The 115,343-nt window shown below is 60.7% G+C and carries 80 protein-coding genes and 4 tRNA genes (2 of these 84 running past the window's edge); 57 read left to right on the top strand and 27 right to left on the bottom strand.

What is annotated here, in order from left to right:
- Window positions 1-1,741, bottom strand: the 5' portion of a protein-coding gene (gene aceE / locus HMPREF2605_RS08555) for a pyruvate dehydrogenase (acetyl-transferring), homodimeric type (RefSeq protein ID WP_070848004.1). 992 nt of this gene lie to the left of the window's left edge; only the first 1,741 of its 2,733 coding nucleotides appear in the window; the start codon lies at window positions 1,739-1,741; its stop codon lies off the left edge, out of view.
- A gap of 481 nt (window positions 1,742-2,222) precedes the next feature.
- Between aceE and HMPREF2605_RS08550 the strand changes: the two genes are divergently transcribed.
- A tRNA-Val gene (locus HMPREF2605_RS08550) sits at window positions 2,223-2,295 on the top strand.
- A 156-nt stretch (window positions 2,296-2,451) separates the two neighbouring features.
- Window positions 2,452-3,924: an NADP-dependent phosphogluconate dehydrogenase gene (gene gndA, locus HMPREF2605_RS08545; protein ID WP_049342124.1), complete on the top strand. Its 1,473-nt coding sequence runs from the start codon at window positions 2,452-2,454 to the stop codon at window positions 3,922-3,924.
- A 236-nt stretch (window positions 3,925-4,160) separates the two neighbouring features.
- Here gndA and epsC read toward each other — a convergent pair whose 3' ends face one another.
- The 7 genes from epsC to HMPREF2605_RS08510 form a co-directional block, all read right to left on the bottom strand.
- Entirely contained in the window at window positions 4,161-4,745 is a 585-nt protein-coding gene (gene epsC / locus HMPREF2605_RS08540) for a serine O-acetyltransferase EpsC (RefSeq protein WP_005507433.1), read from the bottom strand.
- 271 nt (window positions 4,746-5,016) lie between these two features.
- Entirely contained in the window at window positions 5,017-5,952 is a 936-nt protein-coding gene (gene cysK / locus HMPREF2605_RS08535; RefSeq protein WP_049347413.1) for a cysteine synthase A, read from the bottom strand.
- Window positions 5,953-6,354: 402 nt separating this feature from the next.
- Window positions 6,355-7,125: a DUF6318 family protein gene (locus HMPREF2605_RS08530; RefSeq protein ID WP_049356643.1), complete on the bottom strand. Its 771-nt coding sequence runs from the start codon at window positions 7,123-7,125 to the stop codon at window positions 6,355-6,357.
- A 117-nt stretch (window positions 7,126-7,242) separates the two neighbouring features.
- Window positions 7,243-8,214 carry a DUF6318 family protein gene (locus HMPREF2605_RS08525; RefSeq protein ID WP_070848002.1) on the bottom strand — a complete coding sequence of 324 codons (972 nt, stop codon included), beginning with the start codon at window positions 8,212-8,214 and terminating at the stop codon, window positions 7,243-7,245.
- A 106-nt stretch (window positions 8,215-8,320) separates the two neighbouring features.
- Window positions 8,321-9,163, bottom strand: a complete 843-nt coding sequence (locus HMPREF2605_RS08520; RefSeq protein ID WP_070847998.1) for a DUF6318 family protein — start codon at window positions 9,161-9,163, stop codon at window positions 8,321-8,323.
- Window positions 9,164-9,456: 293 nt separating this feature from the next.
- Window positions 9,457-10,623, bottom strand: a complete 1,167-nt coding sequence (locus HMPREF2605_RS08515) for a DUF6318 family protein (protein WP_070677232.1) — start codon at window positions 10,621-10,623, stop codon at window positions 9,457-9,459.
- Between the two features lie 267 nt (window positions 10,624-10,890).
- The gene (locus HMPREF2605_RS08510) at window positions 10,891-11,718 is read right to left on the bottom strand and encodes a DUF6318 family protein (protein WP_246828196.1); all 828 of its coding nucleotides are present in this window, start codon (window positions 11,716-11,718) and stop codon (window positions 10,891-10,893) included.
- 613 nt (window positions 11,719-12,331) lie between these two features.
- Between HMPREF2605_RS08510 and HMPREF2605_RS08505 the strand changes: the two genes are divergently transcribed.
- Together HMPREF2605_RS08505 and HMPREF2605_RS08500 are read left to right on the top strand one after the other, a co-directional pair.
- A complete protein-coding gene (locus HMPREF2605_RS08505) occupies window positions 12,332-14,257 on the top strand; it encodes a dynamin family protein (protein WP_070847991.1) in 1,926 nt (641 codons plus the stop codon).
- Window positions 14,258-14,304: 47 nt separating this feature from the next.
- The gene (locus HMPREF2605_RS08500) at window positions 14,305-16,185 is read left to right on the top strand and encodes a GTPase (RefSeq protein WP_070847988.1); all 1,881 of its coding nucleotides are present in this window, start codon (window positions 14,305-14,307) and stop codon (window positions 16,183-16,185) included.
- A 112-nt stretch (window positions 16,186-16,297) separates the two neighbouring features.
- Here the strand turns inward: HMPREF2605_RS08500 and HMPREF2605_RS08495 are convergent, their stop codons facing one another.
- Window positions 16,298-17,194 (bottom strand): IclR family transcriptional regulator, encoded by an 897-nt coding sequence (locus HMPREF2605_RS08495; RefSeq protein ID WP_005507443.1) that lies wholly within the window; start codon window positions 17,192-17,194, stop codon window positions 16,298-16,300.
- A 410-nt stretch (window positions 17,195-17,604) separates the two neighbouring features.
- Here HMPREF2605_RS08495 and leuC point away from each other — a divergent pair, with 410 nt between their 5' ends.
- Window positions 17,605-19,047: a 3-isopropylmalate dehydratase large subunit gene (gene leuC / locus HMPREF2605_RS08490; RefSeq protein WP_070847985.1), complete on the top strand. Its 1,443-nt coding sequence runs from the start codon at window positions 17,605-17,607 to the stop codon at window positions 19,045-19,047.
- A 26-nt stretch (window positions 19,048-19,073) separates the two neighbouring features.
- Complete coding sequence (gene leuD / locus HMPREF2605_RS08485) at window positions 19,074-19,667, top strand: 3-isopropylmalate dehydratase small subunit (RefSeq protein WP_005505627.1); 594 nt, start codon at window positions 19,074-19,076, stop codon at window positions 19,665-19,667.
- A 197-nt stretch (window positions 19,668-19,864) separates the two neighbouring features.
- Here the strand turns inward: leuD and HMPREF2605_RS08480 are convergent, their stop codons facing one another.
- A complete protein-coding gene (locus HMPREF2605_RS08480) occupies window positions 19,865-21,316 on the bottom strand; it encodes a hypothetical protein (protein WP_049354567.1) in 1,452 nt (483 codons plus the stop codon).
- Window positions 21,317-22,008: 692 nt separating this feature from the next.
- Between HMPREF2605_RS08480 and murA the strand changes: the two genes are divergently transcribed.
- The 14 genes from murA to mutM all read left to right on the top strand — a co-directional run bounded on the left by murA (window position 22,009) and on the right by mutM (window position 40,188).
- On the top strand, window positions 22,009-23,442 hold the full coding sequence (murA, locus tag HMPREF2605_RS08475; protein ID WP_070831212.1) for a UDP-N-acetylglucosamine 1-carboxyvinyltransferase: 1,434 nt from the start codon (window positions 22,009-22,011) through the stop codon (window positions 23,440-23,442).
- Window positions 23,442-24,299, top strand: a complete 858-nt coding sequence (locus HMPREF2605_RS08470; protein WP_070831210.1) for a lysophospholipid acyltransferase family protein — start codon at window positions 23,442-23,444, stop codon at window positions 24,297-24,299. Before murA ends, HMPREF2605_RS08470 begins: the two co-directional genes overlap by 1 nt.
- 111 nt (window positions 24,300-24,410) lie before the next feature.
- Window positions 24,411-25,529 carry an NAD(P)H-dependent glycerol-3-phosphate dehydrogenase gene (locus tag HMPREF2605_RS08465; protein ID WP_070847982.1) on the top strand — a complete coding sequence of 373 codons (1,119 nt, stop codon included), beginning with the start codon at window positions 24,411-24,413 and terminating at the stop codon, window positions 25,527-25,529.
- A 222-nt stretch (window positions 25,530-25,751) separates the two neighbouring features.
- The gene (locus HMPREF2605_RS08460; protein WP_070593418.1) at window positions 25,752-26,870 is read left to right on the top strand and encodes a D-alanine--D-alanine ligase family protein; all 1,119 of its coding nucleotides are present in this window, start codon (window positions 25,752-25,754) and stop codon (window positions 26,868-26,870) included.
- A gap of 531 nt (window positions 26,871-27,401) precedes the next feature.
- Window positions 27,402-29,159 (top strand): hypothetical protein, encoded by a 1,758-nt coding sequence (locus HMPREF2605_RS08455; protein ID WP_070847979.1) that lies wholly within the window; start codon window positions 27,402-27,404, stop codon window positions 29,157-29,159.
- Between the two features lie 77 nt (window positions 29,160-29,236).
- Window positions 29,237-30,592: a thiamine-phosphate kinase gene (locus tag HMPREF2605_RS08450; protein WP_070847975.1), complete on the top strand. Its 1,356-nt coding sequence runs from the start codon at window positions 29,237-29,239 to the stop codon at window positions 30,590-30,592.
- A 276-nt stretch (window positions 30,593-30,868) separates the two neighbouring features.
- Entirely contained in the window at window positions 30,869-32,194 is a 1,326-nt protein-coding gene (locus tag HMPREF2605_RS08445) for a DAK2 domain-containing protein (protein WP_070847972.1), read from the top strand.
- Window positions 32,191-35,934 (top strand): helicase-related protein, encoded by a 3,744-nt coding sequence (locus HMPREF2605_RS09320; RefSeq protein ID WP_083324873.1) that lies wholly within the window; start codon window positions 32,191-32,193, stop codon window positions 35,932-35,934. The genes HMPREF2605_RS08445 and HMPREF2605_RS09320 overlap by 4 nt, the downstream gene beginning before the upstream one ends.
- An 88-nt stretch (window positions 35,935-36,022) precedes the next feature.
- Window positions 36,023-36,670: a 16S rRNA (guanine(966)-N(2))-methyltransferase RsmD gene (rsmD, locus tag HMPREF2605_RS08435; RefSeq protein ID WP_070605418.1), complete on the top strand. Its 648-nt coding sequence runs from the start codon at window positions 36,023-36,025 to the stop codon at window positions 36,668-36,670.
- Between the two features lie 110 nt (window positions 36,671-36,780).
- Window positions 36,781-37,257 carry a pantetheine-phosphate adenylyltransferase gene (gene coaD / locus HMPREF2605_RS08430; protein ID WP_060824643.1) on the top strand — a complete coding sequence of 159 codons (477 nt, stop codon included), beginning with the start codon at window positions 36,781-36,783 and terminating at the stop codon, window positions 37,255-37,257.
- Between the two features lie 227 nt (window positions 37,258-37,484).
- On the top strand, window positions 37,485-38,087 hold the full coding sequence (locus tag HMPREF2605_RS08425) for a YceD family protein (RefSeq protein WP_371441068.1): 603 nt from the start codon (window positions 37,485-37,487) through the stop codon (window positions 38,085-38,087).
- A gap of 30 nt (window positions 38,088-38,117) precedes the next feature.
- Window positions 38,118-38,321 carry a 50S ribosomal protein L32 gene (gene rpmF, locus HMPREF2605_RS08420; protein ID WP_005505656.1) on the top strand — a complete coding sequence of 68 codons (204 nt, stop codon included), beginning with the start codon at window positions 38,118-38,120 and terminating at the stop codon, window positions 38,319-38,321.
- A gap of 16 nt (window positions 38,322-38,337) precedes the next feature.
- Window positions 38,338-39,027 (top strand): ribonuclease III, encoded by a 690-nt coding sequence (gene rnc, locus HMPREF2605_RS08415; RefSeq protein WP_070690551.1) that lies wholly within the window; start codon window positions 38,338-38,340, stop codon window positions 39,025-39,027.
- A 75-nt stretch (window positions 39,028-39,102) separates the two neighbouring features.
- On the top strand, window positions 39,103-40,188 hold the full coding sequence (gene mutM, locus HMPREF2605_RS08410) for a bifunctional DNA-formamidopyrimidine glycosylase/DNA-(apurinic or apyrimidinic site) lyase (protein WP_070847966.1): 1,086 nt from the start codon (window positions 39,103-39,105) through the stop codon (window positions 40,186-40,188).
- A 161-nt stretch (window positions 40,189-40,349) separates the two neighbouring features.
- On the opposite strand, the gene HMPREF2605_RS08405 is transcribed toward mutM, so the two are convergent.
- From HMPREF2605_RS08405 to HMPREF2605_RS08395, 3 genes are read right to left on the bottom strand one after another with little or no spacing between them, the layout of a single operon-like run.
- Window positions 40,350-41,606 (bottom strand): NAD-dependent epimerase/dehydratase family protein, encoded by a 1,257-nt coding sequence (locus HMPREF2605_RS08405; protein WP_070847963.1) that lies wholly within the window; start codon window positions 41,604-41,606, stop codon window positions 40,350-40,352.
- A 33-nt stretch (window positions 41,607-41,639) separates the two neighbouring features.
- Complete coding sequence (locus tag HMPREF2605_RS08400) at window positions 41,640-44,657, bottom strand: alpha/beta fold hydrolase (protein WP_070847960.1); 3,018 nt, start codon at window positions 44,655-44,657, stop codon at window positions 41,640-41,642.
- A 54-nt stretch (window positions 44,658-44,711) separates the two neighbouring features.
- A complete protein-coding gene (locus tag HMPREF2605_RS08395) occupies window positions 44,712-45,764 on the bottom strand; it encodes a 3-oxoacyl-ACP synthase III (RefSeq protein ID WP_070847956.1) in 1,053 nt (350 codons plus the stop codon).
- Window positions 45,765-46,085: 321 nt separating this feature from the next.
- Between HMPREF2605_RS08395 and HMPREF2605_RS08390 the strand changes: the two genes are divergently transcribed.
- From HMPREF2605_RS08390 to adhP, 6 genes are all read left to right on the top strand, one after another.
- Complete coding sequence (locus HMPREF2605_RS08390) at window positions 46,086-49,406, top strand: chromosome segregation SMC family protein (RefSeq protein WP_070848162.1); 3,321 nt, start codon at window positions 46,086-46,088, stop codon at window positions 49,404-49,406.
- Window positions 49,407-49,719: 313 nt separating this feature from the next.
- A complete protein-coding gene (gene trpB, locus HMPREF2605_RS08385; protein ID WP_049345652.1) occupies window positions 49,720-51,054 on the top strand; it encodes a tryptophan synthase subunit beta in 1,335 nt (444 codons plus the stop codon).
- Complete coding sequence (gene trpA, locus HMPREF2605_RS08380) at window positions 51,054-51,908, top strand: tryptophan synthase subunit alpha (RefSeq protein WP_070847953.1); 855 nt, start codon at window positions 51,054-51,056, stop codon at window positions 51,906-51,908. The genes trpB and trpA overlap by 1 nt, the downstream gene beginning before the upstream one ends.
- Window positions 51,908-52,954 (top strand): prolipoprotein diacylglyceryl transferase, encoded by a 1,047-nt coding sequence (gene lgt / locus HMPREF2605_RS08375; RefSeq protein ID WP_070847950.1) that lies wholly within the window; start codon window positions 51,908-51,910, stop codon window positions 52,952-52,954. Before trpA ends, lgt begins: the two co-directional genes overlap by 1 nt.
- 284 nt (window positions 52,955-53,238) lie before the next feature.
- Entirely contained in the window at window positions 53,239-54,621 is a 1,383-nt protein-coding gene (locus tag HMPREF2605_RS08370; RefSeq protein ID WP_070847947.1) for a phosphoenolpyruvate synthase, read from the top strand.
- 422 nt (window positions 54,622-55,043) lie between these two features.
- Window positions 55,044-56,084, top strand: a complete 1,041-nt coding sequence (gene adhP, locus HMPREF2605_RS08365) for an alcohol dehydrogenase AdhP (protein ID WP_083311385.1) — start codon at window positions 55,044-55,046, stop codon at window positions 56,082-56,084.
- Between the two features lie 938 nt (window positions 56,085-57,022).
- On the opposite strand, the gene HMPREF2605_RS08360 is transcribed toward adhP, so the two are convergent.
- Window positions 57,023-58,933, bottom strand: coding sequence for a GH25 family lysozyme (locus HMPREF2605_RS08360; RefSeq protein ID WP_070847944.1), 1,911 nt, complete (start codon window positions 58,931-58,933; stop codon window positions 57,023-57,025).
- A 630-nt stretch (window positions 58,934-59,563) separates the two neighbouring features.
- Window positions 59,564-60,136: a flavodoxin domain-containing protein gene (locus tag HMPREF2605_RS08355; RefSeq protein WP_070847941.1), complete on the bottom strand. Its 573-nt coding sequence runs from the start codon at window positions 60,134-60,136 to the stop codon at window positions 59,564-59,566.
- Between the two features lie 521 nt (window positions 60,137-60,657).
- On the opposite strand from HMPREF2605_RS08355, the gene pyk reads away from it, so the two are divergent.
- A complete protein-coding gene (gene pyk, locus HMPREF2605_RS08350) occupies window positions 60,658-62,121 on the top strand; it encodes a pyruvate kinase (protein ID WP_070847937.1) in 1,464 nt (487 codons plus the stop codon).
- 229 nt (window positions 62,122-62,350) lie between these two features.
- Here pyk and HMPREF2605_RS08345 read toward each other — a convergent pair.
- Window positions 62,351-62,433: transfer RNA gene (locus HMPREF2605_RS08345), tRNA-Leu, on the bottom strand.
- A 314-nt stretch (window positions 62,434-62,747) separates the two neighbouring features.
- Here HMPREF2605_RS08345 and ffh point away from each other — a divergent pair.
- From ffh to HMPREF2605_RS08305, 8 genes are all read left to right on the top strand, one after another.
- Window positions 62,748-64,325 carry a signal recognition particle protein gene (gene ffh, locus HMPREF2605_RS08340; protein WP_005505683.1) on the top strand — a complete coding sequence of 526 codons (1,578 nt, stop codon included), beginning with the start codon at window positions 62,748-62,750 and terminating at the stop codon, window positions 64,323-64,325.
- 105 nt (window positions 64,326-64,430) lie between these two features.
- On the top strand, window positions 64,431-67,241 hold the full coding sequence (locus tag HMPREF2605_RS08335) for a hypothetical protein (protein WP_070847934.1): 2,811 nt from the start codon (window positions 64,431-64,433) through the stop codon (window positions 67,239-67,241).
- Between the two features lie 12 nt (window positions 67,242-67,253).
- Window positions 67,254-67,739, top strand: a complete 486-nt coding sequence (locus HMPREF2605_RS08330) for an NUDIX domain-containing protein (protein ID WP_070847931.1) — start codon at window positions 67,254-67,256, stop codon at window positions 67,737-67,739.
- Window positions 67,740-68,045: 306 nt separating this feature from the next.
- Window positions 68,046-68,468, top strand: a complete 423-nt coding sequence (rpsP, locus tag HMPREF2605_RS08325) for a 30S ribosomal protein S16 (RefSeq protein WP_005505689.1) — start codon at window positions 68,046-68,048, stop codon at window positions 68,466-68,468.
- A gap of 2 nt (window positions 68,469-68,470) precedes the next feature.
- On the top strand, window positions 68,471-68,716 hold the full coding sequence (locus HMPREF2605_RS08320; RefSeq protein ID WP_005505691.1) for an RNA-binding protein: 246 nt from the start codon (window positions 68,471-68,473) through the stop codon (window positions 68,714-68,716).
- Between the two features lie 212 nt (window positions 68,717-68,928).
- Window positions 68,929-69,579, top strand: a complete 651-nt coding sequence (gene rimM, locus HMPREF2605_RS08315) for a ribosome maturation factor RimM (RefSeq protein ID WP_070634724.1) — start codon at window positions 68,929-68,931, stop codon at window positions 69,577-69,579.
- A 3-nt stretch (window positions 69,580-69,582) separates the two neighbouring features.
- Entirely contained in the window at window positions 69,583-70,497 is a 915-nt protein-coding gene (gene trmD, locus HMPREF2605_RS08310; protein WP_070847928.1) for a tRNA (guanosine(37)-N1)-methyltransferase TrmD, read from the top strand.
- Between the two features lie 213 nt (window positions 70,498-70,710).
- Complete coding sequence (locus HMPREF2605_RS08305) at window positions 70,711-70,998, top strand: antibiotic biosynthesis monooxygenase family protein (RefSeq protein WP_070847925.1); 288 nt, start codon at window positions 70,711-70,713, stop codon at window positions 70,996-70,998.
- 719 nt (window positions 70,999-71,717) lie between these two features.
- Here the strand turns inward: HMPREF2605_RS08305 and HMPREF2605_RS08300 are convergent.
- The gene (locus HMPREF2605_RS08300) at window positions 71,718-72,134 is read right to left on the bottom strand and encodes an MmcQ/YjbR family DNA-binding protein (RefSeq protein WP_070634722.1); all 417 of its coding nucleotides are present in this window, start codon (window positions 72,132-72,134) and stop codon (window positions 71,718-71,720) included.
- Window positions 72,135-72,227: 93 nt separating this feature from the next.
- On the opposite strand from HMPREF2605_RS08300, the gene ettA reads away from it, so the two are divergent.
- Complete coding sequence (gene ettA, locus HMPREF2605_RS08295) at window positions 72,228-73,907, top strand: energy-dependent translational throttle protein EttA (RefSeq protein ID WP_005508129.1); 1,680 nt, start codon at window positions 72,228-72,230, stop codon at window positions 73,905-73,907.
- A gap of 247 nt (window positions 73,908-74,154) precedes the next feature.
- Window positions 74,155-74,730 (top strand): HdeD family acid-resistance protein, encoded by a 576-nt coding sequence (locus HMPREF2605_RS08290; RefSeq protein WP_246828194.1) that lies wholly within the window; start codon window positions 74,155-74,157, stop codon window positions 74,728-74,730.
- A gap of 134 nt (window positions 74,731-74,864) precedes the next feature.
- Here HMPREF2605_RS08290 and HMPREF2605_RS08285 read toward each other — a convergent pair whose 3' ends face one another.
- The gene (locus HMPREF2605_RS08285) at window positions 74,865-75,773 is read right to left on the bottom strand and encodes an acyl-CoA thioesterase (protein ID WP_049342090.1); all 909 of its coding nucleotides are present in this window, start codon (window positions 75,771-75,773) and stop codon (window positions 74,865-74,867) included.
- A 218-nt stretch (window positions 75,774-75,991) separates the two neighbouring features.
- Here HMPREF2605_RS08285 and HMPREF2605_RS08280 point away from each other — a divergent pair, with 218 nt between their 5' ends.
- Both HMPREF2605_RS08280 and HMPREF2605_RS08275 read left to right on the top strand, forming a co-directional pair.
- Window positions 75,992-76,855 carry a DUF8185 domain-containing protein gene (locus HMPREF2605_RS08280; protein ID WP_070847920.1) on the top strand — a complete coding sequence of 288 codons (864 nt, stop codon included), beginning with the start codon at window positions 75,992-75,994 and terminating at the stop codon, window positions 76,853-76,855.
- A gap of 278 nt (window positions 76,856-77,133) precedes the next feature.
- Window positions 77,134-77,739 carry a phosphatase domain-containing protein gene (locus HMPREF2605_RS08275; protein ID WP_049345629.1) on the top strand — a complete coding sequence of 202 codons (606 nt, stop codon included), beginning with the start codon at window positions 77,134-77,136 and terminating at the stop codon, window positions 77,737-77,739.
- A gap of 143 nt (window positions 77,740-77,882) precedes the next feature.
- Here HMPREF2605_RS08275 and HMPREF2605_RS08270 read toward each other — a convergent pair whose 3' ends face one another.
- Both HMPREF2605_RS08270 and pepN read right to left on the bottom strand, forming a co-directional pair.
- Window positions 77,883-79,040: an SGNH/GDSL hydrolase family protein gene (locus tag HMPREF2605_RS08270; RefSeq protein ID WP_246828193.1), complete on the bottom strand. Its 1,158-nt coding sequence runs from the start codon at window positions 79,038-79,040 to the stop codon at window positions 77,883-77,885.
- Between the two features lie 261 nt (window positions 79,041-79,301).
- Window positions 79,302-81,851 carry an aminopeptidase N gene (gene pepN, locus HMPREF2605_RS08265; protein ID WP_070847915.1) on the bottom strand — a complete coding sequence of 850 codons (2,550 nt, stop codon included), beginning with the start codon at window positions 81,849-81,851 and terminating at the stop codon, window positions 79,302-79,304.
- A gap of 378 nt (window positions 81,852-82,229) precedes the next feature.
- Here pepN and HMPREF2605_RS08260 point away from each other — a divergent pair, with 378 nt between their 5' ends.
- Together HMPREF2605_RS08260 and HMPREF2605_RS08255 are read left to right on the top strand one after the other, a co-directional pair.
- Window positions 82,230-82,721 carry a ribose-5-phosphate isomerase gene (locus HMPREF2605_RS08260; protein WP_070605377.1) on the top strand — a complete coding sequence of 164 codons (492 nt, stop codon included), beginning with the start codon at window positions 82,230-82,232 and terminating at the stop codon, window positions 82,719-82,721.
- Window positions 82,722-82,824: 103 nt separating this feature from the next.
- Complete coding sequence (locus HMPREF2605_RS08255) at window positions 82,825-83,709, top strand: Fpg/Nei family DNA glycosylase (protein WP_060824667.1); 885 nt, start codon at window positions 82,825-82,827, stop codon at window positions 83,707-83,709.
- Window positions 83,710-83,815: 106 nt separating this feature from the next.
- Here the strand turns inward: HMPREF2605_RS08255 and HMPREF2605_RS08250 are convergent, their stop codons facing one another.
- Together HMPREF2605_RS08250 and HMPREF2605_RS08245 are read right to left on the bottom strand one after the other, a co-directional pair.
- Window positions 83,816-84,061, bottom strand: a complete 246-nt coding sequence (locus HMPREF2605_RS08250; protein ID WP_049327799.1) for a hypothetical protein — start codon at window positions 84,059-84,061, stop codon at window positions 83,816-83,818.
- Window positions 84,062-84,404: 343 nt separating this feature from the next.
- Window positions 84,405-84,478: transfer RNA gene (locus HMPREF2605_RS08245), tRNA-Gly, on the bottom strand.
- Window positions 84,479-84,747: 269 nt separating this feature from the next.
- On the opposite strand from HMPREF2605_RS08245, the gene HMPREF2605_RS08240 reads away from it, so the two are divergent.
- The 6 genes from HMPREF2605_RS08240 (at window position 84,748) to HMPREF2605_RS08215 (ending at window position 90,546) form a co-directional block, all read left to right on the top strand.
- Window positions 84,748-84,822: transfer RNA gene (locus tag HMPREF2605_RS08240), tRNA-Pro, on the top strand.
- Between the two features lie 107 nt (window positions 84,823-84,929).
- On the top strand, window positions 84,930-86,231 hold the full coding sequence (gene tig, locus HMPREF2605_RS08235) for a trigger factor (protein WP_070819538.1): 1,302 nt from the start codon (window positions 84,930-84,932) through the stop codon (window positions 86,229-86,231).
- Window positions 86,232-86,550: 319 nt separating this feature from the next.
- Window positions 86,551-87,204 carry an ATP-dependent Clp protease proteolytic subunit gene (locus HMPREF2605_RS08230; RefSeq protein WP_070819539.1) on the top strand — a complete coding sequence of 218 codons (654 nt, stop codon included), beginning with the start codon at window positions 86,551-86,553 and terminating at the stop codon, window positions 87,202-87,204.
- Between the two features lie 5 nt (window positions 87,205-87,209).
- Window positions 87,210-87,899, top strand: coding sequence for an ATP-dependent Clp protease proteolytic subunit (locus HMPREF2605_RS08225; RefSeq protein WP_012903382.1), 690 nt, complete (start codon window positions 87,210-87,212; stop codon window positions 87,897-87,899).
- A 508-nt stretch (window positions 87,900-88,407) separates the two neighbouring features.
- On the top strand, window positions 88,408-89,730 hold the full coding sequence (gene clpX / locus HMPREF2605_RS08220) for an ATP-dependent Clp protease ATP-binding subunit ClpX (protein ID WP_049349129.1): 1,323 nt from the start codon (window positions 88,408-88,410) through the stop codon (window positions 89,728-89,730).
- 174 nt (window positions 89,731-89,904) lie between these two features.
- Window positions 89,905-90,546, top strand: a complete 642-nt coding sequence (locus HMPREF2605_RS08215; RefSeq protein ID WP_070847912.1) for a DsbA family oxidoreductase — start codon at window positions 89,905-89,907, stop codon at window positions 90,544-90,546.
- Window positions 90,547-90,686: 140 nt separating this feature from the next.
- On the opposite strand, the gene HMPREF2605_RS08210 is transcribed toward HMPREF2605_RS08215, so the two are convergent.
- From HMPREF2605_RS08210 to HMPREF2605_RS08195, 4 genes are all read right to left on the bottom strand, one after another.
- Window positions 90,687-92,288, bottom strand: a complete 1,602-nt coding sequence (locus tag HMPREF2605_RS08210; RefSeq protein WP_070847910.1) for an LssY C-terminal domain-containing protein — start codon at window positions 92,286-92,288, stop codon at window positions 90,687-90,689.
- A gap of 288 nt (window positions 92,289-92,576) precedes the next feature.
- The gene (locus HMPREF2605_RS09425) at window positions 92,577-92,978 is read right to left on the bottom strand and encodes a hypothetical protein (protein ID WP_141754952.1); all 402 of its coding nucleotides are present in this window, start codon (window positions 92,976-92,978) and stop codon (window positions 92,577-92,579) included.
- Window positions 92,979-93,506: 528 nt separating this feature from the next.
- Window positions 93,507-96,239 carry a valine--tRNA ligase gene (valS, locus tag HMPREF2605_RS08200; RefSeq protein ID WP_070847907.1) on the bottom strand — a complete coding sequence of 911 codons (2,733 nt, stop codon included), beginning with the start codon at window positions 96,237-96,239 and terminating at the stop codon, window positions 93,507-93,509.
- Between the two features lie 19 nt (window positions 96,240-96,258).
- Window positions 96,259-96,573, bottom strand: a complete 315-nt coding sequence (locus HMPREF2605_RS08195; protein WP_070847904.1) for a hypothetical protein — start codon at window positions 96,571-96,573, stop codon at window positions 96,259-96,261.
- A 205-nt stretch (window positions 96,574-96,778) separates the two neighbouring features.
- Here HMPREF2605_RS08195 and HMPREF2605_RS08190 point away from each other — a divergent pair, with 205 nt between their 5' ends.
- The 9 genes from HMPREF2605_RS08190 (at window position 96,779) to HMPREF2605_RS08150 (ending at window position 113,271) form a co-directional block, all read left to right on the top strand.
- On the top strand, window positions 96,779-97,093 hold the full coding sequence (locus tag HMPREF2605_RS08190) for a hypothetical protein (RefSeq protein ID WP_005508144.1): 315 nt from the start codon (window positions 96,779-96,781) through the stop codon (window positions 97,091-97,093).
- A 135-nt stretch (window positions 97,094-97,228) separates the two neighbouring features.
- Window positions 97,229-98,029, top strand: a complete 801-nt coding sequence (locus HMPREF2605_RS08185; RefSeq protein ID WP_070847901.1) for an SDR family oxidoreductase — start codon at window positions 97,229-97,231, stop codon at window positions 98,027-98,029.
- 539 nt (window positions 98,030-98,568) lie between these two features.
- Window positions 98,569-100,410 (top strand): LPXTG cell wall anchor domain-containing protein, encoded by a 1,842-nt coding sequence (locus HMPREF2605_RS08180; RefSeq protein WP_070847898.1) that lies wholly within the window; start codon window positions 98,569-98,571, stop codon window positions 100,408-100,410.
- Between the two features lie 719 nt (window positions 100,411-101,129).
- Window positions 101,130-103,145, top strand: a complete 2,016-nt coding sequence (locus HMPREF2605_RS08175; RefSeq protein ID WP_070847894.1) for an adhesin — start codon at window positions 101,130-101,132, stop codon at window positions 103,143-103,145.
- A gap of 297 nt (window positions 103,146-103,442) precedes the next feature.
- Window positions 103,443-105,257 carry a propanediol dehydratase gene (locus HMPREF2605_RS08170; RefSeq protein WP_070847890.1) on the top strand — a complete coding sequence of 605 codons (1,815 nt, stop codon included), beginning with the start codon at window positions 103,443-103,445 and terminating at the stop codon, window positions 105,255-105,257.
- 575 nt (window positions 105,258-105,832) lie between these two features.
- A complete protein-coding gene (locus HMPREF2605_RS08165; RefSeq protein ID WP_246828192.1) occupies window positions 105,833-107,536 on the top strand; it encodes a hypothetical protein in 1,704 nt (567 codons plus the stop codon).
- Window positions 107,537-107,994: 458 nt separating this feature from the next.
- Window positions 107,995-109,485 (top strand): enoyl-CoA hydratase, encoded by a 1,491-nt coding sequence (locus HMPREF2605_RS08160; RefSeq protein WP_246828191.1) that lies wholly within the window; start codon window positions 107,995-107,997, stop codon window positions 109,483-109,485.
- A 178-nt stretch (window positions 109,486-109,663) separates the two neighbouring features.
- Window positions 109,664-112,447, top strand: a complete 2,784-nt coding sequence (locus tag HMPREF2605_RS08155; RefSeq protein ID WP_070847883.1) for an HtaA domain-containing protein — start codon at window positions 109,664-109,666, stop codon at window positions 112,445-112,447.
- An 83-nt stretch (window positions 112,448-112,530) separates the two neighbouring features.
- The gene (locus HMPREF2605_RS08150; RefSeq protein WP_246828190.1) at window positions 112,531-113,271 is read left to right on the top strand and encodes a sirohydrochlorin chelatase; all 741 of its coding nucleotides are present in this window, start codon (window positions 112,531-112,533) and stop codon (window positions 113,269-113,271) included.
- Between the two features lie 124 nt (window positions 113,272-113,395).
- On the opposite strand, the gene nirD is transcribed toward HMPREF2605_RS08150, so the two are convergent.
- A complete protein-coding gene (gene nirD / locus HMPREF2605_RS08145; RefSeq protein ID WP_049350096.1) occupies window positions 113,396-113,722 on the bottom strand; it encodes a nitrite reductase small subunit NirD in 327 nt (108 codons plus the stop codon).
- A gap of 545 nt (window positions 113,723-114,267) precedes the next feature.
- On the opposite strand from nirD, the gene nirB reads away from it, so the two are divergent.
- A protein-coding gene (nirB, locus tag HMPREF2605_RS08140) for a nitrite reductase large subunit NirB (protein WP_005509080.1) crosses the window boundary here: on the top strand, window positions 114,268-115,343 show its start. The gene runs 1,594 nt beyond the window's last position; the window shows 1,076 of its 2,670 coding nt (coding positions 1-1,076); its start codon is at window positions 114,268-114,270; its stop codon lies off the right edge, out of view.

Below are 115,343 nucleotides of genomic sequence, written 5' to 3'. Positions count from 1 at the left end.
TCTGGCCCTCGGGGGACTCGGTGTAGGTGAGCATGAGCTGGTGGTCAACGGGCACGTAGTTCTGACCGTTGGGGTTGTACAGCTTAGCCGAGGGGAAGAAGGAGTCCATACCGAAGGTACGTGCCTCATCGGGGGTGATGGGAGCGATACGGTGACCGAAGCCCTTCACACGCATGAGGTCCTTCATCAGGCGGACGAACGCCATGGTGGTAGCAGCGGTCTGCTTGCCGGAGCCCTTCTTGGTCTGTGCGTAGACCTTGGACTCGGGCAGGATAATCTCAGGCTGGGTGTTTGCACGGCCGGGGATGTAACCGCCGAGTTCCTTACGGCGTGCCTGCATGTACTGCAGTGCCGGGTGGTTTGCCTCGGGCAGGTAGTACGGCGGGTTGTACAGATCCTTCTCCAGCTCCTCGTCGGAGATGGGGATGTTCAGGTGGTCACGGAAGCCCTTCAGTGCTTCCATGGTGAACTTCTTGATCTGGTGGGTGGAGTTACGTGCCTCGAAGAACGGGCCGAGCTCCGCACCCTTAATGGACTGTGCCAGGATGACGGTGGGCTTGCCCTTGGTCTCCATAGCTTCCTTGTAGGCTGCGTAGAGCTTCTTGTCGTCGTGGCCACCCAGGCGCAGGTTGAAGATCTGCTCGTCGGTCAGGTCTGCAACCAGTTCCTTGGTCTCGGGGTACTTGCCGAAGAAGTGCTCGCGGATGTAGCCGCCGTCTTCACCGCGGAAGGTCTGGTAGTCACCGTCGAGGGTTTCGTTCATCAGCTGGATGAGCTTGCCGCTCTTGTCCTTCTGGAGCAGCTCGTCGTAGTCGGAGCCCCACAGGACCTTGATGACGTGCCAGCCTGCGCCGCGGAAGAATGCCTCGAGCTCCTGAACGATCTTGCCGTTACCGCGAACGGGGCCGTCCAGACGCTGCAGGTTGCAGTTGACGACGAAGGTCAGGTTGTCCAGGTGCTCGTTTGCAGCCAACTGCAGTGCACCACGCGACTCGGGCTCGTCCATTTCGCCGTCGCCCAGGAATGCCCAGACGTGCTGCTCGGAGGTGTCCTTGATCTTGTGGTTGTGCAGGTACTTGTTGAAGGATGCCTGGTGGATTGCGTTCAGGGGACCCAGACCCATGGAAACGGTCGGGAACTGCCAGAACTCGGGCATGCAACGGGGGTGCGGGTACGAAGGAATACCGTCTGCGCCCTTGGTCTTCTCCTGACGGAAGCCGTCCATCTGGTCTTCGCTCAGGACGCCCTCAACGAATGCGCGGGAGTAGACACCGGGGGAGGAGTGACCCTGGAAGAAGACCTGGTCACCGCCACCGGGGTGGTTACGGCCGCGGAAGAAGTGGTTCTGGCCCATTTCGTAGAGGTCAGCCACACCTGCGAAGGTGGAGATGTGACCGCCAACGCCGATGCCCTTCTTCTGGGCACGCTGAACCATAATTGCTGCGTTCCAACGAATCCATGCGCGGTACTGGCGCTCGAGTTCCTCATCACCGGGGTACTCGGGCTGCTGGTCGACGGGGATGGTGTTGATGTAGTCGGTCTTGACCAGAGTGGGGACCTTTACGCCCTTTGCACCAGCTTCCTTGAGCAGTGCGCGAAGGATGTACTCTGCACGCTCGGTGCCGTGAGTCTTGATAAGGTCCTCGAGGGACTCGGCCCATTCCTGGGTCTCTTCTACGTCGATGTCCTTGAGGCCATCAAGAAGGGTGCTCAGGGAGTGCTCGTTCGGTACGTTAGCCAAACTAATCCAACCTCTCTTCTGTGCGGTTGTGAGATCGCCCGCCGCGCGATGTTGCGTTGTCGAACAATCTTTGTGTTTAAGCGCTATAGGTCTGTAAGACCCACTTCGCTTCTTATCTCTACTATCTTAGACCTAAAGGTGCCTCTCTTGGTCTCAAATGGGGGTTTTTGTGATGTGGGTTTCGCATTGTGACTATCTGAGTGGAAAAAATGCGCATCAAAAGTACTAGTTATGGTCTTTTTGCACCTAAATGGCGCGGAATGAGGGGGTTGGCGGAATGGCGCGGAATGAGGGGGTGTGTCTTACCTGAAAGGTAGCGGCCTTACATGGCTTGCTGTGGCTTAGTGTGGGGTGCGGTGGGAAAATGAAAAAAATATTGAGACATAGAACACGTTCCATGGATTTGCATGTCATGCCAAAAGCCTGTATAGTTTTTTCTTGTGTTCGCCGCTGGGTCGTCAAACGAAACAGTGAGAACTACGGGTCTTTAGCTCAGATGGTAGAGCGCCACGTTTACACCGTGGATGTCATCGGTTCGATCCCGGTAGGACCCACCGATTACCCCGGTACCGCAAGGTACCGGGGTTTTTCCGTTCTAAGCACTTTCTCCACGCGCTATATTTCTCCAGGAGTGAGAAGGGCGACTCTTCAGAGCATAAAAGTGCACTCCACCTATATATAGCCTGCCCTCAGCGCGTATCCTTATATACATGACTGAAAACAAGAAGGCACAGATTGGTGTCACCGGCCTTGCTGTCATGGGCGCAAACCTCGCCCGCAACCTGGCACGTAACGGCTACACCGTGGCACTGCACAACCGTTCCGTAGAGAAGACCGACGCACTGCTGGCTGAGCACGGCGCAGACGGCGACTTCATCCGCACCGAGTCCCTGCAGGAACTCGTCGACTCCCTCGAGTCTCCCCGCCGCATCCTGATTATGGTCAAGGCGGGCGCACCCGTCGACGCAGTGATCGAGCAGCTCACCCCCATGCTCGACGAGGGCGACATCATTATCGACGGCGGTAACTCCCACTTCCCCGACACCATCCGTCGCGAGCACGCCCTGGCTGAAAAGGGCCTGCACTTCGTCGGCGTTGGCGTTTCCGGCGGCGAAGAGGGCGCTCTCTGGGGCCCCTCCATGATGCCCGGCGGCTCCGCAGAGTCCTACAAGCACCTCGGCCCCATGCTCGAGAAGATCGCAGCGAAGGCACCCCAGGACGGTGCACCCTGCTGCGCATGGATCTCCACCGACGGTGCGGGCCACTTCGTGAAGATGGTCCACAACGGCATCGAGTACGCCGACATGCAGGTCATCGGCGAGGCTTACGACATTCTCCGCTCCGTGGCAGGCATTGAGCCCGCACAGCAGGCAGAGATTTTCAAGACCTGGAACAAGACCGACCTGAGCTCCTACCTGATTGAAATCACCGCTGAGGTGCTCGCACAGGTAGACGCAAAGACCGGCAAGCCGCTGGTCGACGTGATTGTTGACGCAGCGGGCCAGAAGGGCACCGGCCTGTGGACCGCTAAGGCTGGCCTGGACCTCGGTTCCCCCGTCTCCGCTATCGCAGAGTCCGTGTTCGCACGTGCCCTCTCCTCCTCCGAGCGTGAGCAGCGCGAGCAGGCACAGCGCGAACTGCCCGCCGGCCTGATTGCAACCACCGGCGTTGGTGCAGGCGACCCCGAGTTCGTTGAGGATGTGCGCCGCGCACTCTTCGCATCCAAGCTCGTTGCGTACGCACAGGGCATGGACCTGCTGACCCGCGCAGGCAAGGAATACGGCTGGGACCTGAAGCTGGACACCATCGCATCGCTGTGGCGTGCAGGCTGCATCATCCGCGCAGAACTGCTGGGCGACATCATGGCTGCCTACGCAGATGAGGCTCCCGCGAACATGCTGCTGGCACCCGCCTTCAAGAACCTCATGGAGGAGCTCGTTCCCTCCTGGCGTCGCGTGGTGGCTAAGGCAACCGCACTGGGCATCCCCGTGCCGGTGTTCGCTTCCGCACTGTCCTACTACGACGGTCTGCGCCGCGACCGCCTGCCCGCATCCCTGATTCAGGGTCAGCGTGACTTCTTCGGTGCGCACACCTACGGTCGTATTGACGAAGAGGGCGCCTTCCACACCATGTGGAGCGGTGACCGCTCCGAGGTGAACGCAGCGGACATTCACGTTCACTAAGCTCACGTAGCTGAATACGTCAAAGCCCGCCTTCGGCTGGATGAGAATCCGATCGAAGGCGGGCTTTCGTTATGTCTTGTTCGTTATGTCTTGACGGGGCACCCCCCGAGATGCCTCAGGGTATCTTGAGGGGCATGCATAGCAGGGGAGAAGACCTGCGGAGCCCGGTGAGGAGCGCGGAGCCTCGTGAGGAGCCGCCAGGTGCGTCTCTACCGCCTCAAAACGCTTGCCAAGCACTAAATCCACATGGCGGGGTCAATGTACTCCACAGCGTCCACCAGCGGCTTCTTCTTCTCCGGGGTGCGCGGGCGGTGCTTCGCGGGAATGCCGGTAATAATCGAGTCGGCGGGGTGATCGTTGACCACCACGGCGTTCGCGCCAATAGCGCTATCGGCACCAATAACCACCGGACCCAGCACCTTCGCACCGGCACCAATGGTCACGCGGTCACCAATCGTGGGGTGACGCTTCACCTTCTCCAGGGAACGGCCGCCCAGAGTCACGCCGTGGTACAGCATCACGTCGTCACCAACCTCAGCAGTCTCACCAATCACAATGCCCATGCCGTGATCGATGAAGAAACGGCGGCCAATGGTCGCGCCGGGGTGAATCTCCACACCGGTCAGAAAACGAGCAAACTGCGAAAGGGTACGAGCCAGAGCCTTCGTCTCATCCTTCTGCCAGAGCTTATGAGTCAGACGGTGAACCCAAATAGCGTGCATGCCCGAATAGTTCAGCGCAATCTCGACAGCGCCACGCGCAGCAGGGTCGTGCTGGCGGACGTTCTCAATATCTTCACGCAGACGCGCAATAAAACTCATGGGTTCCCTTTCCCTCATCGGTCGTGCTCTGTATGTGTGCGACCTTTCCAAAGGTACCAACAATGAGGCCCAATCACCTATTCCCGCACCCTCAGCTGTCATAGTGGACGCCCCCTCCGAAATCTCGGTCACAATTCCGTGCAGAACGTAATATTTACGCCCCGTACGGCCCTGCCAAGAGCCTCCACCCGCAGACGCTAGATTGGGGCACGCAAAACGCCCCGCCTGCCGTGTATGCAACCGGCAGACGAGGCGTTAGCTAAAAGCTCAATTAGCCGCGGATGTCCTCGTACAGAGCGGTGGAGATATAACGCTCACCGAAGTCAGGAACGATAGCCACAATCAGCTTGTCCTTGTTCTCAGACTTCTTAGCCTCCTCCAGAGCAGCCCAAACAGCCGCACCGGAAGAAATACCGCCCAGAATACCTTCCTGGGTAGCCAGCAGGCGGGAGGTGCGCATAGCGTCCTCAGCGCTGACCGGGGTCACGGAATCGTAGATGCCGCGGTCCAGGGTGTCCGGAACGAAGTTAGCGCCCAGGCCCTGAATCTTGTGGGGGCCAACGCGACCCTCAGAGAGCAGCGGGGAGTCCTTCGGCTCAACCGCAACAACCTTCACGTTGGGGTTCTGCTCCTTCAGGTACTTACCGGTACCGGAGATGGTGCCGCCGGTGCCAATACCCGCCACGAAAATGTCGACCTTGCCGTCGGTTGCTTCCCAAATCTCGGGGCCGGTGGTGTTGTAGTGAATAGCGGGGTTCGCCTCGTTAGAGAACTGAGACGCCAGGATAGCGTTCTCGGTGGTCGCAACGATTTCCTTAGCCTTCTCCACAGCACCGCGCATACCCTCGGTACCGGGGGTCAGCACAATCTGAGCACCGTAAGCGCGCAGCAACACGCGACGCTCAGCAGACATGGTCTCCGGCATGGTCAGGATGACGCGGTAACCGCGAGCAGCACCCACCATAGCCAGCGCAATACCGGTGTTACCGGAAGTACCCTCAACAATGGTGCCGCCGGGCTTCAACGCACCCGACTTCTCAGCAGCGTCAATGATGGCGCGGCCGATACGGTCCTTGACCGAACCAGCGGGGTTGTAGAACTCAAGCTTGACCGCGACGTTACCGGGAAGACCCTCGTCCAGTCGGTTCAGCTTAATCAGGGGGGTCTGGCCGGTTGCTTCAACAATGCTGTTGAGAATCTTTGCCATGGGGTGCTCCTTACATGAGCCTGGGGGGAGGCCAGCCGCGACGGGGTCTCCGCAATGAATAATCGGTTACGTGGCAACTCTACTACTCGCTGGCGACAGGTTTAAACCTGCGGTCACAGTTCGTAATAATGCCAGAGAAAAACCTCAGGGAACGAGGTTCAAAAAGAGGGTACAGAAAAGCGCCGCACAAACCCTTTCTCGATAAAGGATGATGAATGTGCGGCGCTCTCTAGAAACATTATGTAGCCCAAAAGACAACCTCTGTATATAAGAGTAGTGATGAACTCTGTTCACCGCAAGCTGGAGCCACAAATTTTATTGCCATCAATGGAAAAAACAGTGAAAAACCGCATCCTGAGATGGAAAAGACGCAAAAGCGGGGGAGAGAACCAGCCCAGGGGACTAGTTGATGTCCATGTGCAGGTCCCACTTGTTGTTCAAGTAGCGACCAACTGCCTCACCGAACATCTTCACGTGACGCTTATCAGCCGCCACGGTCTGCTCCTTGCCGTCCTTGAACAGCTTCTCGCCCAGATCAACGTTCAGAGTCACGGTCCAGTTGTACGCGCCCTGAGCCAGAACCGGCTGCTTGGTGCCAATAGTCAGGGTAGCGGTCGGGTTCACGTACCAGGTCTTCTTCTCGTCAATACCGGCCTTGGTGGAGTCCGCGTACTTCTTCATCGCCGCCAGGGTCTCCTGGTCGGTGCTGACCTCGTTCATGTAGTGCATATCACCGGTACGCAGCAGGTACTCAAACGCCGCACCGAAGTACGCCAGAGCCGCCGCAAAGCCAGCCACCGAATTCTGGTGCATAGCCTCCGGAACGATCGGGGAAGGAACATTCTGCGGCGGGTGCTCAGCGTTACCCGGCTGGTACTCGCCGTGATCCTCCATCTTCTCCAGCTTCGCTACGCCACTGTAATCCTTATTGTCATTAGGCAGCGGAGAGCTCGTCGCAGTAGCCGACGCAGAAGCAGAAGGGGAAGCAGACGCCGAAGCCGAAGCGCTCGGCGAAGCGGTAGCAGACTCAGAAGCCGCAGCAGAAGCGCTCTCAGAGCCAGAAGCGGAAGCAGACGCCTCAGAAGTAGCCTTAGAGCCACAAGCCGCCAGCAAAGCCATAGAGCTGACGCCCAGCACACCCAGCGCCGCGCGGCGGGTCAGGTTCTCGGACATAGTGATACCTTTCAGTCAGTCGGTGATTGCAACCAGTTTAGCCGCAAACCCAACAGGATACAGAGTTGAGTGGACGAAGCGTGAGAAGCGCCTCGCAGATAAAAGCGTTATGACGAACTAAGACGCCGCGGAGGTGACGGACGCCTCAACGGAAGCCTCAGCAGAAGCGGCGGCAGAAGAGGGCTCGGAAGTAGATGGGGAAGCCGCGCCGGATGCCGCAGTACTTGCGGTGGACGCGCCTCCCTGAATGGTGGCACCGTACGCCACGCTCAGCTCCCACATCTTCGAATCAGTGTGGTAGCGGCCGCGGAAATCGCACTCCTGAATCGTCACTCGAGAAGCCGGACCTGCCGCAGTCGCAGAGGCAGAGGCGCTCGGGGACGCCGCATCAGATACCAGCGCATCCTCAGACGGCTCAGTAGGCTCCGCAGAAGCCGAAGCGCTCGCCGAGGCGGCCACCGGCTGAATCTTGCCCTCAGCCACCGCCTCCGTACCAAAGTCCAGAGTGTACTGACCCTTAAACAGCAGGTTGCCATCGCTCATAATCGACGGCTGCGCGCTCGCCAGGGCATAAGACGCCGACGGGTTCACATACCAGGAACCCTTCTCCACACCCGCAAGAATAGACGCCGACAGGGCATCCACCTCAGAGCGAGTCTTCGACGACAGCTGAATGCCGGTCGAGAACGCATCCGTGCTACCGGTCTTCACCAGATAATCCATAGCCACCGCAAAATAAGCAACCGCCTCATGAAAACCCGTCACCGTATTCAACGAGAGAGTATCAGTCACCTTCGGCTTCGGAGCATTACGCGGCGGATGATCCACCGTACCCTGCTCATAATTCAACGCACCATCATAGTGGGTGTACTCCACCAGACCCGAATAGTTCTGACCATCATCGCTGTACCCATTCGGGTTAGCGCTCGACTTCGAACCATTCAGGCTACCGCCCTGAGAGCCCGACTGCTGGCTAGAGCTACCCGAGCCGCACGCGCTCAACAGCGCCGCAGAACCCGCAACAGCGGAGGCGCCCACACCCAGACGCAGCAGGGAGCGGCGAGAGAAAGACTGAGAAAAAGAAGACATAAGAGAAAAACCTTGAATCCAGGAAAGCTCGTTACTACCAGAGTAAAACAGATCATGCCCTAACCCGAGTGCGAGTTAGGGCATGATGCCTCATCCATCTGAGGGCTTAAAGGTTGTCACCATTAGAGTTGCCGCCGTTACCGGAGTTACCGGAATTGCCAGCATTACCGCCGTTAGCGGCACCACCATTAGCGCCACCATTCTGCGGCTGAGCCGAAGCCTGAGCCTCGTACTCATCCTGAATCGTCAGAGTCCAGTCATTATCGTGGCGCACACCGGTAACCACCAGACCGCGCTCAGTACGGCGCACCTTCTCAGACATCTCCGCGGGAGCACCGTCAATCACCACGGTCGGACCCAAATCAATCACCAGGTCAAAGGTCCACTGCACGCTCTTCTTCACCAGCGCAGGAACTGCAGTGAACGCAGACATGGTCACCTTCGGCGACACAAACCAATCACGATTCTGCGAGCTCTCATTCGACTCATCCATAAACGAAGAGAACGAAGCAATGAATTTCTCATCAGCCTTCGAGTCACGCAGCGGAGCCGCATCACCGGTAAGCACCAGGTAATTGATCGCCGCATACACGAAAGCAATCGAATCGTACAGACCCTGCACCGAGTTCTCCGACGCGCTCGCCGGACGCTTGGGGAACGGCACGTTCTGAGCGGGCGCAGACTCGGTCGCCGGAACGAAATTACCCTTCTTCTCATAGTTGTCGAAGGTGACCTCGCCGCTAAAATCAGTACGCGCAGAAGCCGAAGGGGAAATCTGAGGGGTATCCGCATCAGCAGTCTCGCTGGAGGACGAGCTACCGCCGCACGCAACCAGCAGGGCGCTCAAAGATACGCCCGCAACGCCCGCACCCGCGTAACGCAGAGCAGTACGGCGGCTGATGCCGGTGGTGGAACTGGGAAGCCCGGAGGTCATGGGGAAAAGCGCCACGGAATACCTTTCGAGTGAGAATCTCAGGTGAGAGACGAGTGAGAGAACGCCTCGACGAGCGGATATCACACGCGGATATCCCTCTAGAGACAGTCCTAAGTATAACGCGCCCCCGCCTTCACACCCGTGCGTACCAGCGCTCAAAGGAGCGTGATATGCCGCCCATCAGCGAACTTACCGCAGCCAGTGAACTCAGTGGAACCAGCGGGAGCATCGCGCCGAATGGGGCATAGCGGGTATAGCGAAGGAGGGGACGCGTTAATCGTCTATAGAGATCGTCTATAGGGGAGGGGCTACTGGGCGCCCCCGGCGGGAGCAACATCTCCACCAGCGGCACCGGGCTCAGCGGCACCGGGTGCTACGGTCGGCTGAGCCGTCGCAGCGCCAGGCTGAGTCGCCACGGGCTGCGCGGGAGCGGTAGCCGCAGGCGCCTGGGTAGCGGCAGGCTGAGGAGCCTGAGCCGCGCCTCCCTGACCTGCAGAACCCTGACCGGCACCATTCTGTGCGGCACCACCATTCTGGGAGCCAGTGTACTGACGGGAACCGCCCTGACCGGCACTGCTCTGACCTGCGCCATTCTGAGCGGCAGGAGCCTGAGCCGCGCCGTTACCCGAAGTGTTTGCGCCGGTATTCGCGCCAGCATTAGCCGCCACGGTGCTGTCATCAGTCACCGTCGGGGTATAGGTCGAGGAAGGATGCGCGCGCGGAGTCTGAGTCGGCTTCGGGGTCAACGCGGGATCGTACTGCTGAGGCGCAATCACCAACCAGCGCTTCGCCTCCTCATCGTACTCAGCGTAGAGAGCCTTAATCTCCTGCGCCTCAGTGTCCTCCAGAGGCTTGGTCGTGTTGGTCGCCTTCTCAACCTGCAGACCGTGCGCCTGAGTCACGGTGCACGCCCACGAATACTTCGTGCCGCGGGTCGTCGGCTGCTTATCGGTCAGACGGAACGTCCACTCGCCGCCCACCAGCCAGTTCGTGCCGGGCGCATAGAAGGCGCGTAGCTTCTCCAAAGAAGCACGCTGAACAGAATTATCCTGATGAACCACCTGCAGAGCAGGACCGGGGTCACCGGTCATGCGGGCATAGTTCACCGCCGCCGCAAAATACGCGAAGGTGGCGCGCAGACCGCGGGCGTTCTTGTCGTACATGCTCTCATCCTCAATCGGGATGGGCACGGCACTCGCCTTAGAATCAACGCTTGCCGGGCCGGCAGTCGGCTCAATCGTGTACACCTGACCGGTTTCCGGGTCGGTGCTGCTCATCGGGGCCGCACCGTTGCCCGCAATGTACTTAGTCCACTTCAGCTCGCCCGACAGATTGTCGTAGGCACCCGCAATCGAAGCGGAAGCAGTGGGGGAGGCAGTCGCCTCCTCAGTCTTTTTGGAACCGCAAGCGGCAAGCATCGCACCCAGGGCGGCGGTGCCCGTAAGCGCAATAAAGTGGCGGCGGCTGTGAATCATAGTGATCCCCTTGAATGTGCTGTATGCGGAAGTATCGGTGATAGGTGAAGAGCTCACGCCCTAATCCTCAGCCTAACATCACGCCCCTAGAAGTGGGCGTGAAGCAGTCACCCGCGGGGCGGGTAGAGGCGTATTGAGGCGAAAAGGAGCGGACCTCATCTAGCCCTAGCCTATAGATTTCACGCGTGGCACACAAATAAAAGCCCTCATCCGTGCCTCATATCACCCAATATGACGGGTTCTTTGAGGCACGGATGTAAAGAAGCTTTAGGCTGAGCCTCGAATATAACGAGCCGCCTTAGAAGAGGTGCTCTCATTCGGGGTCGGGTGCGCACTCGGAGCGTTCGCGGATGGTTCAGCGGTAGCCGCCGGGGTTGCGGTAGCGCTCGGGGAAGACTTCGGATCCTCCAGCATCTGCCAGCCCTCTTCACCAAAGTAGACGTAAGCATCCGCCTTCTGATTGCTGCCGTAGATACCGGTGAGCTGCTCACGCTGACGGGTCTCATGGTTGAACAGGAACGCGTTTTCGTCCACCTTCAGGGTCGCCTTCCAGCAGTAGACGTCCTGCTCGGTAGCGGGCACCGGCTGCGGGGAGCTCAGGTTAATGCACATGGGGTGGTTGTTCTTAGAGACCAGCCAACCAATGTTGTAGCGGTAGATATCGCGGTACATTTGCGCCATCTGACTAAAGTGCTCCTGGCCGGGCAAATCCATGAAGGGATTGGTGTCACCGGTGAGGAGCATGTAGTTCTGCGCCGCACCCCAGTACTGCAGGAAGGCGTGCAGGCCCTCGACGGTGCGCTCTTTAGCTTCCGGGGGCATGGTGGGGCGGGGGACATTGACGGCTCGATGGCTCAGGGTACCGTTCGAGAAATTTCCGGAACGCTCAAAGAACTCATCGGGCAGGATCGCCGGGCCGCGGCCGTCCAGAGCGGATTTGGGTAGAGGCTCGGCGTAGGTGATGCTGCGCGTGGTGGTCGCAGATTTGGTCTGGGTGCTCTGAGGTGCCGGTGCGGCATTAGTGGGAGAGGATTCAGTGAGTGGTTGAGGGCGAGAAACTGCGTTGGGGCTGCAGGCGCTTGCGAGTGCACTCAATGCTGCTCCGGAAGAAAGAGCAAGAAGATGGCGACGTGACAGCGAACCGAACATACGCAACCTTTCGCAAGAGTAAAGACGGGCAGGCAGTAACGGGTAGCTCGAATGCAGTTGAGCGAGGGCTCTGTGAGCGTTCCCGAAGGGTGTGGCATACCGCGGTGAGTACGGATGCGATAGAAAGGGCAGGCCAGAAGCCTCCTGAGGGAATCGGTGTGGGTTATGACCTGCCTGGTTGTCGTGCTCAATGATTCTAAGCGTACTTTCAGGTTCGAAACGACCATATCTGCGCTTGAGCGTAAAAAGTTATCAAATCTTAATATTTGCCCGTTTTATGCGGGTTATAAAACGTACCAATGTGTTTGGGATAACCGCATTAAAATCTGTTGTTTCCCCTAGAAACTTGGGGATTTTTCGGCTTTTTCTTGATATGAGTAAATCATAAATTGGAGTTGTTGCACCATGTGTGTAAATAGTATTTCAACCTCTCCACGTTGTCCGAACACCCATCAAAAACACCCCGAAAAGCGAACCCAAACTCCCCGCCGCCGCAACGTGCCCACCGCAACGCCCACACATGGCATGAAGTGGGTTCACCCTATGGGACAATAGCGCTGTGACTACCACCGACTATGCGCAGCTCAAAGCAGCTCGCGAACTGCTCACTCGAATCCCCCTCCCGCTCGACGTAGAACCCGGCGAAACCCCCGGCACCCCCTACACCGTCACCCACGACGGCACCGCAGAGCACGGCACCGCCACCGCGCGCACCCTACTCGCCGCCATGGCACGCCAACTCGATGACTACATCCTGCCGCGTAGCGCCAGCGTCGATAACCCCCTCACCATCGTGGTCGGCGGCTCCACCGGCGCCGGCAAATCCACCCTCGTCAACACCCTGCTCGGCGAACCGCTCACCCAGTCCGGCGCGATTCGACCCACCACCCGCCACCCCGTCCTGCTGCACCGTGCAGAAGACGAGGCGGCGCTGTCACCCGAACGCTTCCTGCCTACCCTGCCGCGTACCCGCACCTCCGGCATGAACGCCGGATCGCAGGCACTACCCGGCCTCGACCCGAAGATTGCGCGCGCCCTCATTCCTATTACTACCTCGGCGCTGCCGCAGGGCATCGCGCTCATCGACGCACCCGATATCGACTCCATCTCCGAGGAAAACCGCACCCTCGCCAAGGAACTGCTCTCCGCCGCTGACCTGTGGCTCTTCGTCACCACCGCCAACCGCTACGCCGACGCCGTGCCCTGGGAACTGCTCCACGAAGCAGCCGCACGCTCCATCGCCATTGCCGTGGTGCTCAACCGCGTGCCCGAAGGCGACGAAGAAGCCATCGAAAACGACCTGCGACGCATGCTCGACGAGGCCGGAATCCACGCCGTACTGATTCACACCGTCACCGAACAGCCGCGCGACGAAAGCGGCATGCTCGCACCCGTCAGCCTCGCCCCGCTGACCCTGTGGATCCGCGAACTCGGCGCCGACGCACCTGCCCGCGCCGCTATCGCCCGGCAGACCCTTGCAGGTGCCGTCGAAACCCTCGCCGGTAACCTGCAGGTGCTCGCCGCCGAACAGGCACGCCAGCAGGCGGCGCACCAGTCGCTTGCCACCATCGCCGCAGAAGAATACGAGGACGCGCTGACCACCATCGACGGGGCGCTCTCCGACGGCTCCCTGCTACGCGGCGAAGTGCTCTCGCGCTGGCACGATTTCGTGGGAACCGGCGACTTCTTCCGCTCCCTCGACAGCACCATCGGTCGACTGCGCGACCGCGTCGGCTCCGCCCTGCGAGGCCAGCCCGCAGCTGCCCAGAAGGTAGAAGACGCCCTCGAAAGCGGCATCCACGCCGTCGTGCTGGATGCGGCCGCACGCGCCTCCGAAAACACCCGCACCCGCTGGCGTGCCAGCCGCGCTGGACGCTCCCTGCTGGCGCGCCTGGACGCGCCGCAGGCTGCCTCCGCCGCGCCCGAAAAGAATGCAGGCGCAAACGGCGAGGCGAAGGGCAACGAAGCGAAGGGCGAAGTGCAGTCCGCCGAGGATATCTTCTCCGCAGCCGTTGCCGAACAGATTCGCCTCTGGCAGGGCTCCGTCCTCGAAATGATCCGCGAAGAAGGCGCCGACAAGCGCAAACGCGCCCGCTTCCTCTCCCTGGGTGTGAACGCCACCGCCGTGATGCTCATGGTCGCCGCGTTCAGCCTCACCGGCGGCATTACCGGTATTGAGGCGGGTATCGCCGGCGGTAGCGGCGTGGTTGGCACCAAGCTGCTCGAGTCCGTCTTCGGTGAAGACGCGGTGCGCCGCATGGCAACCCGCGCCCGCACCGACCTGCTCGAACGCATGGCGGATCTGCTCACCGAGCACGCTCAGCCCTTCACCGCCGTACTCGAAGAAACCGACCCACAGGCTGATGCCGAGGACATTCACCGCGCCGCCGAGCAGGTGCATGCGATTGCCGCAGAAATGAGCGCCCAGAGTCAAACCACACAGAGCCAAGCCGCAGCCCACACTAACGGCACGGTTGCCCGCTAAACCACTCCGGACAGGCACCCCGCACCACAGACGAAGAAAAACGCACTATGACTACCCCCGAGAAGAAACTCGAGAACACTGAGCGCAACGCCGAGCGAGGCGCCACCCCCGCCGTGGCGACTTCGCCCTTCGCGCGCTCCGTTGCATCCCTGAAGGACGCCATCAGCTACGGCGAAGGACGAGTCCCCGAAACCGTTCTGCTCGACGCCGCCGAAACCCTCGAACGTCTCAGCCAACGCCGCGAACTCTCCACCGAACACACCGTCATCGGCTTCTTCGGCGCGACCGGCAGCGGCAAATCCACGCTCTTCAACGCCATCGCCGGGCAGAACATTGCCCTCTCTGCTCCCACACGCCCGACGACCTCCACCGTGCAGGCGGCAATCTGGGAAGCAGAAGGCAGCGAAGAGCTACTTGACTGGCTCGGCATCGACAAGCGCGTCTACCCGCAAACTCAGGCGCTCGCCGCCGAAGGAGAGGCAACCGAGGGTAACGAAGCAGGCGGAAACAATAAAGCAACCGGGGGAGCTGCGGCACCCAACGCCGTCACCGAACCGGCACCCGGACTCTTCAACCGCATCCGCCGAGCCGTCGGCGGACGCGGCGAAATGCGCACCCGCACCGGCGGCCTCATCCTGCTGGACATGCCCGACTTCGACTCGGTCACCACCACCAACCGCGACCTCGCCGCCCGCATGATGCGCTACGTGGACGTACTCGTCTGGGTCGTCGACCCCCAAAAATATGCCGACGCCGTCATCCACCGCGACTTCATGGTGCCGCTTGCCGCATCCGGCGCGCAGGCGCTCTGCGTGCTCAACCAGGCGGACAAACTCGCACCCGCCGAGGTGCCTGCCGTGCTCGCATCCCTCACCCGCCTGCTCCAGGCTGAGGGTACCGAAGCGCACTTGCTCGCCGCACCCATCGCCGTCTCCGCGCGAACCGGTGAGGGCGTGGACGTGCTCCGTGACCTGCTCGCCCAGGTAGCCGCCGCCAAGAGCCTGTCCCTGCAGCGAACCGACGCGCAGCTGCACGCCACCGCCTCCCAGCTGCGCACCTACGCCGGGGGAGAGGGGACCGTACTCGCCGGAGCCTACGCACTCGACGCGGAGCAGAAGCTCGTGAAGGCGTGCTACACCTCCAGCCAGGCGGAGCAGGTTTTGCAGGCGGCAACCGCCTCCTACCGCCGTACTGCGGGTCAGCACACCGGCTGGATCCTCACCCGCTGGATGAGCCGCCTAAAGGCTGACCCCCTGCGCCGCCTGCACTTGGGACAGCAAGATGAAACAAAGAGCGCGTCTAAGACCGAGAAGTCCGCAGGTATGCTCGGTTCCGATAGCGAGAATGCACCCGAGCTGGTGGCATCCTCGCTGCCTCCGCTGAGCGCCGCGCAGAAGGCTGGCATGGCAAACGCCGTGCGCCAGTACAGCAAGCAGATGGCGGCCCGCATCGACGAACCGTGGAAGCGCAGCATGAAGGAAGCCGCCCTCTCCCGCGAGGCGGAGCTTCCCGAACTGCTCGAACGCGACATGGTGCGCATCGACTACGGTCTGGGCCGCACCCGCGCCCCCTGGGTCATCTTCAACGCCCTGCAGTGGATCGCGCTAATGAGCGCCCTGGTAGGCGTCGGCTGGCTGACCCTGATTTCCGGCATGGCGTACCTGCAGATTCAACTGCCGCCCGCCCCGACCCCCGAAGGCTCCCCGGTGCCCCTGCCGACCCTGCTTCTGCTGCTGGGTATCCTGCTTGGTATTGCCTCGGCGGGTGTGGGCAGGCTACTTACCGCCATGGGCTCACGCTACTACGCACGTAAGCTGCGGGGGCGCCTGCAGACCGGCGTGGAGAAGGCGGTGCAGTCCTGCGTGGTCGCCCCGGTACAGCAGGAAGCAAAGTGCCTGAACGCCTACCGTAAGGCGCTGGACATTTAGCGGCGTATCATCCGAGAAACCGTATCAGGCTGAGAGCGCACAAAAGAATCCCTCCCTACCTCAATCGAGGCGGGGAGGGATTCTTTTCGTTAAATCTATACGCTACTGAAGCTTAGTCCTCTTCAGTACTCTCAGCGCAGGGAGCCTGCTGGGACGCCGCAAGCTCACGCAGACCGTCCGTAATCGCCTGAGCAGCCTTAACGACCAGCTCAGGGTAGTTGCGGTTCGGCTGGCGGGTCATACGGTCAATCGGGCCTGAGATAGACACTGCCGCAATCACCTTGCCACCGGGCGCACGCACCGGAGCAGAGACCGAGGCGGTACCGCGCTCGCGCTCACCCACGGACTGCGCCCAACCGATGCGGCGCACAGCCGCGAGCATGGCGGCGCTGAAGTGCGCGTCGCGCAGGCCTTCAACAATGCGGTTCTGATCTTCCCAGGCCAGCAGAACCTGGGCGGCGGAACCAGCCTGCATGGACAGCTGGGTGCCAACCGGGATGGATTCGTGCATGCCGGAGGGTCGTGCCGCGGTTGCCGCGCATACACGCCAGTCGCCCTGGCGGCGGTACAGCTGGGTGGATTCGTCAGCTTCGAGGCTAAGCTTCTGCAGAATCGGGTCTGCCACGGTGATGAGCTCATCGGAAATGGTGGCGGACGCGAGTTCGGTCAGGCGGGGTCCGAGCATGAAGCGTCCCTGCACGTCGCGGGCTACGAGGCGGTGGTGAGCCAACGCCACGGCGAGGCGGTGTGCGGTGGGGCGCGCCAGACCGGTTGCCTTGACGAGGTCGCCCAGGGATACGGGGCCTGCCTCGAGGCAGTCAAGAATGAGGGTTGCCTTGTCGAGCACGCCAACGCCGGAGGAGCCGTGGGAGTGTACCTCTACCATCTGCTCGTCGGCGGCCATGTGTTCGGGCGGCTTGACGGGGTCGACAATCGGTGCGTTGTGGTGTGTGGATGCGTTGGGGTGACGCATTCCGTGTGCGTTAAAACGTGAGGCGGAAGGAGTCATTCTTATATTCTATCTCAGAATATGAAAGATACCCCGGACTTCATGGACTCTTTGAGATGCAGAGCTGAAGATGGAATCACCCCCTACGGGATAAATTGTGAACTTTTCATAATAAGTGTTTGTGTGGGTTTATGGGTGAAAATATGCGAAAAGACGCAGAAAAATGCGAATAATCTCGCAAAATTACCCTGGAGTCATAGAGTAAACCCACATAAAAACACTCGCTAGTTCGGGGTGTTTCTAGGCCGTCTCACAGGCTAAGAATCCGTGAAAAAATATGCGACACGCCGCAGGGAAATACCGATTTGAGGGTCCCATCGGGTACATAATCCGCCCCTCAACTCCGCAAACTTGCGGCACGCACCACACCGAACGCATCCACCGTAGGAACGCATCAAGCAGGAGAAAGCATGACTAGCGAACAGAACGCAACCACCGCGGGCACCCGTCCGCGCACCCTGGCAGAAAAAGTCTGGGACGCACACGTCGTCGTCCCCGGTGAAAACGGCAAGCCCGACCTGCTCTACATCGACCTGCAGCTACTGCACGAAGTGACCTCCCCCCAGGCATTCGAAGGCCTGCGCATCGAGAACCGCCCCCTGCGCCGCCTCGACCTGACCATCGCCACCGAGGATCACAACACCCCCACCGACAACATCTTCGGCACCATCGCCGACCTGACCAGCCGCACCCAGATCGAGACCCTGCGCCGCAACGCCAAGGAATTCGGCGTGCGCATCCACTCCCTCGGTGACGAAGAACAGGGCATTGTGCACGTGGTCGGCCCGCAGCTGGGTCTGACCATGCCCGGCATGACCATCGTCTGCGGCGACTCCCACACCTCCACCCACGGTGCGTTCGGCGCTCTCGCGTTCGGTATCGGCACCTCCGAGGTGGAGCACGTCATGGCCACCCAGACCCTGCCCCTGGCACGCTTCAAGACCATGGCCATCAACGTTGAAGGCACTCTCAAGCCCGGCGTGACCGCTAAGGACATCATCCTCGCCGTCATCGCGCAGATTGGCACCGGCGGCGGTCAGGGCTACGTGCTCGAGTACCGCGGCTCCGCAATCCGCTCCCTCTCCATGGAGGGCCGCATGACCATGTGCAACATGTCCATCGAGGCGGGCGCACGCGCCGGCATGGTCGCTCCCGACGAGACCACCTTCGAGTACATCAAGGGCCGCCAGCACGCACCCAAGGGCGAAGAGTGGGACAAGGCAGTCGAGTACTGGAAGAGCCTGCCCACCGACGAAGGCGCCGTCTTCGACAAGGAAATCTTCATCAACGCTGACGAGCTCGAGCCCTTCGTCACCTGGGGCACCAACCCCGGCCAGGGTGTACCGCTGAGCCACACCGTTCCCTCCCCGGACGACTTCGAGGACGAGAACGATAAGGTCGCAGCAGAGCGCGCCCTCGAATACATGGGCCTGGAGGCGGGTACCCCCATGAAGGACATCCCCGTGGACGTCGTCTTCCTGGGCTCCTGCACCAACTCCCGCATCGAGGACCTGCGCGCCGCAGCGGACATCGTGCGCGGCCGCACCATCGCCGAGAACGTGCGCATGATGGTCGTTCCCGGCTCCCAGAAGGTCCGCGCGCAGGCAGAAGCAGAAGGCCTGGACAAGGTCTTCAAGGACTTCGGCGCCGACTGGCGCTTTGCCGGATGCTCCATGTGTCTGGGCATGAACCCCGACCAGCTGGCACCCGGTGAGCGTTGCGCCTCCACCTCGAACCGTAACTTTGAGGGCCGCCAGGGTAAGGGTGGTCGCACCCACCTGGTCTCCCCGGTGGTTGCTGCCGCAACCGCTGTGCGCGGTACCCTGTCCGCCCCGTCCGACGTCGTGGCCTAGCACGCCGCTATAGCTAAGGAGCCATTATGGAACCCATTATTAAGCACACCGGCATTGGCGTGCCGCTGCGTTCTTCGAATGTTGATACCGATCAGATTATCCCCGCGGTCTACCTCAAGCGCGTGACCAAGACCGGCTTCGACGACGCGCTCTTCGCCAACTGGCGCAAGGACCCCGAGTTCATCCTGAACCAGGAGCCCTACAAGCACGGTAGCGTTCTGGTGGCCGGCCCCGACTTCGGCACCGGTTCCTCGCGTGAGCACGCCGTGTGGGCGCTGCGCGACTACGGCTTCAAGGTCGTTATCTCGGCCCGTTTCGCTGATATTTTCCGCGGCAACTCGGGTAAGCAGGGCCTGGTCACCGCGCAGGTTGCACAGGACGATATCGAGCTGATCTGGAAGGCGCTGGAGCACGAGCCCGGCACCGAAATCACCGTTGACCTGGAGTCCAAGACCGTAACCGTGGGTGCGCTGGTTGTTCCCTTCGAGATTGACGACTACGTGCGCTGGCGCCTCATGGAGGGCCTGGACGACATCGGTCTGACCCTGCAGAACCTCGAGGCTATCGAGGCGTACGAGGCGAAGCGCCCCTCGTGGATGCCCCGCACCCAGGAACTCTAAATAGGGGGAGCTCTAAGCCGAGCGCTCTAAACGCGGAGCTCTAAGGCATAGATAAAGCTCGAAGGCGGTGACTGAATCAGTCGCCACCTTCGAGCTTTTCTGTGCCTTGAGCTTTTCTAAGCTCTCTAAAACCTTGGTACACATACAAATGCGCCTCCCCGGAGTATTCTTCCGGGGAGGCGCATTCATTGACTATCTTAGAGTGCACCCTCAGTGATGGGGGTGTTCAGGGTTGCGTTCTCGGTGCAGCTGTACAGTGCAGCCGAACCGGGGGAACGCACGCCCGCGGTCGGGTTTGCGTTCTGCGCGGTGGCAAGAGCGAAATCAGAAACCACCTCGTGGTTAATGTAGCTGCCGCCTGCGCCGCCGCCGCTGCTCAGGGCGCTGAGCGAGTAGATGTTGCCTTCGTTCTCAAACTGCACCTGGCGGCCGAAAACGCCCTCGTAGTATGAGCCAACGGTCCAGATGTTCAGGCCTGCGCCGCCGCCGCCGTAGCCTGCGCCACCACCGGATGCTACGGAGGCGAGGGAGAGCTTGCCCTGGGTTCGGGAAAGCAGTGCGCCCGAGCCGCCCTTACCGCGGTAAGAGCCGGTTGCGTTCGCACCGCCGGTGCCCTTTTCTCCCTCATGCACGGAGTCGCCCCCGTAGAGGTAGTAGCGCGGGAAATCGTACGACTCGAACCAGGAGGTAGACATGGGCATGAGCTTCAGCTCGTTGTTCTCGTCGAGGATGCCGATCATTGCCTCGCCGAGGGCGCCCGCCACGCCGGAGCGGCCAGCGGTACCGCCGGTGACCATGAAGCGCATGTCGAGGGTCTTGTCGTCCTCGTCGAGGGGCTTGAATTCCTGGTAGGGGCTTGCCACGAGCATGCCACCCTGACCGGTGTTGTCGGTGCCCAGGTCGCCGCCTGCGCTACCGCCTGCGGTGCTGTTGGCATCGCTGTGTTCCATGGCGATACGCAGTGCCGGGTTCAGCTGATCCTTGGGCTGGGTGTCGAAGATGCGCTGGTGGGTGGTGAGGGTGCCCAGCTGCGCACCGCCGCCGCCCGCGCCTGCCACGGCTACGACGGTGACTGAGCCGTCACGAACGAGCTCGACCGCGGAGGAACCGCCGCCGGACGCGCCGTACACGTAGCCGCTGTCGGAGCCCACTACCTGCGCACTGCCGGTTGCATTGCTGGAGCCGGTGGAGTCGCCGCCTGCAGCGTAGCCTTCGCCGCCGAGTGCGGGGTTCGCGCCGGATGCAGAGCCGACGCCGCCGTTACCCGCCCAGACGCGCAGGATGTCGCCGGACTTGACCGCCAGAACGCCGCTGAGCTGTGCACCGGCACCGCCGCCAGCCAGGGAAGCGTTCGTGACGTCGGTCAGGTAGCGGGGGGTGAAGGAGGTTGCCGCACCGCCGGCACCGCCTACAAGGTCGAAGCGGACTCGTCCAACGCCTTCGGGGACGAGCCATTCGGTGTATGCGCCTGCCTTGTCGTCGTAGCCGGTTGCGGTGGGCTTGAGAGTCAGGGCGGGGGAGCAGGTGGGCTCGCCGCTTGCCGCCCATGCGGGGACGGTTGCGCTGGCGAGGATGACGGGGGCACTCCATGCAGCGCCCTGTACGAGGCGACGGCGCGAAATGCGTGATGCAGTGTTGTGATGTGTCATATTTGGGGTCCTCCGGTAGTTCGCGGATGCAGCCGCGAAGTGACCTGTGGTTGGTTGCGATACGCCGTGGTTTTTAGTTGACTTTCGAATATTTACGGTGATGTTGAAGTGAATTTTTGAAGTTGAAGTGAAGCAGGAAGCCGAACCGTTTTAGTTGGGCGTTATCGCAAGGTTGTATGCAGTGAATGCACGCCCGTTCCCTGCCGTGAGGCTCCGTACTGCATGGAGTGACGGCAATGCCGGCGCCGATGCCGCAGTTGAGAGCTGGTTGGTTTCTCCTTGAGAGTGGAGGCACCGCTCAGCGGTCACGAGTGTGCACGCTATTGTAGGGGCGAGGTTGCTCTCAAGTTCAAATTTGTGCGTCAAAAAGAAGAAGCTAACGTCAAATTTTGGCGAAGAACCAGAAAATGTTTGCATTAGTGTGAATATTTGTGTATCTTTTTGTCTTTTCCAGCTCTGATTCTGAGGAGGGGTCAGACCGGTTTTTCATATACACATCAGAGTAAAATCCTAGTCGCGAGTTCCAAAGGCTCTTCAGTGTTTGGAGCACCTTTACGCAGGGCTTAGAATAATGATGAATATATGCGCCCGTTTCGCCCTGCTACCGGCAGGGGCGCGGCACGACAGAACGCGGCGTATCGGCACACTGTTAAAGTTCGGCGTAAACCAGCCGACTCCACAAAGGATTTTTAATGACTGAGAACATCAGCAAGCTTCGCATTGAAGGTGGCACTCCGCTCGTTGGTGAGGTTCACGTTCGAGGCGCCAAGAACCTGGTGCCCAAGGCTATGGTCGCAGCACTGCACGGTTCGACTCCCTCGACCCTGCGTAACGTTCCCGACCTGAGCGATGTTGAAATCGTTACCACCCTCGTGGAGCTGCACGGTGCGAAGGTTGACTACGACCGTGAAGCCGGTGTTCTCACCCTCAACCCCGCACAGGACGCAACCACCGCTGCAAAGAACGCAGAGGAGATTCAGCTCTTCGGTGGTAACTCTCGCATCCCGATTCTGATGGTGGGCCCGCTGCTACACACTCTCGGTACCGCGCGCATCCCCAACCTGGGCGGCTGCAAGATCGGTGACCGACCCATCGACTACCACATGTCTGCACTGCGCAAGTTCGGTGCGGTCGTTGAGAAGGACGACGAAACCGGCACCACCCTGATTGTTCCCGAAGAGGGTCTGAAGGGTGCAGAGATTGTGCTGAACTACCCCTCCGTGGGTGCTACCGAGCAGGTTCTGCTCACCGGTGTCCGCGCTAAGGGTAAGACCATCCTGCGTAACGCTGCGATTGAGCCCGAAATTATTGACCTGATTGCTGTTCTGCAGAAGATGGGCGCAATCATCTTCATTAACGAGGACCGCACCATCGTCATTGAGGGCGTGGATGAGCTGACCGGCTACGATCACGCGTCCCTGCCCGACCGCAACGAGTCCGCTTCCTGGGCTTCTGCGGCGCTGGCTACCGGCGGCGACATTTTCGTTCGCGGTGCAGCGCAGAAGGATATGACCGCGTTCCTGAACCAGTTCCGCAAGATGGGCGGTCTGTACGAGGTGACCGCCGAGGGTATCCGCTTCACCCACCCGGCTCAGCGCACCCCCGGTGCTCAGCTGAAGCCCATCGTTTTTGAGACCAACGTGCACCCCGGCTTCATGACCGACTGGCAGCAGCCCCTCGTCGTGGCGCTGACCCAGGCTAAGGGCGCGTCTATCGTGCACGAGACCGTGTACGAGGAGCGTTTCGGCTTCACCAACGCGCTGAAGCAGATGGGTGCAGATATCGTTGTTATGCGCGATTGCGTGGGCGGCGCACCCTGCCGTTTCGAGGGTAAGGGCTACGGCCACTCCGCTATTATTTCTGGCCCCACCCCGCTGACCGGTGCCGACATTGAGGTTCCGGACCTGCGCGGCGGCTTCTCCCACATCATTGCTGCTCTGGCGGCTAAGGGCACCTCTCACGTGAGCGGTGTTGAGCTGATTGCTCGCGGCTACGAGAACTTTGAGGAGAAGCTCAAGGGCCTGGGTGCCAACTTTGAGGTGCTGGCACGCAAGGCGTCGAAGGCTCCCAAGCCCGATGCAGCAATCGTTGTTGTTGAGCCCGAGGAAGTTGAGGTTCAGGACTAGTGAGCGGACAGCAGGGAAAGCAGGCTCTGCCTGAGATTGAGCCCACCGCCTCCGGTGATGCGCTGTACAAGGTGCTCGGTAACGCTGCGCGCGGGCTGTACAAGCTCATCGCACGCGTTGAGATTACCGGCCGTGAGAACCTGCCTAAGAGCGGCGGGTACATTATCGTGGCTAACCACACCACCGAGCTTGACCCGGTGACCGTGGCTTTCCCTGCTTTCGTTGAGGGCGCCCTGCCGCGCTTCTTGGCGAAGGATTCGCTCTTCCGCGCCCCCGTGCTCGGCTACATTATGCGCAAGCTCGCGCATATTCCCGTGGTTCGCGGTTCTGTGGATGCGCGCAAGTCCCTGATTACTGCCCGCAAGATTGTTGAGGCTGGCGGTGCCGTCGTGATTTTCCCGGAGGGCACCACCACCCACGATCCGCAGCTGTGGCCCATGCAGGCGCGTACCGGTGCGGCTCGTCTGGCTCTTGCGACCGGCGCACCCGTCTTCCCGGTGGCGCACTGGGGCGACGAGCAGATTCTCGGTTACGTGGACGAGGCCGGCGAGGACGGCCGCATCAAGGAGAAGCGTAAGATTTCGCTGTTCCCGCGCAAGACCGTTCGCGTGAAGGTCGGCAAGGCTCTGGATATTGCCTCCCTCGTTGAGGATTCCAGCCCCGAGGCTAAGCACACCCGCACCGAACTGGGCGTGGTCACCGACGCAATGCTGGACGCTATCACCGCCGAGCTGGAGAAAATCCGCGGCGAGAAGGCTCCGGAGGGTCGTTGGAACCCGCGCACTAAGCGTCGTGAAGCCCCCGGTACCCCCTCGGGGCCGGTCGGTGGCGCGCTTGGTGAACCGGACGAAAAGTAGCATCCCAGCTGGGAGAATCGTAGAGGCCCTGACAGATGCCGCGGCTATTCGCTGAGGCGCCTGTCAGGGACTCGCACAATAACCTCGCAAGGAAGAGAGGCAGGTGTTTTCGTGACCTTCTTTGGACGCACCCCCGCAGCAAGCCCTGAATTTACCCCTCCGGCAACCGTGCAGTCTATTGCGGTGCTCGGCGCCGGTAGCTGGGGCACCGCTTTCGCTAAGATTGCGGCGGACGCTGCCCGTGAGCGCGGCGATGACACTCGCGTGACCCTCATCGGTCGTGATGAGCAGGCGATGGCTGAGTGCGAGCGCACCCGCGAGAACGCCCGCTATTTTCCGGGAATGAAGCTGCCGGATAATATTCACTTCACGGCGGATGCCCCCGCGGCGCTGACCGGTGCCGATATTGTGGTTCTTGCCCTGCCCGCGCAGGTGCTGCGTTCGCAGTTGCAGAGCTTCGCCCGCTATATTGAGCCGAACGCCATGCTGGTGTCTTTGGCGAAGGGCCTGGAGACCGGTACTGGTCTGCGCATGTCGCAGGTCATTACCGAGGAGCTGGAAGAGGCTATGGCTCTGCGCGGTGCCGATGTGCGCGCGATTGGCCATATTCCGCACCGCGTGTGCGTGCTGTCGGGCCCGAACCTCGCGAAGGAAATCATGGGGGAGGAGCCTACCGCCTCCGTGGTTGCGGCTCGCACTCTGCCGGTGGCTGAGGCTGTGGCTCACGCGATTGCGTGCGGTTACTTCCGCCCGTACACCAACACGGATGTGGTTGGTACCGAAATTGGCGGCCTGGTCAAGAACGTGATTGCGCTCTGCGTGGGTATCTGCGAGGGCCGTAATTACGGCGATAACTCGAAGGCATCCATTATGACGCGCGGCCTGGCGGAGATTACCCGCCTGGCGGTGGCGTTGGGTGGCGAGGCTGCGACCATGAGCGGTCTTGCTGGCATGGGCGACTTGATTGCGACCTGCTCTTCGCCGTTGTCCCGTAACCACACGGCGGGTCGTCTGCTGGCTCAGGGTATTTCCCCTGACCGCCTGCACGAGCACATGAGCCAGACTGCCGAGTCGATTAAGTCGGCTCCCGTGGTGGCTGAGCTGGCTCGTCGCCACGGCGTGGAGATGCCCATTGTTGAGGCTGTGGTGGCTGTGCTTTCGGGCCGTATTGGCATTGAGGAGTTGGCGCCTCAGCTGCTGGGTCGCCGCCTCAAGCATGAGGGCCACTAAGGTTAAAGCTTTCTGGTGTGCTGGCACCCCTTGATTAGTGGTGTGTGCCAGGACATACTAGAAGATTGAATGTAAACATCCAAGGACGGATACCGTTGCGGAAAACCGGTGCGTGAGAAACGCATCAGTGACCGCGACGGTATTCGTGCGTTAGGATTATTGACGCATTGCCGTTCCACCTTCCGGACCTAAGGGTAGGGGAACATTGACTAGGAGAAATATATGACCGAGAAGAAGACCGTCGCCCTGCTGTGCGGTGGCCGCTCCTCCGAGCACCCGATTTCGCTCATTACCGCTGCCGGCGTTCTGGGCGCTATTGACCGCACCGCCTACGACGTCATCACTATCGGTATTACCCGTGACGGCCGCTGGTACCTGACCGACGAGCAGCAGCTTGCCGAGCTGACTGCTGGCACTCGCGGTACCGCAGAGTTCCCCGAGGGTACCCAGCAGGTGTTCCTGCCGATGGGTGCCGGCGATTCCCGCCTGACCCTGGTGGATGCTGAGGGTAACGTTACCCGCACTGCACCGGTAGACGTTGTGTTCCCGCTGTTGCATGGCCCCTTCGGTGAGGACGGCACCGTGCAGGGTCTGCTGGAAATGGCTGACCTGCACTATGTGGGTTGCGGTGTGACCGCATCCGCTGTGGGCATGGATAAGCACTTCATGAAGGTTGCTTTCGAATCCGCTGGCCTGGAGGTCGGCCCCTACGAGGTTGTCACCAACCGCCAGTGGGAGCACGAGGACCGCGAGCAGATTCTGGAGCGCGTGCTGAAGCTGGGCTTCCCCCTGTTCGTGAAGCCGACCCGCGCAGGTTCTTCCTTCGGTATTACCAAGGTGGATTCGGTGGAAGAGCTCGTGCCCGCGATTGAAGAGGCACGCCGCCACGACCCGAAGATCATTATTGAGGCGGGTATTGTGGGCCGCGAAATCGAGTGCGCTGTGCTCGATGGCCACCACGGCGAGATGCCGCGCGCATCCTACCCCGGCGAGATTGAGGTTGTGGACGAGGACCACGGCTTCTACGACTTTGAGGCCAAGTATGTTTCTGAGTCCTCGGCCGTGACCGTGTGCCCGGCGAACCTGCCGCAGGACGTGCAGGATCGCCTGCGCGAGCTGGCTGTGAAGGCATTCCTGGCGCTGGATGGTGAGGGTCTGTCTCGTGCGGACTTCTTCTACACTGAGGACGGCCGCCTGGTCATCAACGAGGTGAACACCATGCCCGGCTTCACCCCGATTTCGATGTACAAGACCATGTGGGAGAACACCGGTATCTCTTACACCGATCTGATTAGCGAGCTGCTGACCCTGGCGATGGAACGCCCCCTGGGTCTGCGCTAGTTCTTGAGGTAGCGCTAGTTCTTGGGCGCACCGTCGTTTTGACTGCGCTTAGCAATTGAATACGTAACGGCGGGGGAGTAGCCCCTGTTGTAAGGCGCCTCGGTGCGGATTCTTGAGGGATTCGCGCCGGGGCGCTTTTTGCGCGGTGGGCAAGTTAATGCCTTTGTGGGAAGGGTAATTGGTACGTATTGAGCCCCAAAAAGCTTATGAGAATCGCTCGTTTTTCACTCATGAGAAAAATCACTTACATTCGCCTCGGGGTCGCTTGGACGGTGGAGTGCAAGTTTTAAAGTGGTATTGATAAGGCAAAACGTAATTCTGCTCACAAGTGCATGAAATGATGCTTCTAGGTAATGAAAAGATGTTGTTGATGGTCGTTGCACATCTTGAAGCTCAAAGATTGGTATGAAAGCGCTAAAATGAGTAATGAAGAAAAAGCCGATTCGGTAGAATAGATGAAGGTATATCCAATCTGCCCTAGCGATTGGGTATCTATTCACTCACAACGTATCAGAAAGTCAAGGACAACCTTTGGGAAAACGAAACCGTAAGGTGGTCTCTGCGAGTCTGGCGACAGCACTGGTTGCTTCCGGAAGCCCCTACGTAGCCTCATTTGCTCAAGATGTGCAGGAGGCTGCGTCTCAGGTTCCGCCCAACCCTGTCGGCACCGCAAGCCAAACCCTGGACCCCACCGCAAACGCGGCATCTTCCTCTCAGACGGCAGTACCCACGCTCGCAACCGTGAGCGCATGGCCCACCGCTCAGGGGGACAATAAGACTAACAACGCGCAGGCAGAGCCCACCGCTCAGCCTAGCGCTTCTTCGAGCGCTCAGCCCACCGCTAGCGCCGAGCCTTCCGCAAGTGCTACGCCCAGCCCGGATGCGACTCCTACCCCGAACGCTACCGCGCAGCCCACTGCCGAGCCCACCGCTTCTGCGAGTGCTACAGCGAGTCCTAGCGTAGAGCCCTCTAAGGATGCGACCGCTGAACCTACCGCTACGCCGACCGTAGCTCCTAGCGCAAGTGCCGAACCGAGTGTTGCTCCTACCGCAACTCCGACGGCTGAGCCGACTGTAGCTCCGACTGCGGAGCCTACGGTCCAGCCGACGGCAGAACCTACTGTTGCTCCCACTCCGGAGCCGACCGTTGCGCCTACTGTGGAGCCCACCGCGGAACCCACCAAGGATGCAACTCCTGAGCCTACGGTAGAGCCCACCCCTGAACCTACTCCCGAGCCGACGAAGGACGTAACTCCCGAGCCGACCCCGGAGCCCACTCAGGATCCGACTCCGGAACCTACCCCTGAACCTACTCCCGAGCCTACTCAGGACCCCACACCGGAACCGAATCCGGAGCCCGCTCCTGAACCGACCAAGGACGTAACTCCCGAACCGACCCCGGAGCCGACTGAGGACCCCACTCCGGAACCGAACCCGGAGCCGACCCAGGATCCCGTCCCGGTTCCCGAGCCGACTAAGGACGTAACTCCCGAGCCGACCCAGGAGCCCTCTCAGGTTCCGGTCGTCCCGGCCCCGGTTCAGGATCCGACTCAGGAGCCCTCCAAGGAAGCTAAGCAGGAGCCGACTAACGAGCCGACCAAGGACGCGGTCATCCCCGTGATTCCGGTAGCTCCCGTAGCTCCGGTAGAGGATAACAAGGACAGCTCGGACTCCAAATCGGTTACCCCGATCGAGACCGAACCTGTTGCTCCGATTCCTCCGGCGAACAACCCGGTGACCGTCCCCGGCAATCGTCAGGAAGTCTCTGGGGAAGATGTCATCATCTCCATTGAGCTTCCGCGACCGGGCAACTCCTCTGAATCCTCAAGTTCCTCTTCGGGATCTTCGAGCTCTTCACCGAGCAAGGCACCGAGCGACAGGCTTGATGGCGACGATGACGATCCGTTGCGTTCCGGCGGTACCACCCTTGGACGAATTGCAGCCAATAACGGCTCGAATGACTCCATCCCGGGTGCGGCAGACTGGGTTGCTGGATACCTCTCGCGCAATAAGACCGACGAGGACCACTCCCACGAGGTAAGCCCCTCGAGCTCCTCAAGCTCGGTATCGGCTTCGAAGTCGCCTAGCTCCTCCACCTCGGCTAGCGCCAGCCGCTCCGCAAAGAGCGTGGCAAAGGCTGACGGCGCGAACGCCGCCCAGGAGCAGGCCGTGAAGAATGCGGACGCGGACGATTCCGGACTTTCCGGCATTGCACCGCTGATTCTCTTCTCGTTGATCGGTCTGGTGCTGATTGCTCTGGCAATCCGCTACTTCAGCCGCGGAGCCTAAGGCGAACATAACGCGTGGAATACGCGATAATAGAGGATGTGAATCCTCAGACTTTTAGCGAAACGCGGGACAACCCCATGCGAGAGACACCTCTCTCAAAGCTGGGGGAGTCCCGCGTTCTGCGCGCTTTCATGCCGATTATCAACGCCCACAACGAGCAGGTTGCCGCAACGGCACGCCAGGCGGGGCGCATCGAACCCCTCGAGGTGGGTCCCGGTGACGACTGTGCCGTTCTCGCCGAGCCCGCGCCCGGTCAGCGTACCGTGGTCACCACCGACACTCTCGTTGAGGACCAGGACTTTATGAACCTCTGGCCCGGCGGTATTGCCCAGACGAGTGAGGCCGGTGAGTTCAATCTGGAACCCGCCCGCAGTAGCGGCTACGATGTGGGGCGCAAAGCCGCGACCCAGAACCTTGCCGACGTTGCCGCCATGGGTGCGCGCCCGGCGAGCCTCTTCATCTCTTTGAGCCTGCCCGGTAGCACGCCTTACGGCTGGATTGACGGCTTCGCCCACGGCATTGTGGACGGAATCAACGCCTGCGGAGCCACCGAATGCGTGATTGGCGGCGGCGATATTGGCGACTCCACCGAAATGTCGGTGACCGTCACCGCCCTCGGCTACACGGACCGCGCCGTGCTGCGCTCCGGTGCACGCCCCGGCGACACTATCGCCCTGGCGGGGCGTACCGCCTGGTCCGATGCCGGTCTGCGCCTGCTGCTCAACCCGCTCTCCCTGCCCGCTACGGCACTACTGCGTGCCATCGCCGCAGGTCAGGATGCTGAGGCGGTGCTGGGGGCGGTAGCTCAGGCGTGGGCTCAGCGGCAAGCTGAAGGTACTGGCGCTCTTCCTACTGGCGTTCTTCCCGAGGGGCTTATCGAGCTCGCCCGCACCCTCACCCCGGAAGATGCCGCGCACATGATTGCGGTCTGCGAGCGCGCCGTCGCATCGCAGCACCACCCGGTCAGCCCCATCCCCGCCGGTGAGGTGGCGCGCCAGCATCAGGCAAGCTCCATGCTGGATCTTTCTGACGGACTCGTAAAGGACGCCGGGCGAGTTGCCGCCGCCTCCGGGGTGCAGATGCGCCTCGACCGTGCCGCCGTGGATGCGTTCGCCGAGCCGCTGCTACCGTTGGCGCGCCTGCTGTTGGCGATTGGTGAGCGCAACGAGGCGGGGGAGAGCCCCGCATCCCTGGCGCGCACCTTCGTGCTGGTTGGCGGAGAGGACCACGGCCTGCTGGCGACCTTCCCCGGTGAGGTGCCCGAAGAGTTTGTGCCCCTGGGTACCTGCGTTGCGGATGCCCCGGAGCGAGGTCTGAGCGCCGAGCTCTACGGTGTTGAGCGCCGCCACAATGCGGTGACCGGCGCGGCGGTGGTCATGGACGGCCGCTCCCTGGACGGCATGGGTTGGGAACACTACGGGGTTTCCGCGTAGGAGTTCCACCGAGTGCCGCGAGGTGCGTGCGGTTTGTAAGTTTAGTCCGGGCTTTCATCCCGCGGGATAGACGACGGGCAATACCGTACATTTAACCGAAATTGCCTAGAATAGAAGTACGAAATAGGCTGGATTCTGTCCGTGCCGCGGGCACCGAGAAATCAGCCGGGAACTAGCCACAAACTCAGCCGGGAACTAGCCACAAACTCAGCCGGAACTAGTTGAGAAATCAGCCGAGAACCGCGCGAAACCGACGAAACTTACAAGGAGGGTAGCGTGAACGCAGAACAGAACCAGCGCACCGAAGAACGCGAGATTTACCGCCGCGCCTGCGTGCGCGCCTACCGCTTCGGCGTAGCGTGGTCCACCGCCGCCCGCACCACCATCGAACGCTACCGCGAGGCGCTCAACGAACTCAACGGGTTCCCTGTGCCCGATAAAGACACCGGCTCCAATATCGCCCATACCCTGCTGACCCTGACCGAAGAGTTTGAGCGGGGCATGGAGCAGGTTCTGCCCAGTGAGAGTCTGCCCAGTGAGGTTCTTCCCTCTGGCAAAAATCCTGGCGGGGAGGGCGCGTGCGTGCCCGAGGCGGCGGGCGCATCCGAAGAGGAAACCCTCGCCCACCTGTGGATTCAGCTGGGCGGAATCTACGAGCACGCGATTATGCGCGCATCCCGCGTGGCGCGCGGCAACTCCGGTACTCTGCTCTGCGCCTGGGCGCTGGAGGCGGTGCGTAGCTACTGGTTCCTGCCCGGAAACCTCGCTCGGGAGCTCGGCGACGCAGCCGATGAGCTGCCGCTCGTGCGCGCCCTGGAAGCAGACTACGAGCGTGTGCTGGCTGGCGGTTCCCTGCCGAAGCACCGCGAAGTGAAACTGGAGTACGCCCACGCGGAGGCGCGCGCGATGGCGTTCGCGGCTGAGCGTATTCGTGCCAGCGTGGGGGAGCAGATGGTGCCCTCCACGATGCTGTCGGTCATGGTGGAACTCGCCCGCCTGGATGCACACTATGATGCATCGCAGGACGCAGAAGCTACTGACGAGGTGCTGAAAGAGCGTCGACGTGCGCTGATGCGTGCCGCTCTGGAACGTACCGCACAGTTCCCGCCCTCACCCGAGCTTGCCGGTTTCGTGGATGCCGGCGCGCTCGGCTTCTACCTTGCCGTGGTGCACTCCAACCCGCGCTGGGAGGGGGCGACACTGAACGAGGCGCAGGTGGAGTCCATGCTGCGTGCCCCCTCTGCCGGTGTGACTTCTGTAGCCGGTTCTGCGGCACGAGTGGGTTCTGAACAGGCGGGCGCTGAACCTGCCGAGCACGCAGAACACGCGGAGCAGAGCGGCTGGGAGCTCATGGGTACGCTGACCTGCGAGCCCCTCGCCCTGGCGCAGCTGCGCCCCGAACTTGAAGCCATGGGCGACAGCCTGCTCATTACGCCCCTGGACATGGCGGCCGGACTCTGGGCGCTGCACGTGCACGTGCCCGACATCGACCCCGCCCGCGAGCTGATTATGGGCTACGGTCAGTGGTCGGATGAGCGTATTTCCTCCCTGGCGGATGGTCGTCACGCCGACCACTCGTGCGGTGCGGAGGGCGGAGCATGAGCCCCGCCCGACGTTCCGTAAACCCGCAGCAGGAAGCCCTGGACTTGGGTCTTCCTGAGTCTGCTCCGGTCAAAACTAAGCCTGCGAAGACTGAGGATGCGCAGGGTGAGCCCATGGAGTCAACGGCTGTCGAGCCTACCCGCGCCGCCTCTGTGACCCGTACTAAGCCTGTGACCCGAGCTCAGCGAGCGACAAAGGGCGCGCCGCTGCTGAGCGATGAGCAGCTCCGCACCACCGCCGAGCTGACCGTGCGCGATCTTGCCGCCTACGCCCGCGGAGAGGTGAGCCGCGTCGAACTGAGCGAACGCGCGGAACAGCGCGCCAGCGCGCCCTACCGTAAGGCACTCAAGGCCCTCAAGCATTCGCTGGGTCCCGCCGCGCACACCATGACCGATGACGCTCTCTACGAGCTGGTCGATATTGCTTTGGCGGCGCGGCAGGCGGCGCAGCCGGGAGCGCCTCAGACTGAGGATCCCGCCCAGAGGAAGTCAACCCGCAGAGCGCCCGCTCAGAAAGCGCCCGCGCGGAAGAACCCTACCCAGATGAAGACGGTTCAGAAGGCACCTGCCCAGAAAGAACTAGTTCAGAACGAACCGAGCCCGCAGGAGAGTGAAGCTCCCGTGCGGGCTGCTTCGGCGCGCCCGCAGAAGGTATCGAAAGCGAGCGAAGAGGGCGAGCAGAAGTCTGCGCAGAAGGTGCCCGTTGCGGAGAAGAGCACGCCCGAGGTAGAAGCTGAAAAGCCCGCGACCAACAAGACCGTAGCGAAGAAAACGGCTTCCGCAGAGAACACGCCTGCCGCTCAACCTGCTACGACCAAGAAGACCACCAAGAAGGCGCCGGCTGAGACCGCCAAAGAATCGGGCACCTCTAAAGCCCCGGCGAAGAAGGTAGCTGATTCCAAGATCACTGCGCAGAAAACCCCTGCGCAGAAAACCCCGGCAAAGCCGAAAACCACTGCACAGAAAAGCCCTGCGAAAAAAGCTCCTGCCCAGAAGACTTCCGCGAAGAAGGCCGCTTCCAAGAAGGTTGCGGCTGAGAAGCCCACTGCAGCCTCCACATCAGCCGCCGCGGAGGCTAAAAGCCGTGCCCTGGCGCGCTACGCCTCCGAAGACCGCATCGAAAATGCGCCGCTCAAAAAGTACCTGCCCGCACCCAGCGCCAAGGCAATCGCCACGCATCTGGATCTGCACACCGTCGGGGAGATGCTCGAATACTTCCCGCGCAAATACCTGCCGCGCGGTGAGCTCAGCTCCTTCGCCGAACTCGTCGAAGGTCAGGACGTCACCATCATTGCCCGCGTGGTGCACGTGAGCACCCGAACCATGGCGGCACGCCGAGGCAAAATCACGGAAGTGACCATCACCGACCGGCTCTCCGACGCAACCGGGCAGGACGCACCTGCCGGTTTTGGTGCTGCTGGTTACGGGGCTGGCGGTCCCGTATCCGTGGTGCCCGGACGAGCTAACCGACCCGGTTCATCCAGTGCATCCAGCGTATCCGGTGTGCCCGCGCAGAATTGGCAGGCGACCGGGATGCACAACCCGCGCATTAACGCGCTCGCTAACACCGCCCAAGGCAGGGGAGCCCAGCCCGCCTCCTATAGCGGCTACGCAGATAGCTACGGCCAGGATAGTTTTGCACAGGATAGCTTCGTGCAGGGAGGCCTCTTTGGCGTGCCCGCACCCAGCCCGAGCACGAACCCCGGTGTGGGTGCGCTCATTGGCTCGCAGATGAAGCTCTCCTTCTTCAACGCCTGGACCGCCGCCCGTGAAATCCACGAGGGCGAAACCATGATGTTCTCCGGCAGGGTCGGCATCTACCGCGGCGAGTACACCCTCACCAACCCGCACTACGCCCTGCTCTCGAAGGACGCCTCCGGCGCGGACGTCACCGACGCCGCCACCGCCCCCGTGCCCGTCTACCGCGCCCCCGTGAAGCTGCCCACCGACCGCATCGCCGGGTACATGGAGCAACTGCTCGAAAAGGTGCCGCTCAAAGAGCTAGAAGACCCGGTACCCTACACGATTCGTCGCGCCCGAAAGGTGCCGTCGCTGGAGTGGACGTACCGCGCCCTGCACACCCCCGACTCGGAGGACACGTGGCGTGCCGCGCAGGCGCAGATGCGTTACCGCGAGGCGTTCGTGCTGCAGAGCGCGCTCGCCCGCCTGCATTCGGTGCGTGCCGCGCACCTGACCCAGCCGCGCCCCGCGGTGGAGGGTGGCCTCGCCGATCAGCTGCTGAAGGTTCTGCCCTACGAGCTGACTGAGGGGCAGCAGAAGGTGGGCGCTGAGATTGCCGCCGACTTGTCGAGTGAATCGCCCATGAACCGCCTACTGCAGGGTGACGTGGGTTCCGGTAAGACCGTGGTGGCTTTGCGCGCCATGCTGCAGGTTGCCGACGCGGGCGGCCAGTCCGCGATGCTCGCCCCGACCGAGGTGCTCGCCGAGCAGCATTTGCGTTCGGTGCTGGACATCCTGGGGGATATGGCGGCACCCGAAGATGCTGACGGTTCTGCTGAGGGAACTCTCGCGGGGAGCGGGGAAGAATCCGGTCGTGTGCGCGTGTGCCTGCTGACCGCCTCCATGGGTACTCGTGCTAAGCGCCAGGTACTGCAGGAGCTTGCCGACGGCACCGCCCAGATCGTGATTGGTACCCACGCCCTGCTCTCCGACGAGGTGAGCTTCCACGACCTGGGCCTGGTCGTCGTGGACGAGCAGCACCGCTTCGGCGTGGAACAGCGCGACGGCCTGCGCGGCACCGACGGCGCCCTGCCGCACCGCCTGGTCATGACCGCAACGCCCATTCCGCGTACCGTCGCCATGACCGTGTTCGGTGACCTGGACGTGTCCGTGCTGGACACCCTGCCCGCCGGTCGACAGAAAATCTCGACCCACGTGGTGCCCCTCGCCGAGAAGCCCGCCTGGGCATCCCGGCTGTGGAGGCGCGCCCGCGAAGAAATCGATGCGGGCCACCAGGTGTATGTTGTCGTACCCAAAATTGGGGAGGACGGCGACGGCATGGAGGAGGGCGCGGCGTTCTTTGGCGCATCCAGCCTGAACGGTGCGGGCAGTACTGCGCAGGGCTATTTCGGTCAGGGCGGTAGCGCCAGCAGCGACGGCAAGGTTCAGCTGACCTCGGTCGCCTCCATGTACTCCTACCTGAGCGCGGAGGATGCCCTCGTCGGCGTGCGCATCGGCACCCTGCACGGCCGCATGGACCCGGCGGAGAAGACCGCCGTCATGACCGCTTTTGAGCGCAGCGAAATTGACCTGCTCATCAGCACCACCGTCATTGAGGTGGGCGTGAACGTCCCGAACGCCACGCTCATGATCATCATGGACGCCGACCGCTTCGGCATTTCGGGTCTGCATCAGCTGCGCGGCCGTGTGGGTCGCGGCGGTTACGCGGGCACCTGCCTGCTCGTCACCCGCCAGGAGGAGGGTGGCGTGTCCCGCGAGCGTCTGGATGCGGTCGCCTCCACCACGGACGGCTTTGAGCTTTCCCGCATCGACCTGGCTCAGCGCCGTGAGGGTGATATTCTGGGTGCTGCACAATCGGGCTCGAAGAGCACCCTGCGGTTCTTGCGGGCGCTCGCCGATGCCGACATTATTGAGCGTGCCCGCGAGGATGCCCGCTCGGTGGTGGAGAAGGACCCGACGCTGGCTAAGCATCCGTCTTTGGCGCGTACGATTGATCGTGCCCTGGACGCTGACCGTGAGGCGTTCCTCGGTAGGGGATAGGCGCCCGATAGGGGAGAAGACCCGCCCCTTGAACTGCCCGCGCACAAAAACAACTGCAACACACCGCACTAGTTAAGAGGAGAGACCTATGAGCCGTATTATTTCCGGTGCCGCCGGAGGCGTTCGCCTTGCCTCGGTTCCGGGGGATAATACTCGCCCCACCACCGACCGGGTGAAGGAATCCCTCTTCTCGAAGCTGGAGAGCTACGACATTATTCGTGGCGCCCGCGTGCTGGACGCCTTTGGCGGCTCGGGCGCGCTGGGCTGCGAGGCGCTCTCGCGCGGTGCCGCCTCCGTGACGCTACTGGACACGTACCCGAAGGCTGTTGCGGTGATTCGCAAGAACGTTGCCGCGGTGGAGAAAGCAATGGGTCGCACCGGCACCGGCTCTGCGGCGCGCGTGCAGCAGTCTCAGGCGCTGACCTACGTGAAGTCCGCCTCCGGCCCGTGGGACCTGGTGTTTGTTGACCCGCCCTACGCCATGCCGAACGAGCAGGTCAGCGAGCTGCTGGAGGCGCTGACCCCCAAGCTTGCCGAGGGTGCCGTGGTCGTGGTGGAGCGTTCTTCGCGCGACCCCGAGCCGGTGTGGGGCGAGGGGCTGTACTGTTTTTCGACCCGCCAGCACGGCGAGACGGTGCTCTACTACGTGGAGCCTGACGAAGCGGAGGAACAGGCGGGCGACGAGCCCGGCGCGAACCTTGAGCCCGGCGAGGACGCTGAAGAGCTCGCAGCCTAAGCCCGAGCTCGCGTAACCCTGCGCTCGCGTAACCCCCGCGAACTCAACCCCTCTAACCCTCCCGCATCTACTCATTCCAACGTCCGATATTTATTCGTGAAGGGACCGCCATGATTGCCCTCTGCCCCGGATCTTTTGACCCCGTGCACCACGGCCACCTGGAAATCATTGCCCGCGCCGCTCAGCTCTTTGACGAGGTGATTGTGGGCGTGGCGCACAATAGCTCCAAGAAGTACCGTTTCTCCCTGGAGGAGCGCGTGCAGCTGGTGCGTGAGTCTCTGCAGGAGCTCGGCATTGAGGGCGTGAGCGTGGAGCCGATTCCGCCAGGCGTGCTGCTTGCCGAGTACGCGGCGGAGCGCGGCGCGAAGGTGCTGGTGAAGGGTCTGCGTTCGGCGACGGACTACAGCTATGAGGCTCCGATGGCAAGCATGAACCGCCACCTGGCGCAGGTTGAGACGGTGTTCTTGGCGGGTGAGGACCGCTACGGTGCGGTGTCGTCCACGATTATTCGTGAGGTGGCGTCGCTGGGTGGTGACGTGACTCCCTTCGTGCCGGAGGCGGTCGCCCGCGCCCTGAAAAACGCCTAGTAGAGAGCCCGGCAAAACCGGCGGGCGCGCCCATCCGACACGCCCGACATGCCCACCGGCAGGGCCCCGGCAGAATAACTCGCACCGCCGACCGGGCAATTAAGTCCCCCAGCAGTAGCCCCGACCGGCCGGTTAAGTGCCGCGCCGCGCCTCCTTAAGGGGATATTTAAGAGGTGAGCGCCACTTAAAGAGATTTAAAAGGCGCTTAATCTTGATTAACGGTGCGAATGACCCCTAAAATGGGACTTTGGTTTATACATTTCGTAAGGAGAAACGCCATTTCACGTGCAGACGCATCGCCGCTGGTGGTATCGGTTACTAACCTGATTCACCGCCCCGGCACCATGGAAACTCTCACTGAGGTTCTGCCCGCACCGGCAGACCTGGGTAACGCGCTCATCGGCGTGGAAGAGGGTTCGGATATTGACCTCGATATTCGTATGGAGTCTGTTGTTGATGGTATCCTAGTTACCGGCTCCGTCGTTGTGGATGTACACGGCGAGTGTAGCCTCTGCTTGGATCCGATTGATTACGAGATGTCGGCCAATATTCAAGAGCTTTTCGTCTTTGAGAAGGCCCCGGCTGGCGGCCCCGAAGACGAAGTAGATGAGCAGTACGCCGTTGAGGATGATTCCATCGACCTTGAACCGGCTCTGCGGGACGCAGTAATCCTTCAACTGCCGTTCCAGCCTGTTTGTAGGGACACCTGCCAGGGTCTGTGCGCCGATTGCGGTGCGCGCCTGGAGGATGACCCCGGGCATCATCACGAGGTGTTGGATCCGCGCTGGTCGGCCCTACAGGGCCTGCTCAGTGCAGATACCGAAAACTAAATTGTTGTTACTAGAGATTGTGAGATAGCTGTGGCTGTTCCCAAGCGCAAGATGTCCCGCGCTAACACCCGCGCACGCCGTTCCCAGTGGAAGGCATCCGTGCCCCAGCTGGTTAAGACCGTTGAAAACGGTCGCGTGACCTACAGCCTGCCCCACCAGGCAAAGGTTGTAACCGACGCTGCAGGCAACGCCCTGTTCCTGGAGTACAAGGGCCGTAAGGTTGCAGACGCCTAAGAAGCGGTGAATCCTTATGACTGAATTTCCTAGTGTTGATACTAGGGAGTTGCGTAAACGTCTCGGGGTCGATATCGACGCCGAGACGTTTTTGCTATCCCTAACCCACCGCTCCTACGCCTTCGAGAACCCCGGGGTGGAGCATAACGAGCGCCTGGAGTTCCTGGGCGATTCGGTGCTTTCCCTGGCGATCGCTGAAGAAGTGTACCGACGCTACCCTGACCTGCCCGAGGGCGAGCTCGTGAAGCTGCACCACGTGGTGGTGTCGACTGTGGCGTTGGCGAAGGTGGCACGCGACCTGGATCTGGGTAGGTACATCCTGCTCGGTAAGGGCGAGATTCACACCGGCGGCGCCGATAAGGACTCGATCCTTGCCGACACCATGGAAGCGATTTTTGGCCTGACCTACCTGGAGTGCGGTCGCGAGGCGGCTCGTGACCTGGTGCTGCGCCTGATTGCGCCGCTGCTCGACGACGAGAAGGTCCTGAACTCTGGACGCGACTGGAAAACCGAGCTGCTGAACCTCGCCACCGCCCGCGGCTGGGGAGACGTGCGCTACGAGGTCACCGGCGAGGGCCCCGACCACGCGCGCGTGTACACTGCGGTCGCTATTGTGGCGAACCAGCAGGCCGGTACCGGTGTGGGTCCGAGCAAGAAGGAGGCGGAGCGCCTTGCCGCTGAGCAGGCGTACCGCATCCTGGTTTAGGCTCAATCAAGCATCCTGCAGGTCTGTTAGCTCTGCGGGCTCTTGATTCTGCAGCCCCGCTGATTGGAGGGAACCATGCCCGAACTGCCCGAGGTGGAAACCGTTCGCGCAGGTCTAGCCGACCATTCGTTGGGTCGGCCCGTGCAGGCGGTGCGCGTGGTCGATGCCCGTTCGCTACGTAGACACCTGCCCGGTCCCGCCCACTTTGAGGCGGCACTCACCGGAAGGGCGCTGCGCGGCGCCTACCGCCGCGGCAAGTATCTGTGGCTGACCCTGAGCGAGGCGGACGGCACGCTTGCCGACGAGGCGCTCGTGGTGCATCTGGGCATGAGCGGTCAGCTGCTCGTCCGCGATGAGCCGGGCAGCGAATCTGGCAATGAATTGGATGGTGACTCGGGTAATGATGCGGAGGCTCGCGCGGCCTTTGACGAACAGCCGCGGCACCTGCGCGTGGCGCTCGAGCTAGGACCGGCGGGAGCTACCCGTGACACGGGAGCTACCGGCGGCGTGGCGAGCACCAACCGGGCGAGCACCGGGCAGCGGTTGCTCTTCGTGGACCAGCGCATCTTCGGCGGCATGTTCCTCAGCCCGCTGGTACCGGACGTACCCGCAGCGGTTGCAACGAATAAAGCAGCACCGGGTGAAGTACCGGAGCGTTTTCTGGTATCTGAGCGTTTTCTAGTACCGGAGGCGGTCAAGCACATTGCCCGCGACCCGCTGGACGAATTCTTCGACCCCGCGGCGGTGCGCCGCAAGTTCCTGCGCACCTCCAGCGGCATTAAGAAGGTGCTACTGGACCAGTCGGTGATCTCCGGCGTGGGCAATATCTACGCCGACGAGGCGCTGTGGCGTGCGCGGCTGCACTACGCGAAGTCCGCACGCACCCTCAGTGCCGCGCAAACCCGCGAACTGCTGGAGGCGGTCACGCAGGTGCTGCGCGAGTCCCTGGCGGCTGGCGGCACAAGTTTCGATGCCCTGTACGTGAACGTGCTGGGGGAGTCTGGTTACTTTGAGCGCTCGCTGAACGCCTACGGTCGTGCCGGGGAGCCTTGCCACCGTTGCGCGGAGGCGGGCCGCACCTCCCTGATGGTGCGCGAACCGTTCCAGAACCGTTCGTCCTACCGTTGCCCGCACTGCCAGCGGGCGCCGCGTTCTCGCTAGATAAAGGCTCACGCTAGGTATGCGAATGACGGCGTAGCTACGTTCCTCCCATAGGGGGATGTAGCTACGCCGTCATTCGTTTAAACCTCAGTTGTATAAACCAGGGGAGGGGGAGCCAACCCGAAAGCCAACCCCGACAAGAAGCAACTTAGCGGCTGTACCTATCGTTTGTACCTGTCCCCGTAGAACAAGCCCAGACGCTCGTAGCCTTCCTCAATCGACACGGAGGGCTCCCACTGCAGCAGCTCACGGGTGCGGCGCTGATCAAACCAGTGTGCGGTCGACAGCTGCTCGGCGAGGAACTCCGTCATCGGCGGCTCATCACCGGCAGTCACGTTCTTCGGCAGACGCTCCCAGACGCGCTCAATGACCTTACCCGCCAGGGCTGCAACCTTCGCCGGAACCGAGAAACGCGGGGCGGGAACGCCCACCGCCTCACAGAAACCACCGAGTAGTTCAGCGATAGTGCGCGGCTGACCGTTCGTCACCACCAGAGCCCGACCCGCAAAAGCGTCGAGGCGCTGATAGCCGCGCACCACGGCGTCCGCGGCGTTATCAATGTAGAGCGTGTCAATCAGACCCGTACCACCGGAGAGCAGCGGCAGGCGGCCCGCGGCGGAACGCTCCAGAATACGCTCGACCAGCTGGGTATCGCCCGGACCCCACATCAGGTGAGGACGCAACGCACCCACACGCAAAACCCCGCCACCGGGCAGGGGAGTACCGTTCGCCTCCAACGCCAGAAGCTCAGCGGCAGCCTTCGAACGCGCATAGTTACCGCGCGCATGCTCCGGGGACGCCACGCCGGCACCATCACCCACAATCGCCGCACCGGCATGAGCCACCGACGGCGACGAAATGTACAGGAACGAACCCACCGAATGGTTCAGCGCCGCCTGCAACAGGGTGCGAGTGCCCTCAATATTGATGCGCTCATAATCAGCCCACTCGCCGCTGACCGAAACCTTCGCCGCGGCATGCACCACGCCGTTCACGCCGGTCATCGCCAGATCCACAGCCTGCGCGTTCGTAATATCGCCGCGCACCTGCTCAAAACGCGGGCGAATCGAATCGGGCAGAAGCGCCGCAATACCCGAATCGCCACGCTGAAACACGCGCACATCATAGCCGGCACGCAACAACGCCAGAACGCTCTCACGACCCAGCAGGCCGCTCGCACCGGTAAAGAGGATGCGCTCGCCAATACGCGGCGCGAAATCAGGCTCCTCAACCGGGCGCAACGAACGCGGGGCGGGGTCGGTGTAGCGCGCCGCCAGCGGCTGCGCAGGCTTGCGGAACCGCGCCGTCGGGGAGGTCACCGCATGCGCAGTCGACAGGCGGGACGCAGACAGGCGGGACGCAGACTGGCGGGGTGCGGGCTCGTGGGAAGAGGACTCACGCGAAGAATGAGGGGACATCATACTCCTTAGATTTAGGGATCCGGCAGGCGCTTACGCCCCCGCAAGGACCTTCGACGCCCACTCGCCCAGGGCGGGGCGGTCAATCTTCGAATTGTGGCGAATATCGGTCGGATGCTCGTGCACCACCAGCACCGCGGCTAGCTCCACGCCGGTATCCTCGGTAACCTTCTGACGCACCAGCTGCGACAGCTCGAAGGGCGCCACGCCCTCCGCAATGGGGAAGCGGCGAGCGCCGGGCACGCGATCGAGCAGGGCACGCTTGAGACCCGATGCCGACTGGCGCGCCTCCAACGCGGCAGTATTTGCGGACGCCTCAATGACCAGCACCGGTGCGGCAGTACCGGCAGGGCCCACCGCGACCAGGGCGGCGCGGCGCACCTCGGGCAGGGACTCGGCGGACTGCTCAGCCGCAACCGGGGTCAGCACACCCTGCGAAGTCAGCAGCACGTGCGCGAGACGACCCTCAACCCACAGGCGACCCGAAGCATCCAAGTGGCCGACGTCACCGGTGTGATGCCAACCCGGAGTGCTAATGGACTGCTCCTCAGTCACCCACAGGGTGTCGTAGCGGTCCTTCACATGCGGTGCCGAGACCAGAATTTCACCGGTCACACCCGGCTCATGGGTTAGCTCATCCGCGACCGAACCGTCCTGCAGCAGCGGCGCAATAGCCACCGCCGCACCGTACACCGCGAAACCAACGCACACGCCGTCACGGGCGAACGGGTCAAGCACCTCACCGGCAGCATTCGGGGTGCCCTCAGCAATCGCCTGGCGAATCATCTCGAAAGACACATCGGTCACCGGCAGACCCTCGGTCATGCCGTACGGGGTGTGCAGGGAGGCGTTCGGCACGAGTGCGGAGAGCGCCTCCAGTAGCGGCACGGGAATCGGCGCGCCAGCACTCAGCACGGTCTGAACCTTAGCCAACGCCGCACGCTGCTCAGCGTTCAGCTCATCGGCAGTCGCCACCACATTCACCAGGGCGGCGGGGGATGCAAACACGACCGACGCATCAATAGCCGCCGCAGCCGACGCCAATGCCGAAGCCGTCAGGGTCTTCGGGCGGGTCACATCCATCGTCGGGGTCACGCTGGTAGCACCCAGTGCCGGGCCCAACAGTGCAAACGGCGCGAAGCCAGCCACCAGGCCGCTACCGGGCGCAAAACCGTACGTATTCGCAATGGCATCGCGCATACCCGCCAGTTGACGCTGCGTGTACACCACACCCTTAGCCGGGCCGGTCGAACCGGAGGTGTACAGCACCGCCGCATCAGCATCCGGCACGGGGGAGGGGAACTCCACCACGGTCGGGGTGGGCACGGGAGCACCCGGAGTACCGTCAGCGGCGGGCGCGGTAAACACCGAACCGGCAACGCCCAACAGCTTCTCCTGCACCGAACCCAGCGGCTCCACAGAAATACGCACACCCGGCCACAGCAGGGTACGGGCGGCACTGAGCGCGGCGGGAATACCCACCAGGAAGCTCGGGTTAGCGCCCTTCAATGCGCGAGTCAGACCCGGAATACCCAGGCCGGTATCAGCCACCACAATGACAGCGCCCAGCTTCATGCAGGCGTAAATCAGGGTGGTCAGGCGGGCACCTGGAGGCACCATCAGGTTCACGCGGTCGCCCGGACGCACACCCAGGGCGTGCAGGCGGGTCGCGGCGGCGTTGACCTGCTGGTTCAGCTCAGCCCAGGTCAGGGTTACAGACACGGAGGTGCCGTCGCCCTTGGGGTCCATGTCCACCACGGCGGTGGAGGCGTCGTCGGCGCGTTCGGTGAGGGCCGCGAGCATGGGGCGGAACGCCGCGGGAACGGTACCATCAGCGGCGGTGCCCTCAGCACCCTCAACAGCGCCCTCGCCAGCGACTAGACCGTGGCGGCGCGCGCGGGCGGCACGATGCTCCGCCTCAACGTTGTGCGGGGGCACCAGAGCGCCATCCTCCCTTGTGCCGAAAGTCTGCGCAAGCCACGAAATCATGGGGGAGGCAATATCGTAATCCTCAATGACCAGGTGCGACGCCTTCTCGTAGCGGTGCACCTTCGCCTGCGGCATGCGCTCCATCAGGTCAAACAGATAGCGGCGCTGGAACACCGGGTCCTTCGTACCCCACTGGAAGAACGCGGGCACATCCAGACCGCGAATCTGCTCGGCAATACGCTGCATCGGCGCGTACGAGGGAACATCGGCACCGGTCGGAATATCGCCCACAAAATTACGCACACCCTCACGCCACGCCGAATGAGCGTACGGCGCACGGTAGGTACGGTAAATTGCCTCGTTCAGAGGGCTCGGGTACAGGCGCTTAGGCTGCTTGCCCACCGGCTGCGGCAGGGCACCATCAAGCGCCCCGGCACCGGCAGAACCCGGCGCGGGCAGGCGGCCCTCATTCTGAGCCAAACCCAAGGTCACATCAATAAACGCGGTCGAATCGTGAGTACCCCACTCGTGCACACCCAACGCCAGGCGCAGGGCGGCAGGGATATTCTCAATGCCGTCATGGTAGACCGCGGTGTTCGTCAGCATCACGCCCGAAAGAATCTCACGATGCTCCAGCGCCCAACCAAAGGACACCAGCCCACCCCAGTCATGGGCGAGAGTCACGAGCGGCTTATCGGTCTCATCCAGACCGAGCGCCTTCGTGAAATCACCCAGGTCAGCGATACGGTCGGTCAGGGTGCGGCGCTCACCCTCCAAATCCAGGTGGGTGCGCTCCGAATAACCCATATCAATCTGATCAACCGCAACCACACGCCACGGGGCGCGCTCATTCACGCCCGCATCCAGCACGGTACGCCACAGGTACGACCAGGTCGGGTTACCGTGCACGCACAGAATCGTGCCAATCGGCTCCAAACCCTGCTCGACCAGCACCGGAAGGTTATCCAGGTAGTGCCAGCGGCGCGCGCCAGCCTGCTGCGCCCGCTGCTCAATGGGGGCGGAGGTGGGCACCTCCAGAAGGTGGGAGTAGCGCGGGTTCACGCCCGCCCATTCCTCCGGGTTATACGGGGGCTGAGCCTTAGGGAAGTTCAAATGGCGCATGCTGGGAATCCTTCCGGATCGAATCGGTGAATGTCTACCGCAAAAGCTAACGGGTTACCACTGAATCTCAAGCAGGGCAGTGTTCAGGCCAGAACCCACACCCATGCACAGAATACGGTCGCCTTCCGTGTAGGTCGGCGCGCACTCGGCGAGAGTCATCGGCAGAGCCGCCGCAGCCACATTGCCCCACTTCGGGAAGGTCAAAGGGATGCGCTCACGCTTAATACCGACCGCCTCAATAATGGCGTTCGTGTGGGCGTTAGAAATCTGATGGGTCACGTAGGAGGTCATATCGTTCCACTCCCAGCCGTCCTGATGCGCCTGCTCCCACGCCTGCGCCACCAGCTCCAGACCGTGCTTGAGCAGGCCCTCGGCGTCAGTGTTCATGCCCTGATCCGCCTCGCCACCGATGCAGAGGTTACGGTGCTCAGTGCCCGCGCGGGATACCGAACCGACGATGCGGTGACCCTCCGGGTGGCGGTCAGCTCGACCAATCACAGCCGCCGCCGCGCCCGAACCGAGGGTCAGGGTCGCAAACTGAGCCAGCACATCCTCGCGGGTCGAATCGGGGTTGTTCAGGATGCGCACCGCGGTACGGTGCCACGGGGAGGGGTCCTCGCCAGCGACAATCAGAGCGTAGTCGATAGCGCCCGCATCAATCATGGTGGAGGCGACAGTCATCGCGTTCACAAAGCCCAGGCAGGCGTTCGTAATATCGAAGTTCAGGGCGTGACGCGGCAGGTCCAGACGGTCGTGCACACCCACCGAAACGGCGGGCTCAAAGTTATCGCGAGTCACCGAAGCGTTAATCAGCAGGCCAATCTGGGAGCGGTCAATACCCGCCTGCTCGATAGCCTTCTCGGCTGCGGCAACAACGCCGTCCTCGAAGGTCTGGCCCTCAGCCCAACCGCGGCGAGTGCTAATACCGGCAAGACGCTCCAGCAGGCCCTTCGGCATGCGCAGACGCTTGTAGGTTTGGGCCAGCTGCTCATCGAAGTAGTCGCTCGTGACGACCTCCGGAGGCAGCTCATGGGTAATAGACAGCAGAGCTGCGTTAGCGTGGCGAATGTCAGAGTTTGTGCCGACCTTATCGGCGGATGCATTCATCAATGGTGTGGCCCTTGTAAATAGAAGTCAGTGGGATACAAAGACGGCGGGGATGCGCACAGCGGCCCCGCAGAATTCGTGATGCTCATTCCAATCTACCGCACCGACCGGGCGAACCCGTATCCGTAGACCCAATATGAACGCGCCCGTTCACCCCGCGCGTAAGATGATGCAGAATGAGGAACTTTGAACCCCCTTCACCCCGTGCACGTTCACGCCGCCCGCCCGCCGCACCGCGTACACTAGAGGGATGCCGCCACGCACCACAGAACGTGCCCGGCACACACCAGTTCTTCTGCAGAAAGGCCCCTTGTGCACCTGATGTCGCTGACCCTGCGCGGGTTCAAGTCTTTCGCCTCCGCAACCACTTTTGAGTTCACCCCCGGCATTAACGCGGTGGTCGGCCCCAACGGCTCCGGCAAGTCCAACGTGCTGGATGCGCTCGCCTGGGTCATGGGTGAGCAGGGCGCTAAGAGCCTGCGCGGCGGCAGCATGAAGGACGTTATCTTCGCGGGCTCCGGTGAGGCTGGTTCGGGCGACGGCGCCCAGCGTGCACCCCTGGGCCGCGCCAAAGTCACCCTGACTTTCGATAATTCTGATGGCGCCCTCAGCATTCCCGCTGATCGGGTGCAGATTTCGCGCACCATGTTCCGCTCCGGCGGCAGCGAGTACGAGATTAACGGCTCCCCGGCGCGCCTTGCCGACATTCAGGACCTGCTCTCGGAGGCGGGTCTGGGTCAGCAGATGCACGTGCTCGTCGGCCAGGGTCAGCTGGATGCGGTCCTGCACGCCACCGCGCAGCAGCGCCGCGACATGATCGAGCAGGCGGCGGGCGTGGTCAAGTACCGCCGCCGCCAGGAGAAGACCAGCCGCAAGCTGGAGTCTGTGGCATCGAACGTTACCCGCCTGAGCGACCTGGTTGCCGAGCTGGATTCGCAGTTGCAGCCGCTGAGCGAGCAGGCAGAATCCGCCGCGACCGCGCGCCAGCTGCAGGCGCGCATCCGCCAGCTGGAGGCGGTGCTTTTGACCCGTCAGCTGGGTATTCTGCAGGCTGAGCAGACGCAGGCTCTCGCCTCCGAGGCGGAAGGTACCCGCCGCGCCGACACCCTGAAAGAACAGCTGGAGGCGGCGCGTGCAGCGTCAGCGAAGCATCAGCAGGAGCAGAACCGCCTGAACGCCGAGGTCACCGCCTGCCAGAAGGCCGTATCGACCCTGCGCGAGTCCGCCGCGCGCGTGCGCACCGTGCAGTCCATCGCCGCCGAGCGCGTGCGCACCTACCGCGTGGAGCTGACCGAGGCGACCGCCGCCGCCCGCGCCGGATACGAACGCGCCCTGGAACTGCTGGAGGAGCGCCGCGAAGAGGCAGAGCGCGCGGTGGAAAGCTACGCCAGCTTTGAGGAACGCTACGATGCGGCGCTGAAGAATGTTGAGAAGGCGGCGTCCGAGGTGGCGCAGACTGAGCGCGCCTCGGGTGAGGCGGCGCAGTCTCGTGCCCGCGCGCAGGCCCGGCTGAATGCCGCCCGCGCCGCTGCGGTGGAGGCGACCCGCGCCTACGCGGCGGCGGCAGAGCGTGCCGCAACCCTGCGTGAGGCGCTGGGCCAGAGCCTGGGAGAGGCGCCCGCCGAACTGGACACTGAATCTGCTGAGGCGGTGTTCGACCCCGAGACCGGCGAGCTCGTGGAGCCTTCGAGTGAGGCAGAGGGCGCGAGCCTGCTGCGCGTGCTGGATGCCGTGCAGATTGACCCCGAGTACGCGCGTGCGGCGTCTGCGGCGCTGACCTCGCTGGCGACCGCAGTGTTGAGCGTGCCGGTTGAGGGCGCCGAGGTGTCGCAGCTGCGCGGTGATAAGGGGGGCGAAAGCAGCGAATCTGCCGCGAAGGAACTTTCAACAGAACTGCCCGAAACCACCCTGCCCGAATCCTGCGCCACGGAGCTGCGCGAGCTGGGTATCCGCCCCGCAACCGAGATGATTGAGCCGCTCAGCGAGGATGCCGCCGCGCTCGCCGGCATCGACGAGCACGCCCTGGCACGCGTCACCGCGGCGCTGGGTGAGCGGCTGGCGGGTGTGCTTTTCGCGCCGGATGCCGCCTCCGCAGAGCACGCCCTACACATGCTCGCAGAGAATCCCCTCGCAGGTCAGCGCACTATCTGGCGTATTTTTGACCCCGCAGGCACCGAGCATACCCGCTACAGCCTGCTCTACCCGGCTGAGGGCGCCAGCCCCCTGGAACTTGCCGCCGCATACCGCGCCGCAGCCCAGGTCGTGACCCGCACCCGCGCCGAACTGGACGAAGCCGAACAGGCCGTTCAGCAGGCTCAGACCGCGGCAGAATCGGCGGTCGAAGCAGAACGCGAGGCAGCGAAGGCGGCGGGTGTGGCGAGCGCCGAGCATGCCCGCGCCCGCGCCCAGGCGGAGTCCCTGGAAGCCTCCGCGCAGAACATTCAGAATGAGCGTGCCCGACTGAACGAGCGCCTCACTGCCGCGGAGGAATCCGTGGCACAAGCGCGCACCGCCTACGAGTCGGCGCGCACCCGTGAGGATTCCTACCTGGCGGGCACAGGGGAGCAGGCTCCGGCGGCAAAGATTGAGCGCCGCGCCCAGCGTCTGGGTGAGGTGCTTGCCGAGCAGGTGGGCGAGCATGAGCAGCAGCTGCACGAGCTGAGCGGCGCCCTGAAGAACGCCCAGGAGGGCCTGACCAGCACGAACGATGAGGTGCAGGACCTGCAGGCGGCACACGCGGCGGCGTTGACCCTGCTGGCACGCACCCAGACGGAGGCGGCGCGCGTGCAGGAGCGTGTGCAGGCGCTGGCTGAGCGTGCCCGCCTGGTGACCGGTTTGACCCTGGAACAGCTGGAGGAGGAGTATTCCGAGCAGCTGCCGGTTGACGTGCCCGCAGACGAGGCTTCCGAAAACGACGCCACCGAAAACACCGCTTCCGAAAATACTGCTACCGAAACGGCATCAGAGACTACCGAAGCTTCCACCGAGAGCGTGCGCGCTCGCCTCAAGGCAACCCGCGCCGAACTGGAGGCGCTGGGCGCCATTAACCCGCTGGCGCTGGAGGAGTACGAGGCGCTTTCCGAACGCCACGCCTACCTGAACCAGCAGATTGAGGATTTGAAGGCGACCCGCCGCGACCTGAACACGGTCATGGACGAGGTCAGCAGCCACATTGCGGAGGTGTTCACCGCCGCAATGGAGGACATCAACACCCACTACCGCCGCATCTTTGAAACCCTGTTCCCGGGAGGCGAGGGTCACCTAGAACTGGACGACCCCTCCGATCCGTTGAACTCGGGTGTGGAGATTCACGCGCGCCCGGCGGGTAAGAAGGTTAAGCGCCTGTCGCTGCTGTCCGGCGGTGAGCGTTCGCTCGCGTCGTTGGCGCTGCTGATTGCGATTTATATGTCTCGCCCGTCGCCGTTCTACGCCCTCGATGAGGTTGAGGCGGCGCTGGATGACCGCAACCTCTCGCGCTTGCTGCAGGTGATTGGTGAGCTGGGGGAGCGTTCGCAGCTGATTGTGGTGACGCATCAGAAGCGCACGATGCAGATTGCGGAGACCCTGTACGGGGTGTCGATGCGCGGTGGTGTGTCGACGGTGCTTTCTCAGCAGATGGAGGAGCTACGCGAACTGCTGTAGCCCGCCGCGCTCGCATCCTGGCACTGCCGCGCTCATTTGCCCCGCCGCGCCGCGCCTTCACAGCATCTAACCTTCCTAAGCAAGCCACCCACACCCGCGAGCGCCCGCATCCCGGCGAACGTCACATGTCCTAGGAATGGTCATGTGCACCTCAAGGTATTGTTCACTGCCCGCACCCGGGTACTATAGGGGGATATGTGCGAACACCGCCCACCTATTCGCGGTTGGCGTGGTGTTTCGCTGTGATCAGGCCTGATGCCCCGCCCTACCCGCGGTGCGCATCCGGCGGCAACCATCCAGGGAAGGAATAGTGATGAGCGAGAACCTGGCAGATGCTTTCCTCAACGGCGAGTCGTTGAAGAATGCCCCCGGCCCCTATTTTGGTGAGTACGGCGGGCGGTGGATGCCCGAGTCACTGATTGCCGCCATGGATGAGCTGGAGGCAACCTTTAACGAGGCGAAGAACGACCCCGAGTTCATTGCTGAGTTCCAGCGTCTTTCTGCTGAGTATTCGAACCGTCCGTCGTTGCTGACTGAGGTTCCGAAGTTCTCTGAGCATGCTGGTGCGCGTGTGTTCCTCAAGCGTGAGGACCTGAACCACACGGGTAGCCACAAGATTAATAACGTGATTGGTCAGGCTCTGCTGGCTAAGCGTATGGGTAAGACCCGTCTGATTGCTGAGACCGGTGCGGGTCAGCACGGTGTTGCAACTGCGACCGCGGCTGCGCTCTTCGGCATGGAGTGCGTGGTTTACATGGGTGAGGAAGACACTGAGCGTCAGTCGCTGAACGTGGCTCGTATGCAGCTGCTGGGCGCGAAGGTGATTGCGGTTCAGAACGGTTCCCGCACCCTCAAGGACGCGATTAATGAGGCGCTGCGCGACTGGGTTGCGAACGTTGAGAACACCCACTACCTGCTGGGTACCGCTGCGGGTGCGCACCCGTTCCCGGCGATGGTGCGTTTCTTCCACGACGCTATCGGTGAGGAGGCGCGCGAGCAGATTCTTGCTGAGACCGGCCGCCTGCCCGATGGTATTGCTGCCTGCGTGGGTGGTGGTTCGAACGCGATTGGTCTGTTCCACGCGTTCTTGGACGATTCGTCGGTTGAGATTTACGGTTTTGAGGCTGGCGGCGACGGCGTGGAGACCGGCCGTCACGCGGCGACCATCACCCTGGGCCGCCCGGGCATGCTGCACGGCGCGATGACCTACCTGATGCAGGATGAAGACGGCCAGACCATTGAGTCCCACTCGATTTCTGCTGGTCTGGATTACCCTGGCGTGGGTCCTGAGCACTCCTACCTGTCCGATATTGGTCGCGTGACCTACGAGCCGGTGACTGATACCGAGGCGATGGACGCTCTGCGTCTGCTCTGCCGCACCGAGGGTATTATTCCGGCGATTGAGTCCTCGCACGCTCTGGCGGGCGCGTTGCGCGTGTGCCAGCGTTGGGCTGCTGAGGATCCGGAGGCGGCACGCGAGAAGACCATGATTGTCTGCCTGTCCGGTCGTGGCGATAAGGACATGGAGACCGCGCTGAAGTGGTTCGGTCTGGGTAAGGCGATTCCGTCCTCGACCCTGATGACCGGTAATAAGGAAGCTGCCGCATCCGCTGCACAGAACGCACAGGCTGAAAGTGAGGCTAAGTAATGAGCTACCAGGACGCTATTTCTCAGTCGGCACCTTTTACGGTGCTGGATGGTTCTTTCCCCGCCCCGAACGCTGAATCCCCTCTGGCGGCTCGTCTGGCTGAGTGCGAGAAGCAGGGCCGTGCGGCGCTGATTGGCTACCTGCCGGTGGGCTTCCCGACCCTGGATGAGTCGATTGACGCGGCGATTGCTCTGGGTAATAACGGCGCGGACATTATTGAGCTGGGCGTGCCTTATTCTGATCCGGTCATGGATGGTCCGGTGATTCAGAAGGCTACCGGCGTGGCGCTGGAGAACGGTTTCAAGCTTCCTCAGCTGTTTGAGGCGGTCCGCCGCATTACCGAGGCGACCGACGCGGTGGTTGTCGTGATGACGTACTGGAACCCGGTTCTGGCGTACGGTGTGAAGAACTTTGCGCGTGATTTGGCAGCTGCCGGCGGCGCGGGCATGATTACCCCGGACCTGGTGCCTGATGAGGCGTCGGCGTGGTTTGAGGCTTCTGACGAGTACGGTCTGGATCGTATTTTCTTGGCTGCTCTGTCTTCTTCGCCGGAGCGTCTGGCGACTATTGCGAAGGCGTCGAGCGGCTTCGTGTACGCCGTGTCGGTGATGGGCGTGACCGGTGCCCGCACCTCCGTGTCGGAGGCGGCTCGCACCCTGGTTGCGGACATTAAGGCTGCCGGTGCGCCTCGTGCGTGCGTGGGTCTGGGTGTTTCGACTCGTGCCCACGTTGAGGAGATTGGCGAGTACGCGGACGGCGTGATTGTCGGTACCGCGCTGGTGAAGGCTTTGGCTTCTGGCGGTGTTGAGGCGGTGGCTAAGCTGACCCGTGAGCTGGCGGGGCGTGAGGCTTAATGTCCGGTGTTCTGTCGCTGGCGAGCACGCCGGTAGCTAACGTGCTGGCTTCGATTCCGCTAGCTTCGATTCCGCTGGGTTCGATTCCTTCGCCGAGCGTTTCGTACCTGCAGTTGGGCCCGTTCCGTGTGCATTTCTATGCCCTGTGTATTCTTGCGGGTATGGCGGTGTGCTTGTGGCTGGGTTCTCGCCGTTGGAAGGCGGCGGGTGGTACCCCTGAGCGCGTTTTTGACGTGGCGATGTGGGCTATTCCGGCGGGCATTATTGGTGCCCGCGCCTACCATGTGCTGATCACTGACCCGGGTAGCTATTTCGGTCCGAATGTTGCTGATCCGTGGGCTTTCCTGAAGATTTGGGAGGGCGGCATCGGCATTATGGGCGCCGTGTCGGTTGGTGCGTTGGGCGCCTGGTATGGTTGCCGCCGCTACGGCATGAATTTCCCGGCTTTTGCGGATGCGGTAGCGCCGGGTATTCTGCTGGCTCAGGCGTTTGGCCGCTGGGGTAACTGGTTCAACCAGGAGCTGTTCGGCAAGCCGACGACTCTGCCGTGGGGCTTGGAGATTAGCGCGTCGAGCGGTAATTTCCCGACCCAGTATCCGGCGGGTACGCTGTTCCATCCGACGTTCCTGTACGAGTCGCTGTGGAACCTGCTGGGTGTGGCGTTGCTGCTGTGGCTGGGCCGTAAGGGCGTGCTGAAGCTGGGTCAGACCCTGTGGCTGTATGTGTTCTACTACGGTGTGGGTCGCCTCTTTATTGAGATGTTCTTGCGTATTGATACCTCGGAGATGCTCTGGGGCGTTCGTATTCACGTGTGGACTGCTCTGCTACTGGTTCTGCTGGGTGCTGCTGGTTTTGTGGTGGCTGGTCGTCGTGCTGCGGCGAAGGCTGCTGCGGGTATTGAGCCGGCTCCTGCGGAGTTCGCTCCGAAGCCTGCCGCAGATGAGTCTGCAGAGGGCGCTGAGGAGAAGGCACCCGAGAAGGTATCCAAGAAGGCAGAGCCCGCGGAAGGATCTGACTCTTCTGAGTCTTCGACGAAGGGCTCCTAGCTTTCATCTTCTAGCTCCATCTAAATTTCATAGAAAAACCGCCGGATGGGGGAGCGCCCCCGTCCGGCGGTTTTTTGTGCCCGCTATGTGTGCTTGCTGTCTGCTTCTTGCTGGTGGATGTTCTCATGGTGGCATGTGCCGGGACCCTGCGTCGATTTGGGCTGTTGAGAAGGCATAATAGAGGTATTGCGTGTGGCGGGCGCCCGCGTAAGGAGTATGAGGCTCTTTGAACGCCCGTCGCGTCTGCGTTTAGAAACACCCACTCGACGTACAGGATTTTTATCGTGAGCTCTTCTGCCGGCGATTCTTCGCGCCCCATTTCTCCTTCTTCTCGCCCGGGTCTGTCGCGCCGCCGCCTGGTGGCTGGTGCGGCGTGGGCTGCCCCGGTTGTTGTGGCGTCGTCGGTGATTCCGGCGTATGCGGCTTCTGATGAGGAAGGCGAGTGCACCGGACCTTACGAGGATTCGACGATGATCACTGCCGGTGACGGCGTGAAGAAGGTTGCCGTGCTGACGGTTCCTGCGGGCGCTAAGCGTATGCGTTTTGTGGCTGTGGGCGGTGCCGGCGGCACGAACTACACTGTGGCTGATGCCGGTTCCGGTGCCATGGTGGAGGGTTCTATGGCTGTGCGCGGCGGCCAGACTATTACTCTGACTGCCGGTTCGGGTGGTATCGGTAATGGTGAGCTGAAGCCCGCTGAGGGCGGCGACGGCTACGGTGTGGGCGGCTCCTCGAAGGCTTCTTCGCCGGTTCCCGCGAACGTTGTTTCTGCGATTAATGATTTGACCCGCATTTCTGGCGGTGTGACCGGTCGCGGCGGTATGAGCGCTGTGCTGTATTCGGCGTCCGGCGGTGGTTCCTCCGCTATTGAGGTGGATGGTGTGCCCATGATTGTTGCCGGTGGCGGCGGCGGTGCCGGTGTGCTGGCGTCGTATGCGACGGTTCTGCCGAATCCCGCGAATGCGGGTGCTGTGCGCCCGACCGCGCACTATTCGCTTGATAGCTCCGGTGGCGAGCACCAGTTCAGCACCGGTGGTGGCGCTGGTTCAGGTGACGGCGACGGTTCGCCCGGTTTTGTTGGTTTCACCTCGTACGAGGCGCAGTCTGATCCGATTCTGACGGTGAACCCGGGTTCGGGTGCCGCCGGTGGTGTGGGCGGTGCCGGCGGTGAGAAGCTGAACCCGCCGGCTGTTGATGGTTCGGTGATTGGTTTTTCGAGCACCTCCACTCAGAAGCTGGTGAGCACTGCGACTGCCGGTGCGGCGGGTGCGAGCGGTTTCCGCGCGAAGGGTGCCGATGGTGTGGCGAGCTATTCGTACCAGTGGGATCAGACTCCGGAGGGTACCGATAACCGTCCGTCGAACGCTGGCGAGCTGTTTAACGGCTACCAGTCGGTGGTTTCTGGAGGCGGTGGCGCCGGTTATGGCGGCGGCGGTTCCGGCGCTGCGTTGAGCGTTTCGGCTCGTGTGGTGTCGCAGAAGTGGAATAACGATTCGGCTCGTGCCCGCTATGCGGTGGGTTCGGTGCAGCTGGCTGGCGGTGGCGCTGGCGGCGGTACGTTCATGGATTCTACGGTGCGCATCATGGATCTGGGTTGGGCGTTGAATGCTCCGAATGGTCCGGGTGAGCGCGGCGCCGGCTATATTGAGGTTGCTTTCTGCTTCTAGGCAGCTAAGTCTCATCGGCTAAGAGTTCCTGTGAGCCTGTAGGAATCGTATAGGTGCAGATTGAACCCTTTCTTTAGGGTGGTATGCGCCTCAAACTTAATATTTAAATTTTTTCTGAGTGCCTCCCAAGCCGCTTGTTTGGGAGGCATTCTCATCTTCTGTGTTGTTTCGTCATAGCGTCATATCAACCTTTGGCGGTTTAGCGCATTGGTCGGAATGGACCTTATCGAAAGCTCATCCTTGCTCGTGAGAACGCCTCTATCTAACCCCTCTGTCATATTCGGGGAAGGTCCTTTAGATTGGCGGCTCATCATTTTACGGTGGAAATGTAAAGAATACGCGCGCTCACCCCGCTAGGTTGCACAGCGCAGATTGCAGATTGCGGCTTGAGCGCGGCCACCGATGACTAAGGAGTTTAGGTCATGTGCAAGGAAACCATGAAGGCTGTTGTTGTCCCTGAGAAGGTTGACGGTTCGGTTGTTGTCCGTGAGGTTCCCGTTCCGGCTGTCGGTTACGGCCAGGCGCTCGTGAAGATTGAGTACTCGGGCGTGTGCCACACTGACCTGCACGTGGCTTCCGGTGATTTCGGTGAGGTTCCGGGTCGTATTCTGGGCCACGAGGGCATCGGCCGTGTCGTCAAGGTCGGTGAGGGCGTTGAGTCCCTGAAGGAAGGGGACCGCGTGTCGGTGGCTTGGTTCTTCGAGGGCTGCGGCCACTGTGAGTACTGCACCTCGGGCCGTGAGACCCTGTGCCGTTCGGTGAAGAACGCAGGCTACTCGGTTGATGGCGGCATGAGTGAGTACACCTTGGTGACCGCTGATTACGCTGTGAAGGTTCCCGAGGGCCTTGACCCGGCACAGGCAAGCTCCATTACCTGCGCTGGTGTGACCACCTACAAGGCAATCAAGGAGTCGCTGGTTCGCCCCGGTGAGTGGCTGGTTGCTTACGGTGCGGGCGGTCTGGGCAACCTGGCTGTTCAGTACGCTAAGAAGGTTTTCGGCGCCAAGGTTATCGCTGTTGACATCAACGACGACAAGCTGGCTCTGGCTCGTGAGACCGGTGCTGATTACGTCATCAACGGACGCGAGGTTGAGGACGTTCCGGCTCGTATTCGCGAGCTGACCGGCGGCGGCGCTCACGCTGCTGTGGTGACCGCGGTGTCGAAGGTTGCGTTCAACCAGGCTGTCGAGTCGGTTCGTGCGGGCGGTTCCGTGGTGGCTGTTGGTCTGCCCTCGGAGATGATGGAGCTGTCCATTGTGAAGATTATTCTGGACGGCATCCGCGTGGTGGGCTCCCTGGTGGGTACCCGTCAGGATTTGGCGGAGGCGTTCCAGTTCGGTGCTGACGGCATCGTGGTTCCGGTGGTTCAGCTACGTGAAGTTGACGAGGCACCGGCTGTCTTCGAGGAAATGGCGGCGGGTAAGATTACCGGCCGTATGGTTCTGGACTTCGCTAGCCTCTAAGCTAGCGGATGGTTCGAGGCGCCCGGCGGGGGCTTCAAGGTCTCACTCGGCTGAGGTTCTACCGGTAGTTTCGATGGTTATAGCGCCTAGGGCGCATCCCGTGTGGCGGGGGAGTAGGGGTACTCTTTCTGCTGTGCATACGACGCGGGGTGCGCCTTAGTGTTTTTAACGCGGCGTTGTAGAGCAGCCGAGTTTTTGAGAGCCGTTATCGTGAGGAGCCGAAAATCTCTGTGAGTACTAGGCACCTAAACGTAATATATCCGGGAATTTATTTTTGAAATATCCGGTGGATTATCTCAAAATCCGCACTAAACTAATGCAAGAGAATACTTTGTTTGACATCTATAGACCTCAAAATGTATTCTCGTAGTGAAAACATTCAACCATTGATTGAAGCGTAATATTTGCCGAAGAGATAGGTTTCGCACGTCGCTACACCTACCCTAGATGTAACGGGATATGACGTGTGAAGGTTTCGGCCCTCCTAGATATCGATTCCTTCTTACGGAACGCCATACCCGGGTGAATTTCAGCATCTTCGTACCGTGCCGTTATTCACCGTTGAGTCCTTACTTCCGGTCAGGCGCCCCTCTAGACACCTTCGGGGTGAGGTCTCACCAACGATTAGTGTGGGCCCCACGGACATAGTCAATGGGGATTATGTCCGCCACACTAATCCGGGGCTTTTAGGACATTGCATGACTTCGTGGTGGTTCGCCCGCCACGCTATAAATTTACCTGCCGGCACGGGTAACATAGCCGGGTTCTCTACTCACTCGGTAACCCACCCGCTGCAGAACGCATCTTGATTTTTGTGTTGTTCAGAAGATACGTCCTGTAGCAAAAGAACGAGGGGCACCTCTGCCAGGTGCCCCTCGTTTTTATATGCGCGTTGCAGTGTTTATTAGCTGCCGCGCCGTTGAGTAAATGCCACGCTCTTAGTAGATACCGCGCCGCGCGGTCCAGCGGATCGTGCCACGCTCAAAGTCCATGTAGTACACGCCGTTCGCGTAGGACTCGTCGCCGCGTGCCGCACCGTAGCGAGCGGTATTCTTCTCCCAGTGCTTGAAGATTGCGCCGTTACCGTTGGTCTCGTACGCACCGTACGCATCCGACCAGAGCAGCACCTTGCCGGAGGCGAATCGCACCTGAGCACCCGTGGAGGTGGCGGTTTCATCGGTCACCGGTGCACCCCAGGTGCCGCGGTGCTGCAGGAAACGGTGGTAGAACGCGCCGCCGGTGTGCAGGCGGTGGGTGCCGGTCTGTGCGGACCACACGTAGGTGGTGCTACCGGTGAATTCCTGCTTGATGATGCCGTTGCCCAGATTCTGCTCGTCAGTGGTAGGCACGCCCCTCATGCCAGCTGCACGCCAGGTCGCGTAGATGGAGCCGCGCTCATTGATGATGTGGGTGCCGTACGCGTTGGACCAGTAGGCGCCTTCACCGTTAGCGAAGGAGACTGCGATGGTGTCGGAGCGGGTTTCCTCGTCGGTGGTCAGGCCGCGGAATCGTGCCACGTCCGAGCGGAACTTATAATCCAGGCCGCCGTTGGTGACCAGCCAGTGCGAACCGTGAGAGTTCGTCCAGTAGATGGTCTTGCCGTTGGTGAACTTCTGCGCATACACGCCGTGACCCAGAGAGTACTCGGTGCCAATCGGGTTGCCGTAGAAGGAACGATTCTTATTCCAGAAGTTACCGATGCCGGTGCGAATATCAATCGAGCCAGTCGCGGTGGTCACCACGTTAGAATCCTGAGCGGCGCGATCTTCTGCCGCACGGTCTTCCGCTACGCGATCCTGGCCGTTCGACCAGTTGCGGTGCACAGCCTTCGGGTTCTTCGCCAGAACCTTCAGATCGTTCACGGTGCCGGGGAAGAAGTTCGAGTCACCCACGAACGGGCCCGAGTCGGTGAACTGCCAAATGTCGTAGCCGCTCCAACCCGCCGGAATTGCACCCACCACGGTGGAGTAGCTCGCCAGGTGCAGCGGCAGGGTGCCGAACTGCTGGGAACCCACGCAGTGTGACCACCAGGAGGTCGCGGTGTACACCATGGGGTCGCGTCCGGTCAGCGAACGGTAGGTGTCCACGAAGTCGCGGGTCCACGCGGTCAGTTGCGCCGGGGTCATGTTGTAGCAGGTGTTGCCGTAGGCGGGGTAGGGGTTGAACTCGATGTCCAGCAGGCCGGGCAGGGTCTGGCCGTCAGCAGTCCACGCGCCACCATTCTGCACGAAGTAGCGTGCCTGATCGGCACCCGAAGAGGTGCGGGGGTTCGCAAAGTGGTAGGCACCGCGAACCATACCGACCTGCGCCGAACCGTTGTACTGCTGACCGAAGTAGGGGTTGGTGTAGTAGCCGCCCTCGGTTGCCTTCACGTAGGCGAAGCGGGAACCTGCGGCGTAGGCGCTTGCCCAGTCCACGTTCTGCTGGTGTGAGGAGACATCCATGCCGAGGGTGCCGCCGGAGGGGGTCCACGCGGAGCGGCCCTGTGCCAGTGCCTGACCGGATGCCACGCCCTGCGCGGAGCTCTGGTGTGCGGCAATACCGCTCAGGGTTGCGGTAGAAGCGGGGGAGGTTGCGCCGGTGCGTGCGTTCGCGGTGCCCAGGCGCTCGCGCTCGCCCGCACCCATGGCGGGGTTGGAGTGTTCGACGAGGGATGCATCCGGGGCGGGGGCGTAGGTGAGCTCCTCGTAGGAGGCGCCGAGGTCGACCTCTGCGGCTGCGCTCGCGCTGGGGGCAGCAAATGCGGCGGGAACGGAGGTGAGGGATGCGGCGACCAGGGAGAGTGCACCTGCGGACGCCATGATGGAGCGGGCTGCCGCAGAGCGCGCGGCAGTCTGGAGTTTCTTCATAGGTTTTTGCCTGTGTTTGAGAGGTGGATGTGTCGATGTGGCCCTGTGTGGGGGCTTCTGACACGAGTGAATAGTGGGGCAGTTGGGTGAGGTTTATGTGTCAATTGTTGCCGCGTCAAGCGACCGGCACAGCTATCAGCCTACGGTACCTGCACCGCTGTGCGCAATGATTTGGCATGTCATTCTGGCGGCATATCTTTCGCAGAGTGCACAGTAATTTGGGGTCTTTGGGGGACCTGTTTAGTTTTGCGGCTTGTCGGTGTATTTATGGGCTCAGTTTTTTTGCGAAAAATTTTAGGTGGGTGACACGCCGGGGCATTGCGAATTTCATTCTGTGGACTGCTCTGTCGGAGGTTGCGCTGCAGGGGCTTTGGCTTGCGGGCATAAGGAAAGGGGTGGGCCGCACACACAAAGACCCACCCCTCATGTTCCGGGTACTGTATTTGGCGCGGCCTCGCACCGGCACCCGGAGTTTCATGGTCGATGCAGGAGAGATGAAGAGTCATCGACCATGTATATGGTGCCTGTTGGCACGTTTTTCTCGGCTCTTCCCGCCCGCTCTTTCAGGTTCTGATGTCCGGCTGAAAGAGACGGGTGGGAAGAGGCGAAAGCTTGTGTTTCCCGAAAGGCTTAGAGGAACTTGGCGATGTCCTCGACCAGCGGCTTGAGGGTCTCGCGATCGATGTACTCAGCCTTGCCGGTCTTGTAGCATTCGAGCATCTGCTGAATACCTTCGTTCGGGTGCGGGTTCGCCATGAGCCATGCGCGCACCGGGCCCTTCAGGGCGGTCTTGTGAGCCAGCGAAATCTTGTCGAAGTCGATGCCGCCACGCAGGTGGTAGATGGGGCGACCTTCGGTCAGTTCGGGGGTGTAGCTCTTGGCGACGGCCTTGTCGAGCAGCTTCTTGGAGTACTCACCGGTGAAGGAGACGGTGAAGAACGCGGTGCGGTTCTTCTTGGGCGCAATGACCGGCAGGATCTTCTTACGAAGTGCCGGTGCGCCGTTGAGGAATCCACCGTAGTCACTGCCGGCAATCACGAAGGCGTCGAATGCCTCTGCCTGCTCGGGGGTGACCTTGGAGGCGGGGACAGTCTCAACTTCGGGAGCCTGCGGGAGTGCACGCAGATCTTCTGCCAGCCAGGTGGCGTACTGTTCGGTGTAGCCGTAGGTGGAGCCGAAGATAATCAGCACGCGAGTAGTCATCTGTGAACCTTCCAGATATATTTCGCATTTCAAATACTAATTATGGGTTCCAATATAGGCTAGGCGCGCGAAAATGTGAAATCGCCTAGCTCTTGGAGCCCTATCTATCTTCTCATAGCCCACTCTGAGTGTCTCTATGTTTTTGAAATACGATCGAAGGTTCTCGAGTGTGACTAAATATTGCGCAGCAAGGGGTTTATATAGGTAAAAAGTACCCTAATTTACTTTCCGGGCGAGGCGGGGGTGGTTGGGGTAAAAATTGGCTTGGTTTGGTGTGTTCCATGGTGGAGGAGCGGCGTCATAGATGCGACGTGAAACACAATTTCTTCGATGGAAAGAGTTGGGAGAAACATACCCAAGAGGGCGTAAAACCCCTATAATTGAGAAAGAGTCCCACGCATCCGGCATGTGGTTACCTGTTAGAACGCGTGGGAATAATTGGGAATTTGACGTTAGTCTTCCCCGGAAAATCAGTGTGAACCCTCAGTGGTCGCACAAAACAACACACAAAGGTTAGGTACATGAGGCGCGCAAAAATCGTTGCAACCATCGGTCCGGCAATCGAGTCCCCCGAGAAGATCTCCGAGGCAATCAAGGCTGGCCTGAACGTCGCCCGTCTGAACATGAGCCACGGTGACCACGCCGAGCACCAGGCACGCTACGACACCATCCGTGAACAGTCTGCAAAGCTTGGTAAGGACGTTGCGATCCTCGCCGACCTGCAGGGCCCCAAGATCCGCCTCGAGCGTTTCGCAAACGGCAAGGAATACCTTGAGCCCGGTGCAGACTTCACCATCACCTCCGAAGACGTTGAAGGTACCGCAGAAATCTGTGGTACCACCTACAAGGGTCTGCCCGGCGACGTAAAGCCCGGCGACAAGCTCCTGCTCGACGACGGTAAGATCCGCCTCGAAGCTATTGAGGTAACTCCCACCCGCGTTCGCACCCGCGTGGTCGTCGGCGGTCCCATCTCCAACAACAAGGGCATCAACCTGCCCGGCGCAGCAGTCTCCCTGCCCGCGCTGACCGAGAAGGACGCAAACGACCTGCGCTTCGCACTGAAGATGGGTGCAGACATCATTGCACTCTCCTTCGTCCGTACCGGTGCAGACGTTGATCCCGTTCACAAGATCATGGAAGAAGAGGGTATCCGCGTACCCGTCATCGCCAAGATCGAGAAGCCCCAGGCTGTTGAGAACCTGCAGGACATCATCGACAAGTTCGACGGCATCATGGTCGCTCGTGGTGACCTCGGCGTTGAGCTGCCCTTCTCCGAGGTTCCCCTCGTCCAGAAGAAGGCAATCGACATGGCACGCCGCTGGGCAAAGCCCGTCATCGTGGCAACCCAGGTGCTCGAGTCCATGACCGACAACCCCGTCCCCACCCGTGCAGAGGTTTCTGACTGCGCTAACGCAATCCTCGACGGCGCAGACGCAGTGATGCTCTCCGGCGAGACCTCGGTCGGTAAGTACCCGATCCTGACCCTGCAGGCTATGGCTGCAATCGTTCAGGATACCGAAAAGGGCGGCCTGTACCGCGTGCCCGAGCTGGATCGCAAGCCCCGCACCCGCGGTGGCGCAATCACCCGCGCGGCAGTGAACATTGCCGACCAGCTGGACGCAAAGCTCATCGTAACCTTCACCCAGTCCGGTGACTCCGCACGTCGTCTGGCACGTCTGCGCCCCGAGACCCCGATCGTTGCGTTCACCACCAGCTCGAAGGTTCGCTCCTTCCTGTCCATGCTGTGGGGCGTTGACGCTGAGCAGGTTGAGATGATCACCGATCAGGAAGGTCTGTTCCACTTCGTGGACGAGTACCTGCTGAAGAACGGTCTGGCAGAAGCTGGCGACCTGGTCGTCGTTGCTGCTGGCGCTCCCGCAGGTCGCGCAGGTACCACCAACATGGTTCAGGTACACCGCGTCCACGGTGCTGAGGGCGAGCGCGAGACTCTGCGTCCTTACGAGGAGAACGAGGTCAAGCGCTAAGCCGCTCACCATTCTTTCCGATGCGTAGCTGAGGGTAATCCTTCGCCTGCACGCTCGGTGTATAGAGACCGCCGCCCGGTCGTGAACTCTCACGGTCGGGCGGTGGTTTCTTGTGTCTGAGGGGGGATCGCCTCCGGACGGTTGCGCGAGGGAGTTGCGCGGGGAGCGGGCATGCGCGGGTATAGAAAAAGCGGCGGGAAAGCTTGAAACTTTCCCGCCGCTTTTGCGTTGGTGCCCGAGGTGGGACTCGAACCCACACTCCGAAGAACCTGATTTTGAGTCAGGCGCGTCTGCCAATTCCGCCACTCGGGCGTATTACGCATTCGTGCGTAACACCTTTAGAATTCTAACCCAGGCTGTCTGGAAAATCTAATCTATCTGACGTGTTGGGAACGTTGTGGCGGGGCGGGGAGCGTGTGCTGAGAGCTTCCGTCTGGCTCCCGGTGCGCCTCGACTGGAGACGCCCTGCGGCGTAAATCCTGAGCTCAGGGTGAACCGGCGCCACTTATCCACAGGTGGAGGCGGGGGAGAAAGCGCGCATCCTGTATCCTTAAAGACTGACTAACCATCCCCGTTCGCCTTCGCGGCTGGGGGCCACCTCAACGTTAAGAAAGTGATCACGGCTCGTGTTCAATTCTCTCTCCGACCGCTTGACGGCAACTTTTAAGAACCTGCGCGGCAAGGGCCGCCTCTCCGAGGCAGACATTGATGCAACCGTCCGCGAAATCCGCCGCGCCCTGCTCGACGCTGACGTCGCCGTCCCCGTGGTCCGCGAATTTACCGCCCACGTGAAGGAACGCGCTCTCGGTGCGGAAGTTTCCGAGGCGCTGAACCCCTCCCAGCAGATCGTCAAGATCGTGAACGAGGAGCTGGTGAGCATCCTCGGCGGTTCGACCCGCCGCATCAACATGGCGAAGAGCGGCCCGACCATCATCATGCTGGCGGGTCTGCAGGGTGCCGGTAAGACCACCCTGGCGGGCAAGCTGGCTCACTGGCTGAAGGGCCAGGGCCACACCCCGATGCTGATTGCATCCGACCTGCAGCGCCCCAACGCTGTGACCCAGCTGAAGGTCGTTGGTGAGCGTGCGGGCGTGCCCGTGTACGCGCCGCACCCCGGTGTGACCAGCGAGTTTGACGTACCCACCGGCGATCCCGTGCAGGTGGCACGTGACGGTGTGGCTGAGGCTCGCGCTAAGCTGCACGACGTGGTGATTGTCGATACCGCGGGTCGTCTGGGTGTTGACGCTGAGCTCATGCAGCAGGCACGTAACATTCGTGACGCTATTGAGCCGCACGAAGTTCTGTTCGTCATCGACGCGATGATCGGTCAGGACGCCGTGAACACCGCTAACGCCTTCAACGAGGGCGTGGACTTCACCGGTGTGGTCCTGTCCAAGCTGGATGGTGACGCCCGCGGTGGTGCGGCTCTGTCTGTGGCTTCGGTGACCGGCAAGCCGATTATGTTCGCCTCCACCGGTGAGAACGTCACTGACTTTGAGCAGTTCCACCCGGACCGTATGGCAAGCCGCATCCTGGATATGGGTGACATCCTGACCCTGATTGAGCAGGCTGAAGCTCAGTGGGATAAGGCTGAAGCCGACCGCATGGCGAAGAAGTTCATCGATCAGGAAGACTTCACTTTTGAGGACTTCCTGGCTCAGATGCAGCAGATTCGTAAGCTCGGCTCCATGAAGAAGCTACTCATGATGATGCCCGGTGCGGCTCAGATGCGCCAGCAGCTTGAGGCTTTTGACGAGCGCGAGATTGACCGCGTGGAGGCGATTGTTCGCTCCATGACCCCGCACGAGCGTGTGGCTCCGCGCATCATTAACGGTTCTCGCCGTGCCCGTATTGCTAAGGGTGCTGGCGTGACCGTGTCTGAGGTGAACCAGCTGATGGAGCGTTTCGCTCAGGCTCAGAAGATGATGAAGAAGCTCGCTTCGGGCAAGATGCCCGGCATGCCCGGCGGTATGCAGATGCCCGGTATGGCGGCTGCGGCGGGTGGCGCTCGTAAGAACGCGAAGAACAACAAGAAGAAGAAGGCTCGCTCCGGCAACCCGCAGAAGCGTGCGGCGCAGGAGGCGGCAGCAGCTAAGGCGCAGCAGGCTCGCGCCGGTGCTGCGTTTGGTCAGCAGGCTCAGAACCAGGAGATGGATTTGTCCAGCATGAACCTGCCGAAGGGCTTCGAGAAGTTCCTGCAGTAAGAGCAAATATGAGCCCCGAGAGGGGTGGTACGGGTGCGCACGTGGTTACGGGGCGCACCCGTACCGGTATGGTGCCCGGTTTGGGCGTGTGAAGGGAAGGTATCAATGGCTCAGAACGAGCAGAATTGGGATCGAGAGAACGCGGATGATCAGCTGAATGAGCAGGTCACGCCGTGGTCTCAGCGCGCCTTCGCTGATGATGCTGTAGAGGAACCTGCCGGCGAGTCTGCCGTCGAGTCTGCAGATGAACTTGCAGATAACTTCGCGGGCTACCTTGAGGGTGACTTCGCGGGCGACTTCGACAATGATTCGAACATCCTTCCCGGGTATACCCCCGTCTGGGCGCGTATCGCCCTCGAGTACGGTGAGCAGTCCGCCGAGCTGGCTGGCGACCTCGTCTACTCCAGCGAGAGCGACGACCCCGCGGTCGACGACGTTGCCGCAACCATTCTGAACCTCATTCGTGAGGCCCGCAGCATGCACGATGAGGTGAAGGCGGAAGACCCCGATAAGCAGCGCGCCTGGAACGACCGCACGAAGGTTGACCGCCTCGCCGCCGCACTGGAGAGCGAAGAGTGGACCGTCGATAAGCTCACCGGCATGTGGGAGGATGCCCCCGCACCCGCCGGTAGTGGCGAGTCGGATAGCCCCGAGTACCTGCGCGTCCAGGATGAGGAACGCACCGCCGAGAAGCAGCGCAATGAGCGCATCGAGCAGACCATGGAGCTGGAGGAGAAGATTCAGCGCCGCCGCATCATGGCTCGTTCCACCACCGATGAGGAGCTGATTGCCGCCCTCATTGAGGCGACCGCCGCCTCCCCGGAGCTGATTGCTTACGAGATGGGTGAGCACCAGGTGCAGCTCTACGTGCTCTGCGCGGTGGACGATGAGGGCTACATGAACGTGCTGGAGGTCGCTGACGGCCACCTGCACGTGGGTACCCCCGTTGAGGATTATGTGGCTCAGCTGGTGGAGCATCTGCCGGTCACCGGTGCCGCCCTGGAGGGCGAGGCAACCGTGTGGGAGGAGCTGCCCAATGGTCAGGGCGAGCTGGAGTTCCTGGTGGACGGCGACGCCGCCATGCTCGTTGACCTGCCCATTGACATGATTACCGGGCTTCTTTTGGCGTACCTTCCTGCCGGTACTCGGCAGGTTGTTGCCGCACCGGCGGGGGAGTGGACCCTCATTTCTGCCGACCCGGTGGACCTCATGGCTCTGCTGGGCCTGCTGAACTGCAACGCCCTGATTGCTGAGGGCAACGCGAACCAGCAGCACCTGGTGGTGTACGAGGAACCCGCCCGTGAGCCCTACTCGGATGAGGAGTGGTACCTGGAGGCGTTCGGCGAACCCTATGAGAACATCGTGGAGGAGTTCACCTGGCAGCGTGTGCCTAAGCGCCTGAACCGTGCCCTCAGCCGTGAGGAAGTGGCGCGTTTCGGCGGCGTGTTGGAGGATCTGCTCTCGGAGCTTCCCGGTAGCGCCCCGGAGCTTTCGGGCTCGAAGATTTTCGGTTCCGATGAGGAGGAAATTGAGCAGGGCATCGCTAATGTCATGGCGATGTTTGGCGTGGAGGCTGATTCCATTACTGGTCGCCGCCTGAACGCGTACCTGCGCGATACGAGCAACACCTTGGCTCTGGAGTCGGTGTTGCAGCTGCTGGATGTTCCTACCGAGCTGGCGCTGGTTCCGACCACCGGTTTTGATGCGGCGTCGATTAGCACGGCGCGTGTCTTCGGTAACGAGGATGAGGAGCTCGCACAGCCCGCAGCTGAATCTGCTGGTTCTGCTGAATCAGCTGATGCGGCTGAAGCTACTGATGAGGCGCAGACTTCTGAAGCTCTGGACGTTACCTTCCCCCTGGATGACTCCGTTGCCGAGGCGCTCGCCCTTGACCATGAGGCTGTTGAGCCCGGTGATGCAGAGGCCGATTCCTTCGAGGATGACGAGGAGATTGAACCCTACCCGGGCGGCTACACCTCGCCCATGGAGCGTAGCTACCGCCTGGTTGCGACCGGTCGCCGCGTGACTCTCGCCGAGTGGATGGATGCCATCAGCGAAGGTCATATTCCTTTCGAGTACACTCACATGTCTTTCCCGGAAGACGCTGAGGAAGAAGACTTCCTGGACTCTGAGGCGTTTGACGACTTCGAGGGCCACTACGAGCAGGACCGCGATTTCGATAAGGACGACGCGCAGCCTACGGGTGGCAGGAATTTCACCCCGGAGGAAGAAGAAGCTGTTCTTGCCCATTTGAGGGCTGCCCTCGCACCGTACTCCAGCCAGTCTTCCGCAACGCAGGCTGAGGCTACCTCGGCTGATGCCGCGGCAGGCGACGAACCTGCGCCGAATGCATCGCAGGATGCCGTGCCTCAGGCACCGGCATCCCAGAGCCCCGCACCGCAGAGTTCATCCACTCAGGGCCCCGCGCCTCGTTCGCGCCGCAAGCGCCTGACCCCGGAACAGATTCGTGCGAAGACCCGCCGCGTGGGTCTTGTCCTGGGCGCGGATGTGACGGCTCAAAGCGCTATTGCCCTGACCCTGGCGAATGTGGCGCGCCGCCGCCGTGCTCAGGGTAAGGCGAGCCGTAAGTTCTCGGTGGCTGCGGCACTCTTTGCCCTGAACGCCACGGTTGAGTCGGCGCTGATTCCGACGGTTCTGCGTTCATTTGAGCAGACGCAGATGAAGAAGCATGCCCGCCCGGTGGCGGATGCTGAGCTGGTGCATCCGGGTGACACCGCAGGGGAGCAGCCCTCGACCAAGAAGCGCACTTTGATTGATGATTTGCGTGAGGGTCACTACCGCACGGTGGAGGATGCCGCCCCGTCCACGGAGCAGGCACCCTCTGGACTGCGTGAGCGTGCCCTGGGTATAGTGCGTAGCATCAGGCAGCGCGCTGCGAAGAAAACCGACCGCTAAAGGAAAGAAGCCATGAAGGATTCCTATCTGAGCGATGAAGAGCTGAAGGCTTTTATCGCCACCTTGCCCACGCGCCGTTTGGCGGCGGGCGCGCTGATTCGTAATGAGCGCGGTGAGATGCTGCTGGTGAAGCCGAACTATAAGGACGGCTGGATTCTTCCCGGCGGCACCGTGGAGGCTGGCGAGGCGCCCAAGCCTGGTTGTGAGCGTGAGATTGTGGAGGAGCTGGGCCTGGATGTGAAGCTGGGCCGCGTGCTGCTGATTTTCCACGGCTTGTCGCTGGGTGTGTGGGGCGATTCGACCTACTACATGTATGACGGCGGCGTGATTGCGGCGGATACGAAGATTACCCTGCAGGACGCCGAGCTGGTGACCTATGAGTGGGTGGCTCCGGAGAACCTGGAGGGTTACGTGCGCCCCTCGATGGTGGATCGCCTGCGCGAGTGCTACCGGGCAATTGAGACGGGGGAGACTCTGGAGATGAGCAACCTCGACTAATGTCGGCTACGCTGCGGCTCGCCGGGGCATCTATTTGAGCCGAGTAACAGCCGAGTGGCCGGGCATAGCCGGGCACATTACGGGCACAGAACGCTGTTTAAAAGTGATGTTCGGTGCCTGCGGCAATTATTTTTCCGTGTCGCTAGCTTAAAATCTTGGGCTCTGATACCCTAGCTGAGTACCCGGCGACGCGCGACCCCTCTCTTCGCGCGCCGTTGTGTCCATAGAGGCGCCGTGAATGGCCCGCCCCACGGGTGCTGAACCGTGTGCCTCGCACCAAATTATGAAACAGGAGTAACCACTAAAGTGGCTGTTAAGATTCGTCTCAAGCGTATGGGTAAGATCCGCGATCCTCGTTACCGCGTCGTGATCGCTGATTCGCGCGTCAAGCGCGACGGTAAGACCATCGAAGAGATCGGTATTTACCACCCGACCGAGCACCCCTCGCGTATCGAGATCAACTCTGAGCGTGCTCAGTACTGGCTCTCCGTCGGCGCTCAGCCGACCGAGCAGGTTCTGGCTCTGCTGAAGCTCTCGGGCGACTGGGCTGCATTCAAGGGCGAGAAGGCAGAGTCCAAGGTTCTGCCCGTCGAGGCTAAGGCTGAGTTCGTTGTTCCCGAAAAGGGTTCCGTGATCCTGCCCGAGGCTATCACCCCCAAGGCTGAGAAGGCTGAAGAGGCTGCTGAGGAAGCAGCACCCGAGGCTGAGGCTGAGGAAGCAGCTGAGTAATCATGTTGGCTGACGCACTCGAACACCTGGTTCGAGGGATTGTCGATCGTCCGGAGGACGTGAAGGTGCGCCTGCGCACTCAGCGTCACCGCGAGACCCTTGAGGTTCGCGTGCATCCGGATGACCTGGGCCGAGTTATCGGCAGGTCCGGTCGTACCGCCAAGAGCATCCGTCTGGTGATGGACGCTATTTCTGATGGCGAGCCGATGCGTATCGACATTATCGACACCGACAAGAAGCGACGCTAGCTCGTAACGTTTGAAGCGCCCCCGTTTCCGGTTTTTCCGGAGGCGGGGGCGTTCGCGTACCCGGGACTCTGTTTGTGGGCGCTCGCCCCGGTTGCAGCGGAGGTGGGGGAGAGATGCGGCAGAATGCGCCCGTCCGGAGTGCCCGGTAGAATAGTGGGAGCCGTGCACGTGCGCGGCGTAGGTTTTTAGCTTGTATCCAGCGGAGGAAAATTATGCAGGTTGTGGTGGCTCGTATCGGTAAGCCGCACGGTATTCGTGGTGAGGTGACGGTTCAGCTCTTTACTGATGCCCCGCAGGAGCGTTTTGCCCGCGGTGAGGTGCTCGGTATCGAGAATTTCAAGCCCGGCTCTGCTGCCGCTTCGGTGGCGCCCACCGGTGAGCTGACGGTTGCCGGTGCCCGCTGGAACAAGAAGATTCTGGTGGTCCGTTTTGATGAGGTGACCACCCGCAACCAGGCTGAGGAGCTGCGCGGCAGCCGCCTGGTCTACGAGGTGCCCGAGGACGAGGGCGACGAAGAGGGCTTCTACGAGCAGGAGCTGGTGAACCTGCCCGTGTACCTGCTCGCTGACGTGCCCGAGGGCGAGAGCCCCGTGGATAACCCGGCTGTGGGTAAGCCGCTGGGTAAGGTGACCGGTCTGCAGACCATGCCGGTTCAGGACCTGCTACTCATTAAGCTGGCTCGTTCGCCGCGTCTTGCCTCCGGCGCGGGTGAAGAGATCATGATTCCTTTTGTTGAGGAGATTGTGCCCGAGGTGGTTCCCTCGACCGAGGACGAGCCCGGCTTTGTGTTGCTGACCCCTCCGGCGGGTCTGATTGACCTGGTCGAGGATGCTGAGCAGGCTACTGAGCAGGCGGGGGAGTAGTCCGTGCGCTACGATGTGGTCACGATTTTCCCCGAGTACCTGGAACCGCTGAAGCTGTCCCTGCTGGGTAAGGCGCGTGAGAAGGGCCTGGTGGACCTGCACCTGCACGACTTGCGCGAGTACACGTTTGACCGTCACCGCACGGTGGATGACACCCCGTACGGCGGTGGCGCGGGCATGGTCATGAAGGCGGAGCCCTGGGGCCTGGCGCTGGATGAGGTGCTTGCCGCCTCCCCGCTGAATGCCGCCTCCGAAGGCGATGCTGAGGGTACCGAGCCCGCCGAACCCTCCGCCGATACCCGTCCGCTGCTGATTGTCCCGTCCCCGGCGGGTGCCGTTTTCGATCAGGCAATGGCGTACGAGCTGGCGGAGGAGAAGCATATTGTCTTCGCCCCGGCACGCTACGAAGGCATTGACGAGCGCGTGCTGGACTGGGCGCAGGAGAGCTTCCGCGTGATGCCCGTGTCCCTGGGCGACTACGTGCTTTACGGTGGTGAGGTTGCGGTCATGGCAATGATTGAGGCTATCACCCGCCTGATTCCCGGCGCGATGGGCAACCCCGCCTCCCTCGAGGAGGAGTCGCACACGGGCGGCCTGCTGGAGTACCCGGTGTACACGAAGCCCGCCGTGTGGCGTGACCGTGAGGTGCCGGAGGTGCTGCTGTCGGGTAATCACGGTGCGATTGCGCGTTGGCGTCGTGACCGTCAGATTGAGCGCACCCTGGAGCGCCGCCCCGACCTGCTGGAGGCGTACCCGGTGGAGCAGTGGGATAAGAAGGACCGCCGCTTCTTGGCTGAGCGCGGGGTGCATTTTGCGAACCCTGCGAAGGCGGCTCAGAAGAAGGCGAAGAAGAGCCCCGCACCGCAGGCTGATAGTGCGACTCAGGCAGATACAGCCCAGCCCGAGGCAAATTCCTAGGCCTCGAAGAAGCGCTCGCGAGCGCCTCATGATCCTCTGAATGGGGGTTAGCGTCATATAACTGTTAGTTGGCGCTAACCCCTATTTTTTGTGCCCGCGACCCGTTATTCTGAGGGTAACCTCGCTAAGAACATAGCCTACCTATATATAGGTGGCGCGAGGTGGTAATACGCTTTCATCGATGAAAGCACGTACTCAACAGAAGGAGGACACATGTCCGTTGTTAAGGTTCACCGTCTTGCTGTCGTTGGCGACAACCAGGCTGAGCTGGAGAAGCGCTTCGCTGCTGCCCGCCACATCGCTGACTCTTTCCCCGGCTTTGAGGGCTTTGAGCTGTGGCGCCCCCTGGATGAGGGTGGCGACTACTTTGTGGTGACCCGCTGGGTTGATGAGGCAAGCCACGATGCGTACGCGGCGGCTCGTCGTGAGCGTGACCCGAACACTGTTGTCTCTCACGCTGATGGCACCATGAGCTTCGAGAAGGTGGAGTTCGGCGAGTAACCTGTCACTCTGGGGAATTAATAGGTAAAACCCATCGGTAATCGCTCTGAGTAGGGGTTTATCTCATTTTTATCTCAAATAGTGAGGGGCCGCACTAACTTTTCTGTATATTGCTTTAAGTGGGTATTAGCCCATGTGGAGGCGATATAGGGAAGGGTCGGTGCGGCCCCTCCTTGATTTTTCGGGGCATAAAATCTGCAGGTATTTCGTGGTGGTTGGATATGTGGGTTCGGCGCTATAAAACACCTGAATTGTGGTCAATAAATGCCCCTGAAATCCTTCAATCCGAAAGTGACACTTTAATGCAAAAAGGTTATTATTGTTCCCGAGAGCACACTTCGTCCGTGCCGGTAGTTCGGGCGAGGACAGCGATCCCCTCTCGGTTACATCGCATGAGACAGCCGAGTCACTCAAGGGAATATTCAGCGCACCCGTGTGAGTACCTCCTCTGCATAGGAAGGTCTGGCAGGGGAGCCGACTCAACTATCACGTATTCACACAAGTGGTGCATGGTACTGGACCCCGCAATATATGGGATGGGAGCTTGGTGGTTCGAGCGTTCATCGTGGTTGATGACCCTCCCAGCCGCGGATAGAAAAGTGCTTTGCTTAGCGGGTGAGCAACTCGGTGGTCCGGACCGAAGCTCACCCGCTCCGCTGTTTAAAACCGACTTTTACACGTCCCAGACTTGGACTATACGTTACCTAGCGTTCCTGTACCTAGTGCTTTTCGGGTACCGGGCGCTCGCGGAACTCGATTGGCCGCTTCGCCTTGGGCAGCGAGTACATGACGCGCAGGTACGCATCCTCGACCAGCTCCTCCAGCACCCGCTCGGTGACACCCTCGCCGGCTCCCACAGAGATCCAGTGCCGCTTATTCATGTGCCATGCCGGAATAATGCTCGGGTAGATGCGCCGCAGCACCTCCGACTCTTCCGGGTCGGTCTTCAGGTTCACAATGGGGTAGCCGATACCCTCCGTGTACATGGCGAACATCTTGCCGCCGATGCGGTACACCGTGTGCTCGGGCCCGAACGGCTGGTCGGAGGTTGCCAGAGGCATGGCGAGCGCGATGCGGTACAGGGTCTGCTCCAGGTCCTCGGGCCGCAGAACTTTGGGGGAGGGGTTTGTGCTCATAGCTTCGAGTCTAGTGCCCCGCACGGTACCCCGCCTAGCACGCAACCTAAAACTCTCGTACCCTCAGCCGAATCCACGCTAAAATAGGTAACTATGGCTGAATTTATTTATCAGATGATCAAGGCCCGCAAGACTGTGGGCGACAAGGTCATCCTTAACGACGTGACGATGTCGTTCTTCCCCGGCGCCAAGATCGGTATGGTTGGTCCGAACGGTGCGGGTAAGTCGACCATCCTGAAGATCATGGCTGGCCTCGACCAGCCCTCCAACGGTGAAGCACGCCTGACCGCAGGCTACACCGTGGGTATCCTCATGCAGGAGCCGCCGCTGAACGAAGAGAAGACCGTTCTGGGCAACGTTGAAGAAGGCGTGGGCGAAATCAAGTCCAAGCTGGACCGCTTCAACGAAATCTCCGCTCTCATGGCTGAGCCCGACGCTGACTTCGACGCCCTCATGGAAGAAATGGGTCAGCTGCAGGAAGCTATCGACGCCGCTAACGCATGGGACCTCGACTCCCAGCTGGAGCAGGCAATGGAGGCGCTGCGCTGCCCGCCCGCTGACATGCCCGTCACCCACCTCTCCGGTGGTGAGCGCCGCCGCGTGGCACTGTGCAAGCTGCTGCTGCAGAAGCCTGACCTGCTGCTGCTCGACGAGCCCACTAACCACCTGGACGCAGAGTCCGTGCTCTGGCTGGAGCAGCACCTGCAGTCCTACGAGGGTGCCGTCATCGCGATTACCCACGACCGTTACTTCCTCGACCACGTTGCCGAGTGGATCGCTGAGGTTGACCGCGGTAACCTGTACCCCTACGAGGGTAACTACTCCACCTACCTGGAGAAGAAGCGCTCCCGCCTCGAAGTTCAGGGCAAGAAGGACGCTAAGCTCGCTAAGCGCCTGAGCGAGGAACTGGACTGGGTCCGCTCCAACGCTAAGGGCCGCCAGGCTAAGTCGAAGGCTCGTCTGGCACGCTACGAGGAGATGGCTGCGGAGGCTGAGAAGACCCGCAAGCTTGACTTCGAAGAGATTCAGATTCCTCCGGGACCCCGCCTGGGTAACGTCGTTATTGAGGCTGAGAACCTGCAGAAGGGCTTCGACGGCCGTTCCCTGATTAACGGCCTGTCCTTCTCCCTGCCCCGTAACGGCATTGTCGGTGTGATTGGTCCTAACGGTGTGGGTAAGTCCACCCTGTTCAAGACCATCGTTGGCCTGGAGCCCCTGGACGGCGGCGAGCTGAAGGTCGGCGAGACCGTGAAGATCTCGTACGTTGACCAGAACCGCGCGAACATCGACCCGGAGAAGAGCCTCTGGGAGGTCGTCTCTGACGGTCTGGACTACATCCAGGTCGGCAACGTTGAAATGCCTTCGCGTGCGTACGTTTCCGCGTTCGGCTTCAAGGGCCCGGACCAGCAGAAGAAGGCGGGTGTGCTCTCCGGTGGTGAGCGTAACCGTCTGAACCTGGCGCTGACCCTCAAACAGGGCGGTAACCTGCTGCTGCTCGATGAGCCCACTAACGACCTGGACGTTGAGACCCTCGCATCCCTGGAAAATGCGCTGCTGGAATTCCCCGGCTGTGCAGTGGTCGTCTCCCACGACCGTTGGTTCCTGGACCGCGTGGCAACCCACATCCTGGCGTGGGAGGGCACCGATGAGAACCCGGATCAGTGGTACTGGTTCGAGGGTAACTTCGAGTCCTACGAGAAGAACAAGATTGAGCGCCTCGGCCCTGAGGCTGCTAAGCCGCACCGCGTGGTGCACCGCAAGCTGACCCGATAGGGTTTGGTGGTAAGCCCCGCCTCCTGATGCTGTTATGACGCAGGAGGCGGGGCTTCGCTGTGTCTGCTGGGGAAGGGGTATAGTCCTGCTATCTCACGTGTTGTTCCGCTACGTGGTGGGTTATTCGTCGGTAGAAATAGTTCGCTCAGTGGCGACCGATATATCGTGGCGGATTTCATATTCACGGTTTATAATGGGTATGCACGTAAGTGCAACTGACACATGTGATTACGAAGAGAAGAGCATTATGCTTTCAAAATATAACTGGATGTCCTTGGTTGCCGGTCTGTTGCTGATTGCAGCGGCAATCTACATGTTCGCCAATCCCGCTATTCCGCTGGTAGTTCTGGGTTATGTGTTCTCCATTTCGGTGTGGCTTGGTGGCGTGTTTGAACTGGTACGTTACTTCGGCACGCCAAAGCAGGCACGTACCGGCTGGGACCTGGTTGACGGCATCTTGACCGTGGTGGCTGGCCTGATTCTGCTGACTGCCTCGGTGGGTGCACAGGCAACCTTCATCCCGACCATTGTGGGTACGTGGATGATTATGTGGGCGCTGATTCGTCTGATGACTGCCCAGGCCATGAAATACCTGAGCTACGCCGCCGGACGCCACCTGCAGCTCTCTGCTATTGGTACCCTTATTCTGGGCTTGCTCGTGGTGCTGTTCCCGATAATCTACGGCGTGGCGGCAGTATGGATGGCAGCACTGGGTCTTCTGGTGACCGGTCTGGTATTCGTGGGTGACTTCTTTGTTTCCCGCCGCACCAAGAGCACCGTGCACATTTCCCCGGACGGTGTTATTGACGGCGAAGCTAAATAAGAGCTTCTTCGCCCCGTCTAGAACGTACACTAGAACATAAGAAAGACCGTGTGAGACAACCACCTCACACGGTCTTTCTGTATGCTCTGCCAGGTTCGCCTGACGCCTTCCGGTAGTCCTAGCGGTGCTCTGCTTTATCGATATTCCGGCAGGCGGAACATCATTTCCTGCGCCACGGTCGCCACCAGCTCACCGGAACGATTGAAAATCGAACCCTGCGCGAGCATCCTGCCGCCCTGCGCACTCGGGGAATCCAGCACGTACAGCAGCCACTCGTCGGCGCGCGCCGGGCGGTGGAACCACATCGCGTGATCCAGCGAGGCGCTCTTGAGGCCCGGTTCCAGCCAGAACTTGCCGTGACGACGCAGAGCAGGCTCCAGCGGCAGGTAATCCGAAGCGTAGGCGATAGCGGCGCGGTGCTCCGCCTCCGACGCCTCAGAACCATCAGCATGCACCAGGCGGTCAAAGGTCTTGAACCACACGCAGGCACGCGGCTGTGTCGAGGAGGCATCCGGCTGAGTGTACAGGGGCGCATCCACGTGGCGCATATCAATCGGACGTTCCCACGCTACCGCCTGTGCAATGGGGTGGGGGAGCTGGCCCAGATAATCGCTGACCTTCGGAAGGGACTCGGGGTCCGGAACCTCCGGCATGGTGACCGCGGTGTGCTCCGGGCCGCGGCTATCCGCCTGGAAAGACATAATTGCAGAGAACATGGGCGCCTCATCCTGGAACACCTGCACGCGGCGGGTCGAGAAGGAACGGCTATCGTTCAGGCGCTGAGTGGCGAAGAACAGTTCACGCTCAATATCGCCGGGACGCAGAAAATAGGCGTGAATCGAGTGGATGTCCTTGCCCTCCACCGTGCGGTCGGCGGCAATAATCGACTGGGCAAGAACCTGACCACCGAAAGTACGCGGCTGCTCGCGGGTGAGCGTCACGCCGGTAGACACTTCATCACTACCGAAGGAGGCGGGCGCCGCCTCCACGGGGGAGAGGTCCAGCATCCGCATGAGGTTTTGGGTCACAGTGGGCTTGGTCATGGTTTTATTCTCGCACGTTTTCAATGAGCCGGTTTCTGGCGTAGAGTGGGAGAGCATACTCTGAGACAACCACGACAGGTTGATTCGGAACATTGACTAGGAACAACGGCCCGGATTATCGATCTGGATGAACAATCCGGAACGTTCCCCTAACACACCATCGCATATATCACCCACCAACTTGCCACCGAGCAGGCCAACGCCGAAAAGGAGCAGAAATGACTACGCCGTCTGAAACCACCCCTGACAATACCCCCGTGCAGGAGAACGCTCCCGACCAGAACAGCGCACCGAATGCGGCGGCACCCATTGAGCTCAAGTACAACCCCCACGAAGGCGTGGAGGAGCCCTACCTGATCCTGCCCGGCGGCGCGCAGGGTGCCGCAGTGGTCAAGGACCTTGCCACCTACATTTCTCGCGCCCTGGCGGTGAACCCGGACGCCGCTATCCGCCTGACTGCGCGCGGCCGCGTGGTGGCGGTATTCGCCTGCTCCCTGGAGCCGGAGGATGCCTACTCGGACACCCCGGTCATCATGGGTCTGCGTGCCCTGCACCTGCTGGCTGACTCCACCCTGGACATGACCGTACAGGCGCAGGCGCTGCTGGACCGTCTGGCGCGTCTGCAGAAGCAGGCAGAAGAACAGCGCAACGAAGAGAACCCGCAGCTGGTGCTGTTCATGCCGCCGGTGACCGTCAACGCTAGCTGGGCTGGCAAGTCAGCCCCGCTCAGCGGCTGGTACGAGGTCGGTACCGTCCCGGTTGAAGAGTTCCACCGAGCCACCGCAGAAGGTCTGGAGGCGGTAGAACGTGCCCTGCCCGAGAACCCCGGTGCTGCTGTGCTTTCTACGGTGCGCTCGCGTATTTGGTCCTCCGATATGGTGCTGGAGTACCTACCTGAGTTCGATACCGTGCTTGTGCCGACCGGCGCGGCATTCGCCCTGCGCGTGTTCGGTTTCATCCCGGAAGGCTTCACGGGCGATCTGCCGTTGTTCGCGGCGCACGTAGGTTCGGAGGAGTGGCTGCGCATTGTGGCGCCCGCCGGTATGGTGCTGGTGCGCCGCGGGTCCGGTTCGCTACTCTAAACCGTTTGTTGAGACATTTCTAGATTTTTTACGCTGGTGGTGTGGGCTCTTTGTCTGCGCCACCAGCGGTTTTTCTATGCCGTATGACATCAACGGGGTAGTTGTAATAATGACATTCGATAGGGCATTACTTTACGAAAATAGGGTATTCTAGAAAGACTACGCCCTTTCACCGGGGCGTCTTTGACACACCGATTACCAGCCACACCGCACGGGAACTCTTCCGCCGCGCCCTCACCAGGCGCATTCTTCCCGTACGGATCGAAAGTGAGACCTATATGGATCTGATTGCAGTCGACATTGACGGTACCCTTGCCAGCAACCGAGATCAGATGGATAAGTACCTGACCGGTTTCTTCGCAAGCAACCGCCGATTCTTCAAGGCCATCCGCAACGCCACGGTCAATGTTGAAGTTGCCGACCGTGTTCGCGAAATCACAGCAGACACCGGCGCAGAGGTCGTAGTAATTACCGGCCGCGATGGCACCTACATGAAGGAATTGAACCAGTTCATCGCCCGCGCAGGTCTGGAACCCAAGCACGTGTTCGCTAAGCCCGGCAACGACGGCTCCAACAGCCCCGCATGGAAGGACTCCGTCATTGAGTCCCTGATTGCTGACGGCAACCGCATTATCCACGCTTTTGAAGACACCGACCACGAGGTGTACCTGCGCCGCGGCATTCCCGTCACCTGGGTCGCCCCGATTCGCGACTACATTGGCGAATGGCACTACGAGTCGATCGACATTGACCCGGTCGCCTGGGCTGCCGAGCAGCGTGAGAAGGAAGCCGCTCGTGAGCGTCAGAAGCGTCGCCTTGCGGAGGGCGTGCTCGCACACCAGAAGGCCGAGGCGAAGGAACGCCAGGCAAACGTCGCGGCATAAAACCCGCACACCAACTTGAGAGCTGCGGTGGGTAACCCACTCAAACGAATGAGGCGCCGGAAGGATTCAATCCTCCCGGCGCCTCATTCTAATGCTATATGCGTTGATCGAAGCTGATGTACGCGGCTGATTAGGCGGTTAGTTTACACAGTGCTGAGCAGTTCACGCAGACGAGTCGCAAAGGGGCCCGCCAGCTTATGGTGCGCCTTCTCCTTCAGATGCACGCCATCAGCCATGTCACCCTCAGCCAGGTAGAGGCTCTGCCAGCCCGAGGTGTCCATGAACAGCACGCCGGTCTCGCGGGCACCCTGCCTTGCCACCTCGTTTGCCACGTGACGCTTATGCGCCACCTGCTTATCCGGTGCAGACGCCTCATCCATAGACACCACACCACCGAACACAATCTTCGACGACGGGTACATACGTCGCAGCTGCTCAATGACCTGAGTCTGGTGAGCGTTCACGTGCTCGCGCGCCTTCGTCTCATCCTCGTGAATGTAAATGTCATTGCCGGAGGCGTCCAGGTAAATCACGCCGGGGTTACCGCTCGGCAGAGCCCAACGGCCACCCATCACACCCTGATAGTAGGAGGGGCACACACCCTCGCGGGCAGTCACAAAACCGATGCCGCCGCAACGGAACAGGTACGGGACGAAACCTGCCTGCTTCAGACCCAAACCAACCCAGGAGGTTGCGGTCACCTGCGAGTCACCAATCACCAGGGCATCCTTAGCGCCAAGAACATTGGTGTTACGCGGCAGACCGTTCGCCTTATCCCAGTAGAGTTCAGCCTTCTCAAACTTGGTGTACAGAACGCCCTTCTTGGATCGCCAGCTCACCGGCAGACCCTCCCAACCGGCAAAGTCGCTGTACCCGCGCTGCTTCCACCAGTGCTCGTAGACGCCGGATTCCACCGCAACCGGACCGTACTTGGGGGTGTACATGACCACGCCACCCTTGAACTGCTGAACCAGCATGTCGGCGGCATCAGCGGAGGTGGAGAACGGCGCCTGAATCTCACCGGTTGCCTGTGCGCCCTCCTTGCCGAAGGCGTTCTGCGCGGTGCGTTCCATCTTCTGAGCCGGGGTGGTCGGTTCCGGAGTCGGCTCGGGGGAGGGGGACTCGCTGGGGCTTTCCTGGGCCGACTGGGTAGGCTCGGCGCCCGTAGCAGCGGTAGCGGCGGTGCTACCGGGTGCGGTGAAGCCTCCTGCGGAGTACATGCCAAAGGAACCGGCGGCAACCACAGCAAGGATTGTGCCGGTCAGAGAAACTTTCGCGATAGGAGACTTGATAGAAGGCATGCACAACAGTATACGATAGGCGCAACCCCAAGTAGAGAGCTTTTGAGGGATATTCAAATGAAAATAACAAAAAATATGCACCGCAGTGACAAGAATTAGACTCGGTGCGCAAACCGGTGTGCAACTTGGGGCACAACTCAAAATAGAACCGGCATACCCCCCCATATAGAAACGTCCCCTCCCACCCCGAATCGGGGTAGAAGGGGACGAATAAAAACTTATGAGAGCAGGTGGCGAACCCGCCTCAGCTCACAAGCATTGTTAGATGTCAGCCGCCTGAACCTTCAGCGCACGAGCCACGCCGTCGCGTGCCTCCGCAATCTGACGGTACAGAGCCGCAGCATCCTCAGGCAGAGAAGCCAGGTACGCCTCGGTACGCTCCAGCAGCTCAGCGGTCGGCTCGCTCGGGTACATGCCACCAATAATCTGCATGGAAATCTCGTGCGAACGCGAACGCCAAATACCCTCAATCTGCTCGAAGTACGGCTCATCGTACTGGGCAATCAGCTCGGGCTTGCCGGACTTGAAACCGGAAATAGCGTAACGCTGAATCATGTTCGACAGCTCGCCGGTCACCATGATCTTGTTCCAGTACTCAGCCTTAGCCTCCGCGGTCGGAATCGATGCGTATGCCTGAGCGGCGTACTGCTGACCGTTCGCGGTGTTGTCGTTCTCCAGCTCCGCAGCAATCTGCTCGGCGGAGAAACGGCCACCGGTAGCCAGGCGACACACCAGGTTCCAACGCAGGTCAGCGTCAATGTCCAGGCCCTCAAGGGTCAGCTCCCCCTCGAAGAGGCGCTGCACATTGTTGTACTGCTCCTCGGTGCGGGTCTGGTTGATGAACGCCTGCAGCAGCTGCAGCTGAGCATCCGAGTCGGGCTCTGCGGCGTTAGCCAGCTCCCAGAGACGGTCAGCGGCACGGTGGCGGGTCTCCTCGCGAGCCTCAGGAGCCACGAAGGAGTGCAGGGTAGCGGACAGGTTGTTAATCTGGGTGCGCAGAGCGGTGGAGTTGGTCTCCTTGCCGATGTTGTTCAGCACCAGGTCAACGTACTTACGTGCCGGCATCTGAGCGTCACGCACGGTATCCCAGAGCGAACCCCAGACCACGCCGCGAGCCACGGACGAATCAATGTCGCCCAGGTGCTTGATAGCGGTCTCGATGGAACGCTCGTCCAGGCGAATCTTGGCGTACGCCAGGTCCTCATCGTTCAGCAGCAGCAGGTCGGGGCGCTTCTTACCGAGAGCCTCCTCAACCACGGTCAGCTCGCCGTCAATGTCCAGCTCGATGCGGTCGGTGCGGGTCAGCTTGCCGTCCACCAGGTTGTAGAAACCAATTACGGCACGGTGCGGGCGCAGGGTCTCGAAGCCCTCAGCGTAGGACTGGCGGATACCCAGGTTCGAAATGTTGCCAGCCTCGTCGTTCTCAATCTCAACGGCGAGAGTGTTCACACCAGCGGTCTCAAGCCACTTAGCGCTCCACGCACGCACGTCACGGCCGGAGGTGCGCTCCAGCTCAACCAGCAGGTCGTCCAGAACGGTGTTGCCCCAGCTGTGCTTGTCGAAGTACACCTTCAGAGCGGCCATGAAGTTCTCCTGGCCAACCCACGCCACCATCTGACGCAGCACCGAAGCGCCCTTCGCATAGGTGATGCCGTCGAAGTTCACCTGAACGTCGGCAAGGTCACGGATCTCAGCCACAATCGGGTGAGTCGAAGACAGCTGATCCTGACGGTACGCCCAGGTCTTCTCCGATGCGGCGAAGGTAGCCCACGCCTCCTTCGCGTAGCGGGTGTTCTCCGCAGCAGCCAGAGTCGACATGAACTCAGCGAAAGACTCGTTCAGCCACAGGTCGTTCCACCACTTCATGGTGACCAGGTCACCGAACCACATGTGAGCCAGCTCGTGCAGAACAGTGATAGCGCGGCGCTCACGCAGAGCCTCCGCAACCTTGGAGCGGAAGACGTAAGTCTCCAGGTAGGTCACGCAGCCAGCGTTCTCCATCGCACCGGCGTTGAACTCGGGCACGAACAGCTGATCGTACTTCTCGAACGGGTACGGGGTCTTGAACTGCTCCTCGTAGAACTCGAAGCCCTGACGGGTCAGCTCAAACATGTCCTCAGCATCCACGAACGGCATGAGGGACTTACGAGCGTACACGCCCAGCGGAATCACGCGACCCTCAGAGTTAGTCAGCTCGCTGGTGACCTTCTCGTAGGGGCCAGCCACAATCGCGGTAATGTACGAAGACATGCGCGGGGTCGGCTTGAAGAACCAGGTCTTCGCACGGCCGCAACCGCACTCCTTCTCCTCAACCTTCACCTCGGGCTGGTTAGACACAACCACCCAGTGCGAGGGAACGCGCACAATAAACTCGAATTCAGCCTTCAGGTCGGGCTGCTCAAAGACGGGGAACACGCGGCGGGAGTCCGGCACCTCAAACTGGGAGTACAGGTACACTTCGCCGTCGGCGGGGTCCACGAAACGGTGCAGACCCTCACCGGTGTTGGTGTAGAACATCTCTGCGTCAATGACCAGGGTGTTCTCAGCAGCAAGGTTCGGCAGCTGGATGCGCTCGCCGTCAGCCAGGTCGGTGCTCAGCTCTTCACCGTTGAGGTTAATGGACTTAACCGAGGAGGTGATGGCGTCAATGAAGGTGGAGGCACCTTCCTGAGCATCGAAACGGATTTCAACCTTCGAGGAGAAGACGTCTTTGTCCTTCGGCAGGTCGAGTTCAATACGGTACGAGTGCACACGCTTAATAATGGATGCGCGTTCGATTGCCTCGTTGCGGGTTAGGTTCAGGCCGGGCATACAGCTCCCTCTCCTTAGATGTGAATAGCGTGCCGTGTTGACACGCCCTGTCATGGTGCGCTGGTTCCCGAGGTGCGCGGCTCCTGCGACGCTGCATACGTAGCGCTGGAGGCGTTCAAGTTTGGGCGCGGCGAATCGGGACACCAAAAAGTGCCATATCCCACAGTCTACCGTATAGGTGGGGGTCTAGAAGGCTCCGCATTACCCGAACCCGCGCGAATTCGATACAGTTAAGACAGAAAAAACCCAAACGGGGAGCGTATCCCACCTGATGGATGCGCGGCGCACTCTAGCAACGGCGCTCAGAACTGAGAACCGGCGCCTCCCACGAACGCACAAACGCACGTCACACCAAGACAAAATCACCAGGAGAGTACCATGCGCGTACACATCGCAACCGACCACGCTGGCCTCGAACTGAGCCACTACCTGATCGAGTCCCTCACCGCTGCGGGCTACGAAATGATTGACCACGGCCCCGCCGACTACGACCCGCTGGACGACTACCCCTCGTTCTGCATTAACGCAGCCCTTGGTGTGAAGCGTGACCGCGAGGCTGGCCTGGACTCCCTGGGTATCGTGCTGGGCGGTAGCGGCAACGGCGAGCAGATGGCTGCGAACAAGGTTGAGGGTATCCGAGCGGCTCTGGCATGGAACCACGACACCGCGGCACTGGCTCGCGAGCACAACAACGCACAGGTTGTAGCTGTGGGCGGCCGCCAGCACAGCAAGGAAGAAGCACTGGAAATTATCAAGGTCTTCCTGGCTACCCCCTGGACCAACGAGGAGCGTCACGCACGCCGTATCGGTCAGCTGGCTGAGTACGAGCAGACCGGCGACATTGCCGGCAAGCAGATTGACGCTGCCTAAGCTCTAAAATCTGAGGCGCATAGTGCAGGCTATGCGCCTCAGTTGTCTCTGCGCTCCATATAATCCGCACTATTTCTAGCCGACAAGTTTTCGAGGAGAACCCGTGCCCGAAGGCCACTCTATCCACCGTATCGCCCGCCAAATCAGTGACGTCTTCACCGGCGAGCGCGTGCAGGTTTCCTCCCCGCAGGGCCGCTACGCTGAGGGTGCCGCCCTGCTGGACGGGCACACCATCACCGGGGCGTACGCGCACGGTAAGCACCTGTTCGTGACCTTCGAGAACGACCTGACCCTGAACGTGCACCTGGGTATTTACGGTAACTGGAGCTTCGGCGGGGACGAGACGTTCACGGGTGCTTCGAGCATTGGCGCGCCCCGCAAGATCGGCGAAAAAGAATACGCGGCGGGGGAGGGGGAGCCTTACGCCGGTCCTCCCGAACCGAAGAGTACGGTGCGTTGCCGTATTGTTTCGGAGCACGGCTGGGCGGACCTGGTGGGCCCTACTATCTGCCGTACCCTCACCCCGGAGGAGGTGCGCACCGTCCGCTCCAAGCTCGGCCCCGACCCGCTCAACCCGGATGCCGACCCCGAACAGTTCTACCGCGCGGCACGCAAGAGCTCCCGCCCGATTGGTGTGATTCTGATGGACCAGGCGGCAATCTCCGGCGTGGGCAATATCTTCCGCGCCGAGTCGCTGTACCGCCAGGAAATTGACCCGCTACGCCCCGGCAAGAGCCTCAGCGATGAGGAGCTACAGCGACTCTGGGAGGACAATAAGCACCTGCTGGTCATCGGCGTGCGCGTGGGGCGCATCATCACCACCGAACCCGAAGACCGCCCCGGCGTGCCCGAAACCGAAGCGTGGCCCGACCACGCCAACTACGTGTACATGCACCACGGCGAGCCCTGCCGCCGCTGCGGAACCACTATCCGCATGGAAGAAATTGCCGGCCGCAAACTCTACTGGTGCCCCGGCTGCCAGAAGTAGTGGTATCCGGCTCTAACTCACGGCTGTGGATACGAGAAAAGCGAGGAGTCCTCGATAATAAATTGGGGCTCCTCGCTTAGCTCTACTGCTCTGATCTTGTGAGGGCTTATGAAGTGAAGATGAATTTCTCGCCCTTAGAGAGGCGCTGAGCCCACTCCTTCAGCTGTGCATTATCAACATTTCCACCCTGTTGCTTCACAAACTTCTGCAGTTCCGGCAGGATCAACTCCACCGGTTTGCCCTTCATAGTTGAGGCGATGCGGTCAAACTCATGCTGATACTTCTGAGTCGTTGCAGCAATCTGTTGCTGTACGAGCTTTTCCAAAGCTTTTTCATTAATCTTCAAGGTCACTGGATTTTCCTATCTGAAATAGATTACTTTCGAATAAGTGTACCATGTTTTGAGGTAAATATTCGTATCTGTTTCCTATTGCTTTATTGGGGTGAAGTTTTTAGGTGGGGTAAGTGCGGTAGGGGCTCCGTGTGTTGTCGGGGATGGCGAGTTGGAGCGTGCGGATTCCGAGCGCGCGAGGAAACAAATCCGCATGCGGAAGGGATTCCTGGAGATTAGTTCTCGAGGGATGACGGGCTGGAGTCTAAAAGTTTCGAAAGCTTTCGGAACTTTTAGACGTAAGCGATTCCCGGAATCCCCGGAATGCAAAAAGGCCCCGACGCTTGCGTCGGAGCCTTTTTCATGGAGGGGATGACGGGAATCGAACCCGCGTAATCAGTTTGGAAGACTGAGGCTTTACCATTAAGCTACATCCCCGGAATGGAACTTGACCATAGTAGCGAGGTTCCATCTGTGCTGTCAAACTCTTAGGCGTGTTGGCGCGGTTTTGTGTGCTGGCTTTTGCAGGTTCTTGCGGGTGCTCATCTCATCTTTTTTGTGCCGGTCTGCGCATCCTTATTAGGGTAGTACGCGCTCAGTGGAAATAAACCGTGCACGAGCCGCTGTGTTGGGCATTTAGCGGGAAAACAGGTAAACTAGGGCACTGACTGTGTTAAACACGCAAGTGCGCAACACGGTCGGTTTCACGGGGCGTGGCGTAGCTTGGCTAACGCGCCTGCTTTGGGAGCAGGAGATCGCAGGTTCGAATCCTGTCGCCCCGACGTGAAACGGTTGCCGCGACGCTACAAGGTCGTGGCGCTCTTTCCACTAAGCAACCGCGGCACACACGATTCGTGCCGCACCGAAACTATATGAGGAGATCACGGACGTGAAGACCGCCGTCGAGAAGCTCAACCCGACCCTCGCAAAGATTGAGGTCGAGGTTCCCTTCGCAGAATTCAAGCCCTACCTGGACCGCACCTACAAGAACCTCTCGGGTCAGATCAGCGTTCCCGGCTTCCGCAAGGGTAAGCTGCCCAAGCAGCTCATCGAGCAGCGTGCGGGCTTCGACTACATCGTCGAGGCATCCCTGAACGACGCTCTGAACGACTACTACGCACAGGCACTGGGCGAGAACGAACTCTCCCCCCTGGCGCAGCCCGAGCTGGACGTTCAGTCCCAGCCCTCCACCGAGAACCGTGAGGCAGACGTCAAGCTGACCATCACCGTCACCGTCCGCCCCGAAATCGAGCTGCCCAACTACGAGGGCCTCGAGGTTGAGGTTGACGAGGTAGAGGTCACCGCTGAGGACGAGGTGCAGGCACTGGACGCTCTGCGTGAGCGCTTCGGCACCCTGAAGACCGTTGAGCGCCCCGCAGCTGACAAGGACTTCGTGACCATCGACATCGCAGCTGAGATCGACGGCGAGCAGGTAGACGCAGCAAACGACCTGTCCTACCAGATCGGTTCCGGCACCATGCTCGACGGCATCGACGAGGCTCTGACCGGCCTGTCCGCTGGCGAGGACGCAACCTTCGAGACCAAGCTCTCCGGCGGCGAGCACGCAGGCGAGCAGGCAGTCATCAAGGTCAAGCTCTCCGCAGTCAAGGAGCGCGAGCTGCCCGCAGCTGACGACGAGTTCGCACAGCTGGCTTCCGAGTTCGACACCATCGAAGAGCTGAAGGAAGACATCAAGAAGCAGGTTGCAGAAGCTAAGGTTGCCGAGCAGGGCACCCAGGCACGCGACAAGGTCCTCGCAAAGCTCGTTGAGCTCGTCGAGATCCCCGTCCCCGAGAAGGTTATCGAGGACCAGCTCGAGCAGCACTTCAACAACCCCAACGCTGAAGCAGACCACGACACCGAGGAGCACCGCACCGAGGTTCGCGAGAACACCGAGACCGCATTCAAGAACGAGATGGTTCTCGACGCTGTTGCGGACAAGGAAGAAGTGACCGTCGACCAGGCTGAGATGATCAACTACATCATCACCATGAGCTCCCAGTACGGTATGGACCCCAACCAGTTCGCACAGATGCTGGACGGCTCCGGCCAGGCTGGCGCACTGGTCGGCGAGGTTCGCCGCTCCAAGGCTCTGGCAGCAGTGCTGAAGACCGCAGTGGTCAAGGACACTAAGGGCAACGTTGTTGACCTGTCCAAGTACCTGGGCGAGGGCGAAGAGGCAGCTGCCTAAATCCCCGCCACGGTCTGCAAAAAGCCACCCCGCTAGAGGGCGTGCGCTGATTGCTTGAAACGTGTAGCCTCAGCGGGCATCCACCGAATTACCGGTTGGGTGCCCGCTGAGGCTCTTTTCCCCCCAAACTATTCCGCCCTCAAGTTATTCCGTACCGAGGTTTTCGCCTCTGCTTCACCCCCTGGCGAACGAACAACCCGAAGGGAAGCGGGGGAGAGCAACTATCGGTAAGGTAGTAGCAACGAAACTTTTCGCGTGCGCTCCGGCGCGTAAATCGCGCAAAGATGCAGCGAAGACCCATTAGAGAAGAAGAGGAAGAATGTCCAGCTACATGCCTCTGCCCATCGGCGCCTCCCAGGCAGCCGGCGTGGCGCCCGCGCCGTCTATGGCAAACCCCATCGTTGGTGCCCAGGAAGATTACGTCTACAACAGCCTCCTGAAGGAGCGCATTATCTGGCTCGGCTCCGAGGTGCGCGACTCCAACGCCAACCTCATCTGCTCCCAGATGCTGCTGCTCTCGGCTGAAGACCCCGAGGCAGACATCTACCTGTACATCAACTCTCCCGGCGGCTCCGTCACCGCCGGTATGGCTATCTACGACACCATGCAGCTCATCCCGAACGACGTGGTGACCGTGGTGACCGGTATGGCAGCATCCATGGGTCAGTTCCTGCTCACCGCAGGCACCATCGGCAAGCGCTACGCAACCCCGAACGCCCGCATCCTCATGCACCAGCCCCTCGGCGGTATTGGCGGTACCGCATCGGATATCCGCACCCAGGCTGAGCTGATTCTGGACATGAAGAAGCGCCTGGCAGAGATCACCGCTGAGCGCACCGGCAAGAGCCTTGAGACCATCCTGAAGGATAACGACCGCGACAACTGGTTCAACGCGGAAGAGGGCCTGGAATACGGCTTCTTCGACCACATTGCCACCACCGCCGGTAAGCTGCCCGAATCGAAGAACGCATAAGGGAGATGCACATGAACTACCTGCCGAACGATATCACCACCTCGGCGCCGGCTATGCCGAGCAACCGCTACGTGCTCCCCAGCTTCGAGGAGCGCACCCCCTACGGTTACAAGCGTCAGGACCCGTACGCAAAGCTGTTCGAGGACCGCATCATCTTCCTGGGCACCCAGGTGGACGACGCATCCGCTGACGACATCATGGCTCAGCTGCTGGTTCTGGAGGCACAGGACCCCGAGCGTGACATCACCCTGTACATTAACTCGCCCGGCGGCTCCTTCACCGCGATGACCGCCATCTACGACACCATGCAGTTCATCCGCCCCGAGATTCAGACCGTGTGCCTGGGCCAGGCGGCATCCGCTGCGGCGGTTCTGCTGGCTGCCGGTACCCCCGGCAAGCGTCTGGCACTGCCGAACGCTCGCGTGCTGATTCACCAGCCCGCACTGAGCGGCCAGCAGGGCGGTCAGGCATCTGACATTGAGATTCACGCGAACGAGGTTATGCGTATGCGTGAGTGGACTGCACAGACCCTGGCACTGCACTCGGGCAAGACCTACGAGGAAGTTGACCGTTCCATTGAGCGCGACAACATTCTGACTGCGGCTGCTGCCCTGGAGTACGGCCTGGTCGATAAGGTACTGGAGTCTCGTAAGCTGCGTAAGCCTGCGACCAACACCGCTATTTCCCACACCTAAACTTTAGTTTTGAGGAATATTCCCGAGCGTTTTTCGGGGGAGGGGCGGCATCGCTCCGTGTGCGAGCCTTCGGGCTGGTGCGCGGTGCGGTGCCGCCCTTTTTGCGCCCGCCGGGTGGGGGCGGCGAACCAAGCTGATATGTGGCGTTGACCTGCGCTTTCTTGCCGGGCTTTAGCGTCACATACCTATCGTCATATGCCGGAGTATCAGCCTCGCCGCCGTCATAAAAGACGCGCTTTGTCATATGCCCGGTAAGTCCGTTCATTTGCGGTGCGTAATTCTGAGTTCCGGGGTGAACTCCGGTAGCCTTAGAGAAGGAGAAAATTCGAGTATTTCATACCGGTTTCTCACTCAAACTAGGGCGCCCACCACCCGCCGGTGCTCCTCCTGAGAAATCACCGCAGACATCAGGTCACTGACCCTTCTGCACCGATTTCACCACGCCGATCGAAAGGGAATCTTCGTGGCCACAGACATCATTGTGCCTCCCGAACAGCCCAACGCCAGCATGCGATGCTCCTTCTGCAAGAAGACTCGCGCGCAGGTTTTCAAGATTGTGCTCGGCCCGAATGTTTCCATCTGCGACGAATGCGTGGAGCTGTGCGAAGAGATCCTCGCTGAAGAGCGTCTGAAGGTGAAAGCCTCCGCGGCGGCGCCTGCATCTCAGCTGGCTACTCCGCGCGAAATTTACAGCTACCTCAACGACTACATCATCGGTCAGGACGCGGCGAAGCGCACCCTGGCGGTGGCGGTGTACAACCACTACAAGCGCATCCACGATATTGATAACCCGGTGCTGACCTCCCGCATTCTTTCGGCGACCGCGGGGGAGCAGGTGGAGCTGGGCAAGTCGAATATTCTGATGCTCGGCCCGACCGGCTGCGGTAAAACCTACCTGGCGGCAACCCTGGCGAAGAAGCTGGATGTGCCCTTCGCCCTGGTCGACGCAACCACTCTCACCGAGGCGGGCTACGTGGGTGATGACGTGGAGAACATTCTGCTGCGCCTCATCAACGCCGCTGACGGCGATATTGCTAAGGCTCAGCGCGGCATCATCTACATTGACGAGATCGACAAGATTGCCCGCAAGGGCGGCGAGAACCTCTCCATCACCCGTGACGTGTCCGGTGAGGGCGTGCAGCAGGCGCTGCTGAAAATCATTGAGGGCACCGTGGCAACCGTACCGCCGGAGGGCGGACGCAAGCACCCGGCACACGCGAATATTGAGATTGATACCTCGAACATTCTCTTTATCGTAGCTGGCGCCTTCGACAATATCGACGACCGCATCGCAGCCCGCGTGGGCGCCGGCGGCATCGGTTTCGGCGCTGAACTGGGCGGCTCCGTAAAGAACCCGCTGGACCAGATCATGCCCGAGGACCTGGCGCACTACGGCATTATCCCCGAGCTGATTGGCCGCCTGCCGGTCATCTCGACCCTGAGTGAGCTCAACGAAGAAGAGCTGGCTCGCGTGCTGACCGAACCGAAGAACGCGCTGCTCAAGCAGTACCGTCACCTCTTCGCCCTGGACGGCGTGGACCTGGTCCTCGACGACGCTGCGATCGCGGCTATTGCCCGCCTCGCCGCCGAACGCGGCACCGGTGCCCGCGGCCTGCGCGCCATGATGGAGCAGATTCTGCAGCCGATTATGTTCGACATCCCGGACCGCACCGATGTGGTGTCCATCGTGATTGGTGAGGACACCGTGCTTAACGGTGCGGAGCCTCGCTACGTACTGCAGGCGCCCGACCCCGAAACCGAGACCACCCGCACCGTGAAGGGGGAGGCGAAGGCCACCTCCCTGAAGGAAGCGGACCGTCAGGCGGCATAACCGAATACTTCCAGCCGATAGGCTAGGGAATAAAGAAGCCGTCGCCCCGGTTATACGGGGTGACGGCTGACTAGCAGGTACTGCTCTCGCTGGCATGTCCTGAAGAGCGTGTACCGAAGAATAAGCGCCGGCTCATAGAAGCGGCTGGCGCAACCGTATGAGAGAGGAACACTCATGGCTGAGAACGCACCCGCACAGATTGATTTCTGGTTCGACCCGATTTGCCCCTGGTGCTGGATTACCTCCCGCTGGATTGGCGAGGTGCAGAAGGTCCGCAACGTTGAGGTGACCTGGCGCCCCTTCTCCCTGTCCATGCACAACCAGGGCCGCGACCTGCCCTCCAGCTACCAGGCAGCGATGAACAAGTCCTGGGCGCCGGCCCGCCTCATTACCGCTGTGCGCGAGCTGCACGGCAACGAGGTCATCAAGCCCCTCTACGACGCTCTGGGCGAGCAGATTCACCACAACAAGAACAAGGCTGATTCCTACCGCGATGCAATCGTCAAGGCGCTGGAGGAGGTCAACCTGCCCGCAGAGCTGGCGGACGTCGCCTTCACCGATCAGTACGACGAGCAGATGCGCGCTTCTTTGGACCTCGCCCTGAAGACCGTGGGTGGCACCGACATCGGTGTTCCGCTGATTTCCATTAACGGCACCGCTTTCTTCGGCCCGGTCATCTCCCCGAGCCCTGCCGGTGAAGAGGCAGGTAAGCTCTTCGATGGCGCCCTGGCGCTGGCTTCCTACCCCGGCTTCTTTGAGCTCAAGCGCCCCCGTAACGTGGGCCCGATTTTCCACGGCGAAAAGGGCGAAGCCTAAGAACCCTGCAATGCGCTGAGAGTCCTGCAATGCGCGCAGGATCGGTAGAGTCTGCGGTTGCAGAGCATAAAAGTACCGCCCGGTCATGTACTGACCGGGCGGTACTTTTCTATTCACGATGTTGCGCTGAAACGTGCAATCTACGCGCGGTGAGCGCTACTTGCAGAGGTAGCCTTGGGTGCCTTCTGCGCATTGTGCGTCTTCTGTGCTTTCAGCGCTTTCTGGGCTTTCTGGGCTTTCTGAGCCTTGCGCTGTGCCCTGTGCTCGAGAACCTTCGGGTGCGTCGCGCGCTGCACAATCTTTGTATCGCGCATGTGGAAGGTGCGGGTTGCCGTGTACTGAACCGCCGCATCCGAGGTGAACGCCAGCATCGCAAACACCGCAACACCCAGCTGGAAGAAAATCGTGGACAGCGGCAGGGACTGGTGGCCCCACAGCACACCACCGGTAATCGCCGCGAAGTTCAGCGCCGTCAACAGCAGAGCCAGGCGACGAGCCTTCGACGAGCCGCGCAACGTGCTCCACAGCAGGAACAGGTGCACCGCCGAATAAATTGCTACAAAACCCACCAGCACGGTGCCGGTAATGGTGAGCAGCACGTTGCTATCCACCTGATCGAAGAGGTCCAGCAGCTCAATGTCGTTGCCGGAGCCTTCCTCCAGCAGCTTGGCGCGAAGTGCCGGGCGGCTGAGCGCCAAAATGACGCTGTTGACAATGTCGGCGAGGGTCACAGCGATGAGCATACCCGAACCAACCAGCAGGCTCAGCGGCATGCGGTACGCCAGGTCGTGCGCGCTGGAGAGGTGAATTTCTTCCTGCTCCTGCGGCTCCAGTCCCTCATTGTTTAGCACGATGACCGGGAGCGCGCCGTCCGTGCGGATCGCGTCACCGCCGCCGTTACGGGCGTGGTAGCCGGAGGAAAAATCGTGCAGAATCTCAACGTGAGTTTCCGGGTGAGCGTACTGAATGGACTCCACAATATAGTCGCGTTCAAAGTCGGTTTCAGCGTCAATGCGGTGCGTGACCTGCAGGGTGAAGAAACTGAAACCCACACCAGAGTCGTACGTGCCCGCCGCCAACCAATCCACCTGGTGACCGCCCGGCAGAAGCCAGCCGTCCGGGGTTTTCCAGAAGCGCACGTGGTGGCGCTTCTCGGGGTTGCCGTCCACTTCCTTCTGGTAGGCGAAAGCCTGCGTCTTACCAAAAATTTTCAGCGGGGAGACGGGCGCCTCCGCGTAGGAGCGGCGGGTGATGGTGGAGAGAATAATCTTCCAGGAAGAGACGAGGGTGACGTTGTCAGCGCGGGTCCAGCCTGCGTCCTGCATGACCTGGTGAATCTGCTCCTCGGTACCAATCAGACCGATATTGACCGGGTCGCCGAGCAGGCCGTCCGGGGTGCGGGTACGCCCAATAAAGTAGTCGGGCACATAGATGCGGGTCATGATGGCGTGAAAACGCGGTAGCGTCAGGTACGCGGTGACCGCCCAGAAAATGAAGGCAATGGGGAAACCCCAGAAAGAATGGCCAACCGTATTCGCCAGAATCATGAAGGTCAGCACGAGGGCCGCGATGCCGGCGAAGATAAAGAAGAGAGTGTCCCAGAAATCGACCCACAAGCTGCGCGGGACGAGGTCTTGCGCCGTGCCGCGCGCGTCAATATCACCACGGTAAACCGGTGGGGAAGTAACTGGGGGAGCAACATCGCTACGTATAGGCCGCAGGACGCGTTTTTGGTGGGACATTCCCGCCCTTTCTGCAACATAGTTAGGGTCTTTGAATATCCATAACTATAGCAAGGGGGCAGGTTGTGTGAAGTACGCATTCCGGGCAGGGCTTAATCGCTTGGGTCGATCGCCCCGCCACGGAATTGCGACGGAATCGCGGGGTGCTTCAACGTACAGAGCGTGCGCTGAAAGTGCGTTGAATAAAGGGAGAAATGAACAATAGAAGAAACAGGGGGAGTGCTAGCCCTATTTGTACCTTCCCAAAGCAGGCATGTACTGCGTGGGGAATTCCCACAGTGAGAATTCCTACTCGGGGAGGGGCTTAGTCTCAACCGCGGCGCGTGCCGCAGCAATAGTGCTTTCGTGATGCAGCATGTCGCGGCTTTCACGCATGAGGCGCACCCACTTGCGGGTCAGCTCCTCAAGCTGCTGAGCGGTCAACGAGCCGGAGGCGATGCTCGCCTCATCGGTGGCGGCGCTGGTGGAAATATGCTGATGCCAGAGCTCGTACACCTCGTTGGTGTAGCTGGCACGCAGCGCCTGGGCGTGCTCACGTGCCTGGCTGATGTATTCGTTCAGGCTCGTGTGATAGTGCTGAAGCTGGTCGGGGGAAATGTTTGCTTGCGCTCCTGGCGGTGAGCTCGGGGTTGAGCTCTGCCTCGCCTGAGGCTCTTGCGGTAATCCGGAAGATGAAGAACGTGAATTCATAGTAATTATGGGTGCGCCTACTTTGGCGCGGGTCAGAGTCAGGACGCATCGCTGCGCCTGACGGGTGGTTTACTGTCGTGCGGTTGGTCGGGGTATGTCGTTACTCGTACCGGTAATTTGTCTGTTGCTGAAGTTGAATAGAGGGTTGTTCCTGATGGTAAAACCCTCGCATCAACAATCATACATAAGTGACAGTCAATCTCATAAGGTTGATTATGCTCTTTGCACATTGATGAATATAAAAAGGGGTTGGAAATCCCACAGAATCCCCACAGATTAGCAGGCTAAACCCACATCGTTGGGGAAGGAAGCTAGGGAAAGCTCTTCGAACCAGACGCAGGTACTTGCGGGCCCCACAGAAATAAAACCCAAAGTCAGCACCGTATAGGTCCGCAGTCGGAATCTCACACCCGGCGAGCTACAACAAACAGCAGGCACAGAAAACGGGGCGGCACTGAAAACCAGTACCGCCCCGTTACCAACACCAAAGTGGCGTCATAAAATCAAGCGATAAACGCTAAGACGTGATTACTCAGCTGCTTCTTCCACAACGAGCACAACATCGCGAACCTCCAGCTCGCCCTCAGCCGCCACCAGGGACAGCTCACGAGCGTTACCGGCAGCCTTCAGATCAGCCATGCCAGCGGCAATGCGATCCAGCTGAGCCTGGGGAGCCGCAATAGTTGCGGACTCAACCTCGGTGCGCTGCTTAACCTTCGCGTCACTCTTAGCCTTACGCAGACCACCCAGAGCCTCAGCAACATCCGGCAGAATCTGCTTCAGCGACTCAATCTGAGCCGGGTCAGCGTCCGCCAGGACCCACTGAGCAGAAATGCCAGCAGTCGGGTTCTGTGCAGAGTACTCAGCCAGCAGGGTACCCTCCAGAATGGGCAGTGCCTGCGGCCACTCGGCGCGGTGCACGCTACCTGCACGCCACCAGGACCAAATCTCTTCGGTCACGAACGGCAGGAAGGGTGCGAACAGGCGCAGCAGAGCATCCAGGGTGGTTGCCAGCGCGGCCAGAACAGAAGCCTGCTCCTGCTCGCCGCGAGCACCGTACGCACGGTCCTTGATCAGCTCAACGAAGTCGTCGGTGAAGGACCAGAAGAAGCTCTCGCAAATCTGCAGGGCACGAGCGTACTCGTACTTCTCGAATGCGGCGGTTGCTTCCTCAATCAGGTACGCCAGGCGAGCCAGCAGGGAGCGGTCCAGGGCGTTGATGAGCACGCGGCCCTGAGCCTGAGAAGTGATCACGGACTTCTCGGTAGCGCCCAGGTTCAGTACGAACTTGGATGCGTTCAGCAGCTTGATGGCAAGGCGGCGGCCAATCTTCATCTGGCCTTCGTCGTAGGCGGTGTCAGCACCCAGACGAGCGGAAGCAGCCCAGTAGCGCACAGCGTCCGAACCGTACTTCTCCAGCACCTCGTTGGGGACCACAACGTTGCCCTTAGACTTGGACATCTTCTTGCGGTCCGGGTCAAGAATCCAGCCGGAGAGCGCGGTGTTGTACCACGGCACGGAGGAAGCCAGGGTCTCCGCGCGAACAGCGGTGGAGAACAGCCAGGTACGGATAATATCGTGACCCTGCGGGCGCAGATCCATGGGGAAGGTCTTCGCGTGCAGGTCCGGGTCCACGCCCCAGCCGGTCGCAATCTGCGGGGTCAGGGAGGAGGTAGCCCAGGTGTCCAGAACGTCCGGGTCGGCAATGAAGCCGCCCGCTACGCCACGCTGATCCTCGGTGTAACCGGGGGCAGCCTGAGAGGCGGGGTCAACCGGCAGCATGTCCTCAGAAGGCAGAATCGGGTTCTCGTAGTCCGGCTCGCCCTCAGCGTCCAGCGGGTACCAGACGGGGAAGGGAACGCCGAAGAAACGCTGGCGAGAAATCAGCCAGTCGCCGTTCAGACCCTCAACCCAGTTCTCGTAGCGGCTACGCATGAAGGAGGGGTACCAGTTCATCTCACGGCCGCGCTCGATGAGCTTCTCGCGGCGTGCAGCGTCACGGCCACCGTTGCGGATGTACCACTGGCGGGAAGCAACGATTTCGAGGGGCTTGTCGCCCTTCTCGTAGAACTTCACGGGGTGGGTAATCGGCTTGGGGTCGCCGTCCATTTCGCCAGCCTCAACCAGCATCTCCACGACGGTCTTCTGTGCGGTGAAGACGGTGGTGCCTGCCATACGCTCGTAGCGCTCGCGACCCTCAGCGGAGGTGATCCACTCGGGGGTTTCGCGGGAGAAGCGGCCGTCGCGACCGATGAGGGCGCGGGTGTCCAGCTGCAGTTCACGCCACCAGGTGACGTCGGTGGTGTCACCGAAGGTACAGATCATGGCGATACCGGCACCCTTGTCGGGCTGTGCCAGCGGGTGCGCCTTGATTTCGACCTCAACGCCGAACAGCGGGGAGGTGACGGTGGTGCCGAACAGCGGCTTGTAACGCTCGTCGTCCGGGTGCGCCACGAGAGCCACGCAGGAGGGCAGCAGCTCGGGGCGGGTGGTCTCAATCCAGACCTTCTCGCCGTTGGGACGGTGGAAGCTGATGCGGTGGTACGCGCCGGGGCGTTCCTTGTCTTCCAGCTCAGCCTGTGCCACTGCGGTGCGGAAGGTGACGTCCCACATGGTCGGTGCTTCAGCCATGTAGGCGTTGCCTGCTTCCAGGTCCTTCAGGAAGGCGAGCTGGGAGACCTTGCGGGAGTGTGCGTCGATGGTGCGGTAGGTGCGCGACCAGTCAACGGACAGACCCAGGGTGGTGAAGAGGTTTTCGAAGACCTTCTCATCTTCAACCGCGAGCTCTTCACAGAGTTCAATGAAGTTGTTGCGGGAAATGCGCGGCCACTTTGCCTGGCTGCGGTCGGGCTTGGGGGTGCCGTCTGCCTTCCAGGTGATCAGGTCGCGGAAGGAGTCGTTGTCTGCCACGGAGGGGTCGCAGAGAACGCCGTAGTAGTTCTGAACGCGGCGTTCGGTGGGCAGGCCGTTGTCATCCCAGCCGAGGGGGTAGAACACGTTCTTGCCGGTCATGCGCTGGTAGCGTGCAATGACGTCGGTCTGGGTGTAGGAGAACATGTGACCCACGTGCAGGGAGCCGGATGCGGTCGGCGGCGGGGTGTCAATGGAGTAGACCTGTTCGCGAGTGGTGTTCTCGTCGAATGCGTAGGTCTTCTCGTCGGCCCAGCGCTGCGAGAGCTTCTCTTCGAGGCCTTCGAGGGCGGGGCGGTCGGGAACGTTAATCTGTACGGGCGAGTCTGAGCCCAAAATGTTTTCAGCCATAACGGCTATTTTCTCATATTCACGGCATTCTCTCAGCTCCAGGGGAATTCTGCGCTGTGCTTGCCTGTTCGTACTGCTCGATTGCGGCTTCTAGACGTGCCAGGAGGGGCTTGTATTGGCGCACAAATTGTGCCCTGCGTACTGCGGCGCGTACCCCTCTGGAGGCGGTGATTTCCTGCCAGCTGGCGGGGTCGAGGTAGCTCTGCCCGAGCAGCAGATGCACCTCAGAACTATAGGGGGTTCCGGTGGCGGCACGGATAGTGCGCGCCCGCTGCTGGAGTGCTTGGCGCTGCTCTTTAAGAGAGGTGATGCGCTGGTGCGGTATTGCTGTCATGTGGAGGTTCCCAATATGAGGAGTAATCGGTGATTCAGCGGTGAGCTCAGTGAAAAACGGAAATGGGGAGAGAGCCCCCTAATAAGCCGCTCTCGGTTACCTGCAGTGTAGGCGCGAAAATCCGCAGTATCAACAGTTGGCGAATCCTTCTCAGGGGCGCGGGCACGGCGTAGACTGAAAGTACACGACCTTTGAGGAGTTGCCAATGAGTTCTCTGAGTATTTTTGGTTTGGGCACGTCTGAAACTGTTCTGCTGATACTGCACCTGGTGCTGGTTGCGTTGTGCGTCTGGCATTTGACGGTGCGTAGCGGCTATGGTGAGGCGCGTATGCGTTTCGTGCTACCGCTGATTATGTTCATGCCCGGCGCTGCGGTTCTTTATCTGCTGTCTGCGCGTGAAGGTACGGTCCCTCCGGACACGATTAAGACCGGCAGTAGCTCGCCCGTGTACTTTGAGCATCGCCTCGGATTCCGTGACGGCGGCAGGAGCCGCTGGGGTCTGCCGCGCCGCCGCAAGTAGCACGGGTGATGGTGTCTGTATCGTTTGTTCTGAACGGCGGCGGATACCTATCTCACTATCGAAAATTTCAAAATATATGCCCGCGAGTCTGCTCGAACTGAGCACCCGCGGGCATCACTCTACTAGGATTAAAGTATGACTGAGAACACCCACATTCCTGCATCTCCTTTCCTGCCCCATACCGGTGACGGCAAAGTGGCCGTGGTGACCGGCGCATCCAGCGGTATTGGCCGAGCCACCGTACAGCAGCTGGTAGCAAGTGGCTGGACCGTCTACGCCCTGGCTCGTCGTACCGACCGTCTTTACACCCTTTATGCGGAGACCGGCGCTCATCCGGTGACCTGCGATGTGACCGATGCGCAGTCCGTTCAGTTCGTAGCCGAGCAGATCCTGGAAGAGCAGGGCACCATTGATGCCCTGGTCAATATTGCTGGCGGTGCTATCGGTGTGGACAAGGTTGCAGAGGGTAAGCCTGATGACTATCTGAAGATGTATCAGATGAATGTGCTCGGTATTCTGCACATGGTGCGTGCCTTCGCGGAGGCGTTGCGCCTGAACGGTCACGGCACGATCCTGAACCTAACCTCCACAGCGGCCGAGCACGGTTACGAGGGCGGTGCCGGATACAATGCGGCGAAGTTCGGCGCTCGCGGCCTGACGGAGGCGCTCCGCCTGGAAGAAGCGGAACATAACGTTCGCGTGATTGAGATTTGCCCGGGCATGGTGCACACCGAGGAGTTCTCCCTAAATCGTCTGGGTTCCAAGGAAGCCGCCGAGCGCGTCTACGCGGGTGTTGAGAAGCCGCTGACCGCCGAGGATGTGGCGCAGACCGTGACCTTTGCGCTGAACGTTCCGCACCACGTGAACCTTGACCGCATCACGATTCGCCCGGTGGCACAGCCGAGCCAGTTTAAGGTGATTCGTAAGGAGAGCTGAGCTTGCGGTGTGCCGTGACGATTGAGCCTTAGTGAGGCCTTGACTTTGGTAGCCCCGCCCGCATCCCTATCTGGATGCGGGCGGGGTGTTTCTCTGTGTTCTCGGCGTGTAGAGAAGGCATACATGAAGGTGCCCGTGGGGTGTTGAGAAGCGGGGGAGAGGCATGAAGGAGAACTTGAGGGAACTATAAAGTGGTACGTGAGACTTTAAGGTTCATTAGGGTGAAAATGGTGAGTCGAAATCACCTATGGAACACCCTATATTTTCTTCAAATGCAATCAAAAGATAGGGTTATATGCCTTCGTGTGTCAGTAGATGGGCATAAAATTCCCGGATTGGTCTGCATTAAGCCTCAACTTAAGGGGTGGTTTTATAACGATTTCGTTACAGTTGGGCAAAGATGGCGGTAAGCATGCTAAACGTCCAGGGGCAAATGCTAGCCTTTTAGCAGTCACACCCATGTAGTGGGCCTACTGCACCTTCAAAGACGGGGGCGAACCACGGTAGGCTCAACACCGATAATCAGAGATCGAGGAAAAATGTCGAAGACTACCCGTCGCGTTTACAAGATCGCAGCAGCGGCAGCCTTTACTGCCGGTTCCGTGGCAGCAATCCCGGCAACTTTTGCGGCAGAAGCACCCGCTGACCAGCAGCAGGTTGTCGACCAGAAGGCAACTGCTCAGACTTCTTCCCTGCCTGGCGGCAACGCAACTGAGGCTCCTAAGGCAGAGACCCCCAAGGCTGAGGCAACTCAGGCTCCTAAGGCGGAAGCTCCTAAGGCTGAGGCTACCGAGGCTCCCAAGGCAGAGGCTCCTACCCCCACTGCTCCGGCAACCGAAGCTCCCAAGGCTGAGGCTCCGAAGACCGAAGCACCCAAGGCTGAGACCCCTGCCCCCACCGCTCCTGCAACCGAGGCACCTAAGGCTGAAGTACCCAAGACCGAAGCTCCTAAGGCTGAGGCTACCGAGGCTCCCAAGGCAGAGACCCCTGCCCCCACTGCTCCGGCAACCCCTGAGCCCACCACTCCGGCAACCCCTGAGCCGACCACCCCCTCCACCCCGGCTCCCGAGGCAAAGCAGGCTGATCCCTCCGTCATTATTGAGAATGCTCACTTCCCCGGTGACGCGCAGTTCAACACCGTGAACGTTGTTGGCACCGGCTTCTACGGTGAGAAGGTTGGCCCCGGCGTTCAGGTCAGCATCTACGCACTGGATGCAAACAAGCAGGTCACCGGCGATGCTATCGCTACCGTCTCTGTGTCTGCAGATCAGATTCAGGACGGCTCCTTCAAGACCGCCTTCACTGTTGAGGCAAGCAAGCTGCCCGCAGGCGCATCCTACGCTCTGGTTGCTGTCAGCAACCCGCAGGGTCAGCCCGATCAGAAGCTCGTGGCTCTCTCCTCCTTCAAGGTCACCGATTCCGCTTCTCCCGAAGCTCCGAAGACCGACGAGACCCCCGCCCCTGAAGCTCCCAAGCCTGAGACCCCCAAGGCTGACGAGACTCCCGCTCCCGTAACCCCGGCACCCGAGACCCCGAAGGCTGACGAGACCCCGGCACCCGAGGCTCCCAAGACTGAGACTCCCAAGGAAGAAACTCCTGCTCCGGAAGCCCCCAAGGCTGAGACCCCCAAGGCTGACGAGACCCCCGCTCCTGAGGCGCCCGCGGCACCCGAGAACGCAACCCTCACCACCGAGGATGCTTCCCTGAACCCGAACGACCAGTACAACGTTCTGACCTTCAACGGCTCCGGTTTCACCCACGAGTCCGTCGCTAACGGTGTGCAGATCGCTATCTTCCGCCTGGATGCAAACGGCAACATCACCGGTGATGCTCTGGCAACCCACGATGTGCCCGCTTCTGAAATCGTGAACGGCACCTTCCGCGTCAAGGTCAGCGTTCTTGCTGAACTGCTGCAGCCCGGTTACGCCTACGCAATGGTGGCAACCAGCGACCCCAACGGCCTGGTACACCAGGTAGCAGTCACCACCGCTACCGTGAGCGATGCGAACAACCCCGCACCGACCCTGCCGGCAGCTACTGAGGACGATAACACCACCGTTCGCGATAACGGCGACGGCACCACCAGCGTCTTCACCGCTGAAATGCGTGAAGACGGTTCGGTTGTCGTAACCGAGACCCGCATGCCTTCTTCTCAGGCACCCAAGGCTAAGGTTGGCAACGCATCCGCTGCTACCTCCTCTAGCTCCAATGGTCACACTGTAGGCGTCTCCGGCACCAAGGGCTCGGCTCAGGCTTCCTCCTCCTCGAAGCAGCAGCTGGCACACACCGGTGCTGAGGGCGTTGCAGGTATTGCAGGCGTTGGCGCCGCAGCTCTGATTGCTGGTGCTGCACTGATGCTCCTGCGCCGCCGCAGCCTCTAATAGCTCAGGCTCTATAGCCAGGCCCTGAAAATCTAATGCTCACCGCACGGTGAGTGCGGCAAGTGCCGTCAATACTCTGAAAAGGGTATTGGCGGCACTTTTGCGTGTTAGCAGTTTTGAAATGGAGGCGGGTGGCAAAGCGTGTGCGGCAAGCAGGGGGCGCGGGTGTTCTCTTTCGTGGTGGAGGCGCGGGGCGGTGTGACGGAATGATTCTGCTGGCTTATTTGGCGCGCAATTATTGGTACGCATGCTTGTAATCAATGCGCATGTAAAAGGGGTGTGACCTGCGATTTTTTCACTTAAAAGAAATAAATTAAATGCATGAATGTGCAGAATATTTTTATCTCAAATCCATTAAAACTGCATATGCATGCAATAAAACCTTGAGCTTCAAGGGAGAGTTGAAAAATTTTACCTAGTCCATGCAGTTTGAGTGCTCTTGATGCTGTTCTGGAGGGTAAAAAATATGCCGTGTGGGTTATTGCACAGGAAAATAGTTAGGACGTAAAGCGTCTTTACAGCAATAACAAGAAAAGTATTGTTAGTGTGGAATTACCGATAAATAGAGCGATTCCCTTCGCGGTAACTTCCACCAATACATGAACGTTATGACTAGTCCGTACGTTATAGCGGTCAATCCCGAAGAGACACCCGTCCAACTTCGATCCGTGGCGCCCACCGGAGGGTATCGTTCACACTCACAGAAGAAGGTGTGTTCCATGCCCGAACCCGCTCACTCAAAAACCCGAGCAACAGCCGCTATTGCTGCTTCCGTCCTGTCCGTCACCGGTGTTGGTGCTGCGCACGCAGATGTGCAGGTGCAGAATACCGGCGGAATGGCTTCACCGACTGCGGTGGAATCCGACAATCCTCCCTCCGCGGCAAACGCAACCCCCATCGAAAACGTTGCTACCCAGAACTCCCCGCAGGTGTACGTAGAGCAGGGTGTTGTCATTAACCCGGCGCGTTCCCAGAGCATCACCGTGACCGGTGAAGGCTTCACCGGCGGCCCTGTCGAACGTTACGGCGTGGCGGTGTACGTGAGCGAATACCGCCAGTACCCCCTATACGCGCTGGGTCGCGGTTCCGCAGTGACGATGACCCTCGTGCCCGAACTTGATGTGGACGGCGGCCGCTTCAGCACCCAGCTGACCCTGCCCGCAGGCACCCTCGACCCCAACCAGCAGTACGTCGTCGCAACTGCCGTGGTTGACCCTGCCAAGGGCTACGCGACGGAGGATCCCTCCTACAACTCCTCTGCACCGCTGGAGCTGCTGCCCGCAAATACTCAGGATGAGCCGCTGAATGCTCAGATTCTCTCGGGCCAGATGGAAATTCCACAGGAGAAGAACCTGGTGGTTTACAAGGTCACCGGCCTGGGTGAAGCGCAGGCATTTGAAGTGATGACCTACGTCTACGCCTTGGATAGCCAGGGTAACCGCATGCTGCTGGCTGTTTCTCCCGCGCGCGCCGACGTTGTGAACGGTACCCTCCTGGATGGCATTGAGGTGCCCGGATCCATGCTGGAAGAAGTTCAGAACGTCCACGAGAATCTGCGTTACGTGCTGAGCGTTGAGGTGGCTCCCTCTGCAGCTAATGGTTACACCGCCCAGGAAGTTGAGGTTCCCTTCATGAATGGTTGGAATGTACAGAATGGCTCCGCTCCGGTTGCCACCGCTGAGCGTGCAATGGCGGAGCAGGCACAGTTCAAGAAGAAGCAGTCTGCAGAGGAAGCGCAGCCCGAGCAGGCTACCCAGCCGACTCAGGGTGTTCAGTCCGAGCAGGTGGCCTCCTCGAATACTGCCGAGCAGTTCGACCACGTGCTGCCCGAGGATGATCCGCGCCGCCACTACGACCTGCCGCGTAACACCCTCTTTGACCGCGTCCATGACACCACCAAAGAAGACACTACCGAAGAACAGACCAACGACACCGCTAGCCCCGTGATGACCGCCCGCCTGCACGTAGAAGAAACCGTAGTTCCCGAAAACGATTCCGCAAAGACCCTGACCCTGCGTGGAGAGGGCTTCACCGGCGTCAGCTCGGTGCACCTGATGGTTAGCGCTATCGATGAATACGGAGTGGCTACCGGCGGCGTGATTGCGTCGGCTGACGTCTCTGAGATTGACGACTCCGGTGCTTTCACCGCACAGGTGCAGATTCCCGGCTCGGAGCTCAAGTCCGGTGCCACCTATCGTGTGAGTGCTGTGGCGGAGGATGAGCAGGGTACTGTGCGCATGGTCAATGGCGGCTTTACCGTCGAGCGCGATAGCGTGGATAGCCTGCCCACTACCCCTGAGCAGGATGCGCCCACTGTCGAGGCTCCCGTAGCCGACACTCCCGCTGTCGAGACTCCCGCGGTCGATGCTTCGGTGCCTACTGAGCCTGCGGCTGATCAGGCTTCTGTTACCGAGCAGAAGGCGGGGGAGAGCGGTGCTGAGCAGAAGAAGGACGCTCCGGCTGGTGTTCAGGGTGCTCCCGCGCAGAATGTTTCTGCACAGAATACCTCTGTGCAGAAGACTGAAGCGCAGAAGGGCAACGCGCAGAAGGTCGAAGCACAGGCATCTGGCTCCCAGAAAGTTGCCTCCGGTGCCCAACAGAAGCGTGAGCAGTTGGCGGCTACTGGCGCCTCCAATATGTTGGTCATTAGTGCCGCAGGATCGCTGTCACTGCTTGCCGGTATGCGTTTGAGCCGCCGTCGCCGTAGTGAGATGCAGCTCAGTTCTCGCCGCTAAAACGGGTCAATTATTGCCCCACTAGGCAAAATACGCATATAGATGTAGGGATGTCCGAAATGCAAGATTCGGGCGTCCCTACATCTTTAACTTTTTCTAAGGTTATACCTATAATTTAGAGTGCTGTCATAGACGGTACTATCACTCTTTACCACCTCGTTCACCCGAGGTGAGGAGTCGCTGTGAAGCGCCTCCGGTCACCGATATCAGAGAACCGTTATTCTGTGCCTACTTCCGACCTTTGGGCGCAGGAGTCACACGACGATTCATCACACTCACTCACGAAAATAGGTGACCATGTTTTCCACGCAGCGAACTGCTCGCGGCGCGGCGCTAGTAGCGTCTGCCGCCCTCGGTTTGGGTGGCTCCGTCGCGCCTGCAACTCTGGCCCCCGCCACCTTTGCCTCTGCCGCTCACGCGCAGACTCAGCAGACCCCGAAGCCTGAACTTCCCATCGCCGTTGCCGCCGATGTGGTTAGCCACGACATTACCTTGGACCTGGTTGCTCAGAGCAATGACTACACCCTGCTGTCGTTGACCGGTGTAACCTCTTTGGAGAATCTGAGGGTTCGCCTGTCCGCCATCTCCGTTGAAGATGGCGTTGTGGCGACCATGACCGTACCCGCAGCCCAGATGACTGCCTCAAAGAATGAAGAAGGCAATATTGAGCTGAGCATCCACCAGCGCCTCAACGTTGAGCAGCCGTACATGGTGGAAATTGAGAATCTGAGCAACGGCGAGACTGTCTCCGTTGAGTTTATGCCCGAGTACGGTGTAACAGTCGACGAGATTATGGCTAGCAGCCAGAACATTTTCTTCCCGGACACCCCCGGTGTTCCCCGTGCTAACCGCGTGGAGGCGAATCCTGCCCCCGAGGTGTCCCTGAGCCCCAGCGCATCCCCGAGTGCCGCGAAGGATAGCCCGCGCCCGACGGTCGCCCCGGTACCTTCTGAAGCGCCGTCTGCATCGCAGAAAGTTTCGGCTCGTCCTTCTGCGAGTGCATCTGCTAGCGCCTCGGTGAGTGCGTCTGCCAGTGCTTCTGCTTCGGTGAGTTCTTCTACCAATGATGCGGCACCCGCTGAGGTGACCGAGGATCGTCTGCTGGTGCACTCCCGCTCCGATCGGGCTCCCGCGGAGACCCGTGAGGCGACCCTGGAAATTTCTACCGCAGAGCTGCGCGGATCGGATGAGCTGCAGCCGATTAGCGTGCGCGCTAGGAACGTGGCGGAGAGTGGCCTGGGCTATGACGTGATGGTCTTTGAAATGCCTGCTGACGGCGGTGCCGTGGGTTCGCCGCTGGCGACCACGCATGTGAGCCCTCAGCAGGTGACTGATGCTTCTTTCTCTGCTGATTTGAAGGTTCCCGGTACCTCTTTGAATGCGGGTAAGCGCTACCGTGTGGTTGTGGTGGGTGGTAACTCCACTGAGGAGCTGCAGCTCATGGCGACCAGTGCTTTTGGTGTGAGCGTGATTCAGCGTGCGGTTCCTGTTGATCCGGCTCCGAAGCCTACGAATACTGTTGTTCACCCGCAGATTCCGATGATTTCTGATGCGAATCAGCGTGTGAGCCCTTCGGCCCCTTCAGGTCGCGTGAGCACTGTGGATTCTTCAGGTGCCTCTGCGGATGCTCAAGATTTGGTGACTGATTCTGTTGCTAAGATCCCGTCGGTGGATAGCGCTCTGGGCTATATTATGCAGGCGCAGCAGTCGGCGCGTGCGATTACCGCGCAGGCTCGTAGTTCTGTGGCTGAGACTGCGGTGGTTCCTTCGACGATGGTGATGTCTGGTTATGCGGTGATGTTGCCGGGGCGTACCGTGGTGAACCTGTTGGGTTACCAGTCTGCTGAGGGGGAGACGGTGACTGTTGCTTCGCCTCAGGAGAATGTGGGTGCTGCAGGTTCGGGTAGTTTCTATACGCGTAGCTCGAAGTCGCGCGGTGATTCTTCCGGTTCGAAGCTGGAGGCGAGCGCTCAGGATAATGGCCCGCTGCCGGAGGGTACCTTGCCGCTGAGTATTGCTCTGCTGGGTTCGGTTGCCTTTGTGGGTACTGCTGTTGCGGTTAATGTGTATCGTCGCCGCCTTGAGGGTGCTGAGGAGCTGGGTGCTGAGTAGTTCAGCTATTTGTTGCCTAGCGCTGTGAGGCGTGGCTCTCTGTAGGGGAGCTGTTGAGTGGGAGGCGCTCTGTCGGGTGCGTGCCGTGTGGGTGCGTGTTCGGTGGGGCGCCTTCTGCGTGCCCGGATGTTTGACTCTATTGCGCGGTGGTCTGGTGCGCCTTGGGGCGGTGTAAAAATCTTTTTTTGGTGCACTTTAGAGAATATATTTTGACATTCGAATTTTGCGTTATTTATATCTCAGTAAAGTAATTAATTCCCTTTTATTTCGGTAATTATTGCGACATAAAGTTTTAGCACGTGAATGCAATGCAACATTAAGTGCAATATCCGTGTTAGGCTAGGGTGTAACCGACGTACTGGTGCGCAAATACTTGGATAGAAACACCGGGCTTGTGGTGAGCCTTCCCTAGTCCAGGCTTTGCGCCTACATCGATCGAAATGGCGCACATGACTATCACTCGACTTCCGAAACGCATTCATGCTCTTTCGCTTGCAGCCGCTTTAGGTGCAAGCGCTTTTGTACTTCCTGGCGCCTCTGCAACTGAGGCTGAAGCAATTAACGTAAATGACTGCTTGGCATCTTTGATTAGTAGCGAATTTGCCTCGAACTGCCCCTATGAAGACCTCGAAATTGAGGTCGACACTATTGAGATTCAGATTCAGTCCATCAAGGACGGTCAGGCAACCATTAAGCTCGCGCCCCTCTATGAGGGTGGCTACGTGGGCGATGCCTCTAGGGTGTACCTGGTAATGCAGTACTACGACGCCACTGGCACGTTGCTTGGGTCTGACACTTACGAGCCCTCCGCAATGCAGGTTGAGCGTGCGGACGACGGCTCGATGCTCGTCACCTTTGAGATGCCGCAGATGCCCCAGGAGGGCTACTACTCCATGAGCGTCATGGACCTGACGACCTCCGACGCGGGCTATGGCGAATTCATGATTTCTGAGGGTTCCCTCGTTACGCACGCTATCCCGATTGAGGATGACTCTGACGAGGTGATGGTGGACAAGAAGGAAAACGCCCACCAGGTGCCGACCATTGACGAGCTAAAGACGATGGAAAAGCTCCGTGAAGAGGAGCAGAAGAACCAGCAGGCTGCAGATCAGAAGGGTAGCAAGGATAAGGTTAAGACTGAGGTGCCTTCCGAGTCTGCTGAAAACCCGAACCTCGAAACCCACACGCAGAAGCTGGAGCAGGTCCCCGGCGGATCGACCTCTTCTCGCGATACTCAGACCCTGAGTGTTGCGGAACTGAAGGTCGCCTATGCTGAGGTTCGCTCTGATAAGGAAACCAAGCCGGTGACTATCAGTGCAGCGCGTCTGCCCGCGAATGCGGCTGGCTACGACCTAATCGTGGTTGAAACCGATATGAGTGGCAACCATAAGGGTGATGCGCTGTCCATTACACACATCAGCTCTGATCGCATTGTGAATGGCGCGTTCAAGGAAGAGGTCGGCATGCCCGGCTCTCTGCTGAAGACCGGCTCGGTGTACACCGCCTACCTGGTGCATGCGGACGATACTGAGTACGCGGAAGAAGTTGTCTCGGTGCGATTCAAGGTCAGTGGTGAGGCGACCGGCAACTCAACCTCCTTGACGAAGGATGAGCTGTCCCGCCAGGATGCAAGCGCATCGCTCGCGCCCAGCGCCAATGCGGCCGAGGCGACCGGTAGCACTCAGGGTAGCCCCTCGGCTGCTACTAGCGCCGTCTCGACTCGTTCTGATGACACCCAGTCGGGCTCGGGTCAGTCTGCCGCGAGCGCACCCCGCTCCACTCTGGATGCGGTGAGCGCCATGTCCAAGGCAAAGGAAGCGAAGGCTGAGCGTCAGCGTCAGGCTCTGCAGGCTTTGGCTCAGGCACGTACGATGGCTCCGCGTTCGGCTTTTGAGCCGACTCGCACCAATCAGATTTCGGCGTACAGTTCGGGTTCTGATCCGGCATCTATCGCTGCTACCGCGAAGCTGGATGCTTTGACGGATGAAGAAAAGGCAGCGTCGGCAGCTTCTGGTAATGGCAATAAGAGTTTCCCTTCCGTGGTTCATTCGGAGTCTAATAATCGTTCAGCTACGGTGAACTCGAATACCACTCAGGTGCACTCCACAGCGAATGCTGAGCGTCAGGATGGCGTGAAGGCTGCAGCTTCGGCGGAGTCTCCCGCTAGTGAAGAGGTCGCGCAGCACGGTGTAGCTTTCTGGGCTCTTGGAGGCACCGGTTTGGCGCTGGTGGTTGGTGCCGCGTGGCTGGCTCACCGCAGGGGAGTCCTCGGCGGCTAACGCCCCTAATCCGTGCTTTTTGACGGCATCGCATAGTATGTTCGTTGTTTCATGAGGAACACTCACCCCCGCTATCTGTTGGTGCAGATTCCAGGGGGCGAGTCGTGCATTCAGGGTGTTCAAAAAAAACTCTACCCTCGCGTGAATGAACCTTAAGGTTCGTGATAGGGTTGAAATAACCGATAAATAGATGCGAGCTGTTGTCAGGTCTTCTTCACCTGAAATATGAAGCGGAGTGTGGTACGACGAATCCGGGTGCATGGCGCACTCGGGGGTCCGCGCGGCACATGAGGAACGGGCAGTAGCACGCACATTTCCACCATGAAAAGACGCATTGCATGAGTATTTATTCAGCGAAGCACCGTATTGTCACCGCAACTATTTTGGTTGCGGGGCTTCAGTGCGGGCTTGTTGTACCCTCTGTCGCAACGGAAGCGCCCGTCACGACGCACTCTGCCGTGCAAAAAACTACGGCCCTGGACGCGACCCCGCATCAAACTGAACAGAACCCGGAGGTTCAGGGTGCCGCCTCCACAATCACCATGAAGGCGCAGCTCAAGGATGATGGTTACCTGCTACGCTGGACAGGCTTCCCCGAAGATTTGGAGGCCTCCAGCGTTCTAGTTGACGTGAACTTCTACACCCCTTCCGGTGAGTACGGTGGCTCCATTCTGGAGAACCCGGCCCTCTCTGAAGGAACCAAGGAAGGGGAGCTGAACCTCCTGATGAGCCCGGCAACGGGCTCGAACGTCGTGTACGTGATCGTTCTGGCGGATACGGTCCACGGCGCCTCCTACGAATTTTTTGTGACCGAGCAGGGGAACCGCCTGGTCCAGGCTGCTGACCCGCGCAACGGTAAGGTAAAGCCCACCCAGCCGCCGGTCGACATTGAGCGTGAAGAGGGAGGAGCCCCCGAAGAGACTGCCACCCCCAGCCCCGGGGCAGTGAGCCTGCCTTCGCCTACCGCTACTGACACGGTCCGCCGTACCGTAGACAACCCGCAGAACAAGGATTCTGGCCAGTACGTTATCTCCGAAGACAATAGCGTGTATGACCCGATGAATCAGCGCAAGGGCAAGGCGTACCTGTCCATTCAGGACTCGCAGGGTGACTCTCGGGATGATACGAAGCCTGTTACGGTCCGTGCCACGAACTTCCCCCAGAATGACAAGGGTTACGACCTGATCGTCATGGAAATCGACTCCAACGGCAACACTGTGGGTGACGCGCTCGCCATTGTGCACGTTAGTCCGGAATCGATTTCTGCGGGCGCTTTCGAAGCGGTGATTGGTGTGCCCGGTGCGTCCTTACAGATTGGTAAGACGTACCTGGTGGCGGCTTTTGATGCTGCCGGTGACGGTAACCTTCAGCTCAATACGGTGCGTTTTACGGTGACTCAGGCATCCTCTGAGGGTGGCGGATCATCGTCCGGTCCTTCGTCTAAGAGTGAGGGGAAGCCGGTTGCGGCTTCTTCCGCCTCTCCTTCGACTGCCTCTGAGACTGCGAACGCATCCGGCGCGAAGGCACCCGCTGCGGGTTCTAAGTCTAAGACCCGCGGTATTCAGGCTGATACCGCCATGGCTCCGGGTACTAATGACGCCACGATTTCTATTCCGCGCCCCTCGGGTGGTTCCGCTACCGAGTCTTCCTCGGCTCTGGGGTACCGCACTGAGGAGGCGCAGCCTGTTCGGGTCGCGACCCCCGATTCTAACCTACCTTCGGGTACCGATTCGGCGGCTCAGTCTCGCCGTGCCGCGATTCTGAACGGTTCTTCCTCTCAGGTTCGTACTGATTCTGGATCGCCGAATGGTGTGAAGGCAACGGAGGCGCAGATTACCCGCACCATGGATAAGAGCTCGCCGCTTCTGCCGATTTTGGTGACCCTGGGTGGCGGTCTGATTCTGGGTGCTTTGGGTATGTCACGTATGCACGCTTCGAAGAAGGATTAGTCGCGTAGGGGTTGGGGTAGTGGCGGCCCCTGGTGCCTGTTGAGGGGGTATTGCTCTGTCGGTGTGTTGTGAGATGTTTTGTCATAAAACGGCTCATTTGGTGCATATCTTGAGAAATATACACACTGTCGATATAGTAAGCCTGTCCTAACAATATCGATAGTATGGATGCACACCAATGAAGATTTTCACATCTGGCACCCGCCTCTCCAAGGGAGCCTGCGCCCTCGCCGTCGCTGGCGCTGTCGCCCTGCCCTTGGCACCCGTTCTCGCCGAGAACATTAATATCGCTGCCCAGAACGTTGCCGCACAGAACGTCGCAGCAGGCGACCAGGCAACTGCAGGCGCGTCCTTCGGCTGGGGCGTGCGCGCCTCCTTCCTGTCCTACAACGGTATGCCCCGCGAAATGACCGACGGCGCAGCCTGGGACGCAGCTGCAAAGCAGTTCACCTTCACCCCGACCTCCACCACCGTCTCTGAAGACGGTAAGCAGGTCACCCTGCAGGCTGCCGGCCGCCTCTGGTTCACCGGCCACTGCGCCGAAGGCCAGGACCCCGAAACCGGTTGCGCCCTGAACCTCACCTTCTCCAACCCCCGCGTGGAACTGAACCTTGCTGACGGCACCGGCTCCCTCTACATGACCGTGCGCACCAAGAACTACGCCTCCGGCAAGTTCGAGGGCCCCATGGAAGTCAAGATGGCGACCCTGAGCACCGGCACCGCCAAGCAGAGCGAGAAGGACGGCGTGGTCAGCATCAGCGGCGTCTCCGCGAATCTGACCGCCGACGGTAACCATGCCTTCTCCGACTTCTACAATGAAGGCGCCAGCCTCGACCCGCTGAGCATCTCCTACACCGGCAGCGCAGCTAGCACCCCCAAGAGCGCCTACAGCGTTGCCGAGTCCTACAACACCGGCGCGGGCGTGAACCTGCCCCAGAACACCGCACGTCTGGGACAGAACCACATCGTGCACGTGGCACCCCCGAGCTTCGGCGGCGACACCACCTACACCGTGCTGACCAGTTCCAACCTGAAGATGACCGACACCGGCGTACTGAAGGCCAACAAGGGCGTTTTCGCGGTGGATGCTGACGGCAACCGCATGCTCGTCATCAACAGCGAGACCAACAAGCCCGAGCTGTACACCGTGACTGCTGAGGGCAAGCTCGTCTCCTCCGGTACCTACTCCGACGTAGACCTCGGTGCCAACACCGTCAAGGCAATCGGCTACAACCCCGCCAACAACACCTGGGGCATCCTCAGTATTGACGGCCAGGGCGGCGGCAAGCTGACCATCATTGACGCATCCGGCAAGGCAACCTCGCAGGCTCTGCCGAAGCCCGACTCTATCGACCCGCAGGTTGTGAACGCATACTCGCTCGACGAGTACTACGGCGACTCGTTCTCCACCAACACCGTGACCCTCGCGCCGCTGCCCGACGGCAGCTTCGTGTACGCTCCGTCGACCTCCATCTACGATGCGTCAGGTGAGAACGTGGTCCAGAAGGGCCACCTGCTGCACCTGAGCAGCGCCGGCGTGTCCCTCGTGCCGAACTCCTCGCCCGAAGGCTACGACACCACCCTGTCCTCGACCCTGGTCAGCCCCAAGGGCTACATTTACCGCTGGAACAACTGGACCGGCGGTAAGGTGCAGGTCCTCAAGTACGAGAACGGCGCCTTCAGCGTGGTCCGCGAATCCGCAACCCTTGAGGGCTTCGAGAAGACCGAGGTCGCCACCATGTTCCTGACCCGCGCGGGTAACGTGGTCGTGGTGGACGCCTCCGGATCCCGCCTGGTGTTCATGGACGACACCCTGAACAAGGTGGACGAGGTCGTGCTCTCCTCGATGCGCAAGACCGACAAGAGCGGCGGCTACAACGCCCTCGAGCTGCCCAACGGCGATATTATCTACCCGACCAGCTTCGAGAACCCGAACACCTACGAGGATCAGCTGTGGCTGAACCGCCTGGCAGCGAACTCGGCACCGGCTCCAGAACAGACCCCGGCGCCCGAGCCGACCAAGTCTGCAGAGCCGACTGTTGCACCCACTGTGGCGCCCTCTGCTGAGCCGACTAAGGCACCTGAGCCGACCGTTGCTCCGACCGAGGCTCCTTCGGCAACTGCAGAACCGACTGTTGCTCCCACCGTGGCACCGACTGCGGAGCCCACCAAGACTGCAGAACCGACCGTTGCTCCGACCGAGGTTCCCTCTGCAACTGCAGAGCCGACCGTCGCGCCTTCTGTGACTGCCGAACCGACCGCAGAGCCTACGGCAACCGCAGAGCCCAGCGTGACCGCAGAACCTTCTGCAGAGCCGACTATGGAGCCCTCCGCAACCGCTGAGCCCACCAAGACTGCAGAACCCACCGCAGCACCTTCGGAGGAGCCCACCTCGCCGTCTCTGCCGACCGCGTCCGTGGTTCCTTCTGTAGCTCCTTCTGCAACCCCGAGCGCTTCTATGTCCCCGAGCGCATCGGTGAGCGCGTCCCCGACCGCGGTTCCGAGCGTTCCCGCCGTGACCCCCTCGGCGAGCGAGTCCGCATCCGCTAGTGCATCTGCTTCTGCGAGCGCATCGATGAGCGCATCGAGCTCCGCAAGCAGCTCCAGCAGCGCTTCGGCAACCGCGTCGACTAGCGAGTCTGCATCCGCAAGTGCATCCGCATCTGAGACCGCCACCGCCGACCAGAACGCAGCCGGCCACAAGGGCGGCTCTAACGGTGGTTCTGACGCAGGTTCCGGCACCTCCGACAACTTGGGTGTGAGCGGCTCCAATGGTGGTTCCTCTAACGGTGGTTCTTCCGCAGGTAGCTCCTCGACCTCCGGTAGCTCCTCGACCTCCGGTAGCTCCTCCTCGAAGCTGGCGCAGACCGGCGCATCCGGCGCAATGTTCGCCGCAGCAGCCGGTGCCATCACCCTGGCGGCAGGTACCGCACTGGTCGTGGCACGCCGCCGCAAGAGCTAAGATTTAGCCTTCGCGCAACACCCCGCTTCGCCACTCGTGTTCATGAGTGGGGAAGCGGGGTGTTCCTTTCATACAATGGAAATATGACTATTCTGAATGTAATCGCAACCTCGCACGGCACCGACTCCGCTGCCGGCCGCGAGGCTATCACGCTGATTCGTGAGCAGATTAAATTCCTGCTCGCTCAGCGTAACGACGGCGTGGAGTACCGTGTCCACGCCGCATATGTGGATGTGGAATCTCCCAGCGTTGATGATGCCGCAGCCTCCCTGCCCAATGATGAGCCCTGCGTGATCGTGCCGATTCTGCTGTCGACCGGTTTCCACACTCAGGTGGATTTGCGTCGTGCCGCACGCAATAGCGGTATTGAGCGTATTAGCATTGGTGAGTCGCTGGGACCGGATGCGCGCCTTGCTGCTCTGACTCGCGCTCGCCTGGAGGAAATTGGCTGGACTCCCGGCGATGGCCCTGTCGTTCAGGGTGCTGCGGGTTCTTCTCGTGCTGATGGTCGCGCGGATATGAGCCGTGCGGCTGAGATGCTGGCTGAGGAGCTGCACGTTCCGGTGCATCACGGTTTCGTTGCCGCGATTGATCCGAAGTTCCACGAGGTGGTTGCCGAGCATCAGCCTAAGTTTGCTGCGACCTACCTGCTGGCGGAGGGTTTCTTCTCCGGTAAGATGCGCCGTGACGCTGAGTCGACCGGTGTGCCGGTGAAGGTTGCCGCACCGCTGGTGAACGCGCAGGGCGGCGCTTCTGCTGCCGTGGTGGCGGAGTGCTTTATTGACCGCATGGATGCGGCTATTGCGCAGCTGGATGCCGCCTAGCGAATCAGGTTTGCGGTGCGTGTAGAGGCGCTCGCAAGGCTGAAAATGTTTATACAAAAAACCTCGGGACTGTTACGTCCCGAGGTTTTTGTGTTGCTGTCTTTGAGAGAGAAGTGTTGAGCGTTTAGGCGGTCTTGAGGTAGACGTCGCCGTCGCGGACCTCTACGGGGTAGACCTTGATGGAGTAGGAGGGGTCGGAGACGCACTCGCCGGTGGTCAGGTCGTAGACCTCCTTGTAGAGGGGGGAGGTGATGGTGGGGTTGCCGTTCTTCTCGCCGACGATGCCGCGTGCGAGGACCAGTGCCTGGCTGTGCGGGTCGAGGTGGTCGCTGGCGAAGATGCCGTGCTTGGTCTTGTAGATCGCGTACTGGTAGCCGTCGACCAGGGCGACTTCGCCCCAGTTTTCTTCGAGGTCAGATTCGGCGCAGATGCGTACCCAGTTCTCAGCCATGGGGGTTTCCTTTCGAAGTGGTGGTCTGCGCCGCGCGGGGTGCAGGACACAATAGCGGTTCGTGTGTTCTTTGTTTGGAGTTTACCTTATGAAACCCACATTTGGAAATGGGGCGCGCGGAGGGTGCTAAAGGTTATTTTTACCCTAAAAGATGATCTCAAATTTCATAGATTAGCCTTACCTAAATTAGGTTTAGATAAGGTAAGAATGCCCTATTCCAGCCCGGTATTCCGCGGATTTTTTGGAAAATTTTCCCAAAAAATACGGATTTTCGATACTTCGACCCCGCGCTAGAGTGTACGATAAAAGTCGTAGTTTAAAACGCCTTTTGACTGCCTGAAGAAAACAACATAATCCCACACAAAAATGTTTCGTAATTTTCAGATGCATTCTAAAGAAGCGGGCGCTCCAACTACTCGGTACGCATCAGGTACGAGCCCAACGGTACGGAAACTAGGAGTTCCAATACCGGGCACGATCCAGCCGCACACTGAGGGTAGATAAGTGCCATGAACTACCTGCATTACAACTAGGAAGGAAAATCCATGTCGCACACCCCCCGCAACATTCTCGTTGTCGGCGCAGGCCCCGCTGCGTGGCGTTTTGTACGCGCGTACCACGAAGGCGCTGAAGCTGCCGGTCGCGCAGCGGACACCATCACCGTCCTCAACGATGAGCCCTACATCCCCTACGACCGCGTTGCTATCGAGAAGATTTTCAAGGACACCGAGAAGGACCTGACCCTCGGTGACCCCGAACTGTGGAATGCAGAGAACATCAACCTGGTCAACAACTGCCACGCAGAGAAGCTTGACCGCACCCGCCGCGTCGTCACCGACACCGAGGGCAACGAGTACCCCTACGACGTGCTGGTCTTCGCGACCGGTTCCCGCGCGGTTCGTATCCCCATTCTTAACTCGGACGCCGCACACGTCTTCCGCACCATTGACGACGTGAAGAACATGGTCTCCGAGGTCAACCGTCTGCAGTCCACCCTGGGCCGCGCACCCCGCGGTATCGTCGTCGGTGGCGGTCTGCTCGGCCTCGAAGCAGCTGAGGGTCTGAAGGACCTGGGCGCAGAGCCCACCATTCTGGATGTGGCTCCCTGGCTGCTTTCCGTTGAGGTTGACCAGGGTGGCGGTTACGCCGTGAACGCCCAGATTAAGGCAACTGGCATTGAGATTGAGACCGGCGTGTACATCTCCGGCATCAACAAGGATGCTGACGGCAACGTCGTCTCCGTCTCCATCGCAGATTCTCCCTCCGAGGATGCAGAAATCCGCACCCTGCCCGCCGACATGGTGGTCTTCGGTGCCGGTATTCGCCCCAACGACGAGCTGGCACGCGACGCCGACCTGGCACTGGGCGAGCGCGGCGGTATTCTCGTCAACGACGCATGCCACTCCTCCGACGAGCACATTTGGGCTATCGGTGAGGTCGCCTGCGTACTGGGCCGCACCTGGGGTCTGGTCGCACCGGCTAACGCTATGGCTGACGCTGTGGCAGCTAACCTGCTCAACGACAACGAAGAAGCTCAGGTTGAAGAGTTCGACATCGCAACCAAGCTGAAGTTCTCCGGCGTTCAGGTGGCTGGCTTCGGTGACCGCCGCGGCACCACCGA

Source organism: Rothia sp. HMSC065C03 (genome assembly GCF_001837295.1).
Taxonomy (GTDB): Bacteria; Actinomycetota; Actinomycetes; order Actinomycetales; family Micrococcaceae; genus Rothia.
The sequence above is the reverse complement of the archived record's forward strand: the minus strand, read 5'-3'. Positions and strand labels throughout refer to the sequence as shown.

Excerpts from the sequence above, each read along its gene's own strand:
- gndA (WP_049342124.1), top strand. The coding sequence starts at position 2,452 with ATGACTGAAAACAAGAAGGCACAGATTGGTGTCACCGGCCTTGCTGTC.
- epsC (WP_005507433.1), bottom strand. The coding sequence starts at position 4,745 with ATGAGTTTTATTGCGCGTCTGCGTGAAGATATTGAGAACGTCCGCCAG.
- cysK (WP_049347413.1), bottom strand. The coding sequence starts at position 5,952 with ATGGCAAAGATTCTCAACAGCATTGTTGAAGCAACCGGCCAGACCCCC.
- HMPREF2605_RS08530 (WP_049356643.1), bottom strand. The coding sequence starts at position 7,125 with ATGTCCGAGAACCTGACCCGCCGCGCGGCGCTGGGTGTGCTGGGCGTC.
- HMPREF2605_RS08525 (WP_070848002.1), bottom strand. The coding sequence starts at position 8,214 with ATGTCTTCTTTTTCTCAGTCTTTCTCTCGCCGCTCCCTGCTGCGTCTG.
- HMPREF2605_RS08515 (WP_070677232.1), bottom strand. The coding sequence starts at position 10,623 with ATGATTCACAGCCGCCGCCACTTTATTGCGCTTACGGGCACCGCCGCC.
- HMPREF2605_RS08500 (WP_070847988.1), top strand. The coding sequence starts at position 14,305 with ATGACTACCCCCGAGAAGAAACTCGAGAACACTGAGCGCAACGCCGAG.
- HMPREF2605_RS08495 (WP_005507443.1), bottom strand. The coding sequence starts at position 17,194 with ATGACTCCTTCCGCCTCACGTTTTAACGCACACGGAATGCGTCACCCC.
- leuC (WP_070847985.1), top strand. The coding sequence starts at position 17,605 with ATGACTAGCGAACAGAACGCAACCACCGCGGGCACCCGTCCGCGCACC.
- leuD (WP_005505627.1), top strand. The coding sequence starts at position 19,074 with ATGGAACCCATTATTAAGCACACCGGCATTGGCGTGCCGCTGCGTTCT.
- HMPREF2605_RS08480 (WP_049354567.1), bottom strand. The coding sequence starts at position 21,316 with ATGACACATCACAACACTGCATCACGCATTTCGCGCCGTCGCCTCGTA.
- murA (WP_070831212.1), top strand. The coding sequence starts at position 22,009 with ATGACTGAGAACATCAGCAAGCTTCGCATTGAAGGTGGCACTCCGCTC.
- HMPREF2605_RS08460 (WP_070593418.1), top strand. The coding sequence starts at position 25,752 with ATGACCGAGAAGAAGACCGTCGCCCTGCTGTGCGGTGGCCGCTCCTCC.
- HMPREF2605_RS08450 (WP_070847975.1), top strand. The coding sequence starts at position 29,237 with ATGCGAGAGACACCTCTCTCAAAGCTGGGGGAGTCCCGCGTTCTGCGC.
- HMPREF2605_RS09320 (WP_083324873.1), top strand. The coding sequence starts at position 32,191 with ATGAGCCCCGCCCGACGTTCCGTAAACCCGCAGCAGGAAGCCCTGGAC.
- rsmD (WP_070605418.1), top strand. The coding sequence starts at position 36,023 with ATGAGCCGTATTATTTCCGGTGCCGCCGGAGGCGTTCGCCTTGCCTCG.
- coaD (WP_060824643.1), top strand. The coding sequence starts at position 36,781 with ATGATTGCCCTCTGCCCCGGATCTTTTGACCCCGTGCACCACGGCCAC.
- HMPREF2605_RS08425 (WP_371441068.1), top strand. The coding sequence starts at position 37,485 with ATGACCCCTAAAATGGGACTTTGGTTTATACATTTCGTAAGGAGAAAC.
- rnc (WP_070690551.1), top strand. The coding sequence starts at position 38,338 with ATGACTGAATTTCCTAGTGTTGATACTAGGGAGTTGCGTAAACGTCTC.
- mutM (WP_070847966.1), top strand. The coding sequence starts at position 39,103 with ATGCCCGAACTGCCCGAGGTGGAAACCGTTCGCGCAGGTCTAGCCGAC.
- HMPREF2605_RS08405 (WP_070847963.1), bottom strand. The coding sequence starts at position 41,606 with ATGTCCCCTCATTCTTCGCGTGAGTCCTCTTCCCACGAGCCCGCACCC.
- HMPREF2605_RS08400 (WP_070847960.1), bottom strand. The coding sequence starts at position 44,657 with ATGCGCCATTTGAACTTCCCTAAGGCTCAGCCCCCGTATAACCCGGAG.
- HMPREF2605_RS08395 (WP_070847956.1), bottom strand. The coding sequence starts at position 45,764 with ATGAATGCATCCGCCGATAAGGTCGGCACAAACTCTGACATTCGCCAC.
- HMPREF2605_RS08390 (WP_070848162.1), top strand. The coding sequence starts at position 46,086 with ATGTCGCTGACCCTGCGCGGGTTCAAGTCTTTCGCCTCCGCAACCACT.
- trpB (WP_049345652.1), top strand. The coding sequence starts at position 49,720 with ATGAGCGAGAACCTGGCAGATGCTTTCCTCAACGGCGAGTCGTTGAAG.
- trpA (WP_070847953.1), top strand. The coding sequence starts at position 51,054 with ATGAGCTACCAGGACGCTATTTCTCAGTCGGCACCTTTTACGGTGCTG.
- lgt (WP_070847950.1), top strand. The coding sequence starts at position 51,908 with ATGTCCGGTGTTCTGTCGCTGGCGAGCACGCCGGTAGCTAACGTGCTG.
- adhP (WP_083311385.1), top strand. The coding sequence starts at position 55,044 with ATGTGCAAGGAAACCATGAAGGCTGTTGTTGTCCCTGAGAAGGTTGAC.
- HMPREF2605_RS08360 (WP_070847944.1), bottom strand. The coding sequence starts at position 58,933 with ATGAAGAAACTCCAGACTGCCGCGCGCTCTGCGGCAGCCCGCTCCATC.
- HMPREF2605_RS08355 (WP_070847941.1), bottom strand. The coding sequence starts at position 60,136 with ATGACTACTCGCGTGCTGATTATCTTCGGCTCCACCTACGGCTACACC.
- pyk (WP_070847937.1), top strand. The coding sequence starts at position 60,658 with ATGAGGCGCGCAAAAATCGTTGCAACCATCGGTCCGGCAATCGAGTCC.
- HMPREF2605_RS08335 (WP_070847934.1), top strand. The coding sequence starts at position 64,431 with ATGGCTCAGAACGAGCAGAATTGGGATCGAGAGAACGCGGATGATCAG.
- HMPREF2605_RS08330 (WP_070847931.1), top strand. The coding sequence starts at position 67,254 with ATGAAGGATTCCTATCTGAGCGATGAAGAGCTGAAGGCTTTTATCGCC.
- HMPREF2605_RS08320 (WP_005505691.1), top strand. The coding sequence starts at position 68,471 with ATGTTGGCTGACGCACTCGAACACCTGGTTCGAGGGATTGTCGATCGT.
- rimM (WP_070634724.1), top strand. The coding sequence starts at position 68,929 with ATGCAGGTTGTGGTGGCTCGTATCGGTAAGCCGCACGGTATTCGTGGT.
- HMPREF2605_RS08305 (WP_070847925.1), top strand. The coding sequence starts at position 70,711 with ATGTCCGTTGTTAAGGTTCACCGTCTTGCTGTCGTTGGCGACAACCAG.
- HMPREF2605_RS08300 (WP_070634722.1), bottom strand. The coding sequence starts at position 72,134 with ATGAGCACAAACCCCTCCCCCAAAGTTCTGCGGCCCGAGGACCTGGAG.
- ettA (WP_005508129.1), top strand. The coding sequence starts at position 72,228 with ATGGCTGAATTTATTTATCAGATGATCAAGGCCCGCAAGACTGTGGGC.
- HMPREF2605_RS08290 (WP_246828194.1), top strand. The coding sequence starts at position 74,155 with ATGCTTTCAAAATATAACTGGATGTCCTTGGTTGCCGGTCTGTTGCTG.
- HMPREF2605_RS08285 (WP_049342090.1), bottom strand. The coding sequence starts at position 75,773 with ATGACCAAGCCCACTGTGACCCAAAACCTCATGCGGATGCTGGACCTC.
- HMPREF2605_RS08280 (WP_070847920.1), top strand. The coding sequence starts at position 75,992 with ATGACTACGCCGTCTGAAACCACCCCTGACAATACCCCCGTGCAGGAG.
- HMPREF2605_RS08275 (WP_049345629.1), top strand. The coding sequence starts at position 77,134 with ATGGATCTGATTGCAGTCGACATTGACGGTACCCTTGCCAGCAACCGA.
- HMPREF2605_RS08270 (WP_246828193.1), bottom strand. The coding sequence starts at position 79,040 with ATGCCTTCTATCAAGTCTCCTATCGCGAAAGTTTCTCTGACCGGCACA.
- pepN (WP_070847915.1), bottom strand. The coding sequence starts at position 81,851 with ATGCCCGGCCTGAACCTAACCCGCAACGAGGCAATCGAACGCGCATCC.
- HMPREF2605_RS08260 (WP_070605377.1), top strand. The coding sequence starts at position 82,230 with ATGCGCGTACACATCGCAACCGACCACGCTGGCCTCGAACTGAGCCAC.
- HMPREF2605_RS08230 (WP_070819539.1), top strand. The coding sequence starts at position 86,551 with ATGTCCAGCTACATGCCTCTGCCCATCGGCGCCTCCCAGGCAGCCGGC.
- HMPREF2605_RS08225 (WP_012903382.1), top strand. The coding sequence starts at position 87,210 with ATGCACATGAACTACCTGCCGAACGATATCACCACCTCGGCGCCGGCT.
- clpX (WP_049349129.1), top strand. The coding sequence starts at position 88,408 with ATGCGATGCTCCTTCTGCAAGAAGACTCGCGCGCAGGTTTTCAAGATT.
- HMPREF2605_RS08215 (WP_070847912.1), top strand. The coding sequence starts at position 89,905 with ATGGCTGAGAACGCACCCGCACAGATTGATTTCTGGTTCGACCCGATT.
- HMPREF2605_RS08210 (WP_070847910.1), bottom strand. The coding sequence starts at position 92,288 with ATGTCCCACCAAAAACGCGTCCTGCGGCCTATACGTAGCGATGTTGCT.
- HMPREF2605_RS09425 (WP_141754952.1), bottom strand. The coding sequence starts at position 92,978 with ATGAATTCACGTTCTTCATCTTCCGGATTACCGCAAGAGCCTCAGGCG.
- valS (WP_070847907.1), bottom strand. The coding sequence starts at position 96,239 with ATGGCTGAAAACATTTTGGGCTCAGACTCGCCCGTACAGATTAACGTT.
- HMPREF2605_RS08195 (WP_070847904.1), bottom strand. The coding sequence starts at position 96,573 with ATGACAGCAATACCGCACCAGCGCATCACCTCTCTTAAAGAGCAGCGC.
- HMPREF2605_RS08190 (WP_005508144.1), top strand. The coding sequence starts at position 96,779 with ATGAGTTCTCTGAGTATTTTTGGTTTGGGCACGTCTGAAACTGTTCTG.
- HMPREF2605_RS08185 (WP_070847901.1), top strand. The coding sequence starts at position 97,229 with ATGACTGAGAACACCCACATTCCTGCATCTCCTTTCCTGCCCCATACC.
- HMPREF2605_RS08180 (WP_070847898.1), top strand. The coding sequence starts at position 98,569 with ATGTCGAAGACTACCCGTCGCGTTTACAAGATCGCAGCAGCGGCAGCC.
- HMPREF2605_RS08175 (WP_070847894.1), top strand. The coding sequence starts at position 101,130 with ATGCCCGAACCCGCTCACTCAAAAACCCGAGCAACAGCCGCTATTGCT.
- HMPREF2605_RS08170 (WP_070847890.1), top strand. The coding sequence starts at position 103,443 with ATGTTTTCCACGCAGCGAACTGCTCGCGGCGCGGCGCTAGTAGCGTCT.
- HMPREF2605_RS08155 (WP_070847883.1), top strand. The coding sequence starts at position 109,664 with ATGAAGATTTTCACATCTGGCACCCGCCTCTCCAAGGGAGCCTGCGCC.
- HMPREF2605_RS08150 (WP_246828190.1), top strand. The coding sequence starts at position 112,531 with ATGACTATTCTGAATGTAATCGCAACCTCGCACGGCACCGACTCCGCT.
- nirD (WP_049350096.1), bottom strand. The coding sequence starts at position 113,722 with ATGGCTGAGAACTGGGTACGCATCTGCGCCGAATCTGACCTCGAAGAA.